The 115343-nt window shown below is 46.3% G+C and carries 116 protein-coding genes and 2 pseudogenes (1 of these 118 cut by a window edge); 50 read left to right on the top strand and 68 right to left on the bottom strand.

Annotated elements, in window-relative coordinates:
• Positions 1-21: 21 nt before the first annotated feature.
• The gene (locus tag R5H20_RS05730; protein ID WP_006636688.1) at positions 22-213 is read right to left on the bottom strand and encodes a membrane protein YhzF; all 192 of its coding nucleotides are present in this window, start codon (positions 211-213) and stop codon (positions 22-24) included.
• Positions 214-368: 155 nt separating this feature from the next.
• On the opposite strand from R5H20_RS05730, the gene R5H20_RS05725 reads away from it, so the two are divergent.
• Positions 369-725, top strand: a complete 357-nt coding sequence (locus tag R5H20_RS05725; RefSeq protein WP_006636687.1) for a YtxH domain-containing protein — start codon at positions 369-371, stop codon at positions 723-725.
• A 193-nt stretch (positions 726-918) separates the two neighbouring features.
• Complete coding sequence (locus R5H20_RS05720; RefSeq protein ID WP_006636686.1) at positions 919-1533, top strand: HTH-type transcriptional regulator Hpr; 615 nt, start codon at positions 919-921, stop codon at positions 1531-1533.
• 3 nt (positions 1534-1536) lie between these two features.
• Here R5H20_RS05720 and R5H20_RS05715 read toward each other — a convergent pair whose 3' ends face one another.
• Positions 1537-1884: a YhaI family protein gene (locus R5H20_RS05715; RefSeq protein ID WP_006636685.1), complete on the bottom strand. Its 348-nt coding sequence runs from the start codon at positions 1882-1884 to the stop codon at positions 1537-1539.
• Positions 1885-2096: 212 nt separating this feature from the next.
• Here R5H20_RS05715 and R5H20_RS05710 point away from each other — a divergent pair, with 212 nt between their 5' ends.
• Complete coding sequence (locus R5H20_RS05710) at positions 2097-2612, top strand: DUF3267 domain-containing protein (protein WP_155011500.1); 516 nt, start codon at positions 2097-2099, stop codon at positions 2610-2612.
• A 76-nt stretch (positions 2613-2688) separates the two neighbouring features.
• Positions 2689-2904 (top strand): hypothetical protein, encoded by a 216-nt coding sequence (locus tag R5H20_RS05705; RefSeq protein ID WP_006636683.1) that lies wholly within the window; start codon positions 2689-2691, stop codon positions 2902-2904.
• Positions 2905-2952: 48 nt separating this feature from the next.
• Here the strand turns inward: R5H20_RS05705 and R5H20_RS05700 are convergent, their stop codons facing one another.
• Both R5H20_RS05700 and R5H20_RS05695 read right to left on the bottom strand, forming a co-directional pair.
• Positions 2953-3051, bottom strand: coding sequence for a YjcZ family sporulation protein (locus tag R5H20_RS05700; RefSeq protein WP_081605348.1), 99 nt, complete (start codon positions 3049-3051; stop codon positions 2953-2955).
• A 126-nt stretch (positions 3052-3177) separates the two neighbouring features.
• On the bottom strand, positions 3178-3264 hold the full coding sequence (locus tag R5H20_RS05695; RefSeq protein ID WP_003180245.1) for a YjcZ family sporulation protein: 87 nt from the start codon (positions 3262-3264) through the stop codon (positions 3178-3180).
• A 163-nt stretch (positions 3265-3427) separates the two neighbouring features.
• Between R5H20_RS05695 and R5H20_RS05690 the strand changes: the two genes are divergently transcribed.
• The gene (locus R5H20_RS05690; protein WP_006636682.1) at positions 3428-4291 is read left to right on the top strand and encodes a peptidylprolyl isomerase; all 864 of its coding nucleotides are present in this window, start codon (positions 3428-3430) and stop codon (positions 4289-4291) included.
• A gap of 49 nt (positions 4292-4340) precedes the next feature.
• Here the strand turns inward: R5H20_RS05690 and R5H20_RS05685 are convergent, their stop codons facing one another.
• The 6 genes from R5H20_RS05685 to R5H20_RS05660 form a co-directional block, all read right to left on the bottom strand.
• On the bottom strand, positions 4341-4577 hold the full coding sequence (locus tag R5H20_RS05685) for a sporulation YhaL family protein (protein ID WP_006636681.1): 237 nt from the start codon (positions 4575-4577) through the stop codon (positions 4341-4343).
• A gap of 69 nt (positions 4578-4646) precedes the next feature.
• Positions 4647-5591, bottom strand: a complete 945-nt coding sequence (gene yhaM / locus R5H20_RS05680) for a 3'-5' exoribonuclease YhaM (RefSeq protein ID WP_006636680.1) — start codon at positions 5589-5591, stop codon at positions 4647-4649.
• Positions 5592-5640: 49 nt separating this feature from the next.
• On the bottom strand, positions 5641-8607 hold the full coding sequence (locus R5H20_RS05675) for an ATP-binding protein (protein WP_006636679.1): 2967 nt from the start codon (positions 8605-8607) through the stop codon (positions 5641-5643).
• A 12-nt stretch (positions 8608-8619) separates the two neighbouring features.
• Positions 8620-9846, bottom strand: a complete 1227-nt coding sequence (locus R5H20_RS05670; protein WP_006636678.1) for a metallophosphoesterase family protein — start codon at positions 9844-9846, stop codon at positions 8620-8622.
• A gap of 115 nt (positions 9847-9961) precedes the next feature.
• Positions 9962-11233 (bottom strand): ABC transporter permease, encoded by a 1272-nt coding sequence (locus R5H20_RS05665; protein ID WP_006636677.1) that lies wholly within the window; start codon positions 11231-11233, stop codon positions 9962-9964.
• Complete coding sequence (locus tag R5H20_RS05660; RefSeq protein ID WP_006636676.1) at positions 11226-12122, bottom strand: ABC transporter ATP-binding protein; 897 nt, start codon at positions 12120-12122, stop codon at positions 11226-11228. The genes R5H20_RS05665 and R5H20_RS05660 overlap by 8 nt, the downstream gene beginning before the upstream one ends.
• Positions 12123-12241: 119 nt before the next feature.
• On the opposite strand from R5H20_RS05660, the gene R5H20_RS05655 reads away from it, so the two are divergent.
• Positions 12242-12427 carry a YhzD family protein gene (locus R5H20_RS05655; protein WP_006636675.1) on the top strand — a complete coding sequence of 62 codons (186 nt, stop codon included), beginning with the start codon at positions 12242-12244 and terminating at the stop codon, positions 12425-12427.
• 193 nt (positions 12428-12620) lie between these two features.
• Here the strand turns inward: R5H20_RS05655 and R5H20_RS05650 are convergent, their stop codons facing one another.
• On the bottom strand, positions 12621-12770 hold the full coding sequence (locus tag R5H20_RS05650) for a hypothetical protein (RefSeq protein WP_006636674.1): 150 nt from the start codon (positions 12768-12770) through the stop codon (positions 12621-12623).
• Positions 12771-13151: 381 nt separating this feature from the next.
• A complete protein-coding gene (locus R5H20_RS05645) occupies positions 13152-13925 on the bottom strand; it encodes an enoyl-CoA hydratase (protein WP_006636673.1) in 774 nt (257 codons plus the stop codon).
• A gap of 207 nt (positions 13926-14132) precedes the next feature.
• On the opposite strand from R5H20_RS05645, the gene R5H20_RS05640 reads away from it, so the two are divergent.
• The 5 genes from R5H20_RS05640 (at position 14133) to R5H20_RS05620 (ending at position 16790) form a co-directional block, all read left to right on the top strand.
• Positions 14133-14447, top strand: coding sequence for a hypothetical protein (locus R5H20_RS05640; protein WP_006636672.1), 315 nt, complete (start codon positions 14133-14135; stop codon positions 14445-14447).
• Positions 14448-14507: 60 nt separating this feature from the next.
• On the top strand, positions 14508-15005 hold the full coding sequence (locus R5H20_RS05635) for a cation:proton antiporter regulatory subunit (RefSeq protein WP_006636671.1): 498 nt from the start codon (positions 14508-14510) through the stop codon (positions 15003-15005).
• 6 nt (positions 15006-15011) lie between these two features.
• Positions 15012-16223 carry a cation:proton antiporter gene (locus R5H20_RS05630; RefSeq protein WP_006636670.1) on the top strand — a complete coding sequence of 404 codons (1212 nt, stop codon included), beginning with the start codon at positions 15012-15014 and terminating at the stop codon, positions 16221-16223.
• 44 nt (positions 16224-16267) lie between these two features.
• Positions 16268-16408, top strand: coding sequence for a hypothetical protein (locus R5H20_RS05625; RefSeq protein WP_155910144.1), 141 nt, complete (start codon positions 16268-16270; stop codon positions 16406-16408).
• 70 nt (positions 16409-16478) lie between these two features.
• Positions 16479-16790, top strand: coding sequence for a peptide deformylase (locus tag R5H20_RS05620; protein ID WP_006636669.1), 312 nt, complete (start codon positions 16479-16481; stop codon positions 16788-16790).
• 250 nt (positions 16791-17040) lie between these two features.
• On the opposite strand, the gene R5H20_RS05615 is transcribed toward R5H20_RS05620, so the two are convergent.
• The 4 genes from R5H20_RS05615 to R5H20_RS05600 all read right to left on the bottom strand — a co-directional run bounded on the left by R5H20_RS05615 (position 17041) and on the right by R5H20_RS05600 (position 21607).
• On the bottom strand, positions 17041-18558 hold the full coding sequence (locus tag R5H20_RS05615) for a coproporphyrinogen III oxidase (protein WP_040347943.1): 1518 nt from the start codon (positions 18556-18558) through the stop codon (positions 17041-17043).
• A gap of 153 nt (positions 18559-18711) precedes the next feature.
• Positions 18712-19575 (bottom strand): Cof-type HAD-IIB family hydrolase, encoded by an 864-nt coding sequence (locus R5H20_RS05610; RefSeq protein ID WP_006636667.1) that lies wholly within the window; start codon positions 19573-19575, stop codon positions 18712-18714.
• 426 nt (positions 19576-20001) lie between these two features.
• Entirely contained in the window at positions 20002-20355 is a 354-nt protein-coding gene (locus R5H20_RS05605) for a YlbF/YmcA family competence regulator (RefSeq protein ID WP_006636666.1), read from the bottom strand.
• A gap of 121 nt (positions 20356-20476) precedes the next feature.
• Positions 20477-21607 (bottom strand): DUF445 domain-containing protein, encoded by a 1131-nt coding sequence (locus R5H20_RS05600; protein ID WP_006636665.1) that lies wholly within the window; start codon positions 21605-21607, stop codon positions 20477-20479.
• Positions 21608-21968: 361 nt separating this feature from the next.
• Here R5H20_RS05600 and R5H20_RS05595 point away from each other — a divergent pair, with 361 nt between their 5' ends.
• The 5 genes from R5H20_RS05595 (at position 21969) to R5H20_RS05575 (ending at position 26899) form a co-directional block, all read left to right on the top strand.
• Positions 21969-23054, top strand: a complete 1086-nt coding sequence (locus tag R5H20_RS05595) for a YheC/YheD family endospore coat-associated protein (protein WP_006636663.1) — start codon at positions 21969-21971, stop codon at positions 23052-23054.
• Positions 23051-24403, top strand: a complete 1353-nt coding sequence (locus R5H20_RS05590; protein WP_006636662.1) for a YheC/YheD family endospore coat-associated protein — start codon at positions 23051-23053, stop codon at positions 24401-24403. The genes R5H20_RS05595 and R5H20_RS05590 overlap by 4 nt, the downstream gene beginning before the upstream one ends.
• Positions 24404-24570: 167 nt before the next feature.
• A complete protein-coding gene (locus R5H20_RS05585; RefSeq protein ID WP_006636661.1) occupies positions 24571-24780 on the top strand; it encodes a YheE family protein in 210 nt (69 codons plus the stop codon).
• Between the two features lie 21 nt (positions 24781-24801).
• Complete coding sequence (locus R5H20_RS05580) at positions 24802-25686, top strand: PucR family transcriptional regulator (protein ID WP_006636660.1); 885 nt, start codon at positions 24802-24804, stop codon at positions 25684-25686.
• 106 nt (positions 25687-25792) lie between these two features.
• On the top strand, positions 25793-26899 hold the full coding sequence (locus R5H20_RS05575) for an ABC transporter ATP-binding protein (protein ID WP_006636659.1): 1107 nt from the start codon (positions 25793-25795) through the stop codon (positions 26897-26899).
• Positions 26900-26969: 70 nt separating this feature from the next.
• Here the strand turns inward: R5H20_RS05575 and R5H20_RS05570 are convergent, their stop codons facing one another.
• Positions 26970-27191, bottom strand: a complete 222-nt coding sequence (locus R5H20_RS05570) for a hypothetical protein (protein WP_006636658.1) — start codon at positions 27189-27191, stop codon at positions 26970-26972.
• Between the two features lie 233 nt (positions 27192-27424).
• Here R5H20_RS05570 and R5H20_RS05565 point away from each other — a divergent pair, with 233 nt between their 5' ends.
• The 3 genes from R5H20_RS05565 to R5H20_RS05555 all read left to right on the top strand — a co-directional run bounded on the left by R5H20_RS05565 (position 27425) and on the right by R5H20_RS05555 (position 28533).
• A complete protein-coding gene (locus R5H20_RS05565; RefSeq protein WP_006636657.1) occupies positions 27425-27625 on the top strand; it encodes an alpha/beta-type small acid-soluble spore protein in 201 nt (66 codons plus the stop codon).
• A 119-nt stretch (positions 27626-27744) separates the two neighbouring features.
• Entirely contained in the window at positions 27745-27888 is a 144-nt protein-coding gene (locus tag R5H20_RS05560; protein WP_167373800.1) for a hypothetical protein, read from the top strand.
• Between the two features lie 24 nt (positions 27889-27912).
• Positions 27913-28533 (top strand): NAD(P)-dependent oxidoreductase, encoded by a 621-nt coding sequence (locus R5H20_RS05555; protein ID WP_006636656.1) that lies wholly within the window; start codon positions 27913-27915, stop codon positions 28531-28533.
• A gap of 29 nt (positions 28534-28562) precedes the next feature.
• Here R5H20_RS05555 and R5H20_RS05550 read toward each other — a convergent pair whose 3' ends face one another.
• Positions 28563-30584 carry a multidrug resistance ABC transporter ATP-binding protein/permease BmrD gene (locus tag R5H20_RS05550; protein WP_006636655.1) on the bottom strand — a complete coding sequence of 674 codons (2022 nt, stop codon included), beginning with the start codon at positions 30582-30584 and terminating at the stop codon, positions 28563-28565.
• A complete protein-coding gene (locus R5H20_RS05545; RefSeq protein ID WP_006636654.1) occupies positions 30581-32335 on the bottom strand; it encodes a multidrug ABC transporter ATP-binding protein BmrC in 1755 nt (584 codons plus the stop codon). The genes R5H20_RS05550 and R5H20_RS05545 overlap by 4 nt, the downstream gene beginning before the upstream one ends.
• A gap of 545 nt (positions 32336-32880) precedes the next feature.
• Here R5H20_RS05545 and R5H20_RS05540 point away from each other — a divergent pair.
• From R5H20_RS05540 to R5H20_RS05525, 4 genes are all read left to right on the top strand, one after another.
• Positions 32881-33381 carry a universal stress protein gene (locus R5H20_RS05540; RefSeq protein ID WP_006636653.1) on the top strand — a complete coding sequence of 167 codons (501 nt, stop codon included), beginning with the start codon at positions 32881-32883 and terminating at the stop codon, positions 33379-33381.
• A 615-nt stretch (positions 33382-33996) separates the two neighbouring features.
• Positions 33997-34308: a heterocycloanthracin/sonorensin family bacteriocin gene (locus tag R5H20_RS23535; protein WP_088272961.1), complete on the top strand. Its 312-nt coding sequence runs from the start codon at positions 33997-33999 to the stop codon at positions 34306-34308.
• 117 nt (positions 34309-34425) lie between these two features.
• Positions 34426-36294 carry a putative thiazole-containing bacteriocin maturation protein gene (locus tag R5H20_RS05530; RefSeq protein WP_006636651.1) on the top strand — a complete coding sequence of 623 codons (1869 nt, stop codon included), beginning with the start codon at positions 34426-34428 and terminating at the stop codon, positions 36292-36294.
• Positions 36294-38228 (top strand): TOMM precursor leader peptide-binding protein, encoded by a 1935-nt coding sequence (locus tag R5H20_RS05525; RefSeq protein WP_006636650.1) that lies wholly within the window; start codon positions 36294-36296, stop codon positions 38226-38228. The genes R5H20_RS05530 and R5H20_RS05525 overlap by 1 nt, the downstream gene beginning before the upstream one ends.
• A gap of 296 nt (positions 38229-38524) precedes the next feature.
• Here R5H20_RS05525 and R5H20_RS05520 read toward each other — a convergent pair whose 3' ends face one another.
• Positions 38525-39505, bottom strand: a complete 981-nt coding sequence (locus R5H20_RS05520; RefSeq protein WP_006636649.1) for an aldose 1-epimerase — start codon at positions 39503-39505, stop codon at positions 38525-38527.
• Positions 39506-39731: 226 nt separating this feature from the next.
• On the opposite strand from R5H20_RS05520, the gene nhaC reads away from it, so the two are divergent.
• Complete coding sequence (gene nhaC / locus R5H20_RS05515; RefSeq protein ID WP_006636648.1) at positions 39732-41093, top strand: Na+/H+ antiporter NhaC; 1362 nt, start codon at positions 39732-39734, stop codon at positions 41091-41093.
• A 40-nt stretch (positions 41094-41133) separates the two neighbouring features.
• Here the strand turns inward: nhaC and dat are convergent, their stop codons facing one another.
• Complete coding sequence (gene dat, locus R5H20_RS05510; protein ID WP_006636647.1) at positions 41134-41985, bottom strand: D-amino-acid transaminase; 852 nt, start codon at positions 41983-41985, stop codon at positions 41134-41136.
• Positions 41986-42287: 302 nt separating this feature from the next.
• Between dat and R5H20_RS05505 the strand changes: the two genes are divergently transcribed.
• Together R5H20_RS05505 and R5H20_RS05500 are read left to right on the top strand one after the other, a co-directional pair.
• Positions 42288-43187, top strand: a complete 900-nt coding sequence (locus R5H20_RS05505; RefSeq protein ID WP_006636646.1) for a polysaccharide deacetylase family protein — start codon at positions 42288-42290, stop codon at positions 43185-43187.
• Between the two features lie 135 nt (positions 43188-43322).
• Positions 43323-43820: a GNAT family N-acetyltransferase gene (locus R5H20_RS05500; RefSeq protein ID WP_006636645.1), complete on the top strand. Its 498-nt coding sequence runs from the start codon at positions 43323-43325 to the stop codon at positions 43818-43820.
• A 375-nt stretch (positions 43821-44195) separates the two neighbouring features.
• On the opposite strand, the gene R5H20_RS05495 is transcribed toward R5H20_RS05500, so the two are convergent.
• From R5H20_RS05495 to R5H20_RS05485, 3 genes are all read right to left on the bottom strand, one after another.
• Positions 44196-44945, bottom strand: coding sequence for an NAD-dependent protein deacylase (locus tag R5H20_RS05495; RefSeq protein ID WP_006636644.1), 750 nt, complete (start codon positions 44943-44945; stop codon positions 44196-44198).
• A gap of 33 nt (positions 44946-44978) precedes the next feature.
• Positions 44979-46058: a mechanosensitive ion channel family protein gene (locus tag R5H20_RS05490; RefSeq protein WP_006636643.1), complete on the bottom strand. Its 1080-nt coding sequence runs from the start codon at positions 46056-46058 to the stop codon at positions 44979-44981.
• Between the two features lie 234 nt (positions 46059-46292).
• Positions 46293-46400, bottom strand: coding sequence for a YhdX family protein (locus R5H20_RS05485; RefSeq protein ID WP_006636642.1), 108 nt, complete (start codon positions 46398-46400; stop codon positions 46293-46295).
• 232 nt (positions 46401-46632) lie between these two features.
• Between R5H20_RS05485 and R5H20_RS05480 the strand changes: the two genes are divergently transcribed.
• The 3 genes from R5H20_RS05480 to crcB are packed head-to-tail and all read left to right on the top strand — an operon-like array spanning position 46633 to position 48100.
• Positions 46633-47355: a glycerophosphodiester phosphodiesterase gene (locus R5H20_RS05480; protein ID WP_029419056.1), complete on the top strand. Its 723-nt coding sequence runs from the start codon at positions 46633-46635 to the stop codon at positions 47353-47355.
• Complete coding sequence (locus R5H20_RS05475; RefSeq protein ID WP_006636640.1) at positions 47352-47753, top strand: fluoride efflux transporter FluC; 402 nt, start codon at positions 47352-47354, stop codon at positions 47751-47753. The genes R5H20_RS05480 and R5H20_RS05475 overlap by 4 nt, the downstream gene beginning before the upstream one ends.
• A complete protein-coding gene (crcB, locus tag R5H20_RS05470; protein ID WP_006636639.1) occupies positions 47750-48100 on the top strand; it encodes a fluoride efflux transporter CrcB in 351 nt (116 codons plus the stop codon). Before R5H20_RS05475 ends, crcB begins: the two co-directional genes overlap by 4 nt.
• A 262-nt stretch (positions 48101-48362) precedes the next feature.
• On the opposite strand, the gene R5H20_RS05465 is transcribed toward crcB, so the two are convergent.
• The 4 genes from R5H20_RS05465 to R5H20_RS05450 form a co-directional block, all read right to left on the bottom strand.
• Positions 48363-49040, bottom strand: a complete 678-nt coding sequence (locus R5H20_RS05465; protein ID WP_006636638.1) for an N-acetylmuramoyl-L-alanine amidase family protein — start codon at positions 49038-49040, stop codon at positions 48363-48365.
• Positions 49003-49290 carry a hypothetical protein gene (locus tag R5H20_RS05460; RefSeq protein WP_006636637.1) on the bottom strand — a complete coding sequence of 96 codons (288 nt, stop codon included), beginning with the start codon at positions 49288-49290 and terminating at the stop codon, positions 49003-49005. The genes R5H20_RS05465 and R5H20_RS05460 overlap by 38 nt, the downstream gene beginning before the upstream one ends.
• Positions 49291-49514: 224 nt before the next feature.
• Entirely contained in the window at positions 49515-49913 is a 399-nt protein-coding gene (locus tag R5H20_RS05455; RefSeq protein WP_006636636.1) for a hypothetical protein, read from the bottom strand.
• Between the two features lie 121 nt (positions 49914-50034).
• Positions 50035-51408, bottom strand: coding sequence for a hemolysin family protein (locus tag R5H20_RS05450; protein ID WP_006636635.1), 1374 nt, complete (start codon positions 51406-51408; stop codon positions 50035-50037).
• A gap of 314 nt (positions 51409-51722) precedes the next feature.
• Here R5H20_RS05450 and R5H20_RS05445 point away from each other — a divergent pair, with 314 nt between their 5' ends.
• The 4 genes from R5H20_RS05445 (at position 51723) to R5H20_RS05430 (ending at position 55517) form a co-directional block, all read left to right on the top strand.
• Positions 51723-52148 (top strand): Cu(I)-responsive transcriptional regulator, encoded by a 426-nt coding sequence (locus R5H20_RS05445; RefSeq protein WP_006636634.1) that lies wholly within the window; start codon positions 51723-51725, stop codon positions 52146-52148.
• A 60-nt stretch (positions 52149-52208) separates the two neighbouring features.
• Entirely contained in the window at positions 52209-53525 is a 1317-nt protein-coding gene (locus R5H20_RS05440) for a hemolysin family protein (RefSeq protein WP_006636633.1), read from the top strand.
• Between the two features lie 136 nt (positions 53526-53661).
• Entirely contained in the window at positions 53662-54252 is a 591-nt protein-coding gene (locus R5H20_RS05435; protein ID WP_006636632.1) for a TetR/AcrR family transcriptional regulator, read from the top strand.
• Complete coding sequence (locus R5H20_RS05430; RefSeq protein WP_006636631.1) at positions 54249-55517, top strand: acyl-CoA thioester hydrolase/BAAT C-terminal domain-containing protein; 1269 nt, start codon at positions 54249-54251, stop codon at positions 55515-55517. Before R5H20_RS05435 ends, R5H20_RS05430 begins: the two co-directional genes overlap by 4 nt.
• Before the next feature lie 45 nt (positions 55518-55562).
• Here the strand turns inward: R5H20_RS05430 and R5H20_RS05425 are convergent, their stop codons facing one another.
• Positions 55563-56165 (bottom strand): lysophospholipid acyltransferase family protein, encoded by a 603-nt coding sequence (locus tag R5H20_RS05425; RefSeq protein WP_006636630.1) that lies wholly within the window; start codon positions 56163-56165, stop codon positions 55563-55565.
• A gap of 496 nt (positions 56166-56661) precedes the next feature.
• On the opposite strand from R5H20_RS05425, the gene sigM reads away from it, so the two are divergent.
• The 3 genes from sigM to R5H20_RS05410 are packed head-to-tail and all read left to right on the top strand — an operon-like array spanning position 56662 to position 58494.
• Positions 56662-57153: an RNA polymerase sigma factor SigM gene (gene sigM / locus R5H20_RS05420; RefSeq protein ID WP_006636629.1), complete on the top strand. Its 492-nt coding sequence runs from the start codon at positions 56662-56664 to the stop codon at positions 57151-57153.
• The gene (locus tag R5H20_RS05415; protein ID WP_006636628.1) at positions 57146-58216 is read left to right on the top strand and encodes an anti-sigma factor; all 1071 of its coding nucleotides are present in this window, start codon (positions 57146-57148) and stop codon (positions 58214-58216) included. The genes sigM and R5H20_RS05415 overlap by 8 nt, the downstream gene beginning before the upstream one ends.
• Positions 58204-58494, top strand: a complete 291-nt coding sequence (locus R5H20_RS05410; RefSeq protein WP_006636627.1) for a hypothetical protein — start codon at positions 58204-58206, stop codon at positions 58492-58494. Before R5H20_RS05415 ends, R5H20_RS05410 begins: the two co-directional genes overlap by 13 nt.
• A gap of 32 nt (positions 58495-58526) precedes the next feature.
• Here the strand turns inward: R5H20_RS05410 and R5H20_RS05405 are convergent, their stop codons facing one another.
• Complete coding sequence (locus R5H20_RS05405; RefSeq protein ID WP_006636626.1) at positions 58527-58958, bottom strand: GNAT family N-acetyltransferase; 432 nt, start codon at positions 58956-58958, stop codon at positions 58527-58529.
• A 116-nt stretch (positions 58959-59074) separates the two neighbouring features.
• On the opposite strand from R5H20_RS05405, the gene R5H20_RS05400 reads away from it, so the two are divergent.
• Positions 59075-60466, top strand: a complete 1392-nt coding sequence (locus tag R5H20_RS05400) for a MocR-like pyridoxine biosynthesis transcription factor PdxR (protein ID WP_006636625.1) — start codon at positions 59075-59077, stop codon at positions 60464-60466.
• Positions 60467-60547: 81 nt separating this feature from the next.
• Positions 60548-61423, top strand: a complete 876-nt coding sequence (locus R5H20_RS05395; RefSeq protein WP_006636624.1) for an AraC family transcriptional regulator — start codon at positions 60548-60550, stop codon at positions 61421-61423.
• Between the two features lie 87 nt (positions 61424-61510).
• On the opposite strand, the gene R5H20_RS05390 is transcribed toward R5H20_RS05395, so the two are convergent.
• The 3 genes from R5H20_RS05390 to R5H20_RS05380 all read right to left on the bottom strand — a co-directional run bounded on the left by R5H20_RS05390 (position 61511) and on the right by R5H20_RS05380 (position 66068).
• The gene (locus tag R5H20_RS05390) at positions 61511-63136 is read right to left on the bottom strand and encodes a pyridoxal phosphate-dependent decarboxylase family protein (protein ID WP_006636623.1); all 1626 of its coding nucleotides are present in this window, start codon (positions 63134-63136) and stop codon (positions 61511-61513) included.
• Positions 63137-63160: 24 nt separating this feature from the next.
• On the bottom strand, positions 63161-64519 hold the full coding sequence (locus R5H20_RS05385) for a sodium-dependent transporter (RefSeq protein ID WP_006636622.1): 1359 nt from the start codon (positions 64517-64519) through the stop codon (positions 63161-63163).
• A gap of 136 nt (positions 64520-64655) precedes the next feature.
• Entirely contained in the window at positions 64656-66068 is a 1413-nt protein-coding gene (locus R5H20_RS05380) for a branched-chain amino acid transporter BcaP (RefSeq protein ID WP_006636621.1), read from the bottom strand.
• 468 nt (positions 66069-66536) lie between these two features.
• Here R5H20_RS05380 and R5H20_RS05375 point away from each other — a divergent pair, with 468 nt between their 5' ends.
• Positions 66537-66770 carry a hypothetical protein gene (locus tag R5H20_RS05375; protein WP_006636620.1) on the top strand — a complete coding sequence of 78 codons (234 nt, stop codon included), beginning with the start codon at positions 66537-66539 and terminating at the stop codon, positions 66768-66770.
• Between the two features lie 375 nt (positions 66771-67145).
• Here the strand turns inward: R5H20_RS05375 and R5H20_RS05370 are convergent, their stop codons facing one another.
• Entirely contained in the window at positions 67146-68246 is a 1101-nt protein-coding gene (locus R5H20_RS05370) for a citrate synthase/methylcitrate synthase (RefSeq protein ID WP_006636618.1), read from the bottom strand.
• 109 nt (positions 68247-68355) lie between these two features.
• Here R5H20_RS05370 and R5H20_RS05365 point away from each other — a divergent pair, with 109 nt between their 5' ends.
• Positions 68356-69234 carry a LysR family transcriptional regulator gene (locus R5H20_RS05365; RefSeq protein WP_006636617.1) on the top strand — a complete coding sequence of 293 codons (879 nt, stop codon included), beginning with the start codon at positions 68356-68358 and terminating at the stop codon, positions 69232-69234.
• 50 nt (positions 69235-69284) lie between these two features.
• Here the strand turns inward: R5H20_RS05365 and R5H20_RS05360 are convergent, their stop codons facing one another.
• Together R5H20_RS05360 and R5H20_RS05355 are read right to left on the bottom strand one after the other, a co-directional pair.
• The gene (locus tag R5H20_RS05360) at positions 69285-70109 is read right to left on the bottom strand and encodes a C40 family peptidase (RefSeq protein WP_006636616.1); all 825 of its coding nucleotides are present in this window, start codon (positions 70107-70109) and stop codon (positions 69285-69287) included.
• A 465-nt stretch (positions 70110-70574) separates the two neighbouring features.
• Positions 70575-71144 carry a serine O-acetyltransferase gene (locus R5H20_RS05355; RefSeq protein WP_029419067.1) on the bottom strand — a complete coding sequence of 190 codons (570 nt, stop codon included), beginning with the start codon at positions 71142-71144 and terminating at the stop codon, positions 70575-70577.
• Between the two features lie 137 nt (positions 71145-71281).
• Here R5H20_RS05355 and R5H20_RS05350 point away from each other — a divergent pair.
• Positions 71282-71433: pseudogene (locus R5H20_RS05350) on the top strand (alkaline phosphatase); the annotation flags it as partial.
• 29 nt (positions 71434-71462) lie between these two features.
• On the opposite strand, the gene R5H20_RS05345 reads toward R5H20_RS05350, so the two are convergent.
• Together R5H20_RS05345 and hmpA are read right to left on the bottom strand one after the other, a co-directional pair.
• Positions 71463-72872: a SpoVR family protein gene (locus R5H20_RS05345; protein WP_006636613.1), complete on the bottom strand. Its 1410-nt coding sequence runs from the start codon at positions 72870-72872 to the stop codon at positions 71463-71465.
• A gap of 115 nt (positions 72873-72987) precedes the next feature.
• Positions 72988-74199, bottom strand: a complete 1212-nt coding sequence (gene hmpA / locus R5H20_RS05340) for an NO-inducible flavohemoprotein (RefSeq protein WP_006636612.1) — start codon at positions 74197-74199, stop codon at positions 72988-72990.
• Between the two features lie 264 nt (positions 74200-74463).
• Between hmpA and nsrR the strand changes: the two genes are divergently transcribed.
• Positions 74464-74895: a nitric oxide-sensing transcriptional repressor NsrR gene (nsrR, locus tag R5H20_RS05335; protein ID WP_006636611.1), complete on the top strand. Its 432-nt coding sequence runs from the start codon at positions 74464-74466 to the stop codon at positions 74893-74895.
• Between the two features lie 35 nt (positions 74896-74930).
• Here nsrR and R5H20_RS05330 read toward each other — a convergent pair whose 3' ends face one another.
• On the bottom strand, positions 74931-75251 hold the full coding sequence (locus R5H20_RS05330) for a YqzG/YhdC family protein (RefSeq protein ID WP_006636610.1): 321 nt from the start codon (positions 75249-75251) through the stop codon (positions 74931-74933).
• A gap of 206 nt (positions 75252-75457) precedes the next feature.
• Here R5H20_RS05330 and R5H20_RS05325 point away from each other — a divergent pair, with 206 nt between their 5' ends.
• A complete protein-coding gene (locus R5H20_RS05325; protein WP_006636609.1) occupies positions 75458-75706 on the top strand; it encodes a YhdB family protein in 249 nt (82 codons plus the stop codon).
• Positions 75707-75730: 24 nt separating this feature from the next.
• Here R5H20_RS05325 and R5H20_RS05320 read toward each other — a convergent pair whose 3' ends face one another.
• From R5H20_RS05320 to R5H20_RS05270, 11 genes are all read right to left on the bottom strand, one after another.
• Positions 75731-76249, bottom strand: coding sequence for an NADPH-dependent FMN reductase (locus R5H20_RS05320; protein WP_006636608.1), 519 nt, complete (start codon positions 76247-76249; stop codon positions 75731-75733).
• Positions 76250-76253: 4 nt separating this feature from the next.
• The gene (locus R5H20_RS05315; RefSeq protein WP_006636607.1) at positions 76254-76904 is read right to left on the bottom strand and encodes a response regulator; all 651 of its coding nucleotides are present in this window, start codon (positions 76902-76904) and stop codon (positions 76254-76256) included.
• Positions 76892-78040, bottom strand: coding sequence for a GAF domain-containing sensor histidine kinase (locus tag R5H20_RS05310; RefSeq protein ID WP_006636606.1), 1149 nt, complete (start codon positions 78038-78040; stop codon positions 76892-76894). Before R5H20_RS05310 ends, R5H20_RS05315 begins: the two co-directional genes overlap by 13 nt.
• A 144-nt stretch (positions 78041-78184) precedes the next feature.
• Positions 78185-78646, bottom strand: coding sequence for a DUF6773 family protein (locus R5H20_RS05305; protein WP_006636605.1), 462 nt, complete (start codon positions 78644-78646; stop codon positions 78185-78187).
• Positions 78643-78843 (bottom strand): helix-turn-helix transcriptional regulator, encoded by a 201-nt coding sequence (locus tag R5H20_RS05300; protein WP_006636604.1) that lies wholly within the window; start codon positions 78841-78843, stop codon positions 78643-78645. Before R5H20_RS05300 ends, R5H20_RS05305 begins: the two co-directional genes overlap by 4 nt.
• Before the next feature lie 45 nt (positions 78844-78888).
• A complete protein-coding gene (locus R5H20_RS05295; protein WP_006636603.1) occupies positions 78889-79347 on the bottom strand; it encodes a DUF6773 family protein in 459 nt (152 codons plus the stop codon).
• Between the two features lie 137 nt (positions 79348-79484).
• The gene (locus R5H20_RS05290) at positions 79485-81227 is read right to left on the bottom strand and encodes a phospho-sugar mutase (RefSeq protein ID WP_006636602.1); all 1743 of its coding nucleotides are present in this window, start codon (positions 81225-81227) and stop codon (positions 79485-79487) included.
• 190 nt (positions 81228-81417) lie between these two features.
• Complete coding sequence (glpD, locus tag R5H20_RS05285; protein ID WP_006636601.1) at positions 81418-83085, bottom strand: glycerol-3-phosphate dehydrogenase; 1668 nt, start codon at positions 83083-83085, stop codon at positions 81418-81420.
• A gap of 144 nt (positions 83086-83229) precedes the next feature.
• Complete coding sequence (glpK, locus tag R5H20_RS05280) at positions 83230-84720, bottom strand: glycerol kinase GlpK (RefSeq protein ID WP_006636600.1); 1491 nt, start codon at positions 84718-84720, stop codon at positions 83230-83232.
• 39 nt (positions 84721-84759) lie between these two features.
• On the bottom strand, positions 84760-85575 hold the full coding sequence (locus R5H20_RS05275; RefSeq protein WP_006636599.1) for an MIP/aquaporin family protein: 816 nt from the start codon (positions 85573-85575) through the stop codon (positions 84760-84762).
• Positions 85576-85777: 202 nt separating this feature from the next.
• Complete coding sequence (locus tag R5H20_RS05270; protein WP_006636598.1) at positions 85778-86335, bottom strand: glycerol-3-phosphate responsive antiterminator; 558 nt, start codon at positions 86333-86335, stop codon at positions 85778-85780.
• Between the two features lie 185 nt (positions 86336-86520).
• On the opposite strand from R5H20_RS05270, the gene R5H20_RS05265 reads away from it, so the two are divergent.
• On the top strand, positions 86521-87513 hold the full coding sequence (locus R5H20_RS05265) for a quinone oxidoreductase family protein (RefSeq protein WP_006636597.1): 993 nt from the start codon (positions 86521-86523) through the stop codon (positions 87511-87513).
• Between the two features lie 42 nt (positions 87514-87555).
• On the opposite strand, the gene R5H20_RS05260 is transcribed toward R5H20_RS05265, so the two are convergent.
• Both R5H20_RS05260 and R5H20_RS05255 read right to left on the bottom strand, forming a co-directional pair.
• Positions 87556-88908 (bottom strand): aspartate aminotransferase family protein, encoded by a 1353-nt coding sequence (locus R5H20_RS05260; RefSeq protein ID WP_373870145.1) that lies wholly within the window; start codon positions 88906-88908, stop codon positions 87556-87558.
• Positions 88909-89028: 120 nt separating this feature from the next.
• Positions 89029-89940, bottom strand: a complete 912-nt coding sequence (locus R5H20_RS05255; RefSeq protein ID WP_006636595.1) for an AEC family transporter — start codon at positions 89938-89940, stop codon at positions 89029-89031.
• Positions 89941-90080: 140 nt separating this feature from the next.
• On the opposite strand from R5H20_RS05255, the pseudogene R5H20_RS05250 reads away from it, so the two are divergent.
• Positions 90081-90624, top strand: a pseudogene (locus tag R5H20_RS05250) (N-acetyltransferase family protein).
• A 58-nt stretch (positions 90625-90682) separates the two neighbouring features.
• Here the strand turns inward: R5H20_RS05250 and abc-f are convergent.
• The 5 genes from abc-f to R5H20_RS05225 all read right to left on the bottom strand — a co-directional run bounded on the left by abc-f (position 90683) and on the right by R5H20_RS05225 (position 95990).
• Positions 90683-92320 carry a ribosomal protection-like ABC-F family protein gene (abc-f, locus tag R5H20_RS05245; protein ID WP_006636594.1) on the bottom strand — a complete coding sequence of 546 codons (1638 nt, stop codon included), beginning with the start codon at positions 92318-92320 and terminating at the stop codon, positions 90683-90685.
• A gap of 343 nt (positions 92321-92663) precedes the next feature.
• Positions 92664-94202, bottom strand: a complete 1539-nt coding sequence (locus R5H20_RS05240) for a carbon-nitrogen hydrolase family protein (RefSeq protein ID WP_006636593.1) — start codon at positions 94200-94202, stop codon at positions 92664-92666.
• A gap of 23 nt (positions 94203-94225) precedes the next feature.
• Entirely contained in the window at positions 94226-94888 is a 663-nt protein-coding gene (locus R5H20_RS05235; RefSeq protein ID WP_006636592.1) for an HAD family hydrolase, read from the bottom strand.
• Between the two features lie 138 nt (positions 94889-95026).
• Positions 95027-95431: a CBS domain-containing protein gene (locus R5H20_RS05230; RefSeq protein WP_373870162.1), complete on the bottom strand. Its 405-nt coding sequence runs from the start codon at positions 95429-95431 to the stop codon at positions 95027-95029.
• A gap of 184 nt (positions 95432-95615) precedes the next feature.
• Positions 95616-95990: a DUF5365 family protein gene (locus R5H20_RS05225; protein WP_006636590.1), complete on the bottom strand. Its 375-nt coding sequence runs from the start codon at positions 95988-95990 to the stop codon at positions 95616-95618.
• Between the two features lie 118 nt (positions 95991-96108).
• On the opposite strand from R5H20_RS05225, the gene R5H20_RS05220 reads away from it, so the two are divergent.
• Entirely contained in the window at positions 96109-97032 is a 924-nt protein-coding gene (locus R5H20_RS05220) for an RluA family pseudouridine synthase (protein WP_040347902.1), read from the top strand.
• Positions 97033-97073: 41 nt separating this feature from the next.
• Here R5H20_RS05220 and R5H20_RS05215 read toward each other — a convergent pair whose 3' ends face one another.
• From R5H20_RS05215 to R5H20_RS05185, 7 genes are all read right to left on the bottom strand, one after another.
• Entirely contained in the window at positions 97074-97760 is a 687-nt protein-coding gene (locus tag R5H20_RS05215) for an ABC transporter permease (RefSeq protein ID WP_006636588.1), read from the bottom strand.
• A gap of 20 nt (positions 97761-97780) precedes the next feature.
• Positions 97781-98692: an osmoprotectant ABC transporter substrate-binding protein gene (locus R5H20_RS05210; protein ID WP_373870161.1), complete on the bottom strand. Its 912-nt coding sequence runs from the start codon at positions 98690-98692 to the stop codon at positions 97781-97783.
• Between the two features lie 19 nt (positions 98693-98711).
• Complete coding sequence (locus R5H20_RS05205) at positions 98712-99416, bottom strand: ABC transporter permease (RefSeq protein ID WP_373870144.1); 705 nt, start codon at positions 99414-99416, stop codon at positions 98712-98714.
• Positions 99358-100512 carry a betaine/proline/choline family ABC transporter ATP-binding protein gene (locus tag R5H20_RS05200; RefSeq protein WP_006636585.1) on the bottom strand — a complete coding sequence of 385 codons (1155 nt, stop codon included), beginning with the start codon at positions 100510-100512 and terminating at the stop codon, positions 99358-99360. The genes R5H20_RS05205 and R5H20_RS05200 overlap by 59 nt, the downstream gene beginning before the upstream one ends.
• A 296-nt stretch (positions 100513-100808) precedes the next feature.
• Entirely contained in the window at positions 100809-101378 is a 570-nt protein-coding gene (locus R5H20_RS05195) for a class D sortase (protein WP_006636584.1), read from the bottom strand.
• A complete protein-coding gene (locus tag R5H20_RS05190; RefSeq protein WP_006636583.1) occupies positions 101375-104941 on the bottom strand; it encodes a 5'-nucleotidase C-terminal domain-containing protein in 3567 nt (1188 codons plus the stop codon). The genes R5H20_RS05195 and R5H20_RS05190 overlap by 4 nt, the downstream gene beginning before the upstream one ends.
• A gap of 111 nt (positions 104942-105052) precedes the next feature.
• Entirely contained in the window at positions 105053-107083 is a 2031-nt protein-coding gene (locus R5H20_RS05185) for an ATP-binding protein (RefSeq protein ID WP_006636582.1), read from the bottom strand.
• A 649-nt stretch (positions 107084-107732) separates the two neighbouring features.
• Between R5H20_RS05185 and R5H20_RS05180 the strand changes: the two genes are divergently transcribed.
• Positions 107733-108389: a spore coat protein gene (locus R5H20_RS05180; protein ID WP_006636581.1), complete on the top strand. Its 657-nt coding sequence runs from the start codon at positions 107733-107735 to the stop codon at positions 108387-108389.
• Between the two features lie 1005 nt (positions 108390-109394).
• Here R5H20_RS05180 and R5H20_RS05175 read toward each other — a convergent pair.
• Positions 109395-109985 (bottom strand): YhcN/YlaJ family sporulation lipoprotein, encoded by a 591-nt coding sequence (locus tag R5H20_RS05175; RefSeq protein WP_006636579.1) that lies wholly within the window; start codon positions 109983-109985, stop codon positions 109395-109397.
• A gap of 261 nt (positions 109986-110246) precedes the next feature.
• Here R5H20_RS05175 and R5H20_RS05170 point away from each other — a divergent pair, with 261 nt between their 5' ends.
• The 3 genes from R5H20_RS05170 to R5H20_RS05160 are packed head-to-tail and all read left to right on the top strand — an operon-like array spanning position 110247 to position 112335.
• A complete protein-coding gene (locus R5H20_RS05170) occupies positions 110247-111485 on the top strand; it encodes an alpha/beta hydrolase family protein (protein ID WP_254726451.1) in 1239 nt (412 codons plus the stop codon).
• 7 nt (positions 111486-111492) lie between these two features.
• On the top strand, positions 111493-111939 hold the full coding sequence (locus R5H20_RS05165) for an alpha/beta hydrolase family protein (RefSeq protein ID WP_254726455.1): 447 nt from the start codon (positions 111493-111495) through the stop codon (positions 111937-111939).
• 48 nt (positions 111940-111987) lie between these two features.
• Positions 111988-112335, top strand: a complete 348-nt coding sequence (locus tag R5H20_RS05160; protein ID WP_224254467.1) for a hypothetical protein — start codon at positions 111988-111990, stop codon at positions 112333-112335.
• Positions 112336-112378: 43 nt separating this feature from the next.
• Here the strand turns inward: R5H20_RS05160 and R5H20_RS05155 are convergent, their stop codons facing one another.
• From R5H20_RS05155 to R5H20_RS05145, 3 genes are all read right to left on the bottom strand, one after another.
• Positions 112379-113764 (bottom strand): L-cystine transporter, encoded by a 1386-nt coding sequence (locus tag R5H20_RS05155; RefSeq protein ID WP_006636577.1) that lies wholly within the window; start codon positions 113762-113764, stop codon positions 112379-112381.
• Between the two features lie 130 nt (positions 113765-113894).
• Positions 113895-114710 (bottom strand): MetQ/NlpA family ABC transporter substrate-binding protein, encoded by an 816-nt coding sequence (locus tag R5H20_RS05150; protein ID WP_006636576.1) that lies wholly within the window; start codon positions 114708-114710, stop codon positions 113895-113897.
• An 18-nt stretch (positions 114711-114728) separates the two neighbouring features.
• Positions 114729-115343 carry the 3' portion of a methionine ABC transporter permease gene (locus R5H20_RS05145; protein ID WP_006636575.1) on the bottom strand. It continues 36 nt past the right edge of the window, so the window shows 615 of its 651 coding nt (coding positions 37-651); its start codon lies off the right edge, out of view — the gene reads right to left on this strand; its stop codon occupies positions 114729-114731.

Genomic DNA, 115343 nt, shown 5'->3' with positions numbered 1-115343 from the left:
AAAGGGGAATCCGCCCGATATTTATATAAGAAGCCTGATACAAAAGAGGAGCAGGAGCAACACGCACGCGCCACCTGCGCAAAAAAGCGCTTTTTGTTTAAGAACGCGTTTCGGCGGATAAGATGCTGAAAATCCGAGCAGCCTTAAATAATAAAAAGAGCCGGCGGTAAAAACGGCAATTAAAATCGTTAAAAAAGCATTGATGGCAGACAACCCTCTCCCTCCTTTTTTAAAAAGTATGCTAAAATAAAGCAAGCTATGCAGAAGTTTTCCCGGGATTGATGCCCGCGAAAGCCCCTTGCAACCATTCAAATATGATGAGGCTGCCATAAGCCTGATCTTTCAAAAATATAATCGGGGTGATGTATATGTCAAAAGGCCGATCTTTAGCAGCTGGTCTGCTTGTAGGCGGAGTTATCGGAGGAGTCGCGGCGCTGCTTGCCGCACCCACTTCAGGAAAAGACTTGAGAAGGCAGCTCAAAGCGAACTGCGGAAAGTTTGAGGACACGGTAAAAAGACTGAAAAGCGACGGACTCGCTCTAAAAGAGCAAGTCGTGAAAACAGCGAGAGAAAGCGCGGAAATCATCAAGGACGTCGGCAGTGAACTGCAATCTTCAATCCAGGAATGGAAAGAGGAAATCAAGCCCCATCAGCAGGATCTTAAAAAGGAACTCGCTGACATTGAAGAAAAGATCAAACAACTGGAGAAAACCTTACAAAACTAATATACTCAGCGAAAAAAATAAACCTATAAAAAAGGGGTGTGAATGGTCATTTTCACGCTCCTTTTTTAATCAAAATGCTGATTTCTCATAGAAAAAGCCGATTTTTTAAAAATTTCGTAAATTTACATCTTTATTAATCTTTATTTTATTGGCATAATAGAATTATTAAGATAAAGAGAAGCAGGTGAAGTGAATGAATCGATCGGAAGAGCCCTATACGGTGAAAGAAGCCCTTTTATTCAGCCAAAGAATGGCACAGCTAAGCAAGGCGCTTTGGAAATCGATAGAAAAGGATTGGCAGCAGTGGATTAAACCTTATGATTTAAACATCAACGAGCATCATATTTTGTGGATTGCCTACCAGCTGAACGGCGCTTCAATTTCTGAAATCGCCAAGTTTGGTGTGATGCACGTATCCACGGCGTTTAACTTTTCAAAAAAACTTGAGGAAAGAGGCTATCTCGAGTTCTCGAAAAAATTAAACGATAAACGCAACACGTACATTCAGCTGACTCCAAAAGGCGAGGAAGTTTTTCTTAAAATCCTCGAGTCTTATGATCCGTCCCGGAACGCTGTTTTAAAAGGCGCCCAGCCTCTTCATCAGCTGTATGGGAAATTCCCTGAAATCGTCGAAATGATGTCGATCATCCGTCATATTTACGGCGATGATTTCATGGAGATTTTCGAAAAATCATTTTCCAATATCGAAAATGAATTTATCAGCGACGACGGCAAAATGAAGAAAAAAGAAGAAGCGAAAGAAACCGGGGAATTAATAGAGATGGATAAACCGCTTTTAGCCCCCTAAACACTAATCCAAGCCGTACTGTTTGATGATGCTGATGAACTCGCTCATCAGCGGTTTGTAAAGACCTTGTCTGTGAAGGGCGAAAATCGTTTCGTGCACTTCGAGTTTTTCATTTAACTGTCCTGCAAAAAGCGCAAGGAGATGGTCAAACATCACAAATCCTTGCGCTTTTTGCGCCTCAAGCTCTTCTGCCAGTTCTTCGCACAGCTTTTCCGTTTCTTTTGCTTCTTCCGCCGATAATCCCCGTTCAATCAATATTTTGTAGTATGGATATTGATCCATATCCGCTATGTTCAGCAAAAGCTTGATATAATATTCCAACCGTTCAAGACGATGTTCTATTGAATCCATATTTGTCACATCTCTCCTTTATTTTATTTTAGCCGATAATCCCTTCCGATGAAAGTTCCACATCGAGATTTCCCTTCCCTCTGAGGCTCCTCTCATTTCTTCTGAAAAATGGTCGATTTTTTTTTGGAAAAAGGATTGATTTTTCTCAGGCAGAGGAGTAAATTATTCTGAGGATTTCATATAACAGTTTGAGAAACGGAAGGATGTCATTTATGAGTTGCTGGAAAACCATCAATCTGATCAAAGATTATGGAGGTATGCGCCTTGTACTCGCCGCGGTCAGTTTAATGATCTTGTTTTTTATTCCCGAATATTTGGCTATGCAGCTGATTCATCCGCAAACCGTTCAGAGGGGCGACCACGCTCTTTTATTTGCAGGTCTTTTAGTTGCAGCGATTATCGCTCATAAAATCCTTCACATTTTACCGATTATCAGCAAGAGAAAAATAGAAAAGAAGATCTTTTGGCTGAAAATGAGAACATGGAGAGAAATTCCAAAGAATACGATGCTTGTCCCCCTTCTCTGCCCTTTTGTGGTCATCACGCCGGCTTTTTTCTATGCAGGGGCCGTCATGCCGGACTTCGCCCACTATTTCTGCATCATTTCCAGCATTCATTTCGGCTATTGTCTTCCTGACTTTTTGTTTGCCTGGAAATTGGTCAAAGCGCCGAAAAATTGCTTTGTCGATCAGGAAGCCAATGATTTTGATATTTTGATACAAAAATAAGCGGCGGCAGGCACTTGGAAAATCCTTTTTTTCAGTCTATTTTCTATCTTTTTTAATAAATATTTGGTAATGTAGTATGGAGCAGAAACAGAGAGGGGGATCTCCTATTATCCTTTTATATTTCATCTTGTTCGCGGTCTTTACTGTGTTTAACATAAACAAGCTTACAAACTCTTTATGCCTTGTCAGAGAGATTCCTGAAGAACGGCAGGATAAGGTATTTAGAATGATTAACGTGCTTATTTTGATTTTATTGATCTCATCATTCATTGAGATTTCCTTTACAGCGTAAAAGGATAGCTGCCTGATCACATCGATCAGGCAGCTATCCTTTTGTTCGTTAGCATATCCAAGAAGCACCAATAATAATGAGTAAGATGAACAGTACCACAAGCAGCGCAAAGCCGCCGGCGAAACCTCCTACATAGCCGTCGCCCATATTGACACCTCCTCTGCCCCAGTCGTTACGATAGTGTATGCACGATTGTCATGAAACGATTAGGCTCTCCTCACAAAAGAAAAGAACCGCCCGAAAAAAGCGATTCTTTTCCTACGTTTCACGGTTTTAGTACAAGTAAGCTGCACCGACAATGATTAATAAAATGAATAACACGACTAATAAAGCAAAACCGCTTGAGTATCCTCCGCTCATGTTATTGACCTCCTTTTCTTGATCACTATATTTGTATGATGATCAAGAAAAATTGACTAGACGGATGCCCCTCTCTTGAAAATCTTTTTACAGCATGTCAGAATATGATATGATACTATTCAAAGGAAAGTTTAAACTGTTATGATTAGGAGTGTTTTCATTTATGAAGAAGATTGCAATTGCGGCGATTACGGCGACAAGCCTTCTGGCTCTCAGCGCGTGCAGCGGGGGAGATTCTGAAGTTGTCGCAGAAACAAAAGCAGGAAATGTAACAAAAGAAGAGCTTTATCAAACATTAAAAGAAAACGCCGGAGCGGACGCGCTTAACATGCTTGTTCAGCAAAAAGTACTCGATGACAAATACAAGGCCTCAGACAAAGAAATTGACAAAAAACTGAATGAATACAAGAAAACCGCAGGCGACCAGATCAACGCGCTGATTGATCAAAAAGGCGAAAAATACGTCAAAAAACAGATCAAATATGAACTTCTTATGCAGAAAGCCGCAAAGGATAACATAAAAGTAACAGACAAAGACGTGAAAGAATATTATGACGGCCTCAAAGGCAAAATCCGCGCGAGCCACATTCTCGTCAAAGATAAGAAAACCGCTGAAGAAGTTGAGAAAAAGCTGAAAAAAGGCGAAAAATTTGAAGACCTTGCAAAAGAGTATTCAACTGACGGAACTGCTGAAAAAGGCGGCGACCTCGGCTGGTTTGGCAAAACTGAAATGGATAAATCATTCACCAAAGCGGCCTTCGCTCTGAAAACAGGCGAAATCAGCGGCCCTGTCAAATCACAATGGGGCTACCACATCATTAAGAAAACAGAAGAACGCGGCAAATACGATGACATGAAAAACGATCTGAAAAAACTGCTAATAGAACAAAAACAAAGCGATACAACTGAACTTCAGTCCGTCATGAACAAACTCGTCAAAGACGCTGACATGAAGGTAAAAGATAAAGAACTGAAAAAACAAGTCGAACAAAGCCAGTCATCTGCACAAACAAACAGCAACAGCTGATTCGGCATAAAAAAAGCTGTCCTCCCCTTTCGGGGCCGGACAGCTTTTTTTATGCGATTGAATGGTTGTTTTCAGCTGATGTCTCACGCTGTTCTTCATGATTGCCAGGAGATTGTTTCATCCGTCTTTCTTTTTCTTTTTCCATCCGTTCAATGTAAACCCGGCCTTCCTTTTCGATGAAAGCCTGATCGATCTTTTCTTCCTCTTTTGCCGTCGTCATCAGCTTATAGGCGCTGAAAATAATACCGACAATGCAAAGATAGACCCACCACGGAAAAAACAGCACAGCTTTTCCCCCTTTTTCAGATACATGATATACCTGAAATGTATGCAAAAGAAAGACAAGTTATGACGGTTACTTATGAAAGACAGGCTTATAAAAGGAACGATTATCCAAAGCGAAGACGCGCTCGGTGTACTCCCCTGGCTTGACCCGTTCGAGCGCTCTGTCCATCATATTGATTTTCGCGTCGAGGTTGTCGATATAGTGAAGAATTTCCGCTTCTTTGACCATCGGCGGCTTCGGGCTTCCCCACTCCGGTTTGCCGTGGTGGCTTAAAATCAAATGCTGAAGAATAAGGATCTCTTCAGAATCGATTTGAAGCTCTTCAGCGGCTTTTGAGATTTCTGTCACCATGATCGAAATATGGCCGAGCAGATTCCCTTCAACAGTATATGTAGTTGACACAGGGCCGGAGAGCTCTTTTACTTTCCCGAGATCGTGGAGAATGACGCCGGCATACAGCAGGTCGCGGTCAAGGGTCGGATATAAATCGGCGACCGATTTAGCGAGATTAAGCATTGAGACCACATGATACGCCAATCCAGACACAAACTCGTGATGGTTTTTCGTCGCAGCCGGAAAATCGATGAATTCCTTTCCGTATTTTTTGACAAGATGCCTTGTGATCCGTTGGATATTCGGGTTTTTCATTTCAAAAATATATTGAGTGATCGTCTCCATCATTTCGTTTTTTGGAATCGGCGCGGTTTCCAGGAAATCATCGATTTTAACATTTTCGTGTTCAGCCGCAGGTCTGATATTTCTCAGCTTCAGCTGGTTGCGCCCCCGGTAATGATGAATGTCGCCGACCACTTTGACGATTGTTTGCGGTCCATAAATCGTTTCATCTTGCTGCTTCGCGTCCCAAAGCTTTGCTTCGATGTCGCCTGACTGATCCTGCAGCATCAATGTTAAAAACGGTTTTCCGTTGCTTGCGATTCCTTTTGTTGACGACTTGATGAGCAAGTACAAATCCACCTGTTCGCCAACCTCGTGCAGCATGATACCTTTTGCCATTGTAAAGCTCCCTCCGTTTTCTTACATAACATCATTATATCACATGCCCTTAATTGCTAGTTAAAACCTTTTTTGCCATTCGATTCATATCAGGAGGCAGCTGGATGACTTCCTCGTCACGAAAAGCCTCCTTCACATGCTCATGACATGTAAAATATAAAATTTGCTGTTCTTGTCCTGACAGTTCTTTTAAAATGTTCAGCACCCGTTTGAACCTTTCGTGATCAAAATGAACAAAGCTGTCATCAAGCTGAAAAGGCAGATTGATGTCCTTTTGATGGGACAATGCAAGCGCGAAGCGTATCGCCAAATAAAGCTGCTCACAGGTTGCCTGGGACAGCTCGTGGGCTTGAAAAACGGTTCCGTCTTTGCTCACCACCATCATTGAATCATCTGTTTCAGAAAAATAAATTTTTTCATACCGATCGCCTGTTAACGGCTTAAGCAAAGACTCGGCCGTTTCCAAAAGTTTCGGAAGACGAATCTTTTTATGATCGTCCATCCTGTTTTTCACAGCCTGTCTGATCAGCTTGACTGAAGCCCACTTTTTCGCGAGTTCAGCAACCCGCTCTTTTTGTATTTCGACCTGATGTGTAAGCTCGGAAACCGTCCCTGATTCTTCAAGCCTTCGCTGTTCTGCAAGGAGGAATGCCGCATTTTCCCGCTCTTCTTTGAGCTGTTTTTCAGTATGGGCTTTTTGATCTTTCGCTTTTGCCAGTTTGTCCTCCAGATCTGCAAGCGGATGATTTGATGCAAGCCGGATAACCTTTGCGTCTTTTCTGCCGAGCTCTGCTTGGATATGCCCAAGCCTCGCTTTTAATTCTTTTCTTTCCTGATCGCGTTTTGCCAGCTTGAGAAACATGTCCCTGCCGGTTGCCCCGGCCCTTTTATACAAGTCGGCAAGCCGTGATGTGAAGTATTCGGCTTCTCCTGACAATTCTTTGATCTGCTCAAGCGTATGCTTGAGGGACAAATCAACTTCCTGCTTCTGCCGCAGTAGTTCTTTTTGTACATCAAGCTCTTCTTTCAGCCGGAAGACCAAATCCTGCACGCTTCCTTCGGGATGGCTAAGCAATGAGGCAAGCCGCAGCACCCGCTTGTCAAACGATTCTCTCTTTTCCTGAAGACGGGCCAGTTCTTCTTCCAGCTCCCGCTTTTTTGTGATGTCCGCTTTGAGCTCTTTCATCAAAGCGAACGCATCAGGCAAAAATGACGGGTCGATCGACAGCTTCAGCTCTTTCATATAACGATCGGCTTGTTCCTGATATGGAAACATGTCCTTTTCCCATTCTTCGAATTGTTGAATCGCCCGTTCGTAGTCTGCTTCCTTCTGTCTGAGCTCTCCTTGTTTTGCGATGAGAAACTGTCGGTTTTGGTCATCCCGCCACAGCTCTTCCCTCAGGTTTTTGAGGTCGGGCGCATGTTCGGAAGCGGTGCCGCCGATGTCTTCAAGCTGTTTTTGAATGAATGTCGCCACAGGGGAAGACTCGGTCTTTTTTAATGAAGAAAAGAGATACAAAAGCGAAGCCAAAGCGATAAAAACGGACAGGAGCCACTGTTTGAAAAACAGCGCCGCAAGGCAGACGGCAAGGGCGGTCAAAACGGTCATGACCGCCGCCCGTTTGCTTCTCTTTTCCCGCTGTTTGTTTTCCTTTTTCAGCAGTGACAGCTGCCTGATGAGCTCTTCCCGCTTCTCCGCCTTTGCGCCCGCAGATTCCAAACGGGCGGCGGCTTCTTCCTTTTGTTTGCGGATGTCTTCCGGCAACACTTCCTTTGAAAGATCCAAATACGCTTGTTCCGCTTCCTCAAGATCAGCCCTTGCCTGCTCAAAGCGTTCGTCAAGAGCCCGTTTTTGTTCGCGCAGCTGAAGATAAGCGCGGACCGTCTCCTGCAGCTTCCACTCATATTCGTATGTCGTGTCGGCGCTAAGGATCTCATCCTCGCTCTCTATTTGCAGCCGCGTCATCCCCGCCTGGACCCGTTTATTCGTTTGTTTCAGCTGTTCGGTCAGCGCCGTGACTTTTTCTTTGTGCGACTGGTAAAACGGATATTCCGCCAGCATTTCTTCTATTTGCGCCTCATGCTGCAAATGCTCTTTTGAGGGTGAAAAGGCTGCAGACTGTTTTTCCAAATCGCGCTTCTTTTCTTCAAGCGCCTTCAGCTGGGCCTCCTTTGGATGCAGATGGGATTCATATTTCTCCAGCTCGAACAGCCCCGCTTCAGGAAAACGGTCTCCCGCTTCGCCGTCGGCTTCCAGCCGGGCCGCCAGCTGCCGCTCCTCTTTAACGAGCGGATGAATCTCGATCGCCTGTTCAATTTCAGCTATGGACCGTGCCAGATCTTTGATCAGCTGTTCATGTTCGTCGACTTTGGCTTCGGCAGCCCTTTTGCCGTTTAATATTTGGTGATAATCGTCTTCACGCGCCTTTGCCTTTTTCAGCTCTTCTGAAAGCCGTTTTACATTCTCCAGCTCGCGGTTGAGCTCAGGCTTCCGCCCATTCGGCTTAAACAGCTCTTCCTGGGTTTTCGCGAGGCTCGCGTCCATTTTCGAAATCGCGTCAGAGCCGAATAAACTGGAAAAAAGCAAAAACCGGCCGATTTTGTCGCGGTTGAATTTGTGGATTTCCTGAAGGCCGAATACATCAAATGAGTAAATCGCCTTATATAGACGCCTGTCCATATTGGATAACATCTGCTTGAGAAAATCCTCTGACCGGGTGCTGCCGTCTTCCAAAAAAACGTTTACCTTCTCAGGTCTGCCCGCCGTCCGTTCGATGCGGATATGGCCGATTGCGGGATGCACGGCTTCGAGCATGCCCCCGTATATTCCGCCGGCTTTCGGTTCATAGCGCTTTGTTTTCGGAAAGCCGAACAGCATGCTTTCAATAAAAGACATGAGCGTCGTTTTGCCGGACTCATTCAAGCCGTAGATTAAGTGAAGGTTGGAAGATGACAGGCGAAATGTCTGATTGGTAAATTTTCCATATCCGTATATGTGCAAAGTATGAATATTCACCCTGTCCCCTCCTTATCTTTTCATCGTCCTCAGCTCATGGAGCAGAACTTTTTTCGCCTGATCGCGAATTTCGCGGAAATCTTCTTCATTAAACTTCTTGCCGTACCTTCTGAAGACCGCATGCCGCTCCAAATCGGCAAGAATCTGCTCAACGTTTTGAACATCATCGATTTCACGGGTAAGCTCCTGAAAAAAAGCATCGCTTTCGATGGCACTCAGGGTGCTTTCTGTACGATCTTCGACAGCGGCCAGCCAAATGAACGACTCCCCGTCTTTTTCCTCCTCGCGAAAGATGTCCAGCAGCTCGTCAATGATGCCGCCCGGCCTTTCCGCCAAATAAGGAGGCGCTTCTCCCGCCAGTATGGCTTTGACGCAGACGGCCGTTCCTCCGCTTCTGTAAGTCTGGAGGACAGTTTCAATACGGCTGATCAGATCGGTTACATGCTGTGTCTCTGACACATCGATCTGAACGGCCTCCCAGAGGACATCTGACGTCGGTCTAAACTCAAAAGACAGTCCACCGCCGCCCGCTTTAACGAGAAAGCAGCCTTTCTCACCTGTTTCCTTCATATGCCGGGACTGCGTGTTTCCCGGATAAATGGCTACCGGATGCTCGGCTGAAATCACCTGTCTTTTATGTATATGGCCGAGCGCCCAATAATCCATTTGACCGTTTTTTAAGTCCTGAAGCGAAAAAGGGCAGTACGGGTCATGGACGCCCTCTCCGGAAAGCGCCCCGTGAATCATGCCGATATGAAAAGGGGCGTCAGTCGTTCTTTTCATGTCGGCAGCCTTGTTTTCGAATACTGAGCGCTGCGGATAGCTGTACCCGTATATGCTCGCGGCGAGCCGGCCGTTCTTATAAAACGATTTTTCCTCAATGCCCGCCGAAGAGAAAATATGAACATTGTCCGGCCATTCAATCGGCGTCCACTCACCGCCCATATGATCGTGGTTTCCAAAGATCACATAGACTTGTATGCCGTTTTCCCGAAGCTTTAAAAACTGCTTCCGCAAAAACAGCTGGGCTTTTAAACTGCGGTTCGCTTCATCAAACAGATCTCCGGCAAGCAAAATAAAATCGGCCTGTTCGCCGATGGCAAGCCTGAACAAATTTGCGGCGCTTTCAAATGTACTGTTTTTAATCCGCCCGTATACCTGCTCAGGCAGCCCGCTTATGCCGTGAAACGGACTGTCCAGATGCAGGTCGGCCGCATGAATAAAGGTTATGTTCGTCACGCTTTTGCTCCTTTATAAAACATTTCTGTTCTCATTCTAGCACGGCTTTCAGGCGAATGCACGTTCTATTGTTCAGCTGAAAAAGCAGCTTTTTTTCAAAGCTGCTTTTTTCAATTTATTGATCTTTTGAAAGCTTAAGCGCCTGTCTGATGTTTTTCAGACCGCCGCCATTGCCGTACATGAGCACGCCGCCTTTGTAGACCTTCGCCCCGATGATGGCGAGAATGACAATCGTTGCGGCGGTGATCCCGATGCCGAGAGCCGCTTCCCAAAACGGAATATCGAGCATTCCGACCCTTAGGAACATGATCATCGGCGCAAAAAACGGAATGAACGACATCACCGTAATAAACGGCGAATCAGGTGCACTCAATCCAAACATCGCGATCATAAATCCGGCGACAACGAGCAGGATCATCGGTGATATCATCTGCTGGACATCCTCGATCCGGCTGACGACGCTGCCGAGAAACGCAGCAAGCGTCGCATAAAGGAAATAACCGAGCGCTAAGAAAATCACGCCATAGACAAGCGTTGCCACGGGAACGCCGGAAATGTCCAAAAATCCTTTAATCTGTTCCGCCGCGCCTCCTGCTGTCTCACCGTTTGACTTCAGGGAAAGATAACCTGCAAGACATATAACGGCAAGCTGTGTCAGCCCCAGCAAAGCGATGCCGAACAGCTTGGCAAACATCTGCTGGACAGGCGGTACGCTTGAAATCAGGATCTCCATGACACGGGACGATTTTTCCGTCGCCACTTCAGTTGCAATCATTGAAGCGTACATCACGACAGATATGTAAATGACAAACAGGACAATGTATACGAGACCTGACGCCTTTTGAAGCTCTTCTTCTGTTTTGGCCCCTTCTTTTAAGGCGACGCTTTTTACTTTAACAGGTGAAAACAGCTTGTTCAGCTTTTCGGGCGGGACATTCAATTCCGCTGTTCCGACGGCGATTTTCGTTTGGGAGAGCGCCTGCTCTATTGTCGAAACAGCCGTTGAATCAGCGATATCCAGCGCTTTATATGTCCCGGTCGGTTCGCCTTGTTGATCTCTTGCCAAAATTAACATGCCGGCAAGCTTATCGTCTCTGACGTCTTTTTCCAGATCTTTTTCAGACTTCTTCGCTTTTACCAGCTCAAGCTCATGATCTTTATCGGCAATCTTAACCTGCTGGGCAAACGTTTCATACAGCTGGTTCGATTGATCGATGACGGCGATTTTATCCGGTTCGCCGCCGTCTTTGTCAAACAGGGAAATAATTGAACCCAAATTTGTAACGACCATGACAAGCGCCAGCGTAATCGCAGTTGAAATGAGGAACGATTTCGTTTTCAGCTTGCTTGTATATGTATGAAACAGAACGATCCAAAATTTATTCATAACGGGCACCTACCTTTTCTATGAAAATATCATGTAAAGAAGGCTCTTCAAGTTCAAACTTTCTGATAAACCCGCGCCCCTGAAGCATGGAAAACAGCTGCTGGGAAACTTCCTCATTGTCGACTTGCAGTCTGACGCCTTCTGAAGTCTCCCTCCATTTCGCAATCCCGCTTGCTTCCTTCAAAAAGCTTAAGTCGTCGTCTGAGTGAATCGTCACGTTCTTTTTGCCGAAGGAACGCTTGATTTCTTTTAATTTCCCTTGAACGACCGGCTTTCCGCGCTGCAAAATGCAGACATGCTCACACAGCTCCTCAACATGCTCCATCCTGTGGCTGGAGAACACAATCGATGTACCGCCGTTTTTCAAAGCAATGACGGCGTCTTTTAAGAGCTCCACATTGACAGGGTCCAGTCCGCTGAACGGCTCATCAAGAATCAAAAGTTCAGGCTTGTGCAAGACGGCGGTGATGAACTGGATTTTTTGCTGGTTTCCTTTTGAAAGTTCTTCAACCCTTTTATCCGCATACTCTGTGATATGGAACCGCTCGAGCCATTTTTCCATTTCCTTGAGGGCCCCCTGCTTTGTCATGCCTTTCAGCCTGCCGAGATATACGAGCTGGTCCTTTACTTTCAGCTTCGGGTAAAGTCCGCGTTCCTCCGGCAGATAGCCGATCCCGTTGCTGACACTATAATGAATCGGTTTTCCTTTCCAGGTCACAGCGCCCTCTGTCGCATTCAAGAGACCTAATATCATCCGGAACGTCGTCGTTTTTCCTGCGCCATTTGCACCGAGCAGTCCGAACATTTGCTTCTCGGGAATATCGAGGGTCAGGTTGTCAACTGCTGTAAAAGAACCGAACTTCTTTGTTACATGATCGATTTTTAGCATAAAAAAAAATCCTCCTTCCAATTTACAATCATACGTTAGTCATATCATTTTAAAAAGGATTTTTTTGATTTTTATATAAATTTAAACAAACCAACAAAATTTTGAAAGGAGAATCAGAGATGGAGACGTATTATGTCACAGTATTTGCCCCGTCCGGAGAAACGCTGCTCAATGAACGGTTTGAAGCGCTGAATGTGGAGGAAGCAAAACAGAAAGGAAGAGATCTGCTCGAGGAAAAACAATTTACGGAACATACGCACCGGGTAGTTCATTCGTCCGGTAAAATGATTGTCTTCCACAGCTGATCAAAGGAAAGGCGGCGCTCAAGGAAATCAGTCTTGTTGCTTGCCGCCGGGAATGTGCCAAATCACTTGCACATCAGCAAGATGAATATTCCAAGATTGACGGCCCCGAGTATAAAGGACAAATAAGCGGTTCCTTTGCTTTTGCGAAAGAAATATAGGCCGTTTTGCGGTCAGTACACAGATGATGAGAGCATCAAACATCCCGAAGAAGCATGTCAGCCAACCGGTAGGCCGGGTTGAAAAAGCACATCCATGTCACGCACGCCATAAAAAAGATGGAAACCGCAAGATAGATGCTCCATTCTTTAACCGCTTGTCCTTCTTCATCCTGTATGCCCCTCACGGGGTCAAACCTCTTGGATCGCATATGTTGCGGACAGATGATCCCCAGCCATAAATCATTTTGCCGGCATACAGCGGAGGCGGTTTTCCCGATTGAGCGGGAAAACTTGCAGAAGCGACCACAGCAGACCGTGACGAACAGCGGTTGATTTGATTGTCATACTGTGCAGCATCCAAAACCGGTTCTGTCCGGTCTCCCAGTCATCTCCATTTCACGGTGCGTCGAAAATCCACCGTCTAATACTATCCGGGAAAAATGTCTTTTTGCATCTCAGAATGCTTCATCTAGCAATCTTTTGATCAGCTCGTTCAGCTCACTCCCAAGACTAAAAAGTGCCTTTTCCCGTAAGTAACAACAGTAAAAACGGCCTGCCTTGCTTATCTATACTTGCTGATTAAACCGCGGCTTCCGCTTCTCCAAAAATGCGCGGATTCCCTCCTGATGGTCTTTTGTCAGCCTCATCCTGAGCTGCGCTGTTTTTTCAAGCTTAAGCGTTTTTTGCAGACGTCCGGCATTTAAAGTTTGATATATTTTTTTCGTTTCAATCATCGCGGACAGCGGGGATTGCAGCAGTTTTTCAAGATGGGCGCCGGCATGGCGGTCAAGCTCTCCGTGAAATACGGCATCAACCAGGCGCAGCTTGAGGGCTTCATCCGCCGTCAATTTTTTGCCGCTCCAAATCAAGTCCTTTGCAGCCGTTTCACCGACTCTTCTCTCTAAAAAGAAGTGGCCCCCGCCGTCCGGAATAAGACCGATCCCGATAAAATTCATCGCCAGCTTGGCCTCTTTTTCCGCGAGCACATGATCACAGCTGAGCGCAAGACTCAATCCGAGCCCTGCCGCCGCTCCGTGGACGGCCGCAACCGTGATCTTCTGCATGCTGAAGATCATCATCGCAATATCGGAAATCGTATCAATGACCTGCTCTGACAAATTCTCATCTGTTGAAGACAGCATCATGTTAATGTCGCCGCCTGCGGAAAATCCTTTTCCCCTTCCTTTGACCAGCATGATCTTTGCTTCGCTTTCCCCCGCCAGTATAAGAGCCTCTTTCAGCTCTTCAAGCATGTGTTCATTCAGGGAATTATACGCCTCCGGCCGATTGAGCACAATTTCAAAAACTTCACCATTGTCTTTCCATGTTATGAATTCCATAAACAGCACCTCCATTGAATGCGTTTTCAAAATCGTTAGCTTAATTTATTCCACTTTTTACTTTCCAAAACCTTTTTTTAAGCGGAATTCAAATCATCTCTTTACATTTCAAGATCAATTGATACTGAAACAAGTCTTTTTAGTTGAATGATCACTGTCATTTTTATATCATAAAGTGAGAGAGCATGTGAAAAAAGGAGGGGAAATGTGATCAAAACAATCATAACGTTTCTGTTAAGTTTATCCATCTTGTCAACACCTTTCTTGCATCAGGATCAGAGCGCCGGCTTTGCTCCGGAAGAGGCGGCCCATATGTCTCAAACCCTCTCGAAGCCTGAAGCGCACGCTTTGAAAATCCCCCCTTTTTCAAAAAGCTTTCTTCATCAGCCGGGAAAAGCCGCAAATGTTTACACGCAGAGCATCACTCATTTCATTCCTCAGCCCGAGGTCCGACACGGTGATTTGCTCCTTGAAAAAACCTGCGCGATTCCTGTGAAATATCAATCTAATTATCTCTCCTAAACCTTCCGATCTGCGCGTTATCGATCAGTCAAGGAAAACGATAGATTCGGAGGGATCAAATTGAATATTAAAGAAAATGACCTGCCTGGCATTGGCAAAAAATTCGAAATTGAAACAAGAAACCATGAAAAAATGACGATTGTCGTTCATGATGACGGCAGAAGAGAGATCTACCGCTTTGATGATGACGATCCGGATGAGATCCTGTCAAACATTTCCCTTGATGACAGCGAAGCAAGGCAGATCGCCGCGATCCTCGGCGGCATGGTCTACAAGCCGCAGACGCTTGAATCGATTGAAATGGCGTTTAATGATCTGATCATTGAATGGTTCAAAGTCGAAAAAGGGGCAAAAGCCGTCGGCAAAACGCTCGGTGAAATGGATGTCAGACAAAACTACAGCGTGACGGTCATCGCGATCATCAAAAAGAATCAGGAAAAATTTTTGAACCCCGGCGCCGACTCTGTTCTTGAAGAAAACGATACACTCGTTCTTTCCGGAGAAAGAAAACACCTCAAGAAATTGACGCGGGATTTTCTTTCCCAAAAGGGAGAGTGATTCTCCTTGGATCATCTCGTATTTGAAGTCGGCACCGCCCTCTTGCTTGTCGCGATCGCTGCCGTGATCGCCAACCGGATTCGATTTTCGATCATCCCCTTTTTGATTATATTGGGGATGATCGTTGGCCCGCACGCCCCGACGTTCGGCATTATCGATCTGAAGTTTATTGAAAGCTCGGAGATCATCGCCTTTTTCGGCAGAATGGGCGTCCTGTTTCTTCTCTTTTATCTCGGACTTGAATTTTCCATCGGAAAGCTGATCAAATCCGGCCGGTCCATCGCTGTCGGGGGAACGATTTATATACTGATCAATTTCAGCCTGGGGATCTTGTTCGGGTTCATTGCGGGCTTCGAGTTCCTTGAAGTTTTGATCGTCGCCGGAATCATCACGATTTCTTCAAGCGCGATTGTCGCCAAAGTGCTCGTCGATTTAAAAAGAACCGCGAACCCGGAAACCGAGCTGATTCTCGGAATCATTATGTTCGAAGACATTTTCCTGGCCGTTTATTTATCCGTCGTCTCAGGACTTGTCCTTGGCGACTCGACTTCGGCAGGAAAAGCGCTGCTTTCCATTTTGATCGCTTTTGGCTACATGATGTTGTTCTTTATCATTGCACGGAAGCTGCCGAAATGGCTAAACCGGATATTCGATATCCGCTCAAATGAAATCTTTATCATTGTCATTTTTGCGCTGCTCTTCTTTGTGGCCGGATTATCGGAGACCATTCATGTGGCTGAAGCGATCGGCGCGCTGCTGCTCGGCCTTGTTTTTTCTGAGACGGAGCATTCCAGCCGGATCGAGCATTTGGTCGTCCCGTTTCGCGATTTCTTTGGCGCGATGTTTTTCTTCAGCTTCGGCTTGAGCATCGACCCCTTCACATTGGGAGATGCGGTGTGGCTGTCTCTCGGCGCCGTCATCCTGACCTTGCTCGGAAACTATATCGCCGGCATGATTGCAGGCAGAAAGGCCGGACTTTCACATAAAGCTTCTTCCAATATCGGCTTAACGATCGTCTCCCGCGGCGAGTTTTCGATCATTGTCGCCAACCTGGGAATCGCAGGCGGTCTATCGGCCACGCTTAAACCGTTTGCCGCATTGTATGTGCTGATTCTTGCTATTTTGGGACCGCTTTTGACAAAGGAATCAAAACGGATTTTTAATATGCTGAATCAAGTGTTTAAGTGGAAAAAAACCGAAGTAAAGAAAAGAGGTTGACAGAAAGGGAGACTCCGCCATGATATCGGCGGGGTCTCTTTTTGATGGCCGATTTTTTCAGGGAGCAAGCCGGTGGACATTCCACCTGGAAAAAATATGATCAATTTGTCCAAGATGAGACAGTCGCGGCGCTGACGTTACCCCTCATTCAAAACAATACGCCGGACGTCTGGCATGAAGAATAAAGACGCGGATGAGCCCGAAGTTTGCGGGGAACACCGCGAAATTTGAAGCAGAAAGGCGGATGAGTGATCTATGAATAAGTTTCATTCAGACGATTTGATCATAAAAGAAGGACACGAGATTCTTAGAAAAGCGACCGCCGACGTCAGCCTGCCTCCGACTGTTGAAGCGAAAGAAGAGCTGTCGGCCATGCTGCGGTTTTTACAGAACAGCCAGGACCCGCAAACAGCGAAAACATATCGCCACAGGCCGGGAGTCGGGCTGTCTGCAAACCAAATCTGCCTTGAAAAGCGACTGTTTGCCTCCCATTTTACAGATGAAGAAAACCGGCAGCGCGGACTACATGCTCTGAAACCAAACATCATCGCCATTCCGTCAGCATGATTTATTTACCCGAAGGAGAAGGATGCCTCCCTGTTGACAGATATGTGAAAGGCTATGCGCCAAGATATGAAAGAATCAAAGTGAAGTCGTGATCAAACCTTAATACTGCGCCTCGATCGTCGCCCAGCCATTTAAACGGGATCATGTTTTATGATCGGATCAACCGCCAAAACCCAGTCCGGCTTCCAGAGCATACCGAGATTAGCAGCTTACAGTAAGAAAAAGGCTTCCGGAATTCCGGAAGCCTTTTCTACGCCTTATGAGAACTGCTTGCAGCGTCTTGTCCAAAAAGCTCTGACAGATAGCGGAGCTTTTCTTCAGTGTAGTGTTCAAATCTGTCATTATACGATTTCGGATCTTTTGGATTGGCGAAATGCGTGATTTTCCCCGTGTTCGGATCGACAAATTTACTCGCCGCTCCACAGCCGATGCCGATGATCGTCTGTTTTTCTTCCATGATCATGATGTTGTAGATGCTTTCCTGTCCAGGAAGAGAATAGCCGATGTTTTCAAGGTTGCCGAGAATGTTTTTTTGCCTGTACAAATAGTAGGGATGATAGCCGTGCTGTTTTGTCCAGGACACCGCGTCATCCATCATCGCGACGATTTCTTCGCGGTCGGCCACTTTATACTTATGCTTGTTTCTCGTCATTTCTGAAGCGCGTTTAAACGACAGTGTATGGACGGTCAGTGACTCGGGCATCAGCTTCTCCGTTTCCTGAAGAGAGTGGCGGAATTCTTTGACGCCTTCCCCTGGGAGGCCGATGATCAAGTCCATATTGATGTTTGACATCCCGTGCTTCCGTGACAGGCGGTATTTTTCAATCGTCTCTTCAACCGTATGATGGCGGCCGATCGCCTTCAATGTTTCGTTTGTGTAAGACTGCGGATTAATGCTGATCCGGTCGATGTTCCACTTTTTCAACACGGCCAGCTTTTCTTCTGTGATCGTATCAGGACGCCCGGCTTCAACCGTGACTTCGCGGATGTTTTTCACATCCGGAAATGAACGGTACATTTCTTCATACAGCAGATCCATTTCCTCGGCCGTGATGCTCGTCGGCGTGCCGCCGCCGAAATAAACGGTTGTGATCTTGACGCCATGTTCTTTCAGCCATTCACCGATTTTCTGCATTTCATAGTGCAGCCCCCACAAAAAGGAGCCGACCCGCCCTGCCTGTCCTTTAATGGCATATGCGGGAAACGTGCAGTAGGCGCATTTTGTCGGGCAGAAAGGGATGCCGATATAAATGCTGACTTCCCTGCCAAGATCATATAAATCGGGCACAGCCTTGAGCTGGCGGTCAATAATGTTTTGCATCAGTTCGATTTTTTCGTCATGGATCAAATAATCCCTTTTCAATTCGGCATGCGCCGCTTCTTTTGACATCCCGCTTTGCAGTTTTTTATGCAGCAGCTTTGTCGGACGGACTCCTGTAAGAATCCCCCACTTCTGAATGATGCCGGTGTGCTTTTGCAAGACGCTCAAAAACACGTAGGAAACGGTGTTTTTCACCTGCTTGAATGCTTCTTTCTCAGTAGATTGAGGCTCCAGTGATTTCGTGTACTCAGCTGTTATGTCCGCTCCTGTGATCGCCCCTGAGGCCCGGACTGCTGCATCATCCCGTTCATAAGCGAGAGTGATGGCAAGATCTGATTCACCTTCTTCAGCAAACGTGAGCTCGCACTCTTCAAAAAACAGATTGGCTATATTCTCGAGCGGCCTCAGGAATCTTTCATCCTGAATCCCTTCTATATGAATGCGCAATATCATCACCTTTTTCGTTTCAAAACTTTCTTTAGTGTACAAAAATAAACCGCCAAAATCAATCCGGCAATATCTGATGAATCCCGACTCCATAAAAACAGGGGCAAAAAAGATCATCCCCGTTTTCCGGGGAAAACAGGGATATCCGTATGCTTATACTTTTCTGATATGAAATTTTTTGAGAAAATCTTTGCTTTGCTGCATTCTGAAATATTCTTTGATCATGTAGGCGACACCCTGTTCATCATTTGAACGCGTCACCCAATCGGCTTTCTGCTTGACATCCTGCGGCGCATTGCCCATTGCGACGCCCAGCCCGGCCAGTTCAATCATCGGGAGGTCATCGGTATCATGGCCGATCGCGACGACATCCTCCATTTTAAAGCCAAGCTCGGCGGCGAGCAGCGTCAAACCCGCCTCCTTTGAAACACCTTTATGAACAATCAGCAGTTTTTCCCCGGCCTGAATAACATCCACCGCTGGAAACGCGTTCCCGATCGTATGCCTGATCTCTTTCTCCTCTTCCTTTGTACAATAGACTTCAATGACCGGCGCACTGACCGGTTCATCCATCAACATGTCGCTTAAAGAATCGACGAACTGAACAGGATAAAAAATCGGGTCTGACGGATGGATCATCGTTTTTCCGAGCAGATTTGAGTTTGTTTTTTTCCGGTTGCCGATTGAATATTTTTCGTGCAGAATTCGTATATTGCAGTCATAGCTCTCCAATATTTGGACAAGGTTAAACGTCTTTTCTTCAGAAATCCTTTTTTCAAAAAAAGGCTTATCAATTTTGTCCGCAATAATGGCGCCGCTATGAGTGATCAGCTTAGCATCAAGCTTTAAAGACTTGGCGATTTTCTGCGCGGAACGAAAATGTCTGTTCGTCACAAGCGTCACATACACATCTTTTTTCTTTGCGTATTCAATCGCTTCCTTCGTTGCGGGATGAAGCCGTCCGTTTGTCCGCAGCAGCGTTCCGTCTATGTTCAGCGCAAGCATTTGTTTTGACACCAGGAGGTCCCCCTTCTTTGATGACTGTACCTGTTATAGAGAATATGTCCCGAACGCCTTCTTTAGAACAGACCTCAAACTAAAAAAAGCCTGTCTGCACAGACTTTTCGCTCCGCCATCTTTCGGATACGATCATGATTTCTCCCTTAATATTGAAAACAGCGAATTCAATGCCCCTTTCATTCAATTCGCTGTATATGATAACCCCTTTTATCTGACCAGCAAATGCGCTTTTTCTCTGTACCCCTTAGCTTTTTGCCGCTTAGTCGTTTTTTCATGATCGTATCCCGGCAAAATGAAAGCACTTACATATAGTATTATCGCAACAATTTCATCAATTGACAAGTCTTTTTTTAAAGTTTAGGAACGTGATTAGTTCACTTTGTTAAAAAAACCCCGCTTTTCCTTAAAAAGCGGGGTTTTCGATCAGTTTTCAGGATTTCCGTAAAGCTCTTCAAGCGGCTTCATGATGATTTTGTTTAATTCGGCAATCAGCATGCTCATCCGCTGCTCCGCTTCCATCAGCTGTGAAATTTTCTCATGCTGCTGGACAAGCGCCACAGATTTTTGAGCCTGCTCGACTTCTTCCTGGGAAATGTCTTCCCCATTCATCTGTTTTTGCTGAAGCCTTATTTGGATATCACGAAAATTGTCAAACATCCTTTTAGCTGATTCATCGGCATTTACGTCATCATAAAGGCCCTTCAATCGAGAGTATTCTTCACTTTGGCGCAATGCTTGTTCCAAATCATAAGCCGTGTCGTATAAATTGACAGCCATGTTTGATACGCTCCTTTCCTGCCGTATTCTTCATGAAAATGGCACCACTCCACTATAACAGACTATGGAGCGTTTTTCACAGTTATACTATTATTCCATTTTGCAAGATGCCTTTCCTTTTTTAGATCAAAACAACAAAGACAGCTTGAAGGGCGCCGATGATCCCGCCGAGAAGCCCGCCCAGGTACGTAATCATCTTAAATTCCCGTTTGGAGATGGACAACACCATTTCTTCGAGCCGCTCAACCGGAAAGTTGTCGACCTGCTCCTTCACGATATCTTCAAGATGCAGCTGTTTCAGTACATCATCAAGATGGCGGCCTGCCCCATCCAGCAGACGGCCGGCCAACTCCGGCAAACGGTCTATTACATCTTGTTCAATCATGGATACATATGAACCCGCCGTTTTTTCGAAAAAGGGGGCGAGGGAAAATGACGTCATCAGCCTTTCCTTCAAATTGATGATGAGGCTCGTCAGATTCCATTTGTCATCAGCTTCTTTAAATGAATACTCTTTCAGCTTGTCCCATTCGTTTTCAAGCAGATCTGTCAAAAGACGGGCGGTCTCTCCGTTTTTCAAAAATTTCAGGAGCTCAGGCTGCACGCGGTCAACCAGACTGCTGTTTCCTAAAAACATCTGCACCATGCTGCCGAGCATGCCGCGTTCTTTCAGGAAATCGTTGATCATATTTCCAAGGCGGTCTTTTCCTTCATCACTTTCAAAGTAATGGACGGCCCGATGTAAAATATACTCCGACACCATCGGGAGTTTGTCGTTCAGCTTTTCCTGCGCGTCTGCCGGAACAAGGTCTTTCAGCGGGGCATTCTCATACTTTGACAAATACGCTGACAGCTTTTCATTCGTCCACTCGTTCACAAACTGATCCGCTTTTTGTGCGGCATTGTCCACCCCGATTTTTGTCAGCGCTTCTTCGACGGTAACCCGGGATTGGCTTGCATGTGAAAGCAGCCGCTCCCCCAATTGTACCGCCTGGTTTTTGACTGCGTCTGAAGCCAGTCTTTTTCTGATCCCTTCGGTTGTCAGCAGATGGTTGACAACCATCTGTCCCATCTGCCTCGCCAATTCTTCGCGCCTTTTCGGAATTAATCCAGGGGTAAAAGGAACCCGTTTTCCGAATATGTAGTGTGCCCGATAAGGGCGAAAAAGCATTTTAATCGCAAAATGATTCGTCACAGCCCCGATCAGGGCGCCGATGACAATCATAAAAAGAAAAACACCAATCACATTCATTTTATTCAACTGCCTTCCGTTTCACCTGACTTCATTGACGGCCATCCGCCTGACTGAACCAAACGGAGACCAACGGCACACTCTATGCCTATCGTTATTATAGTAGGTCAACAATCGCCGAGCAAATTCGGGAATGGTACGGGGGTAACAAAAATAGAATGGGGCAGGTGGAATTTTTTTCTTACCGGCGGACATTTTACGGTGATCGAGGGTGAACATGACCTATTTTCAAAACATAATGCGTATCATGTAACAGAAGTTCATCTACAGAAGGCTTGTCCCTTTATACGGCTGGATGGCCCGGCAGATTCGCCCGCCGTCCTCTAACCGGTTAAGCGTTTTTTAACAAGGAGGAATCAGCATGATGACGCTCGGATTTATGTCGCTGTCCCATCAGCATGAAAAAGACTATGCCGAGGAATTGGCAAAAAAGGCTTCAGATTACGGAATCGGTTTTATCCGGTTCACCCCTTTAGATATTTCTCCCGGATCTATGCTTGTGAAAGCGCTGGCCTTTCACCCCAAATCAGGACAGTGGAATGAAGTAGAACGCGAAATCCCTGAGCTGATCTATGACCGTTGTTTTTACGGCAAAGATCAGCAGTCAAAAAAAGCGAAGCCGATCGTTGAATGGCTGAAAAAATACCCCAAAACTTCATTTCTTGGATTGGGGCTTCCCGACAAATGGACGGTCTACAAAGCTTTAAAAGCAGATTCTGTCCTCCAGGCCTATCTGCCTGACACATCGCTCGCCGAAAGCGCCCATGCTGTGCTGCGGCGGCTGGCAAAAGAAAAATCGTGCATACTGAAGCCTGCATACGGCTCAGGAGGCCGGGGAATCATTCACCTGGAGCTTTCCGGGAAAACGGTGAAAGCCTCCTACCAAGCCGGGAAGCATAAGCAAATCAAATCTTTTTCCAAGCAGGCTTCTTTTGAAACATGGTGCAAAAAAGTCCTTCAGCACCGCTATCTTTTGCAAACCTTCCTTGATATTCAAGATAAAGACGGGTATCCGTGCGACATCAGGCTGTTATTGCAGAAAAACGGGGCAGGCGAATGGGAGCCTGCCGGAAAAACGGTAAGACGAAGCTATCAGCACGGTCTGCTTGCCAACCTGGCGGGAGGCTCTGAATCCGTGAGCTTTGACAGCTGGCTGTCATCTGTTCCGAAAAAACGGCAGGCAGTCCTTCTGGATGATTTAGAAACGATCGCAAAGGCCGCACCCCCCGCGCTTGAATCGGAGCATGGACCGTTGTTTGAACTCGGCCTTGATATTTGCCTGACAAAAGACGGGAAAGTCTGGCTTCTCGATGTCAATTCTAAGCCTGGAAAAAAAGCGTTTATACTGCATTCTCCTGAAAACAGAGAGCTTTTATATAAAGGGCCTTTGGAATATTGCTCCTTCTTGGCGGCATCGGCAGACAAGAAAGGAGCTGGAAGGAAATGAACGGCAAAACGCTGACGGTGGGAATCCACCCAAACAGTGAAAACACGGTGCTGCTGCCGGCTTCCTACAAGCAGGAAGGTCTTTTATACGCGGCTTTCGGAACCAGTGTGGAACGTTGTCATATCTCCTTCGACAGCAGCTTGAAGAAAACGGTCTTGCTTTCTGAAAATTTGTATAAAAACTTGAGGATTCCATACCGCGGGAAAGCGGCATTGCTGTTTCACGACAATACCGTCTATATCGGCCCTTTAATCGGCATTTTCACTGCCGGCTTCACAAAGTCGGCACTTGAGCCGGTCAGGGGGCGCTCTTTGTTTTTTTCCAAGCTGCTGACGATGGATCTCCCTGCCGGAGGGTACTGCTACTTGTTTGGCGCCCACCAGATCCAGTGGGAGGACGGAACGGTAAACGGCTTCATTTTCCGGGAAAACGGCTGGGAAGAAGCAACGGTTCCGCTTCCCAATGTGGTATATGACAGACTGCCGAACCGAAAAGCGGAGGATGAGGCCATCCTGCAGGAAACAAAAGCGCGCCTGATGAATGAGTACCGCATCCCATGGTTCAATCCCGGCTTCTTTAACAAATGGGACATATACGAGTCCTTGCGGCAGGATGAAAGAACGAAACTGCTGCTGCCCAACTCCGTATTGCAGCCGTCTGCAAAGATCATCGAAGACATGGTCGGCCACTATGGCACCGTCTATATAAAACCCGCTAACGGCAGCTTGGGGAATGGAATTTATCAGCTTTCCAGGCGGGAAGAAAACGGGCTGACCGCCAGGAATGCAAAAGGCGAGGCATCCTTCCCATCTTCAGACGCTTTTTTGGATGAATTGCAGAATCTGCAAAAGGAAACGCCATATATCGCGCAGCAGGGAATCGAGCTGATCAGGGTGAACGATCATCCGGCTGATTTCAGGGTGCATACAAATAAAAACAGGCTTGGAAAATGGACGGTTACGGCGATCGCCGTCAAAATAGCGGAGAAAAACGGTATCACAACCCACATTTCAAGCGGCGGCATCGTCAAAACGCTGGCAGAAGTCTATGATGACCCCAGGCAGAGGCTCCATATTGTGCAAAAGCTGGCGAAAACAGCTCTTCTGATCAGCAGCGTCCTTGATGAAAAACTGGAGGGCTTTATCGGGGAAATCGGCTTGGATCTTGGAATGGACCGGTCGGAAAGGATCTGGATGTTCGAAGCCAATTCCCGGCCGGGAAGAGGGATCTTCGCACATCCCGGCTTAACATCCGTCAGCCGCTTGACGAAAAGAAGAAATTTTGAATACGCTTCTTACTTAACCGAGCAATCGATTCTTTTCCCTGAGACACTGTGGAAAAGTCCTTAGGAAGCCGCGGAGAACATGATTCTTCGCGGCATTTTTTTCAAAATACGGGCGCCGAAAAGAGCCTATGATCTTTTCGGTGAATGAGATACAATGATAACAAATCAATCGTTGCAAAAGTTTTTTGTTTGGCGGATCATTTTGAAATCGATGAAGGAGCGTGGCACTTTATGATTTCTCACTTTCAATGGAAACCGTTGTTTAAAAAAGAAAAACTGCCCGGCTGGACATTTTCTTTTTACCATAAAGGAACGCATTATGAAGGAATTTATCACAAGTCCGGGGAAATTGAATGGGGCAGCGTTTATCCGCCGCATGATGACGAACCTTCGCTTAAAAGCGAAATTCATGAACTCATGCTCTTCCACATTTACGAGTAAATAGAAAAGGAAGTTTTTCGTATGCTGGAAAAATTAAAGACTTTATACGGAGATCGGATGGTGGTTTCCGGCTCGGCTCCCAAACAACAGGCGCTCTGGTTTCAAACGGACGACGGCGAGACGTTCGGCGTTTTGAAAGAGGCTGTCACCGATCAGGAAAAACAGCTGTTGTTTGCTTTATTTCAGCCTTTTTCAGAACCGAATCCGTCTTACATGACGCCGCGCGAGAAAGAATGGCATCAGTATTTTTTCGCAAATGCCCCGCTGAAAGATCGGCACGCTCAGTCCATCCAAGGGCATTTTTTTAAAATGAAGCATTCCCCTGAAGAAAGACAGGCGATAAAAGAAGCGGTCAGCGGCTTTTTTGAACGTCCTATCGTGGTTTGGTACGACCGTCACGAAGCTGTCATCATCCATGAAAATCCTTCTCCGCTTCTTTCCAAACAGCAGCTGGCCGAGCTTTCAGACGCGCTGACGAGCGATTTTTTGGCAAATCCAGTGTTTTTTAGCGGACAGCTGCATCAAGTCAATGCTTCGCTTCAAGAAAAGATCGGCTTTGAAAAGCAAATGTTTCAGCATCTTCTGGTCAATAATGACCGCGGAAGCGTTATTTCTTTTTACCAGTGCCTTCCTTCGTTTGTAGCGGCAAAACCGGGGATAATCAAAACTGGCGCGTTGTCTGATCCTGTCAGGGACGCACTGTCGGATCCGGAGACCCTATTGACCATCAGGACTTACATGCAGTGCAACCTGAATGCCTCCCTGACAGCTAAACGGCTGTTTATCCATCGAAACAGCCTGCAATACAGAATCGACCGGTTTATTGAAAAAACCGGAATTGATATCAGACAGTTTGAAGAGGCTGCCGCCGTCTACTTCATCATTGATGTCCTGGCGCAATCATAGCAATATGCACGAATGCAAATTGTGCATCATGTCCATTTACAGGCCTGAATCCTTTTTATAAACTTAAAATTAAATAAAGCGCTTACATAAAGAGGGGGAGAAGAACATGGCAGAGCTGGTACTCGACCGGATTTACAAAGTGTATGATAACAAAGTGACGGCCGTGGATAATTTTAATCTTCACATTGAGGACAAAGAATTTATCGTGTTTGTCGGACCTTCGGGCTGCGGAAAATCGACAACGCTGAGAATGATTGCAGGCCTCGAAGAAATTACGGAAGGCGAATTCACCATTGATGGAAAACGGATGAACGATGTCGCTCCGAAAGACCGCGACATTGCGATGGTGTTTCAAAACTATGCGCTCTATCCGCATATGAACGTCTATGACAATATGGCTTTCGGCTTAAAACTGAGAAAGTTTCCGAAGGACGAGATCAAGCGCCGCGTGAATGAGGCCGCCAGAATTCTGGGCCTTGAACAATATTTGGACAGAAAGCCAAAGGCGCTTTCCGGCGGCCAGCGGCAGCGGGTCGCATTGGGGCGCGCCATCGTCCGGGACGCCAAAGTATTTTTGATGGATGAGCCTTTATCAAACCTTGACGCCAAACTGCGGGTGCAGATGCGCGCGGAAATCACCAAGCTCCATCAGCGCCTGCAAACGACGACGATTTATGTCACGCATGACCAGACAGAGGCGATGACAATGGCGACAAGGCTCGTTGTCATGAAAGACGGCCTCATCCAGCAGGTCGGCGCACCGAAGGAAGTATATGAAAATCCGGAAAATGTCTTTGTCGGCGGTTTTATCGGCTCTCCGGCAATGAACTTTTTCACTGGCAAGCTTCAGGAAAATACCTTTACATTCGGCGATGTTTCCATTCTTGTTCCGGAAGGAAAAATGAAAATTTTGCGCAGCAAAGGCTATATCGGTAAGGAAATCATCATGGGCATCAGACCTGAAGACATTCATGACGAGCCCGTCTTCCTAAAAGCCTCAAAAGAATCAAAAATTGATGCAAAAATCGAAGTGGCTGAGCTGATGGGCGCCGAAACGATGCTTTATTCACAGGCCGGCGGGCAGCCGTTCATCGCCAGAGTTGATTCACGGACAGATGTTCAGGCAGGCGATGTCCACGCTCTTGCATTTAACATGAACAAAGCCCATTTCTTTGATAAAGACACAGAGCTCCGCATCCGCTCTGAAGGATGACTTGCTTCCCGTCACTTCCGGCCCCCCGGCAATAGAGCGAATCAGAAAATTGACCGAAGTGCGGCTTCTGCTATGCTTCGGTCAATTCAATTTCGACTGTTTCATCATAAGAGCAGTCTTGGCAAGTGTATAAATGAATACAGCTTGACCGCGTCTGCAAAAACGAATCATACTCCATATACGGGCTGTAAGGACCGTAAAAATCGGTTGTTCTTCCGGCGTCGGCCATTTCGCCGCCGCACCTCGGACAAGCTCTTTCCTCCACCAGAATCCCATTGCATACAGGACACATTCGGCATCCTCCTTATCTTTTCCTTTAGATTGCCCCTTTCGCTGAAATTTCCGCTTTCAACATTTACCAGTTTGTACTGCGCATGGATTTGATTGAATCCACCATAATACGTAGTAGCAAGGCAGCATTGGGTTCAGCCATAGAAGGCAGCTGTTTTCCCCTTTGGAAAGCCGCCAGCTGGTGCAAATCCAGCCAACCCAACCATACTATCTGATAAAGGAGAGTTTGATACAATGGCTAACCAAAATTCTTCAAATCAATTGCTCGTTCCTGGAGCTGCTCAAGCGATCGAACAAATGAAATTCGAAATCGCTTCAGAGTTCGGTGTAAACCTTGGTGCTGAAACTACTTCCCGCGCAAACGGATCTGTCGGCGGAGAAATTACAAAACGTCTTGTTTCCCAAGCTCAAGCTTCTATGGGCGGACAACAATAACCATCAACTTCATATCATGGCTAAAGCTGAAGGTGCTTCACAGCACCTTCTTTTTGCATGGGAAAATCCCGCACCCGCCATCTCCGTTTTACATATGCTGATGTAAAGGAGGAGTCGGCATGCAGCTTGTCACAAGCATCAATTGGGAACTGCTTCAATTTGTCGGGATTTCCCTTTTGCACGAATATCTCATCAATATCCGGCCTTTTCAGGCGGTCTTTCGCTTCTCTGGGGCTTTTTCTCCCGGTCGATCTGACGTATGATAGATCAAATGGGAGGGATTGTTGATGAAGATTGCACTTTTTGGAGGTACAGGCCGTGTCGGACGAGCTTTCCTGCACTTTATTGAAGCAGGCGGCAGACACTCCGTCTCTGCCCTTGTCCGCGCGGAACATCCGAACCTTCCGAGCACATGCTGCCGCACATTCCGCGGAAACGCAAGAAATCCGGAAGACGCGCAAGCTCTCATTAAAGAGGCGGATATAGTTGTCAGCTGTTTAAATACAGATGGAGACGATACATTAAGCGTCTCCATCCAAAACATCATAAACGCTATGAGCGCCCAAAACAAAAAAAGGCTGATTACGATCGGAACCGCCGGAATTTTACAATCGAGACAAAACCCGGCGCTTTACCGCTTTGAATCAAACGAATCAAAAAGGCGCTCATCACGCGCGGCAAAAGAACATGCAAACGTGTATGAACGCCTTCTGGCATCAGATTTGAATTGGACGGTTATTTGCCCGACCTATCTTCCGGACGGTCCGGCCGTGACAAATTACCGCGTCGAACGGAATTTTCTGCCGATTGGCGGCAAAGAAATATCAACCGGCGATACCGCCCATTTTCTTTACAAACAGCTCAACTCAGACGAGTTTATTCGGGCAAGGGCCGGACTGGCGTATTAACATGCTGGGGCAAGCCGGGAATGCCCGGCTTACCCTACAAGCGTTCCGCGTCCTTTTTGAAGTTCATACATTTGATAATATTGCCCTTTTTGCTTCATAAGCTCCTCATGTGAGCCCTTTTCAATGATCCGCCCCTTATCAAGCACAAGGATTTGATCTGCCTTTCTGATGGTCGATAGCCTGTGTGCGATGATAAAGGTCGTGCGGCCTTTTTTGACTACGTCAAGCGCCTTTTGGATCACAGCTTCAGTTTCGGTATCTATATTTGCCGTTGCTTCGTCCAACACGAGGATCGCCGGATCATAAGCAAGCGCCCTCGCAAATGAAATCAGCTGCCTTTCTCCTGAGGAGAGCGTGCTTCCTTTTTCAATGACAGGCTCATCAAATCCTTTCGGCAGGTGGGCAAGCAGTTTATCAGCCCCTACTTGCTTCAATGCGGCTTCAATCTGCTCTCTTGTGACCGCCTCATGATCAAGGTTGACATTTGAAGCAATCGTACCGGAAAACAAGTAAGGGTCCTGGAGAACGATGCCCATATGCTGTCTGACATCCTGGCGCGACATATCATAAATGCTTGTTCCATCAATTTTGACATCGCCTTTTTGTATATCGTAGAAGCGGAACAGAACATTCATAATCGAGCTTTTGCCTGATCCTGTATGGCCGACCAATGCCACGGTCTCCCCTTGTTTCGCTTCGAATGAAATGTTCTTGAGCACATATTCCCCGCTGTCACCATACCGAAATGAGACATCCTCGAAAACAACATGACCATTCACTTTAACTCCACTTGTTTCCTCAACATCAACTCCAGGTTCATCCAAAAGGCGAAATACCCGTTCAGATGATACTCTCGCAAGCTCAAGCTTGGGAAATTGGTTGACGATCCCGGTAATCGGCTGAAACAGACGAGTCAGGTAATCGACAAATGCATAGAGCACACCGATCGACATCATTCCCTCCATCTTCAGCGCCGCTCCCCCGAAATACCAGATTAAAACGGCGAACATGACATTCTGCAGAACATTGACAAGGTTATGGGACATTAACGAATTCAAATTGAGCATTTTGTTTTGATAGTGAAAATGGCTGTCGTTTAATTCTTCAAATTCACGCTTTATATCTTTTTGCCGCCGGAAGACCTGGATAATCGGCATCCCTTGAACCGCTTCATTCATTTTGGCGTTAATATCGCTGTTGATCGATCTGAGTTTATGATTGTAGCCTGAAGCAAATTTTCGGTAGACGGCCGCCCAAATGGCGATCAGCGGCAATATCAGCAAGCAGACCGCCGCCAGTCTGGCATCGAGCAGAAACAAAGCGGCAAAAATTCCGGCCATATAAATCATGTCTGTCACAAATGTCGAAAGAACAGTCACATAAAGATCGCGTATCGCTTCCGTGTCATTTGTCACCCGCGCGACCACTTTGCCGGCCGGCAAATTGTCAAAATAGCGGACAGGCAGCCTTTGGATATTGGCAAACACATCCTGGCGCATTTTCTGAATGATGCGGTTTGCGCTCATCTGCAAAAGATAAAACTGGCCGTAATGAAAAAAGATCGACAGGATGAGCAGTCCCAGATACAGCAATATGAGCGACACAAGCCCTTTCATTTCGGGTTCGTAAAATGAAAAAGCCTCAGACGCTGACAGCCGGACGGCCGGGTAGGATTCCGACTGTCCTCCGCTGGAGATCCGCAATACCCCGTCCTTCACCGTCCTTTTTCCATCAAAAGGAACAGCTTCATCTACAAAATAATACGTCATGCCGATTTGAAAAACGCGGACTTCCTTCCGCTTTTCCAGCGAAGGATCGGCCCTGTCGGCTCTGACATATTCCCTTCCGTGATACGGGACTGTATATTCGCTTTTTCCTGAAACTTCATACCACGGTTTTTGAATCCCGAGAATATGATCGTCAATCATTTTTTTGCCGATCATCGGCCCTGTCAGCTCCGCAGTGACGGCCGCCGTCAGCATAAGAAGAGCGCAGATCAGGATGTTTTTATAACAGAGCGCATATTGAAAAAGCCGTTTTCCAGTCTTCATGCCACAGTCCCCCCTTCATCCCCTGAAGGCAGCTGCTGTGCTTCATATTGTTCAAAATACCAGCCTTTACCTGCGATCAGCTCCTGATGCGTGCCACGCTCTGAAATCTTGCCGTTCTCCATTACGAGAATGAAATCGGCATGCTCGACTGCTGACATGCGGTGCGATGTAATAAATGTCGTTTTGCCTTCCCGGTGATGACGGATATTTTCGATAATCGCCGCCTCTGTTTTCGCATCTACGGCTGAGAGCGAATCGTCCAAAATCAAAATGTCCGGATCTGCAATCAAGGCTCTCGCAATCGAAATCCGCTGTTTTTGTCCGCCGGATAATGCCACCCCTTTTTCGCCGACCATCGTCTCAAGCCCGTCAGAAAGCAGTTCAATATCCTTTTCCAAATGGGCTGCCCGGATCACGTCAGCTACATCCTGCTCTGTCGCGTGTAATCCGCCGAACAATATGTTTTCTTTTACCGTTTTTGAAAACAGCACATGATCCTGGGGCACATATCCAATCCAGCTGTGCAGCAGATCAAGGGGCAGATCCCCAATCGGCACACCGGAAATGGCGAGCGTTCCATTTCCCTCGGGATACTGTCTTAAAAGCTGCTTGATCAGCGTCGTTTTGCCGCTTCCCGTCTTTCCGACGATTCCAACAGTCTGTCCTTTCAAGACTGCAAACGAAATCCCTGAAAGGTTCTCCGAGCTTGAGCTTGGATACGTAAAACTGACTTTGTCAAAGACAATATCCCCAGGTTCAGCTCTTTTGGGATGAGGCGCTTCTTTTACATCAGGCTGATGACGCAATGTCTCATTCACCCTATCGAGGGACGCGTTGCCTCTTTGCATGATATTGATCAGCTCGCCAATCGCGAACATCGGCCAGATCAGCATCCCCAAGTAAACATTAAAAGAGACGAGCTCCCCCAATGTCAGCTGGCTGCGAAAGACAAGGTAGGCGCCGTAGCCCAAACCGATTAAATAACTCATCCCGACAAGCAGCTTCACCGTCGGTTCAAACAGCGAATCGATCAGCGCCACCTTCATGTTTTTTTGATAAACATCAGCTGTCATGCTGTTAAACCGGCTGACATCGTTTTTTTCCTGCACATAGGCCCTGATCACCCTTACGCCTGATACTGATTCAAGCACCTGATCATTTAATTCGCCAAACGCATTCTGCGCTTCTGTAAAACGCTGATGAATTTTTTTCCCGTATACACCGATCGCCGCGGCCATCAATGGGAGAGGAATGATCGATGCAAGCGTCAGCTTCCAGCTGATCAAAAATCCCATTGTAAACAGAATCGTCAGCATAAACATCGTTGAGTCGACAAGCGTCAATATCCCGAAACCGGCCGTCATCGAGATCGCTTTTAAATCATTTGTCGCTCTTGCCATCAAATCTCCGGTGCGGTTCTTCTCGTAAAAAGCGGGCGTCATTTTCAACAAGTGGCCCATCAGTTTTGACCTGAGGATTTTTTCGATCAGATTCGCCCCGCCAAACAGCTGATACATCCAGTTGTATGACAGCGTATAAACAACAAGGGAGAGTCCGATCAATAAACCGATATAACCGGCCATCGCCATTGCCGAAAAAGCGCCCGTCTGCATATCGTCAATGGCGTTTCCAAGCAGTTTCGGCGGAAACATTTCCAGTATATTCACCATCAATAACAGGACGATCGCGATTGTATAGCGCCGCCATGAGGCTTTAAAAAACCAGCCGAGCTTCCATAAAACAGAAAACATGTGATATCCTCTCCTTTTTTAGCCGCCTTCGAGCTTTTCCTTGCAGTCATTGATCTCGCTTTTTCTTACATTTGGCATAAAAAATTCCTCCTTTTACTATTCGAAAATTCAGTCGGATCCGCCGAATTTTCATTTATTAGAAAAACATCCGCACCATATTGGAGACGGAATGTTTTATCTCCGAAAAAAAAGGCACACTGTACGAGCAGCATGCCTTTTCGATATAAAAAAGGCGCATGTACGAAAGATGAACGTGACATGCGCCTTTCCTCAAATATTATTTAGAAACCGTCTGTAAAGAATATGGAAGGTGTAAAGCCGCCACGTTTTGATTCAGTTGTCTGCTGATTGATGAATTGATTGCTCTGATCATGACGTTGCCCTCCATTCTTATTAATATTTTCCATCTTATAGCACGGTTTTTTATTTGTCAATTTCATTTCTTCATAAATTGGAAGAATCTTTATTCATATGTTCAAATTCCGTTAGTTTTTTTGAAAATCGGGTATAACGATAATAAATCCATTCTGAAAGGAATGATCAATGTGTTTACAGCTAACCGGATCATTGTCGCGTTTGACGGAAAAGACGACAGTAAGAAAGCGCTCAAAAAAGCGATAGACCTCACCAAAAGGATCGGCGCTGAACTGACCATCGCCCACGTCCATGAACCGAGGCAAGCCAAACCTCTGGCAAATGAACAAAGGCCGGCCGCCGGCACGGCTTATATCTACGGCGGCATCCCCAGCGTCCCCCCGGTTCCGCGCGAGTCGGATATTGCGGGAGAACCCGTCATTTACGAGGACAGCACAGAGGAAGCGATCGCAGCGGCCAAAATCATTTTAAACGAACACCAATTCGACGCCAACATTGAAATTCTTGAAGGCGACCCCGCCAATGCGGTCCTGCGGCACGCCGAACACTTCGGCGCCGACCTCGTCATCACAGGAAGCCGGGACCAAAACCGCCTGAAAAAACTGCTGTTCGGAAGCGTCAGTGATAAAATTTCCGCAAAATCGGAAATACCGGTGCTGATTGTGAAATAAATGGGGCTGGATATTTTCCGGCCTCTTTTTTTCGTTTATGAGAGGACCGCCAATAAGCGAGCCTTTCACCATTTCACGGTGTTCAATTTTTTCTCTTACATCTAGTTTCATCCCCAAACAATCTCTTCTAGCAAATAGAAACTGAAAACTCAATTTCAAACCATGATCATCTTAATGATAAAACTCAAATAAAACAGCAAAAAGACCCTAATAAACCATGAAGGTATGAGCCCCTCCAAGAAATATCCATGATTTATCTTTTCTCTATCTCATTACAACCGTACAGATAATAAAAAAGGCATTATGTTAGGCGCAACCCGCTTTACTATCTTTTTCGTTATCTCAATCGGTCTGCATGACCAGATTGGACAGTTCACTTTTCAATTCTCTCTATCCATTTCTTTCAAAGAATGAATTCTAGCAGTCCTTTTCCGCAAAACAGAGAAAATCCCACAAATCCAATTACAGGAAAATAGGCGTTCAAATCAGTAACAATCACCTAACAAGTCTCATAGTTTGATGTTGAATGTGCCTGGGGCATGTCGTTCATTTTTTTCTATTTTTATGTTGTGGTCTGATTGTTTTTAAAAAACTTTTATTTATTTCTGGAGGGATATGTCAATGCAATATTTTCATGATGAATTGCAATCATTAGGAATGGATCATTTCCATGTGGATGAGATGACGGCTTGGGATCCAAACCGTCATGAGGTAAATGCTAAACACTGTGCAAGCTGTTGGAGTTGTGGAAGTTGTGCGAGCTGTGCAAGCTGCTGGAGTTGCGCGAGCTGTGCGAGCTGCTGGAGCTGTGCGAGCTGCTGGAGCTGCGCGAGCTGTGCAAGCTGCTGGAGCTGCGCGAGCTGTTGGAGCTGTGCAGGTCATTGTTGTTGGAGCTGCGGAAGCTGCTGGCATGGAGGAGGTATGTAGCTTTAAGAAGCAGACTGCCCCTGCCTTTACTGCCGCAGGGGCCCATTAATCATAACGGACAACAAAATTACATATACTGGTATGTCTTGTTTTAAGATGATCTAAAGGAGGTACAGCATGACGAATCTGACCGCTTCCGCCCGCCTGAAGGTGAAACAGGATACATGTTTTCTTCCGGACCCGGCTGGCGGCGTGTATGTTCGAAATAATTCAGGATCGTTTCGTATGAAAGGGGCGTCCATTTATCAATGGATAGAAAAATTGCTGCCGATGTTCAATGGTGAACATACACTGGAAGAATTGACAAATGGACTGCCCGCACCCTACCGTGACAGAGTGTTTGATATTGGAGGGATGCTGTATAAAAACGGATTTGTTCGGGACGTAAGCCGGGACCGCCCGCATCAATTAGAGGAGAACGTACTCAAGAAATATGCTTCACAAATTGAATTTATAGAAAGCTTCGCAGATTCGGGCGCTTATCGCTTCCAGCTATGCCGCCAGGCAAACATATTGGCTGCCGGCTCCGGCTCTTTTCTCATTTCACTGGTCAGATCATTGGCTGAATCCGGTTTCGCCAAAATTCATGTTTTTTTTACAGAAGCACGCTCTGACCATCAGACAGCTTTAGAGGAGCTGGAGGCTTATGCGAGACAGGCTGATGGCGATATGATCGAGCTGACTGCTGTACAAGATTGGCGGGAAGCCGTCAAATCCTGTGATTGGATTTTATATGCTTCAGAAATTGACGATCCGGAGAAACTTCTTGCGCTTCAAAGCGTTTGCAGGGAAGAAAAGAAACGCTTATTTCCCGCGGTCTGTCTGAAGCAGATCGGGCTGGCAGGCCCTTTCGTGCATCAAGACGGCGACGGATGCTTTGAATCGGCATGGCGGCGGATTCACCGTTCGGCGCTTCAGGAGGAGCGGAAGGTTGACACCTTTCCTGCGGCTGGAAAAGACATGCTGGCGAATGTCATTGTGTTTGAATTGTTTAAAACGGTTTCCGGGCTTGCTTCATTAACAAAGCGAAATGAATGTTATCTTGTCGACCTCTCCACTCTTGAAGGAGTCTGGTGCCCGTTCCTCCCCCATCCGCTCGTCAGCTCCGACGGCGGCATGGCTGAATTGGTTCGCGATATTGAAGCAAAGGTGCAAAATCGCTCCAAACCGAAAGAAAAAGGACGGCTTTTTCAATTGTTCAGTCAGCTGACATCGGAAAAAGCGGGAATTTTCCGCCTATGGGAAGAAAAACACTTGAAGCAGCTCCCTCTTTCCCAATGCTTCGTTCAAGTTGCAAATCCGCTCTCAGAAGGACCGGCCGAGCTTTTGGAGAAGACGGTCTGCTCCGGTTTTACCCATGAGGAGGCCCGCAGAGAAGCCGGACTGAAGGGCATTGAAATGTATGGGGCAAAACTGGCGGATGTCTCTGTCATTGAGGATGGTTTCTTAGGCATCGGAACAGGAGAAACGATCGCTGAAAGCGTGCTGCGGGGATTGCAAAAGTCGCTTGACGCTGAATTGCAGAAGCGGGCAAAAAGCGGAGGAGAAACGGCCTCTCCTCTTTCTATCGGCATGATCAACGATAAACGAGCCGCATTTTATTTGAATGCGCTGTCTATCATGCACGGCACACCTGAGATTGGCTTGGGAAAGGATATATCAGGCTTTCCAGTTGTATGGACAGGTGTGTGCGGCCGCTGGTATGGAAGTGCGGGAATCAATATAACATTGGCGCTTAGAAACGCACTGCAACAGGCGCTCATGAACACACGGCCGCTTGAGGAGGCCGCTGTCATTTTAACGGAAAACAAGATCAGGCTCGACATCCCGGTTTGTGAAGACCACACACAACTGCTCGATACGGCATTGAAAAGCATCAGACGCAACGGGTTACAGCTGCTCGTTTATGATGTGCCGGCTGAGCCTTTTTTCGAAAAAGCACTCGCAGGCATCTATGCTGTGCGGTTAAAAAAGGAGGAGGCTTGATGGAACGCTGTATTTTGCTTGTTGGGGAAGGCATGATCGCAGATGATGTGTCAAAACAATTATCCGGCCGGTATCGAGTGCTTCGCCAGCCTGATGTTAAGGCGGGAATTCCCGGGGAAACCGGGCTTGTTCTTATCGTGCATGATGCCTGGCGCCCGTCCGTATATCACGAGGCGGAAGCCATATTAAGGCCAGCGGGAATTCCATGGCTTCGCGGCTTTGTTTCATTTGGTGAAGGTGTCATCGGCCCCCTTGTGTGTCCGGAGGACGCCGGCTGCTCCAGCTGCGCTGATATGAGGCGGTTCATCACCGGCCCCGACAGCACAGAAATGCGGATGCTCATGCAGCAAAATAGGGATTTTCACCGTGACCCCTGGGCATCTCAGGCAGGATGCCGCCATATGGTCCGCTTGATCTGTACAGAGATCAAAAACATGATGGAGAATGGCCGGAGCCGTTTAAAAAACAAGCTGTGGCTGATCAATTTCAAAACATTGGATTGCTCCTTACACTCTGTTATGCCTGAACCGCTCTGTGAGGTCTGCGGCCGATTGCCTGACGATACAGCGGAATCGGCCCTGATTTCGCTTAAACCGGCTCCAAAAACGGGGCCGGGCAGCTACCGGACGCGGCGGACAGATGATTTGCAAGATGTGCTGAGACAAGAATACCTCGATCCCAGGACGGGAATCTTCAATGGAAAATTATTTGATGCCATCCTGCCATTTGCCGATATGATCGTCAATATGCCTTTATGGATAGGAAGCGAAGGTGTCGGGGGGCGAAGCCATTCCTATGAGGAAAGTGAATTAACGGCTATTTTAGAGGGCTTGGAGCGCTATTCCGGAATCGAGCCCCGCGGCAAACGGACGGCAATCTATGATTGCTACCGCAATCTCAAAGATCAGGCGCTAGACCCAAGAACCGCCGGACTCCATGATGAAGAACAGTATAAACAGCCTGATTTTCCTTTCAAGCCATTTGATCCAAATCGTCCGCTTGATTGGGTATGGGGCTATTCTTTTATGCAAAAGCGGCCGATATTGGTTCCCGAATCTCTCGCCTATTACAGCCTGGGCCGTGAAGACAGCTTTGTTTACGAAACGTCGAATGGATGTGCATTGGGCGGGACTCTGGAAGAAGCGATTTTCCACGCCATTTTAGAAGTTGTTGAACGGGATTCCTTTTTGCTGACTTGGTTTGCCAGACTTCCTCTCCGCCAGATTGAGCTTCATTCATGCGAAGACGAGGAATTGAGATTAATGATTGAGCGGGTGCGCGCCGTGGCCGGATATGACCTGTATGTGTTTAATTCAACGATGGAGCACGGCATTCCAAGCATCTGGGCGATCGCCAAAAACAGAAAACAGCATGGCTTGAATCTTATTTGCTCTGCGGGAGCACATCCAGATCCCTCTAAAGCGGTCAAAAGCGCACTACATGAGCTTGCGGGGATGATGTTCAAGCATGACGCAAAACTCGAGGCCGAAAGAGACAAATATGAAGAGATGCTCCACAATCCTTTTCTCGTTCGGGAAATGGAGGAACACAGCCTGCTGTACGGTTTGCCGGAAGCCGAGGAGCGCCTTCGGTTTTTGTTGGAGCAAAATCAGCCGCTTACCACCTTTCAAGAAGCGTTCAAGCAAAAGACAAACAACCTGGATTTAAAAAAAGATCTTGAAGAGCTTCTCGAAACATTCCGCCGACTGAACCTTGAGGTGATCGTTGTTGACCAAACATCGCCGGTCACAAAACGAAATGGCTTGTATTGTGTGAAAGTGCTGATTCCCGGCATGCTGCCGATGACATTCGGGCACCGCCTCACCCGCTTGACCGGTCTTGAACGGGTTTTGACAGTGCCGGCAAAGCTTGGCTATAGAAAAGAGACGCTGACATTCGATGAACTGAATCAACATCCTCACCCGTTTCCTTAAAACTTGCATGTTTTGATCGTTCTGTTTTACGATAAGGCGGAAATTTTAGGCGACTCCAATGAAACAGGAGTACAAACGGCCCATCGTTTTGACCGGGGCCGTTTTCATGATCGTTTGTTTTTTTATTTCAGCGGATGCTGATGGCTTTTCACTCTTGGGAATATCCAAAATGAATCAGAAAAGCCGGGAACATTAACATTGGACGTGTAAACCCGGCAAACTTGCTGATACATAGTTGGAATCTTCTTTGCAGGATTTGAGATGAAGTTGAGCCAAACTCTGGGCGGAATGAACGCTTACATTCCGCCGATCGTGATTTTGCTTCTCATTGTCAGCTCTTCATTCGGACCCAAAGCCCGAAAACCGGTGACATCAGCCGGAAGATCAAGGTTCGGGGCGTTTGTCATCCATGTATAAGGCTCAAGGCAAAGCAAGTCTTCGTGATCTGTCTTTCCGTTATAGACGACCCAATGTTTAAAATGCCTGTCTCCCTCATAGCTGAGACGGATGCCGGCCAGGCGGTCGCGGATTTCGGCCGTGCTGTTTCCAGCTTGATCGTGTTCGGCCGCCAACATATCGTCCAGACGTTCTCCGGCCGCCGTTCTCCCTGCTTTGAAACCGTCTGTCTCGCTATATTCCCCTGTTGGAAGCATCCGGTCTGACAGATCCCAATGTTTCGAAGCCGGAAGTGAAAACACACATTCCGTTTTATCCCCCTCATGATTAAACGGATAGCGGAATGAAGTATGATAGCCAAGCCCGAGCGGCATCGGCTCTTCACCATGATTGACAACAGACGCGTCGATATGTAAATCGTGTTCTTCCAATGTATAGGTGATCGCGATCGAAAATGAGTGCGGAAAGATTCGCTGGATATCAGGATCCTTGCCGGCGTTCAGCACGGTTTGCGCAATTCCGCGCCTTCCTTCAGCCTCCGCTTTCGCCAGCGTCCACGCTTTATCATAAAGAAATCCGTGCAAATGGTTTTGCAGCGGTTTTTCATTGATGGGCAGTGAATAGGTTTTTCCTTCATAAGTAAACGTTCCATGATCGATCCGATTCGGTGGAAAAAGGACTGGAATTCCGAACAAACATGGATTGGCGTGATATTCTTCCTTTGTTTCGGGCGTTTTTAATAGATGCATTCCGGCAGGCTTCCACTTCAATGAAATCAGATTGCTTCCCCAGCTTGGCACAAGTATGGCTTCCAAATATTCATTTTCCAGCAAAACCGCTTCTTCATTTAAAAACCGGCAATTTCGGATCGTACTGGACATCCTTCATTCCTCCTATATTGAAACGATTCGGTGCAGGCATGCACACAATCAATTATGCTTGCCTGAGCTTATTATATCTAAAGAAGTGAGCGCTTTCAAAAAGAGAAATGAAAAATGTTTGAAATATTTTAATTTAGGTCATTCTTCTTTTTTTCTGTTATAATACGTTTACGCACAAAAGCATAAAAGTATTAAAGAATGATATTTTCTTAATGAGGTGTATGATTTGTCCAACGAGAAACGCTTATCGTTTTCCATATCGGCTTTTTTATTTTTTTCGATCTTATTGATCATTTTTATCTGTTTGTTTGTTTTTCATGCAGATCCGCACATGCCTTTATTGATCTGCATCGGATTTTTAGCGGTTGTCGGCGTCCTGCAGGGCTTCACATGGAAGGACCTTGAAAACGGGATTGTCTCTGGCATTCGCAGCGGCGTTCAGCCGCTCATTGTCCTGTCGCTGATCGGGATTTTAATCGGTGTTTGGGAGTACAGCGGAGCGATTCCGACGGTTACGGTATACGCTTTGAATATCATCGAACCGCAATTTTTGCTGCTGACCGCTTTAATCAGCTGTCTGATTATCAGTTCTCTTGTCGGTTCAAGCTTTACGACGGTAAGCACGATCGGTGTCGCTTTAATCGGCGTTGCCTCCGCCGCCGGAATCCCCCTGACATGGGTTGCCGGAGCCGTTATTTGCGGAGCTTGCTTCGGGGATAAAATGTCCCCCTTATCCGACACGACTAATTTCGCCGCAGGCGTCGGTGAGCTGCCGATTTTCAAGCATATCAGACATATGACGGGAACCACGATACCCGCTCTGTTGATCACCGTTCTGCTGTTCTTTTTTATGGGACGGTCCTTGACCATCACATCGGGATCAATAGATAACATTCGATCGATTGTAAATGGAATTGAAAATACTGTGGATATCAGCTTCTGGACCCTTTTGTCGCCTTTATTGGTGATCGTGCTGGCTGTAAGACGGATGCCCGTTATTCCGTCTCTCGCTGCGGGGATCGTGTCGGCGGGTATCATCGCCGCATTGATCCAGCCAGATGCCGGCATTTCCTCATTCTTATCGGCGATGCAAAAAGGACCGGTGTTTTCAGCAGGAAGCGAAACAGTTGAAAATATTCTGAATCGCGGCGGGCTCCAGTCGATGATGGGCTCCATCTCCTTAATCATCATCGCGTTTGCGCTCGGCGGGCTGATGGAAAAAACCGGGTTGATTACAAGCCTGCTTGAAGGCGTGATAAAGGGGATTCGATCAAAAGGACGCCTTGTGTTTTCAACGGTTTCATCAAGCATCGCCATGAATCTGCTGACAGGCGAGCAATATTTATCGATTTTAATTCCCGGACAATCCTTTAAAAATCTTTATGATAAGCTCGGAATTGACCGGAAACATTTGTCAAGATCGCTCGAGGACGGAGGAACGTTGGTAAATCCGATGATTCCGTGGGGCGTCAGCGGCGCGTTCATGTCAAGCGCGCTCGGCGTGCCTGTCACTGACTATTTGCCATTTGTGTTTTTTCTTTATCTATCACCGATCTTTTCGATTTTGTTCGGATTTCGAAAACAATGAAAAAAGCGCCGTTTCCAGCTGCGGAAGCGGCGTTTTCTTTTTACAGCACTTTTGCTGTCTCTGACAAAATGTTGTCTTGCAGGGCTTTTTGCACTTCTTTTGTGAGCGGTCCCGGCGCCCCCGTTCCGATATTCTGGCCGTCAATAACGGTGACCGGAATGACCTCTGCTGTCGTCGATGAAATAAACACTTCATCCGCATTCATCAGTTCATCTTTTGTTATCGCTTTTTCTTCATGCTGCCAGCCGTTTTTTCGGAACAGCTCCAACAAGGTTCTCCGTGTGATACCGTTTAAAATGAGATTTGACGCAGGGTGTGTATAGATGACATTTTGTTTGACGGCATAAACGTTCGAAGACGTCCCTTCCGTCACAAATCCGTCGCGGATCAAAATCGCTTCAAATGAGGAAGCCTCGTGCGCTTTTTGTTTGATCATGACATTGTACAGCAGATTGAGACTCTTAATATCGCATCTCAGCCAGCGAAGATCGTCTTCCGTTATGACGGAAACACCGTTTTCCTGTTCGTTCACAGGTTTTTTGATCGGAAACGTATAAGCCGTCACCTGAGGGGTGAGCCCTGGTTTATACTGATGCTTTCTCGGAGCCGTTCCTCTTGTCGCCTGCAGATAAAGCCCCCCGTCGTCCACTTGGTTGGCCTTAATCAGCCCCTTCAGCTCCCCTTTCAGCTCAGCTTCTGAAAACGGCAGGACAATGCCGATTTCCGCCGCGCTTTTAAAAAAACGGGCGATGTGCTCATCAAGCGTATAAAGGCTTCCGTTGTAAATTCGGATCACTTCGTAGACTCCGTCCCCAAACTGGTAGCCTCTGTCTTCAATATCAACTGCACACTCGCTCCGTTCCATCAGTCGGCCGTTAAAAAGAACCTTCATTTCTCCATCCCCTTGTTCTTTAGTTGGTTTTCTCGATTTTCTCCCTTCCATTCTAACATGCCGGTTTCATTCTAAATAGTGTAAGATTTCGAAAAACTTTTCCTTTTCATCAAAGCGGTTTTTGGCCGCTGGACGACAGCATCCTCCATCATTCAGCATTTTTCCTTAACATTTGCTAGAAATTTTGCGGCACCGGTATTCAACTTCTTTCCAATCCTGTATACTTAAACACTGTGGTCCATTATTTTATCAGATTAGCAGTCTATTCATAATGGATTAAGAAATGATATGGAGAGAGTCACATGCGCCAAGATTCAAGAAAAACAGCGCCTTCAGTGCCTTATTTGCTGACGAAAACAGCATGTTTTGCCATTCTGTTCCTCATTCTTCTGTACGTCTGGGATTTATCGCAATCTCCCGGCGCATCCGGCAAAAAAGATCTGGCCATGTCGGAAAACAGTGAAATGAGGCATGAAGGGGACAGCATTCCGCTCAAAAAAGAAACACACGGCAAGCTTCTCGACCACCTGAGTACGAAGCAGGAAATCGCGAAACGCAAAGTGGAAAAAGAACAGAAAAAAGAAGCGGCGGAAAAAAAGCAGGAAAAAACGGTTTATTTGACTTTTGATGACGGGCCTTCAGCGGCAACCCAAAAGCTGCTTGAGATCTTGGACGAACAAGATGTGAAAGCGTCATTCTTCATGCTTGAGCCAAACATGAAGCTTCACAGCAAAGCCGTTCTCAATATGAAGCAGCAGGGCCATGCACTCGGGCTTCACGGGGTGACCCATGACCAGAAGCAGTTTTATAAAGGCGCCAATTCTCCTAATCTGGAAATGAAGCAGGCACAAAACACGCTGAAGTCCATTACAGGAGTGAAAACCCGTCTGATCAGAACGCCGTACGGAAGCAAACCGTCGCTGACTGAGGCTCAAAAGAAGAGATTGAAGAAAAGCGGGTTTATTTACTGGGATTGGAATATCGACAGTCTTGACTGGAAATACAGGAACCAAAGATATGTCCCGGAAGTGATGAACCAGCTGAACATCATCAAAAACCGGCACACAAAACAGCCGATTGTCATTTTAATGCATGATATTCCTTCAACTGTTCAGTCATTGCCGCTATTGATCACCAATTTGAAAAACATGGGGTATTCATTTGCAACCCTTGATGAATCAATGACGCCAGTTCACGAATAGCCAATGTCAAGATCCCCTTTTTTAAGGGGATTTTTTTTTATTTTGAAGCTGGTCAGTTTTTCTGACACATTCGTTGCACTCAAAAAAACTTAGACTATATTAGGTAGATAGATTGATATAAAATGAGGTGTTCAGATGGAGATTGAAGAATTGACATCGCTTGATAGCCATATCGATACCCTGTCAGATCTGCTCGTCCAAGTCACAGACGAAGGAGCTTCAGTCGGCTTTCTGCCTCCGCTGAAGCGGGCGGATGCATTAGAATACTGGCAGACCGTATTGCAGCCCGGCGTGATTTTGCTGATCGCCAAACAAAATGGCAAAATTGCAGGAACCGTTCAATTGCATTTATGCATGAAACAAAACGGATGCCACAGAGCCGAGATCTGCAAATTAATGACGGCCCCCTCCTTCAGGCGGCAAGGCGTCGCCCGCTTATTAATGAAAAATATCCTCGAAAGAGCAAAACAGGAAGGCAGATCTTTGGCGGTTCTTGATACAAGGGAGGGAGACCCGTCCAATCTTCTGTATGCTTCACTCGGATTTGCCAAAGCTGGGCGGATCCCTGAATATGCAGAGTCGGCGGACGGCAGTCTGGAAGCAACCGTTTTTTATTATAAAGATTTACGATAAAACCGTGGAAGAGGTCATCATAAACCTGAAATGAAAATGAAAAAGACGTACCATCATTCATCAGCTGATAATGGAGGCGTTCGCGGAATATCGCTGTCTTGACGTCCCGTCGGGCGGACCGACAGAAACGGCTGCAACGGTAAAAACAGCGCTTTGAAACGGCGAGGAACAGGCTCTCTGATACGTTTTCGCTCGGTTCAGCCAGATGCAGCCTGAAGGACGACCGCTGAAAAAAATCGAATGCGTTGTCAGGGCATCTCTCGGGATATGGCGTCATAAAAGTGAAAGATGCCATCAATCCGAACGGATGTGTAGTCAAGACAGCGCAGTTCGAAAAAACAAATGAAGAGGCGCTCCCTCCGGGAAGCGCCTTTTTTAACCGCTTATTTCTTTGGTAAACTCTGCGATCTTGCGGTGAATGACAACATCAAACAAGTGATCGTACGGGGTTTTTTCAAGATTGATCATGGCTTTCTTTAAACCCGGGATCAGATGCGCTTCCTCTGGGACAAAGCGGACAGGAGCCACTTCAAGCGAGGTGCCGATTACCAAAAGCAGGTCAGAGTCGGCGAGAATGTCAAAAAGGGTGTCAAAATGCTGCACGGGGTCGCCGAACAGCACGACATCCGTCTTCAATATAAAACCGCAAGCCTCCCCCTTCTGATTGATGCGGCTGCATCTCGGAACCTCTTCCCGCAATAAGTGTTCCAGTCCGTAGCCCGCCCCGCATTTAGGGCATCTTGCCGTTTGAATGGAGCCATGGAGCTCATAGACATGGCGGCTTCCCGCCTTTACATGAAGCCCGTCAATGTTCTGTGTGAACACCCTCACGTCTTTTCCCCGCTTCTCAAGCTCTGCTAAATACAAATGTCCTGCGTTCGGCTGAAACGAACCGGTCATCTTCATTTGAAAAAGCGCTTTGAACTTAGGCCAAAAGAGCTTTGGATACCGTTCAAAGTAATCGCGGCTCATCGCTTCCATCCTTGACATATCCTCCGTCCATAACCCGCCGGCTGAACGAAAATCGGGAATTCCGGATTCGGTGCTCATTCCGGCTCCCGTTAACACGGTGATCCGCCGCGCGTTGTCAATCAAATCCAAAAACGTTTCTGCTTCTTTATCCATGCTGGCGTCCCTCCCTTCCCTTTTAAACGATCATCAAGCTTGGTTTTCGAGAGCGGCTTTCATATCGTGCAATTCAAACAGGCTGTGTCCGGGAGAAACAAACTCGACTTGCTCTTCCTTCATGATGTCGATAATCCGGTAGTTAATATCCTGCCTGATATCTAAATTTTCGGCCCATACGGTCGTATTTGTATAGAAGTTAAAAAAGATGCTTAAATACGTATCCTGCAATACATCGAGGTTGACCATGATCACATCCGGATGTACGCCCTCATGTGTTTGCAGCATTTCCCTGAACCGTTGGACACACCTTTCGACCTTTTCCCGCGGTGTTGACGGATCGATATGCAGCGAGAACGTGATTTGACGCTTCCTCATTTTTGTCCAGTTCATGATCGCTTCATTGGCGAGCACAGAGTTTGGCACTGTGACAAGAGCCTCCCCTGCCGTGCGGACCTTTGTGCTTCTAAATGTTATATCTTCGACCGTCCCGATCACGATTTTTGTTTCGATAAAGTCACCTATCGTAAAAGGCTTCTCCATGATGATGACAATTCCCCCGAAAAAGTTTCCTACGGTATCTTTTGCCGCAAGAGCAAAAGCGAATCCGCCAAGACCAAGGCCGGCGACAAAACCGTTCACATCGTAATGAAACTCTCCGGCAATCATGCTGATTCCGAGGGCCACGATGACAAAGCGGAGAATCTTTGACAAAAACGGCGCAAGAATGTCATCCATGTCAAGCTCCAGCCGCTTGTTGATTTTATGGAAAAGCACCGAAGACGAAGCCGTTACATTATAAAGCCCGATCACAACGAGTATGACAAGGGATACCCTGTACAGCTTATGGACGATCGCCATATGCGCATCAAAAAACGGCGAATAGATGATGGCCAAATAAATGCCGAGAATGGCAAAAAACCATCTCGCCGGCTTTTCAAATGCAACCGCCACTTGATTAAAAAAATCGGTTTTCGGTTTATGCGTTAATTTTAAAATCAGGTTAAACAAATACTTCGTAAAGATTTTTCTCAATAAGAAAAATAAAAGCAGGATGCCGATGCTGATTCCGATTTGACCGGCAAACTCCATTGTCAAGTACTGTGTAAACATCGCTTTCTCTCCTTATATCGCTGTCAAGCATTTATTATACTAAAAGCTTCGAAAAATTTCTCATTTTATTGCGCGGCAAAATGTGACAGGACGGTTATGGACGGAAGAGGAAGAGGATTTTCCTGCTTTTGCGTCAGGATTCCTATTCTCCGCATAAAAGGCCGCCGATATTTTCGGCAGCCTTTGTCGATCGTATGTTATTGTTCCAAGAGACATTTGATTCGGGCTATACTGCTATTTTTTCTTCGCAGACTGTGTTTGATCCAGGAGAGTCGCTTTAAACATTTCAGCATCGGTTTCGATCTTAATCCGTTCTTCCACTTTAATTCTCCCTTTACCCATCATCTCGCCTCCTTTGTTCCATTATAAAATATCCGAATATTCCGCAAATGAATCTTTTGGACTATTTTTGACGAAATTTGTCGCAACCCTTTTGTAGTTTTCTAAACGATACGCATGGCAGCAGCCCGTTATGCCCAGAATGTTTTACAATTCGAAGACAGCTGATTTACTTGCATCAGCACTTCGGGTATCCTTGTTATGGAAAGATTTTTTTGCAGAGGAGCTGACATGTTTGCACATCATCGCACATCGCGGAGCCTCAGCTTACGCCCCGGAGAACACGTTTGCCGCTTTTGAAAAAGCACGAGAGCTGGGGGCCGGCTTTATTGAGCTGGATGTACAATTGACAAAGGATGGAAAGCTTGCGGTTATTCATGATGACAAAGTGGACCGGACGACAAACGGAACGGGCTTTGTTCGGCATTTTACAATGAAAGAGCTTGAAACGCTTGATGCAGGAAGCTGGTTCAGCCCTTCCTTTCAGGGCGAAAAAATTCCCGATCTTGAAGCGGTTCTTCACAAGTATCACAATAAAATAGGGCTGCTCATCGAAATCAAGTCTTCCAAAACACAGCCTGGAATTGAAAAAGCGATCGGCCGGCTGATTGACCGGCTCGGCCCTTCGGCGAACACGATCGTGCAATCCTTTGACGCCGGAGCCATCATGACGCTTCATAACCTTTATCCTTCGATACCAGGCGCCGTTTTGATCAGACCGCGGTTCGGAATGCTGCCGTACGGCCGCCTCCGGCATATTTCTTCATTTGCACGCTATGTCAGCCTGAAACATACGATGCTCAGTTCATTTTTGATCAAATCCGCTCACAGCCATGATATGAAGGTTTTTGCATGGACGGTTAACGGACGCAAAACCGGACGCCGCCTGCAAAGCTGGAACATAGACGGAATCATTACCGATTATCCGGATTACTTTAAGAAAGAAGGAAAAGCATGAAATCATATCTAGCCGTATTCATAGGGGGAGCGCTCGGTTCACTTTGCCGCTATGCGATCAACATGAGTGCGGGAAGCGCTTGGTTCCCTTGGCCGACCTTTATAGAAAATGCATCAGGAAGCCTGCTCCTCGGTCTGCTGACGGGCTTTTTTTCATCCAGGGCAAAAAAACCGCTGATCCAATTATGTTTAGGAACAGGCTTTTGCGGAGGTTATACGACAATGTCCGCGTTTTCAAAAGAAACGGCTCTGATCCTCCAGTCCGCAGCACCCCATAACGGCGTTTTATATTTGGTGGCATCGCTTGCCTCCGGAATCTGCCTTGCTTTTATTGGAATTGTGTTAGGGAATCGGATCGGCGGACAGGCAGGCCAAAAAAAGGAGCGCTATACCTCATGATGACTGCGGGTTTTATGATTGCGGGGGGCATCGGTTCAGTCCTGAGATTTTGGCTCGGCAATATCATCGGCTCCAAATTCAAAAATGCCTGCATTCCGGCAAGCATTTTAATCATTAACATTCTCGGCTCTTTAATGCTCGGCATATTCGTCAGCCTCGACATCCAGCAGCAGATGCTGTCCACCGTCATCGGAACCGGTTTTTTCGGGGGATTTACAACCTTCTCAACCTTTAGTGTTGAAGCCGTTCAGCTCCTGGTAGAAAAACGGCTGAAGGCGGGCGCGGCCTACATCATATTGACAATGGCGTGCTGCGTCGGCGGTTTTTGGGCGGGGAGCCTTGTTTAATCGTTATACATACGATCAACTGTTTTGATGAAGCAATTGTTCTGATCTGGTTATGAGCAGGCAAAATCGCGCCTGCTTCCGGTTGTTGTTTTTTCCTGGCGCTAGCCGGGCGGATTTATAATGGTCGCCCTGTTAAAACATATAAAAGAAAACCGGGTGCAAATCGACAGACACAAGCAGGCATTGAAGTGAAAAAAAGGAGCCTCCAAAATAAAGAATCCATTTTGATGCCCATATAGTCAAAATGGATTCTTTTTATCAATTATCGCTTTTCAATCATTGCCGTTTGAAATGCTCCCCAATGCGAGGAAATCAGCTGCAAAGCATCGGCTTTCTCTTGATAAGTCCCGATCTGTCCCCCATCCACTGTTAATTGATAAGATGATGTGCCGCTTTTCGCGAGGCCGAGGCACTTGGCAATCCCATTGACATGCCCTCTTGCGGTCTGTTCGATCCAGGCGGCGCTTTTCATCTTTGCAGAATCATCAGGATGATCGATAAATCCGTTTTCCGTTAAAATCGCATGCATAACGGTTTCTCTGAGCACATGAAAGTTCGCTTTTTTCATCCCCCTGTCCCGTAAACCGTTCAGTTTGATCACTTCCTCGTGAATGATCCGCTGGTAAAGAGCGGTGACTGATTCATCGGACAAGCCGCTGTAGATATAATCTTCATATCCGTAAGCCGTACCGTCAAAGGCGTTTGTATGAATGGAAACAAACAAGTCTGCACCCCATGAATTAGCGTCATCCGTCCGCTCCTGAAGCGTAACCGTTTTGTCTGTTGTCCTGCTGAGCCGCGTCTCGGCGTTTCTATATTCTGTCAACAAAATATCATTGATCTTCAGCGCGATAGCCAATGTGACATTCTTTTCCGCCAAACCGTTCCCCGTCGCTCCCGAATCACTTCCGCCGTGTCCTGGATCCAAATATATCTTCATGTTCGAATTCCTCCTTATTGGATGATTTTAAGATGTTTTTTGAACCTGAATAAAAGCCGACTGATGACAATCCGAGGCAGATTCCGATCGTCATGTCTTCCTTCCAGTTTCCCGTGGTTAAAAGCAGCGATACGCAAATTCCGAAAACAATTGCAAAAACGGGGAGAAATCGTTTCTGAATGCCGAGAAACCTTACCGTTTGAACCAATCCTGTAATCAACGGAACGTAAGCAACATCAGAAAATTCCATGTTCTTTCCCCTCCTTTCCTGCCGCGTCAAAGCAGATCGGCCGTCTTGTTACCATCCATTTCCTCAGCCCCCTTACTGTTTTAAAAGGTTATCTTCATCTTAAAAGGAAACAGCTCCGCCCCCATGTCATCATCCGGTCAAGAAACTGAAAAAAAGCTGAAAGGCTGCCGCAGAAACAAAAAAGGACTTGTTTTCTTTTGGAAAACAAGTCCTCAACCGCCTCATTAAATATTGGTTATCGCTGCCAAACTGACGAGAAGCTTGTCCAATAACGCCTTTTTTAATAAAAACAATGTTTTTTCACTGTATCCGATCTCCATTGCACACTTTCCCATGCTCCAATTGTGAATATAGCGGTATTCAACAAGCGCCCGCTCCGTCTCGTCCAATTCGGCCAATGCCGTTTCCATGGAGTCCAGCAAAAATTGATAGAGCTTTTTTTCAGCACCTATTTGATAATATGCTTCCGTCTCCTTTACATGGCCTCCCTTCTCATCCTTTTCCATCCTCCTTTCCAAATTTAAAACGGCGGCTTTGTAATTTTTCCAGTTTCGCAGGTGAAATTCAATTCTCTTGATGTATGTTTTCTTTTCATCTTCAGAAATGGTTTCATACCACAGCAAGAGCATCCCCCTCCAAACAGAACGTTTGTTCCTATTATATACGAACAAACGTTCTTGTTCAAATGACATTTTTTCTATTCCGTCCGGGTCTTTTTTCTTAAAACACAAAAAAACCTTGAGCTTATTTTTCGCTCAAGGTGACTTCATTGATCATGACCGGATCTGCGGGCGCCAGTTCGACATGTTCTGTCGTTTGTTCTTGTTTGATCTCTACGTGCTTAATCAGCCGGCCCTCCATCTCAAGGACCGTAATCGTATAAGAGCCGACATGAACCGCCTGGCCTTCTCTGATATCAATGTTTTCTTTCAACACGAGTCCGCCGACAGTGTCGACCTCATCTTCTTCTATGACATCCTCGAACAGCTCATTGACCTGATCGATTCTCACTTTTCCGTCCATGACATATTCATGGTCGGAAACCTTCTGAATGAGCGGTAGTTCGTCTTCGTCAAATTCATCCCTGATGTCTCCGACGATTTGCTCGAGAATATCCTCTGTCGTGACAAGCCCTGACGTCCCTCCGTATTCATCCGTCAAAATCGCCATGTGGATCCGGTCCCGCTGCATTTTGATGAGAAGCTTTTGGACGGGCACGGTTTCGATGACTTCAATGACGGGCCGGACATACGCTTTAAGCGAAAGACGTTTTTTTTCCGCCTCTGACATGAACAGCATATCTGTAAACAGCTGCTTCGTGTTGATCATGCCGATGACGTGGTCCTTATCGCCTTGATAGACGGGCCAGCGCGTGTATTTTTCTTTCAGCATAACCGCCAAGGCCTCATCGATCGGCATATCCGCCGAGAGGGAGGCAATTTCGGTGCGGGGCACCATGATTTCCTTGGCAATCCGGTTGTCAAATTCAAAAATTTTATTGACGTATTTATATTCAGACGGATTAATTTCTCCGCTTTTATAGCTTTCTGATAACAAAATGCGCAATTCTTCTTCTGAATGCGATTCATCCTTTTCCGAAGCAGGCCTCAAACCGAATAATCCGGTGAGCACTCTGGCTGAAGCGTTTAATATCCAGATGAACGGAAACATGGCCATATGGAAAAAATACAGCGGTCCCGACAGCCAAAGCGTCATCTGCTCCGCTTTTTGGATCGCGATGGTTTTAGGGGCCAGTTCTCCAACCACAACGTTCAGGAATGTAATCACACAAAAAGCAATGACAACTGACAGCGCCTGTGAAATAGAAACTGGGACATCAAGGCTTTCAAAGAGCGGATGCAGCACCTTTCTGAGCGTCGGCTCCCCCATCCAGCCCAAACCTAAAGCTGTGATTGTAATTCCAAGCTGGCAAGCTGACAGATATTCATCTAAATCCGATATCACTTGCTTTGCGCGAACTGCCTTTTTGTTTCCTTCCGTTATAAGCTGATCAATACGCGAGCTTCTTACTCTAACAATTGCAAACTCTGATGCAACGAAAAAAGCAGTTAAAGCAATCAGAACGCCGATGATCATCAGACTAACGATATCGTCCATTTAACCTTATCCTTCTCGGAGGATAAGGAGTCACCTCCTGCTGAATTCAAATTCCCGTAATAAGGCTGATGTTTGTTCTGTATGAATGACTATGCAGAGGGCCCCATCATACCACCTCCAAGTCAATATATACTATTATCTTACTTTATTAAAAAACAGTCAGTCAAATGTCTAAACTTTAAATCCGACAATATTTTCGCGAATATTTAGAAAAAATAAAGGCGGCTTCATGAATTCCACGCCCTTTTTTTATCAATTAACTTGTATAAACTGCTTCTAATATATTAAAATGTTTTATAACTATAACGTGATGGTTGAGGAGGGATGCAGATGGGGCAGAGAAATATCGCATCGGCGAATTAGCAGCTGCGGCAGGCGTGACAAAGCGCACTGTGGATTATTACACAAATCTTGGGCTTTTAACGCCTGACAGATCATGTTCGAACTACCGTTATTATGATGAAGCCGCTCTCAAACGGCTGAAATTTATTACGGACTGCAAGCGGCAAAGATTGGCTCTGTCCGACATCAAACTGCGGCTGGAAAACCAGTTTCCCTCTTCACCTGCAAATGATGATGAAATTGGAAGTCTTACGTCGGAAATTGATCATGTAAACGATACAATCTCCGTGATCATCAACCGGATGAAGCGGCTGAATCCCGATGAGCGGGCCGCGTTGAAAAGCCGGCTTTCACCCGAAAAGCTTGAAGTCATCCAATCTTTTATGCTGCTGCTTTAGTTAATCTTTTACTAAACAGGAGGTGTTACCTTCATTCTCACGTTAGAGTGGAGGTCCTAATTGGATATAGTTAATTTGATTTTTGTTGCTGTTTTAATTGCGTTGACAGCATTTTTCGTAGCATCCGAGTTTGCGATTATCAGAATCAGAACGTCGAGGGTCGACCAGCTGATAGCCGAAGGGAACAAAACAGCGATTTCGGTCAAAAAAGTCGTCACACATTTGGATGAATATTTATCGGCCTGCCAGCTCGGTATCACTCTGACGGCTCTCGGACTCGGATGGCTCGGGGAACCGACGGTCGCCCGGCTGCTTGAACCGCTCTTTATGAAGTGGAACATTCCAAGCTCGGCTTCGCACATTGTTGCGGTTGTGATCGCATTCAGCTTCATTACGTTTCTCCACGTTGTCGTCGGGGAGCTCGCTCCAAAGACGCTTGCGATTCAAAAGGCGGAAGCCGTCTCCTTTCTTTTCGCAAAGCCTCTCATTTGGTTTTACCGGATCATGTTTCCATTCATTTGGACGCTGAACGGATCGGCGAGACTTTTGACTAAAGCGTTTGGACTCGAAGCGGTCTCTGAGAACGAAATGGCCCACTCTGAAGAAGAGCTGCGGATCATCCTGTCGGAAAGCTATAAAAGCGGCGAAATTAATCAATCTGAATTCAAATATGTGAACAAAATTTTTGAATTTGATGACCGTCTTGCCAAAGAGATCATGATTCCGCGAACAGAAGTCGTCAGCTTTCCGCATGACATGAAGATCAAAGATATGATCGATGTGACAAAAGCCGAAGGCTACACGCGCTATCCTGTGGAAGACGGCGACAAGGACAACATTATCGGCGTCGTCAATGTCAAAGAAATTCTGACGGCCTGCATCAGCGGAGAATGCTCAAAAGAAGACACGATTGAACAATTTATCAATCCGATCATTCATGTGATCGAAACTGTGCCGATTCACGATCTTCTTCTCAAAATGCAGAAAGAACGCGTCCACATGGCGATTCTTTCGGATGAATACGGCGGTACGGCTGGACTTGTCACGGTCGAGGACATCATTGAAGAAATCGTCGGGGAAATCCGCGACGAATTCGATATAGACGAAATCAATGAAATTCGTAAAATTGGCGAAGACCACTTCATTCTTGACGGGAAAGTGCTGGTCAACCAGGTCAACGATCTGCTCGGCATTCAGCTGGACAATGAAGAAGTTGACACGATCGGCGGATGGTTCCTCACACAGAAATATGAGGTTCAAAAAGGCGATACCATCACCGATCAAGGGTTTGAATTTACGATTAATGAAATCGACGGCCACCACGTCTCATATGTCGAGGTTAAAAGAGCCGCTGAAGAACTCCTTGAAGAAGCGTGATGACAATCGAATATTTACAGAAAGAGGATGCGGTCACACTGCATCCTCTTTTTTCGGCTTTCAAAAATGCAATCATTTGATTACATTTTTATTTTCGGTTAAAATGTAATCAAATGGTTACATGAAGGAGAGACAAATGACAAAACAGTTAACAAGAGAACGGTTAATTCAGGCTGCCCTTACACTCTTCAAAGAAAAAGGATATACAGCGGCGTCCACAAGGGATATAGCTGAAAAGGCAGGCGTCAATCATTTGACCCTTTTCAGGCATTTCGGGAGTAAAAGAAATCTATTTCGCGAAAGTGTGATTCAGCATGTAACGTCAGGTGATTTTTTTAGCGGTCTTGCCGGAAAGCTCACCTGCCGTCTAGAAGATGATTTGAGATTGATCGCCAAATTGTACCTTGAAGAAAACTTGGAAAAGGACAGTATGTTTTGGCTGTATTTCACTGAAGCGAAACAAGATCCGGAGGTATCTGAATTAATCGCGGAAATCCCCCGCCGATTACACGGCTTTTTAGCTGCTTATTTTTTGAAGCTTTACGATCAGGGCAAAATTTCGAACGGCAACTTTCAAATGCTCAGCAGGATGTTTTTCGGCTTGTTGAACCAATATATTCTGTTTCAATCATTACCTGATGAAGCAAATGATGAAAGCGCTGATGATTTTATTCATGAGTGTGTCGATTTATTCCGGTCAAAGCTTGAAAAGGAGGAGCCGTCTTGATTAACCGCCAGCCTGCAATCCATATCCCTGCGATCTCGCAATGGGATGAAAAAATAAATATAAAATTGAGCGGTTTTGCTCCAGGAGAATCGGTTGAAATCGCTGCTGAGGTTAATGATGAAGCCGATGTCAACTGGAGGTCCAGGGCAGTCTTTCAAGCCGATGATGCTGGAGAAGTCGATCCCGCAATGACAATGCCTTTGGAAGGTACATACCGTGTCAAAGATCAAATGGGGCTTTTTTGGTCAATGAAAGCGGCGGACCCGACCTGCGCATTTCAAAAAAAATCGGCTCGTCCCTCTGTTTTTAACATTGAAGTCAAGCAAAACGGAAACATCCTTTTAAGAAAGAAAATCAAACGACTGATCATCTCGGAAACGATCATTAGAGAAGAAGTGAATGCACACGGAGTCGCCGGGACCTTTTTCCGTCCCCGTTCTGTCGAACACCCTCCTGTTGTGATTGTTTTGGGCGGATCGGACGGGGGCCTTGATGAAACGACAGCAGGGATGCTGTCCAATTCCGGATATGCTGCATTGGCCCTCCCTTATTTTCAGTACGGCGATCTTCCTAAAAAATTGATTGAAATCCCGCTCGAATATTTTCAGAAAACCCTTGCCTGGCTTCTTGAGCAAGACGGGCTAAACCATGAACGGATCGGAATATTCGGGCGATCTAAAGGCGGTGAGCTCGCCCTATTGATCGGCTCTCATTTTCCCGGCATTCGTTTTGTCATCTCACACGTAGGCGGGGGAATCGTCTTTCAGGGAGTGGGGCTGAAACGCCTGAGACAGACATCTTCGTGGAGTGTCGGAGGCTCTCCGTTGCCCTATGCCCCCCTCCCATTTTTCAGCTTTTCGCTGCTGGGAAAATGGCTCAAACAAAAAATAAAACGGCAGCCGCAATGTTATCTGGACGCTTATCAACATGCGCTCCGCCATGTCACTGAAGAGCATCCTTCAATCATAAAAGCAGAACGTATACAAGGGCCTGTCCTCTTAACATCAAGTACAGATGATATGGTTTGGCCGTCGGCTCACATGAGCGAGATGGTTATTGAACGTTTGAAAAAGCATCGTTTTCCTCATTTTTTCAAGCATGTCTGCTTGAAACAGGCAGGCCATCACATCAGACCGCCGTATTTTCCAACTACAGCAAGGAACAGCACAAACATCGTATATGGCGGCGGAACTGAGGCGGATGCATTGGCATCAGAGGCATTTTGGCGGGAACTGCTTCAGTTTTTGAAAGATGTTGTGGAATAAGTGAAAACAAAAAAACAGCCTCTTACAAGCTGTTTTTTTGTTTGTTCATGATAACTGCTTAAGCTCTTTCTCAAGCGACTTAATGCTGTTATTTAACGCCTCTGTCATTTTCGCCAGTTTTTCTTTTGATGAATATTGAGCGAAATCTTCCTGGTTGAGAGGTTCACCGATGATCAGTTTCATTTTGCCTTTTTTGAAAAGCTCTTTTCCGTTGGAAGGACCGCTGTATGCGGCCGGGACGAGCGGCGCTTTTCCCATCTGGGCGATCGTGACTGCTCCCCTTTTTAAAGGGACGTCTTCCGATGTTCTCGTCCCGCTTGGGAAAATGCCGACAATCTTTTCTTCCTTCAGCAGCTTGGTCGGGGTTTTGATACTGCTTGGCCCCGGATTTTCCCGGTCGACCGGAAAAGCATTGATGCTGGAAAGGAAAGAACCGCTTAATTTATTTTCAAAAAGTTCTTTTTTCGCCATGTAGTGAATTTCATGAGGCAAAATGCCGACACCTAATGCGACGACATCCACCCATCCGGAATGTGTGCAGGCTAGCACGAAACCCGTATCTTTAGGAAGATTCTCCTTATTGTATACTTTAATTCCGCCGCGTAAAGAAAGAATCGCTTTTGCAGCATAACCGATAAATTTATACATATGGCACTTCCTTTATGTAGTAGTCGATTGAGGCTTTCCTTCGTTTATTATAACAATATTTTTTATTACCTGGTACTAAAAATTAATTTTTCCCGAAAAAAACCGGGGCACTTCCGGCTGTATGAAACCATATGGAGGCGCGCAGCCGGATTACATTGACTCCTTGCTCAGAGCGCGCGGCGTTGATTTTCCTCTTTTTCATGGAGCCTTCCCGCATAAAGCCGCCGATCGCCCATGTGCCGAGTCCGATCCCGGCGATGTTTTGGTAGATGTCCCTCGAGATTTTGGCATGTTCTATTTGTGCCCCCTCCTTTTCAGACCATTTGCTTCTTTAAGAAAAATGCTTCACTCTATCATTCACTATCATTTTTGGTTACTATATAGGATAAGGTGATTTTTTAAGGGTAAGAAATTGGAGGAAAAAATAGCCGTGGACATAATAAGTGCAACCTCAAACCTTTCTTATGCGTTTATAACATAGAGGGGAGAAAAGGCAGTGACTATCGACGAAATTTACCAAATGTATATGAATGATGTTTACAGGTTTCTGCTCTCCATGACGAAAGATAAACATCTGGCAGAGGACTTGCTACAGGAAACCTTTATGCGGGCCTACATACACATCCACTCTTACGACCACAGCAAAGTGAAGCCATGGCTTTTTCAGGTGGCTCGCAATGCTTTTATCGACTATGTCAGAAAACATAAAAAAGAAGTGACGATTTCTGACGATCTGATCGGAAGCCTTTTTCAAACCGCGGTCCAAAGTCCGGCACACCAGGTCGAAATTAAGGAAGTGTTGACGTTATATATGAACCAGCTGCCCGACAACTACAGGGAAGCGCTGACGCTGTATTATTTAAAAGAGCTGAACTACAAGGAAGCGTCAAGCTTGATGAATATCTCGGAGGCTAATTTTAAGAGTGTTTTATTTCGTGCCAGACAGAGGCTGAAAGCACTTTACAACAGAGGTGTTAACGATGAATGAAGATTTCAAAAAACGTTGGGAACAGTATAAAAACGGCGAGCTTTCCGAAGCGGAAATGATACAGGTTGAAGAAGAACTGGAAAAGCTTGAAGCCTATCAGGAAATGCTTGATCAGGAAATGAAAGATGAAAACTGGGATCTTGCGCTCAGCCCTGAAAAACAAAAAGCGATTTTAAGATACGGGAAAAACAAATCATATTTGCGAATCTCGACCCTTGCCGTTCTTTCAACGCTGATTATCCTGCCGCTTTGTACGCTCGGCAGCTATTTGTACTACGGGTTGGGAGGACATGACAGTAAAGGGAATGAGCTTGTGCAGACCGCTTCCATGACCATTGCCGTCACCCAGCCGAACATTCAGGTGGATACAGATGCTCTCAGCAATAAAGTAAAATTGTTCGGGATCAATACCCAGTTCCCATTAAAAAAACAAATAGGAAATGTCACGAAAATCGTTGGAAATGAAGAAGTGAATATGTTTTTTGACCAGCTGAAGCCTCCGGAAGTCCGGCAATACAATCAGGAGCTTGCAAATGAAGAACGGTATTTTATCTATCCAGCCGGCATAAAAGAAAAATCCGTATCCAAAGCGAAGTCGATATTAAAACAATTGCCCTCCGGGACTGTCACTGAAGCTTTCCTTTCATTCGAAAGATCCTATCCGACCAATGAACTGTATGACAAATTAAAAGGATATGACATTCGCGTGCTTTGGAATGCGATCGAAACGGAAGACAACCTGAGAGACCATCCGTACGCGGAGCCGATCGGGTTTCCTGGCAAGGATTCAAGCCGGATCTTTAAATTTCAGCATCCGGATCTAAACGAAGATGAACAATTTAAAGCAGCGCTTACGTATATCTCCAAACATCGCAAATGGGCCGAAACCCTGTCAGGAAGAAAAGATTTAAAGATTACAAAACGTCTTGACTATGTGGATAAAAACGGCATCAACGTATATGGAGCTGTCGTGACCGGCCCGTCAAAAGAAATCGAGCGGCTGATCGAAAAAGGGCCTGTGAAAGCAGCTAAAGTAGGTGAGGTGGAATTATGGAACTGGTAAGAATCTTCAAGGAACATAATGTATTTGGATGGGTATCGATCGGGACGGCGATTCTTTCCCTTTTCATATTGAATTTGGCCATCATAAGCGATACGATCGCATATTCCTATAAGATGCTTCCTTTTGCAATGGCAGCCATACCGCTTGGAATCATTGAGCTGATCATCAAAAAAGGCCGGACAGGTTTAGGGCTGCTCGGCGTTATCCTCAATATTTTCATACTCATATGCGTATGGACCATCGTCTCGATTGATACAAATCTGCAGCTAGGTTTTTAACGGCAGATCCCCGATTTTTATCGGGGATTTTTTTATGCCAGCGGCTTGCGGTATAGATAGCTTGCTTTCTTATAATTCATTTTTTCTTCATAAAACCGATGCGCATCGCGCCTCCCCGTTCCGGAGGAAAGAGCGACAGATCCGCAGCCGTGTTCTCTTGACCATTCTTCAACAGCCGTTAACAGCCGTTTTCCATAGCCTTTTGAACGGTGCTTTTCGCACGTGACCAGATCCGCCACCCATACATGAATGCCCTGACTCAAAGACACTCTTGGCAGAAAGCCTGCCAAAGCCACGGGGACGTCATCGTTGTACAATGCGAAAAGCTTGTAGTGTTCAGATTTTCGCGCTTTGTCGGTAAGCGTTAAAAACGCGGCTTCATCCAGATGAGGCCGAAGCTGTTTCATAATCGGATAAACCTCAAGAAGCTCTTTTTCAGATTGTATTTCCTTATGATAAAGCATTGTCAAAACTCCTTTCTGATCGTTCTGCATCTACTTTATCCCTAAATGTGGCATGATTAAAATAGTCAGTTTTGATAAAATTATGAATGCCAGTTAACGAGAGAAAGGGTGAAAATATGGAGATAACGCCGTATTTGCAGCCTGAAAAGCGGAAACCGCTTTATCAGCAGCTCTATTTGTTTATTAAAAATGAAATTCATATGGGGCGGATCAGCGCAGGTACAAAGCTGCCTTCCAAACGCGCGCTTTCCAAACATTTAAATGTCAGCCAAACAACGGTTGAACATGCATACGAACAGCTTACAGCAGAAGGCTATCTGATCAGCAGGCCGAGAAAGGGCTGGTATGCCGCTGAAGCAGAAGGAAGCTTGAATGAAACGCTTTCCCCTCCCCTTCCCGGACCGACAGCAGCGGATGAAACGCCTCCTTCGCGGCATATCATTGATTTTCATCACGGTCATGTCGATCTTCGGGGGTTCCCTTTTTCGCTATGGAAAAAAACGATGGCCAAAGCAGCTGAGCAAATTGAGCTTTTTCAAAGCGGACCGCCGGCCGGGGACCTTTCATTGAGAATGATGATTGCTGCCTATCTCAGGGAATCGCGGGGCGTGATGTGCACGCCTGAACAGGTCATTATAGGCGCCGGCACACCGATTTTGCTGGAGCTTTTATGCAGGATGTTTGAGAAAGGGACAGCGATCGGATTTGAAAATCCCGGATTTCACCGTTCCAAAACAGTCTTTAAAACCGGCGGCTTCCAAGTCATCCCGATTTCCGTTGATAACAGCGGGATAGCCGTGGATGAGCTTCGCCAGCACGAGCTGAAGCTGGCATATGTCACTCCTTCACATCAGTTTCCGCTTGGAATGGTCATGCCGATCGGCAGAAGACTGCAGCTGCTCGACTGGGCGGCTTCCGAAGATGCTTATATCATTGAAGACGATTATGACGGAGAATTCCGCTATGCAGGACAGCCGATTCCGTCTCTCCAGGGACTTGATCAAAACAGCCGCGTCATTTACATGGGCACCTTTTCCAAATCGCTGATTCCGTCCCTGAGAGTCGGCTATATGGTTCTCCCTGTTCCGCTTGTCAAAGAGGGACAAAAGCTCGCTTCATTATACAAACAAACCGTCTCCCGCCACGTGCAGTGGGCCATCGCTCATGTTATGCAAAACGGCGACTGGCAGAGGCATATAAATCGAATGCGGACGCTTTATCGAAAAAAACGAAAAGCGCTGCTTGAGACTGTCCGTCAAGAATTAGGAGGCACCGTTGCCGTCAAAGGAGAAAATGCAGGCCTCCATGTCATTCTTGAACCGAGCGGTGCAGCAAGCGAAGAATGGCTTATATCAAAGGCCCTTGATGAAGGAGTAAAGGTTTACCCTGTATCTGCTTCATATGATCATCCGCCCAAAACCGCGGCAGTACTTCTCGGATTTGGCGGACTCTCTGAAGAAGAGATCAAGACCGGAATCAAAAAGCTCAAAACAGCGTGGAGACTTTAGGGCACCGCCTGCATCATCGTGCACGAAAAGTCGGATGGGTTCATTGGGGTTCTGCTATTCTGCAGTAGAGGAGGTCATTTAATGGATATGCTTAAGCACATGAATGAAGCGATGAAGTATATTGAAAACAACTTGGCAAACGACATTGACTATAAAGAAGCAGCAAAACGGGCTTTCTGTTCAGAATATCATTTTAAGAGGATGTTTTCCTTCCTCGCGGGCATTTCACTGTCTGAATATATCCGCCGCAGGCGGCTGACCCTCGCAGCCTTTGAACTAAAAGGCAGCCAGGCAAAGGTGATCGATATTGCCGTGAAATACGGCTATCACTCTCCTGACGCTTTTACCAGGGCGTTTCAAAAGTTGCACGGGATGACACCGACGGAAGCGAGAAGCGGCGCTCAGACGCTTAAGGCATACCCTGAAATGACCTTCCAGCTGACGATTAAAGGAGGAAATGAAATGAACTATCGGATCGAAAATAAAGCTCCATTTCGCATAGTTGGCATAAAAAAAAGAGTCCCTATCGTCTTCCACGGGATCAATCCGGAAATCGCCGCTATGTGGAAAACGCTGAACAATGAGATGATCACCCAGCTTAAAACGCTATCTAACATGGAACCCCAAGGCCTGCTTCAAGCGTCTGTGAACTTTTCGGAAAGTCGAATGGAAGAGAAAGGAGAGCTTGATCATTATATCGGTGTGGCAACGACTCAACAATGTCCGGATCATTTCGTACAGCTTGAAGTCCCTGCCTCGACTTGGGCCGTATTCGAAGCAGCCGGTCCATTCCCTGAGACACTGCAGGATGTATGGGGCCGTATTTACTCCGAATGGTTCCCTTCTTCAAACTATGAACAAACGGAAGGTCCGGAAATCCTTTGGAATGAAAGCAAAGATTTAGACTCCCCATCTTTCAAAAGTCAAATATGGGTGCCGGTTTTACAAAAACGCTAACCCTTTGGCAGATGCAAGAAGAGCTATGGAATGAGGGGGAACTCCCCTTCTCCATAGCTCTTTTCCCTTCATAAAAATCCCCGTTTTTTATGTTGTGATGATATGACACGGCTCTATGCGGGCTTTTAAAAAGTCAATATACTCATCTACTGCTTCGACCGTCGTATAGGGAGACACGCTGTAAAATTTTTGAACATAGAGCGGAATCGGAGACCGGGTGTCGGCCGGATAAACGTACCGCTGTTTTTTCGTGCTGCCAAAATAAGTTTGGCTGCGAAATCTCCCCAATGTTTCCGCAATTTTTTCATTATATTGATTGATTTCAAGAACCTCTTTTTCCGTGATGCTTCCGTTTATTTCATCATGATAGCGGACTTCCCGGGGGTAAAATCTGAATGTCGTAACCGGCGAAATCTCATTTGTGACAGCTGCATTCGGAAATGCGTCTGTCAGCTTTCTGCGAAACGCCGTGTTCACCCTGATGTAATTTGCTAACAGCTCTTGATAACCCTTGATGCCAAAGGCAAGCAGAGACGCGTAAATCGGTATGCTGCTGCCCATTCGTGAGCATTCAAGCGTATAGCTTGTATGGTAGCTGCCAAAGCCTCTGTTTCCGACGTATGGCGTCTCATCCGGATCAAGATCAACCGCCTGTAAAGCCGTGCGGTCCCTCACCAAAAAAAGGCTGGTCGCATACGGAGTTTGGCCGAGTTTATGAAAATCAAAAACAAGGCTGTCCGCAAGGCCGAGATGCTGAAAATGGGATTTGTAGCCGGCCAGCACCGCAAGCACTTCATCTTCAAAGCGGAGCGGATTATCTTCAACATCATATACGTTAAAAAAGCTGTACATTCCGCCCATCGCTGTATCGGCATGTATGTAAATATGCGGCAGTCCGTATTCGGACTCCAATTCTTCCGTCAGATTCCTTATGCCTTCCAGATCGTCAATTCCGAATGTATCCGTTGTTCCGAGTGTGGCCAGCACATAAACCGGAAGACCGCCGTCTTCAATGACTGCCTTCATTTTTTCCCGTAAATCGGCAAGGTCCATCGAATGGTCATCGTTTGTTTTGATCCGGATTAAATGATCTGTCCCGATTCCGGAAGCCTGCATCGATTTAAAGAGGCTGAAATGTGACAGCTCTGAACAAAACGCGTACAAATGATGCGGGGTCCCCTTTTGATTTGCATCAGGACAGGCATTTGCGATCGCCAGCCTAAGCGATTGAAAAACGGTACCCTGCCCTCCCCAGGTGGTAAATCCCGTGCTTTTTTGCCTGTCATAGCCGACGATGTCCGACAGCATGGCCGAAATCTGAACTTCCGTTTTCGCTGCTGCCGTTCCGTCGACATCCCACAAATTGTTTCCGTTCAAAAGCGTCATGAACAGGCTTCCTGCAAGGCTGGCGTTATTTGGAAGCGGCGTCGCATTCGCCACATATTGACGGTTTAAGAAACGATGGCCGTCAAGCAGCTTTACCAGCTCTTCGACGCTTTTTTTTACGCCGAATCCTTTTTCAGGCAGCTCCGCCTGATCGATGATACGCTGATAATAGTCGGCCGTCACATGTTCCTCTTTTCCAAGTATCAGCCGATGCGGATTTTTGCGCTTATCCATCCCGGCCAGCACGGTTTCAAACAGATCAAGCAGTTCATACCGGGCTTCTCTGCTGCCGTCTTCGCTTGGAAACATGCTTTGAATATGCTTCATCATATCCCCTCATCTCTATGTCAATTAAAATGTAAACACTCCAATTAAATTTAAAAAGACAAGCACAATGGCAAGCGGAACAAGAAAGCGGAGAAGATAAAACCATACAAGAAAAAATCCTTTTCCCGCTCTCGAACCGCTCTTCATTTCATCGTATAAATCTTTTTTCGACAATTTTAAAGGAATGAAAAGCGACATTAAGAGCGCTCCCAAAGGCAGAAGGATATTGCTGACAACGTAATCCGCCGCATCGAAAAACGTTTTGCCGAAGATCGCCGGCTTGTCGAGCACGCCGTAAGAGAGGCAGGCCGGAATGCCGACAATGAAAATCAGCAGGCCGATAGCCCATGTCCATTTGCGCCTTCCTGTGTCATCGCCTTTCGTGATGGCTGCGACGATGATTTCAATCATCGAAAATGCAGACGTCAGCGCCGCAAACAAAAACGCGATCAAAAAGCCGATAAAAAACAGCATGCCAAACGGCAATTGATCAAAAACAGCCGGCAGCACCGCAAATAATAATGTCGGACCTTCATCAGCTTTAAGCCCGAACGAAAAAACGGCCGGGAAAATCGCCAGACCGGCAAGAAGCGTCACGGCAAGGTTCATGATCACAATCGACAATGCCGATTTCGGCAAATTTTGCGTTTTGGATAAATATGAACTGTAAGTCACCATCACCGACACACCCAAGGTCAGCGTAAAAAATGCTTGTCCCAGCGCAAAAAGAACCGCTTGAGGCGTCAGGCTCGCAAAATCGGGAACGAGTAAAAAGCGAACGCCGTTCATCGCACCATCAAGAGTCAGCGCCCGCAAGACAAGCGTAATAAATAAAACGAATAAGAGCGGCATCATGATCGAACTGACCCGTTCGATTCCTTTTTGCACCCCTTTGGCCACAACAATGATCGTCATGACGATAAACGCGAGCTGCGCCGCCAATGTCTGAATGGGGTCTTTTATAATCGAACCAAACAGCGCCCCGTACTCAGGCTGTGTAAGCCCTGATAAAGAACCGCTCACGGCTTTAATGATATAAAGCAAAATCCAGCCGCCGATGACGCTGTAAAAGGTCAGCACGAGAAAGCATGCTGTGATCCCGACCCAACCCGTTATGATCCAAGGCGTCCCCGGCGCTATTTTTTTGTATGTACCGAGGGCATCAGAACGGCTCTTCCGTCCTAATATAAATTCCCCTAATAGAAGGGGGTATCCCAATAGGACCGTAAATAGAACAAACACGAGAAAAAACGCGCCTCCCCCGTTCGTTCCGGCGACATAAGGGAATTTCCAAATAGCGCCAAGGCCGATGGCAGATCCTCCAGCCGCGAGCACAAATCCTATTTTGGAGGCCCATTTTACTGAAACTATGCGGTCGCTCATTCATTCACTTCCTTTCTGTTTCGATTCTATTATCTCTTATTTTGCGGCTTTTTTTAAAGCTTTCTGCCGTATTTTCATTTTTCCGAATAGACAAAAAGAAGCAGCCCGCTGTTAGCTGCTTCTTTTCATATCTTTTTTAAGACTCTCTTTCCGTTTGCCCGAGTTTTGAATGCTTTCTCGAATACAGGAAGTAGACGGCAAGGCCGATCACCAGCCAGATCAGAAAGCGCATGATCGTTTCTCCGCCAAGGTTCAGAATGAGAAAACCGCAGAACAGCACGGCTAAAATCGGAACAAGCGGTACCGCCGGACATCTGAATGCCCTCGGCAGATCAGGCTGTGTTTTTCTCATTACGATGACCGCAATGGAAATCAGGATGAACGCCGACAGCGTTCCGATATTGACTAGTTTTGCAAGCTCATCCAAAGGAACGAATCCTCCCATTAAAGCGGAAAGAATACCGAAAAACCATGTATTGATATACGGCGTCTTATGCTTCGGATGGACTTTGGACAGCGCTTGGGGAACCAAACCGTCGCGGGACATCGCAAACATGACGCGGGTTTGTCCATAAAGCATGACCAGCATGACGGTTGTCATTCCGAGGATGGCCCCTACGTCAATAATACCGGCTGCCCAGTTCTGGCCTGTGACTTGCAGGACAAGCGAAACCGGATGGTCGATGCCTTTAAACTGCATAAATGGAACGACGCCTGTCATGATTGCCGATACGACGACATATAAAACCGTACAAACGAGCAATGAATACACGATGCCTCGCGGCAGATTGCGCGACGGATTTTTCGTTTCTTCAGCGGCGGAAGCCACGGCATCAAATCCGATGAAGGAAAAGAAAACCAGCGCCGCAGCGTTGAATACGCCCGTAAAGCCGAACGGCATAAACGGCTGCCAGTTGGCCGGTTTTACATACATGACAGCAGCCGCGATAAATACGAATACGACGAGGATTTTTATGACGACCATAATATTGTTTACCTGCTTTGATTCGCGGATTCCAAGATACAGCAAAAAAGTAATTAAGATAACAATTAAAAATGCAGGCAGGTTAAAATACGTGACAGTGCCTTTTATTGCGCCCGGAGCGGCTGTCAATTCGACGGGAAGCTGAATGCCGAGCCCGTTCAAAAACGATTGAAAATAACCGGACCATCCGGCAGATACCGTACTAACGGCCAATGAATACTCCAGGATTAAATCCCAGCCGATGATAAACGCCATCAATTCGCCAAGCGTCGCATACGTGTACGTATAAACTGAGCCTGAAACCGGCACGGTTGAAGCGAATTCGGCATACGCCAAAGCGGCAAATAAACACGCGAACGCCGCGATAACGAATGAAAGCACAAGCCCCGGTCCCGCCGTCAAAGCGCCTGTACCCGTCAATACGAAAATGCCCGTACCGATAATCGCCCCGATTCCAAGCATCGTTAAGTCAAAGGAGCCGAGATCCCTCCTTAGAGATTTTTCCCCTTTTGTCGCAGCAATTAAGCTGTCAATCCCCTTTTTTCTGAATAGTCCGTCTTTCATTATGACTTCACTCCCATGGAATAATGAATTTACCTGAGTTTGCGGTTTTAGTTCATCACTTGCTAAAGCACCACCCCCTAAAAATCAATTTATTGTGAATTTTCAGTTAATATTATTCGAAAATACTACGCACTACCTGTTCTTATTATATAGGAAAAACGAAAAAAGAAAACGAAATTTTTAAAATATTTTTTATACTCTATCACATGGTTGGTATTATAGGATAAAATATGTAAAATAATCTACCAATCTAAATTTTTGAAATAGTGTTTCACAGGTTCAAATCCTATATATGGATACATTTGCTAATCTTCACAAAACATTCACCCATCTCGCGGCGAAGACTGCATATAAAACGGGCTGTCCGTGACAGCGTCCAACGTTCTCGTTTATCATTTATTTAAATTATTTAAATATTAATAAACAATAATTTTAACAAGAGGAATAAAACGAGAAGGTGAATCAACAATGACAATCTCCCATATATCGAAGGAATGGAGCGACTATACCGAACGATTTCATAAGGCGTTGTCGGCGACGAACAAAAAGCTGTTTACCTGGTTTACAGCGAAGCTGGAAGCAAGCAGACAGTTCCGCGACGCGCTCACGAGGCTGCTCCTCGTCCTTGACGAAGCGGAAATCAAGCCGTTTATCCAATCGTTCGAGCGAATCGCCGAGGAAGCTTCTAAACTGGACTCTTGATCAGTACGTTGAAAACAGCAGCAGTTTGCAAGCCGAAATGTTCACGGAAGGAACTTCCCATTGTCTTTCATACGCTCCTGATCCGGCTCTAAAACCGACGATGACTCCTATTGTCTCATTCTTTATATTTGCATGTCCGGCATCCGTCAGTTTCAGTATCGCTTGACGGTGATCGCTGCTGGGCGTGATTCGCATGCTGCAGAAGGCAAAAAGACTGGTGTATAGGTTCATATGAACAGTATGAGGGAACAGCCGTGGATTCAAGCGTAGCTGAAGAGGCTTGTCGCGTCATGAGGCTTCTTGGTGTAAAACAAAAGGGCAAAAAAACGAAACCGGCTGACGCCGCTTGAATATCGGCGTCAGCTTGTTTCGTTTTCATTGTGTTAACGGGACGGCCATTTCTCCGATATATTTAGCGGACGGCCGGAAAATCGTGTTATTTTCAGACTGCTCCAACACGTGCGCACACCATCCGACCATTCTCGCTGCCGAAAATGTAGGCGTGAACAATGATGCGTCAAAATCGATCGCTTTCATGACGGCTGCCGCATAAAACTCTACGTTCGTATATAGCTTCCGGCCCGGTTTATATTCTTCCAGCAGGCGGATGGCTGTGTTTTCAACATGAAGGGCCAGTTCGATATCCCGATCGCCTCCGGCAATTTCTTCAGCTTTCACCCGCAAAGCTTTTGCCCTCGGATCATGCGTTTTATAAACGCGATGCCCGAATCCCATCAGCCTCTCGCCTTTTTCAAGTTTTTCTCTTAAATAGCTTTCGGCATTTTCTTTTTCTTTGATGTCTTCCAGCATTTCCGTCACGGCTGACGGCGCTCCGCCATGAAGAGGCCCCTTCATCGTGCCAATCGCAGATGTAACGGCGGAGACGAGATCGGATTCTGTCGACACCGTCACTCTTGCCGAAAAGGTTGAAGCGTTCATGCCATGTTCCATTGCGAGAATCATGTATGTTTCAAGCGCTTTCTTTTGCGCCTCTGTCGGACGCTTTTCTTTCAGCATATAAAAATAGTTTTCTACAAAGCCGAGTTCAGGATGCGGCTGAACAGGCTTCAATCCATCCAGCAAACGTTTTCTGAAAGCAATGATTGTAGGTGCGGCGGCGATCAGCCGAATGGCTTCTTCCATTGTCGGACGGAATGTATACGTTTTTTCCCCTAATGAAGAGATAACCGTACGAAGAACCGCCATATCGTCTAATTGATTTGGAAGGCTGCGAATCAATTGTTCTGCCGATTCAGGCAGTACGCGGAAAGAAGCAAGCATGTCTTTAAATTGTCTGAGATGTTTGTCTTGTGGGAAATTTCCGTGAAGGATCAAATATGCGACTTCTTCAAATGTTGAGGTGAGAGCAAGCTGGTCAGCATTGTACCCTCTGTAGATGAGTTTTCCTTTTTCACCGTCGATATGACTGATTGAGGTTTCAACACAAGCAATCCCTTTTAATCCATGATAAACCATCATCATTCCTCCTTTGCCTTTGTAAATCTCATTATAGTTGATATAATATTTAAAAAATAGTGAATTATATTGATGTTTTTGATTAATAAAATTAATCAGGAGGAACAATATGGATTTTAAATGGCTTCACACCTTTGTTACAGCGGCAAAATACGAAAATTTCAGAAAGACGGCGGAAACTTTATTCATTTCCCAGCCGACGGTCACCGTTCAAATCAAACTGCTGGAAGAAGAGCTCGGCTGTCAACTATTCACCCGGAAAGGAAGAAGCATTCATTTAACAAAAGAAGGAAGGGCATATCTTCCTTTTGCCCTGAAGCTTTTGGAAGGATATGAATCAAGCATGGCCGAGCTTCATAGAATCAGACAGGGATATTTGCAAACTTTGAACCTGGCTGTTTCACCGCTCATTGCCGATACAATCCTGCCTTTTATACTAAAAAAATATACGTCATTACACCCGGACGCGGAAATTAAAGTCAAAATCGCCGAATCGGCGGAAATCGCCCCATTGATATCGGCGGGTGAAGCGGATGTCGGGCTGAGCTGCTTAAAAGTGCAATCTTCAAGCCTGACCTGCTATTCGATGTACAGCGATCCCGTTATCCTGGTGGCCCCCCATGACGGCCGCGACTCGGAGAGCGCGCCTCCGCTTGATGTGAAAGAACTGCTAGAACAGTACTTGCTGCTTACCCATAACCATCCCGAATACTGGGATGATTTGGTCCGCCAGCTGAGGCTCAGGTTTCCGTTTGTCAGAACGATGCTTGTTTCCCAGACGCATATTACAAAACGATTAATTTCGGAAGGGCTCGGCATTTCATTTTTGCCGCTGTCAACGGTGCGGCGCGAACTGATGGAAGGAAGATTAATAGAGGTTCCCTGCGACTTCATGCAGCTTCCGGTTGCAGGGGGATATGCGGTCAGTTTACATGATAATGAGAAAGTGCAGAGCTTTTTAACGTTCTTATCACAGTTTCGTTTTTAAATGCAAAAAACCCGTTCATGCTGATGAACGGGTTTTTCTCTTATTTACGATTAGAAGCGTTTTGCGCCAAGATAGCGGGGCTTCCAGTAGCTTGATGTCATATCGCTCGTCATGACGCCGTCTGAGCTGGCATGAATGAATTTATTGTTTCCAATGTATACACCCATATGTGACGGTCCTGCCTTGTAAGTCGTAAAGAAGACAAAGTCGCCGACAGCAGGGCTTGACACTTTCGTCATAGAGCTCCAGTATCCGGCTGTGCTCGTTCTCGCCACATTTGTCTGCTTGTTCAACAGGTACCAGATAAATCCGCTGCAATCAAAGCCTGATGGAGTCGTGCCGCCCCATTTATAAGGAGTTCCGATCAGAGCGCGCGCATCTGAGACAAGCTTTGATGTATTAAGCTTTGTAGAAGATTGCGTCGTTTTCTTGCTTGTCGAGCTTGGTTTGGTTGTAGATGCCGCTTTTACATTGCTTGTCCCTTTTACTTTCAGAACTTGTCCGATCCGAATTAAATCTGTTTTTAAACCGTTCAGCTTTTTTAGTTCATTAACAGTCATATTATAAGTCTTTGAAATTTTCCAAAGGCTGTCTCCTCTGACGACCTTATGTGTTGAAGACGAAGAAGCAGCAGATTTTGATGCTTTTGACTGCTTGCTGCTTCCATTGATGGATAGCGTTTGGCCTATGTAAATGGTGTCGGATGTCAGTTTGTTCTCTTTTTTAATCTTGTTGATTGTTGTCCCGTACTTTTTAGAAAATCCCCATAATGTATCGCCTTTTTTCACCTTCACCGTTTGTGCGGATGCCGCTCCCGCAAATAATGAAGTCCCCAAAACAATCGCCGTTGTTGCAGTTAAAACTTGTTTTTTCATGTTGTCCTCCCATAAGCAGATTTTTTGCGAATTATTTTAAAATAATAGATCTCTCAAAAATTATTGGAATAGCTTCCGTTCAGCTTTCCTCTGATTCTATTATAAGGAGGATATTCCATTAGAAATAGTCTTGACTTCCCGCATCAAATTGCTTAATTATTCGTTTTCAAAAAAAGTTTTTAAGGGTATTAAATATTTCATTTATATTTCAAACATAACTTTATTACTACAACTCCCAGCACATGACATTGTGCATAATGCGGACTCACTGATTTGATGCTTGTGATGCATCCTGCCCATTTGAATGCCGATCCGATTGATTCAATTCAGCGGGAATTCTTTTCTCCTATTAAATAGAAGTTTGATGCGGGAATATTTTTTCATGTTTGGAAGGGTAAAATGGAAGAATGCGGGAGTTCCTGCTTGTTGTTCACGTGATCTGGGGCGCGCCGCTTTTCGAATCTGCTACTGTGCGGTATGCTGCGGTTCTGAACCGCCGAAGGTTTTGTGTAGTGCCTCTTTCACCTTTTGAGCCGGCACACCGGCTATTGTAATATTTTCTTCGGTAAAGGATCTGTTGACTACGGCGTTAGCTCCGATCGTTATCCCATTTGCGATTTTAATGTTTCCAAACAGTTTCGCCCCCGGGCCGATCCATACATGATCGCCTATTGTCGGCACATCAAACTGATCATGGTTCTGTCCAATATTGACCCCTTGATGGATGTCGCAATTCGCACCTATTTTTGCATTGCTGTTGACGACTAGTAGCCCAAAATGGTTGATTCTTAAACCGGGGCCGAAAACATTAATAGGGATGTCAAAGCCGAGTTTTAACCCTTTTTTCTTATGAAGATACCGGTAGATGTGCTTCAACATCCTTGCATTGGTATTCGCGTAGTACTCATGCTTCCTCAGGCATATTTGATATTTCCATACGTAGTCGCCAAAATATTTGGGCCGCTTTCGCCTGGAAACCCCTAAAGCCTTTTTATCCTGTTCCAGATAATACCGCAATTCTTTTGTCAAAATCACAATACCACCTGCTTTTTTCATTATATCACCATAAAAACACCTATCTTCAACCATTTTCCATAAGGGAAAATCGATCTATTCCTTGAATTTACAATATGAGGCGGGTACAGTAGAAAAAGCGGTAAAAACGATTTTGAAGCCGGTCAAACACGGGGTGGACTACAGGCGACTTACAGACGAGGAAGTGCCTGTCTATGCGTTCGGCCCTGGAAAAGGGCCATTCACCGGCATATTGGATAGTACGGATCAGGCGAAAAATATCTTCAAGATTTTGTGGAATAACAAATAAAAGAGGGGGTCTCCCCTCTTTTATTAACTCTATAAATACCGGCGGTGCACGGCCTTACCATCATAAGAAAACATGACGGGTTTATCCTCGAGGACGGTTTCGACGTGAACGCTCCTTCCCCACAGCTGATGGAGATAAGGGAGGACTTTTTCAAGGTATTTTAAATCGAGCTCAATCCCTTCGTACCAATGCTTGATATACAGTTCGTAATTTTTCAAGTAGTCCCCGTCCTCAACAGTGAGATAAGGAAAGCCTCCGTTTACCCTCATGCTGACGAGCTGATCGCGCACCGCTTTCCATTCTTTGTCGACGATTTTATAATCCCTTCCCTGTTTTTGAAACAGATAGAGATCTTCCCGCATGACGAGATCCTTTGTCAAGTAATTGCGTATAAAGGAAATATCTGATTCGATTTCCCTGACTTCAAATATTTTCTCTCTCCCCGAGTTTGGCTGAACCCCCATTCTCTTCATTTCGTCCGTCGGATTGTTATAGCGCTCTTCAATGTCTTCAAATATTTTTAGTCCGAGATAATATGGGTTGATGCCGGTTTTGGAAGGCTGAACAACACCGGCATTGAGCTTTGCGAACTCGACCGCCTCGCTGGATGTTAAATCAAGCTCCCTCATGATCCGCTGATGCCAGTAGGACGCCCATCCTTCATTCATGATTTTTGTTTCGAGCTGCGGCCAGAAATACAGCATTTCTTCTCTCATCATTGTCAAAATATCCCGCTGCCACGGCTCAAGCTCGCGTGAATGCTCTTCAATAAACAGCAAAATGTCTTTTTCAGATTTCGGCGGAAATTTCTTTTTCCCTTTTCTCTTCGTCTGCTTCGGCTCCTTCTGATCCAATTCCCATAAATCATCGTACGGCGTGGAACGATTGTCTTCCTCTTCTTCCTCTTCATCATCAATGCTCCAGGACAGCTTCGGCCTCACCAAAGAAGGATCGATGTGCTCTTCAATCGCCAGAACCGCATCGAGAAAAGCTTCGACTTCCCGCGCGCCGTGGATGGTTTCGTAATGTTTAATCCGCTCAGCCGCCGCCGCCATGCTTTCGACCATATCCCGTTTTGTATTTTGAAACCTGCAGTTGTTTTTGAAAAAATCGCAGTGGGCAAGTACATGAGCGACAATCAGTTTATTTTGAACCAGCGAATTGCTGTCAAGCAAAAAAGCGTAGCAGGGATCTGAATTAATCACAAGCTCGTATATTTTGCTTAACCCAAAATCATAGTGAAGCTTCATTTTGTGAAATTGCTTGCCGAAGCTCCAATGACTGTATCTGGTCGGCATGCCGTACGCACCGAATGTATAGATGATTTCAGCCGGGCAAATTTCGTATCTCATCGGATAAAAATCAAGGCCGAATCCTTTCGCGATTTCCGTAATTTCCTCAATCGCCCGCTCCAGTTCTTTTTGCTCCCGCACGCTCAATGTCTGAATCCCCCCTGATTGGACTTCATTCTTATTGTATGAGCCGGGTCTTCAAAAGATGAAATGTGCGGAATATGTTTTAAGGCAGCCGTCAATTTGACAGCTGCCTTTTGTTTTAATTTGCAATTTGCATTTCAAGAGATGAAGCAAAGCTTTCATAACGGATGTTTTCCGTTGGAACGCCAAGCTTTTGCAATCCTTCGATGACGCTTTTCATGAATGAAAGCGGTCCGCACACATAAAATTCGCCGTCTTGATCTTTCACAATCGTTTTGAGAAGGTCCTCATTCAAACGGCCTTTTACGGCATGTTCTGCCGGCGCTTCAGAAGCCTGGCTGTAGATAAACAGCAGTCTGTTGTTTGGATTTCCGCTGACAAGTTTTTCGGCTTCTTCTTTGAACGCTTGGTGTTTTTCAGATTTTGCGGCATGAACAAATGTGATCTCGCGGCCGCTTTCCTGTGCGGCCAATGTTTTTGCCATGCTCATGACCGGGGTGATCCCTGATCCGGCGCTGATGAAATAAACCGGCTTGTCTGTCTGTCCGGAAAGGGAGAAGTCTCCGGCGGGTGCGCTTACTTCAAGAGAGCTGCCCGCTTCGATTTCTTCGTGCAGATAGCTTGATACTTTTCCTTTCGGCTGTCCTTCTTCGGCTTCAAGCTTGACGGAAATCCGGTAATAATCCTTGTTCCACGCATCTGACAGGCTGTACTGGCGGGTTAAAAAGTACTGCTCTCCCGGAATTTTGATGCGGACGGATACATACTGGCCAGGAGTGAATTCAGGCAAATCCGATCCGTCGGCCGGTTTTAGATAAAACGAAGTGATCGTTTCCGATTCCCGGCGCTTCTCCAGAACGACAAACGGTTTAAAGTCTTCCCAGGCTCCTTCTTTTTTAGCTTCTTCATACATTTGTTTTTCAATGTCAATAAAGACCCGTGCAATCTCTTCATAAGCCTCTGCCCAAGCTTGTAGAATATCCGGTGTCGCCGCTTCCCCAAGCACGGCTTCGATTGCTTCTAATAAATGTTTGCCGACAATTGGATAATGCTCCGGTTTGACTTGCAGGCTTTTATGCTTATGTCCGATTTGTTTGACGACAGGAAGCAGAGCCTCAAGCCGGTCAATATTTTCGGCAGCCTGCAAAACCGTATATGCCAGCGCTTTTGGCTGTCCTCCCGTTTGCTGGCGGGACATGTTAAATATGTTCTTTAATTCTGGATGTGCCTTAAACATCCGCTCATAAAAACAACTGGTGATCTCAGTTCCTCTTTCCTTTAATACAGGCGCGGTTGATTTCACAATTTGCATCGTTTTTTCAGATAGCATAGTGTTTGCTCCTCTCCAGATCACTTTAAAAATGTATTTTAAATACATCTTTAAAGGCGCAAAGCATTCATTTTTAAGCAATATCAATGTTATTCTTAATTAAAGATGTATTTTGAATACATCTTTATCTTAGACATCAATTAGGATGAAAGCAATATTAAAGATGAATGTTTTATAATTTTGTAACAAATTGACTAAATCCCATCATAAACCGAGGCAAATGTGATAAGATAATGGAAACTTGTTTGATTTGAGGTTAGTGCGATGAAATTAACAAATTATACGGATTACTCATTGCGAGTACTGATTTTTCTAGCAACCAAAAACTCAAACGAGCTTGTCAATATAAAAGACATCGCCGACACGTATTCCATTTCCAAAAACCACCTGATGAAGGTGATCTATGAGCTTGGCAAGCTTGGCTATGTTGAAACAATCCGGGGACGCAACGGCGGAATCCGTCTCGGAAAAGCGCCTGAACAGATCAATATCGGTGAAGTCATCAGAAAAACAGAAGATGATTTTAACCTTGTTGAGTGCTTTAACAAAGAAAAAAACAACTGCATTCTATCCCCCAACTGCGGCTTAAAACATGTATTAAATAAAGCACTGTCCGCATATTTATCCGTGTTGGACCAATATACTCTTCAGGATGTAATCTTTAATCAGGACAATATACGAAAATTATTGAGTTAACGAAGGAAAACATTCCTTCGTTTTTTTTTATGTTCTTATAAAGGAAAAATATGAACGCTGATAATTATATTGGTAACGGGATGGAAATAAACTTCCGCATGAACCGGGAACGTTTTGCCATCCTGATTGACGGTGACTCTGAATACGTCTTTTATTTGTTCATCATTGACTCGGGTACGCCCTATATATTCATAATCCTTTAGCTGGGCATCCTGATACTTCTCCTCCAGCGCGCTCCAGGCGATCCTTTCCCATCTGTCGATAGAATGGCGCCCCCCTTCTGCAGGGTGGCTGTGTCCCATTAACGAAGTGAGCACGATGAGGCTGAAAAAAAGCGGATAAGAACATTTCTTCATTGTTTTTCTCTCCAAATTGTCATTGTACATATGTTTATCATGACCAGAAAACGGAGCATCATGCGGATGATGTTCCGTTTTTTTCGTTATGCAATCCTCATATTTCTAGGCGGTGTTATCAGGCAGACCAACTTTTGCCCAGAGAAAAAAACAGCCTCGCACATAAAATAATCAAGACTCCTAAAGAAAGAAGGGAGAGTGGCGAATTGAATTACGCTGATTATGATAAAGCATTGTATTATACACACCGGTCACAATGGGATAACCTGCTCATTCTCATGGTGCGCACAGAAGATGATCTTTTGTCAAAGCGGATTGAACACTTCTTGCATGCCTATAATTTTGAAAAAGACGATTTGATTGTTGAAAAAAGGCTTTACGACCTGCTTCAGTATATTGATCACGCCTCATTTTCCGCACATGGCCAAGAAAACGGCGTGCTCGTTTTCACCTAAAAAAAGCCTGACGCATGATAAGCGTCAGGCTTTTTGATATTCCGCATAAGTCAGCAGGTCTTCCATTACATCTTTGATTTTCGCTTTTGCCCCTTCGGTGACCGTATGGTTTTCGTCATCGATGTGAATCGGGTCAAGCACAAGCTGCTTGGCAATCACGTTCGCATACACTCCACGTGCGACAATGCGCATATTGGCTAAAGCGTTCATTCCGCCTTTTCCGCCTCCCGCGCAGGCAAAAAGCGCCACCGGCTTGTTTGCGAATTGCTCACTGCTTAAAAAATCAATGGCATTTTTCAAAGCTCCGCTCATGCCGCTGTGATATTCAGGAGATAATAAAACGACAGCGTCGGCTTCTTTGACAGATGTCCTTAACGTTTGGACATTCTCCAGTGAAAACTGCTCTTCCTCCCCGTTGAAGATCGGCAGGCTGAATTCGCTTAAATCGATCAGGCCGGCGTGATATGTATTGGCGATATACGATGCGGCCACTCTCGTTCTTCCTTGTTTTCTTGCTGTTCCGCTGATCACGGTGATGTTCATGTCCTCATCCCCCTTGATTTGGGTCTATGTTATGTTTTACGACAAAAAGTGCAGCCTGTGTCCGATCTGACAGGCCGAGCTTTGACAGCAGATTGGATACGTGCGTTTTAACCGTTTTTTCGGTAATAAACAATGCTGCGCCAATTTCTTTATTGCTTTTTCCTTTTGCAATTTCAAATAAAACATCTTTTTCTCTATTTGTCAATTGATGTATTTTCTCTTTTTCATTGGCCTGGGCCATATGCTGAAACACGTGGGACATGATCTTCGGGTCCAATGTGTGGCGGCCGGCGTGAACGGCCCGGATCGTCTCAACGAGCTCATCCGGCTCGGTATCTTTCAGCTGATATGCTTCAGCACCGGCCTGGATGGCGGGAATGACATGAGATTGATCGGCATAGCTCGTCAAGGCAACCACTTTGACAGAAGGATACCATTTTTTGATTTGTTTTGTAGCTTCAATGCCGTCCATCTCAGGCATGGAAAGATCCATTAAAACGATGTCAGCCGGCTTGTCTCTTAAGAGGTCGAGCACCTCTTTTCCCGTCGATGCTTCCCCGATGACAGCCAGATCGCTTTTTGTTTTAAAAAAGAACAGCAGCCCTTTTCTGACAATATGATGATCATCGGCAATGATGATTTTCACTTTTTCCATTCTGCTTCCCCCTTCCCATTGTAGGGCAGAACAATCCTTACTGTCGTTCCTTTGCCAATTTCCGACCGGATCTCAAAAGAACCGCCCGCCTGCTCTGTCCGCTCTTTCATTCCCTTTAATCCGAGCGTCGGGATATTTGAAGCGGGATCATATTTAAATCCTTTTCCATCATCCTCGATTTCCAGCATGATCGCTGAAGAAGACAGGCTGATTCTCACATGCGTCAGCTCGGCTTCGGCATGCTTTTTGCAATTGGCGAGGGCTTCCTGGCTCAAGCGCCACATTAATTCTTCCTCTGCCTGCGAAAGGCGCAGCACGCCGCTAAGCGTCAGCTTGATATTGAGTCCGATGACATCGGCGTATTTTTCAATAGCGGCCGCCACTCCTTCTTCAAGGCCCTGCGGCCTGAGCTGCCAGATTAACGCTCTCATCTGATGAAGCGCTTCATGTGAGAGGTTTTGGATAAATTCCAGCATTTCGCGAACCTCTGAATCAGCCGTCATCTCGCCGGCCGCTTTTGCGGTGAGGCTGACGGAAAACAGCATCTGATTGACAGAATCATGAAGGTCCTGGGCGAGCCTGTTTCTTTCTGTGAGAAGCGCGTTTCTTTGCTCATTTTCAGCGAGCCTCATCCGTTTGATCGCCGTGCCGATCTGAAGGGCAACGGCTTCCAGAAGAGCGAGCTCTTCTTTATCAAAATCGAGCTTGCCGGGAGCGGCCACATTCAGCAAACCAAACCGCTTGTTTTGGTCCCTGAGCGGCACTGTTGCATGCTGGGTGATGCCTTCGGGATCCCCCGTCTTCATTTCAATGGCCGTATCAATCCGCTTGCAGTGAATCATATTTGCCGCTCTGTCCAATCTCCCGTCCCTGTATTGATAAAGGCAGTAGCAGTCGCCCTCACACATTAACCTCTTCCGGTCATAAAGAAGGGCTTCAGGCAATGACGCAGAGGCCGTCATCTCAAATCCGCCCTTTTCATCGATCAGAAAAATCCATGCCGTTTTAAGGCCTGTTAAATGGAGCAGCTTTTTCAAAACGGCATCAAGCGTTCCTTTTAGATCATTTCCTTCATTCAATGTTTCCGCGATTTCTTTCAGTGTTTTCAATTTTTCAAAACGGGTATCTTCCCTCAAAGATCCATCCGCCTTTCATGCCAATTTGCGCAGCCCATTTCACTTTTCTTCATTATACACACGTTTTGTGAAAAGCGGATCTCCCATAAGAAGGGGAACCATAGACTGCATGCGGCTGAATTTTTCTAATCCTTTGGCCGTAGATCAATCGTCTAAAAGGTCTTTATTTCTCTTGAAGGACTTGTTTAAAGAGACCAAACTGATCAAATAGCAGAATAACACGACGAGCAAACCAAACAGAATCAGGCTTCCCCATTCCCGTGCGCCGCTCGGAAGGCCGGTGAAAATAATGTCGGCAAACAGAACGACCGCGGCCCAGACGATACTGCCATACAACACCTGTTTTCTTTTTTTGCGGTATGTTCCGTCATTATCGATGTCTGTGTACTCCATGCCTGACAAGAGATAGCGGAAAAGAACATAGACGATATAAATCCCCAATACGGCTGCGCTGACGATATACTCTGATAAATCCCTGCGCAAAACGGCGCCTCTGATGACGACGTCCATCAAAAGCAAAACTGCGATTAATATGCCGGCTTCACTGAAAAATTGAGTCATTCTTTTTTCAATGTATTCATCTGCTGATGCAAACCATTTCATCATGCTTGATCATCCTCCCAAAATAAATCATCCAATGTTTTATCCAGCGCTTTTGCGATGGCGACGCATAGCTGTAATGTCGGATTATATTTGCCTTTTTCAATCAGCCCGATTGTCTGCCTCGTCACATCAACCCGCTCGGCAAGCTGGGCTTGTGTCAATGACTTTTCGATTCGGGCCAGTTTGACTCGGTTAACCATTTACTCCACCTGCTTTTGTTTATAACGCTTTTGACTTTGGATCAGTCATTTATCTAAAAGATCTTTGTTTTTCTTAAAAGACATGTATAAAGAGGCAGCATTCATCAGAAAGTAGAATAAAACAAACAAAAAACACATGACGACAAGATCGAGCCATCCCTCCGCTTCGCGCGGAATACCTGTAAACACCGCCGCTAAAACAAGAAAAATGGCACCTGAAGCCATGCTTCTTGCGAAGATTTCTCTTCTTTTTTTTGAGTAGGTCTGTTTGGTGAAGACGTCCGGATATTCCAGCCCCGACATCAGATAGCGGAACAGGATCAAGCACACATACAATGCAAAAACGCCCCCGCTAACCGCGTATTCTGACGGTTCTCTGTCCAATATGACGCCTCTGATGAGAACATCGAGGAACAATAAAGCGGCGGTTATTATGCCTGCTTCATAACAGAATTGATTCCTCTTTTTGTCGACATATTCATCTCCGCTTTTAAACAGCTTCATGACGGCAGACTCCTTTCCAAGTCCGAAATGCAATTTATATATTGCTTAATGTTATATATATATTACATCATATGTGTTCATGAATCAACTAAAAGGTAAAAAAAAGCCGCCTGCTCGAGGCGGCGGTCTTTCCGATTTTATGAATTTGCTTTAACGATCGAATCGATCTTTTTCATTACTTCATCTGTCAGGCTGTTCAGGCGCGTTTCGCTTTCTTCGCGAGTTTCTCCCTTGACTGCAAAGTAAAACTTCACTTTAGGCTCTGTACCGGATGGGCGAAGGCAGAACCATGAGCCGTCTTCTAGGAAATATTTGAGCACGTTCGATTTTGGCAGGTCGATCGTTTCTTCTCTGTTTTCCTTGAGCAGTATCCGTTTGCCGACAAGGTAATCTTCGGCGGACACGACGCCTTTGCCGGCGATTGCAAGCGGCGGCTGTTGTCTGAATGTGCTCAGAATCGCTGCGATTTGTTCGGCTCCCTCCTTGCCTTTTAAGGTAAGAGATTTCAACCCTTCGCGGTAATAGCCGAATGTTTCAAACAGCTCCAGCAATCCATCGTAAAGGGATTTGCCCTCTTTTTTATAAAAAGCGCATACTTCAACGGCAAGAAGGGCGGCCTGAACGGCATCCTTATCCCGCGCAAAATCGCCGATTAAATAGCCGTAGCTTTCTTCATAGCCGAATTGGAAGGAATATTCGCCGGATGCTTCGTATTGTTTAATTTTTTCCCCGATGAATTTAAAGCCTGTCAGCGTGTCAACTGTATCAAGTCCGAATGAAGCGGCGATGTCGCGGCCCATTTCGCTTGTCACAATCGTTTTTAAAACGACTCCGTTCTCAGGCAGGATTCCTTTTTGCTGTTTTTGAGAAAGCAAATAATGAAGCAGGAGCGCTCCCGTCTGGTTTCCTGTCAGGACAACATAGCGGCCCTCATGGTCTTTGACGGCGACACCGAGCCGGTCTGCATCAGGATCTGTTCCGATCAAAATATCTGCTTCCTCTTTTTCTCCCAATTTGATCGCATATTCAAAAGCGGCGTGCTCCTCCGGATTCGGGGAAGTGACCGTTGAGAAGTCGGGATCCGGCAGCTCCTGTTCGGGAACGACGGTCACATGTTCATAGCCGAGGGCTTTTAGTCCCCGTCTGACCGATTTGTTGGCCGTTCCGTGAAGCGGCGTAAAAATGACCTTTACATCCGTTTCCTTAGCAAGACCAGGATTGACGGAAATCGATGTCAGCTTGTCAAGATACGCCTGATCGATATCCTCGCCAATGATGTTGATGAGCCCTTTTTCTTTTAAAGCGTTCTCATCCCCGGCCGGAATCTCCAATTCATTTTCAATCGCATTGACTTGGTCAATAAGCTTGTCCGCAGCCGCAGGAGGCAGCTGTGCTCCATCATCTCCGTAGACTTTATAGCCGTTGTATTCAGGAGGATTGTGGCTTGCCGTGATCACGATGCCCGCATATGCATGAAGATGTCTTACCGCAAATGAAAGCTCCGGAGTCGGGCGAAGCTCATCAAACAAATATGTTTGAACCCCGTTTGCCGCAAGCGTTTTAGCCGCTTCCATCGCAAATTCGGGCGATTTGTGGCGGGAATCATAGGCAATGACAACTCCCCGTTTCTTGGCTTCTTCACCGTTTGCGGCGATATATGCTGCAAGGCCGGCTGATGCTTTGCGTACCGTGTAGACGTTCATTCGGTTTGGACCGGGCCCGATTTCCCCGCGCATTCCCGCTGTTCCAAATTCAAGTTTTTTATAAAAGCAATCCTCTAATTCTTTTTCGTTTCCTTCCGCCTTGAGGAGGAGGGATTTTAATTCAGGATCTAAATTTTCAGTGTTCTTCCAGCGTTCATAGCTTGTTTTCCAGCTCATGTCAGACCTCCCAATATTCTAGCTTATGTAGCAGCCGTTCTTTTTTTATATTATCGATAAACGTCTGCTTTGTCCAAAATTAGTTGGCGCTTCTTAAAAAATGAGGCTGCCTCTTGTGAAGGCAGCGCCATTTTAGATATGTTGATCGATGTTTGCCGAATATTCCGGCATGCCATTTGTACTTGGCATGTTATTTGCTTTCCAGCGGAACGACCGCGTCATGGAGGAGCTGATCCAATGTTTTCACGTGCTTTTCCTTTGTTTCCGCGTCCCAGTTCAGCTTTTCGCTCATATAGTCTGTAAGTCCTTCTTTATACGTGCGGGCCCAATTGATGTCAAAGAATAATGAGCCTGTTCTCCGAACGAAGAAGTCTGCCGGAACGGCTGCCATCTCTTCGTCGATGCTGTAGTCCATTTCCGCTAATACATGAGCAGGAATGCGGCGTTTTACAGCTTCATCCTTCAGCTTTTGAACCCGTTCAAACAGCCGGTCTGTATTAGAGCCGTATCTGGCTGCAAGCTGTCTGGCCGTTTGTCCGGCTAAGCCCGCCGCCGCTCCTTCTGACGCCTTTTCTTCGATAAAGGACTCGAGGTTTTGGGAACCGCCGATGTGCCCTCCGGATATCGGCATTGTTTTTGTTTTGCAAGGTCCGAAATCCCTGTCACCTTCTTCTTTTAAACGGTCTCTGACAAGGTCGACGATATGTTCAGCCATTTTTCTGTAGCCTGTCAGTTTGCCGCCGGCAATCGTGATCAAGCCGGAATCAGATGTCCAGATTTCATCCTTTCGGGAAATCTCTGACGGATCTTTTCCTTCTTCGTGGATCAGAGGTCTGAGCCCCGCCCAGCTTGATTCCACGTCATTGGCGGTAATGTTCAGATCAGGGAACATATAGTTGATCGCATTGATGACGTAATCCCTGTCTTCGGTTGTCATTCTCGGATGTTCAAGGGCTTTGTTGTAGACGGTGTCCGTTGTCCCGACATAGGCTTTGCCGTCACGCGGAATGGCAAACACCATGCGGCCGTCCGGCGTATCGAAATATACCGCCTGTTTTAGCGGGAAGACCGACTGGTCAAATACAAGATGGACGCCTTTTGTATGCTGAAGGTGTTTGCCTTCTTTTGAGTGGTCTTTTTCTCTCAGACGGTCGACCCACGGCCCTGTCGCATTGACGATTTTTTTCGCATAGACACGGTACGTTTTTTTCGTAAAGACGTCTTCAATCACGACGCCTGCAACCTTTCCGTTTTCATAAATAAAATCGTTCACTTTTGCATAGTTGACCGCTTCAGCACCTAATTTAACCGCTTCTTTCAGCACTTCGATTGTCAATCTGGCATCGTCTGTCCGATATTCGACATAATAGCCTCCGCCTTTCAGGCCGTCCTTTTTCACGAGCGGCTCTTTTTCAAGCGTTTCTCTTGCATTCAGCATGGTTCTCCGCTCGGCCTTTTTGACGCCCGCCAAAAAGTCGTATACCCTGAGGCCGATTGACGTCGTGAATTTGCCGAAGGTTCCTCCTTTGTGCATCGGCAGAAGCATCCATTCAGGCGTTGTCACGTGCGGACCATTTTCATAAACAATCGCCCGTTCCTTTCCGACCTCAGCAACCATTTTCACTTCAAACTGTTTTAAATAGCGAAGCCCTCCGTGAACGAGCTTTGTGGAGCGGCTTGACGTTCCTGCCGCAAAATCCTGCATTTCGCAAAGGGCGGTTTTCATTCCGCGTGAAGCGGCGTCAAGCGCCGTGCCGGCTCCCGTAATCCCTCCGCCGATAATAAACACATCATACTTCTCTTTTGTCATATTCTTTAGGATCTCATCTCGCTTGCGGCTTGAAAATACTGTATCCATTAAAAGTCCTCCCTTGTTGTCACGGCAAATAATAGAAAAAGAGACCACAAACAACCAAAGCAATACAACTGCTTTGGTGCCTGTGGTCTCTCCTCTTCTCCAACCGTTACTATTAACTTGATCACATTATAACATACTTGCGGATTATTTGAAAGCTCTAGCTGCTTTTACCGCTTTTTGCCATCCGCTGTAAAGGTCTTCGCGTACTTTTTCTTCCATTTCCGGTTCAAAGCGTTTTTCCAGCTTCCACTGGTCTTTAATCTCTGACCGGTCATTCCAGAAGCCGACGGCAAGACCGGCTAAGTAGGCTGCACCAAGAGCGGTCGTTTCATTGATTTCCGGCCGCTCAACCGGGACATCAAGAATATCTCCCTGAAATTTCATCAAAAAGTTGTTCTTGACCGCGCCGCCGTCGACACGCAGCGTTTTGACCGAGATACCGGAGTCTTCCATCATGGCGTCGAGCACGTCTTTCGTCTGATATGCAAGAGACTCGAGCGTCGCTCTGATAAAGTGTTCTTTTGTCGTACCCCGTGTCAAACCGAAGACCGCGCCGCGGACATCGCTGTCCCAATATGGCGTTCCTAAGCCGACAAATGCCGGAACCACATATACACCATCAGCAGATTCTGCTTTTACAGCATATGTTTCACTTTCTTTTGCATCTTTAAACATTCTCAGCCCATCGCGAAGCCACTGGATGGCGGAACCTGCGACAAACACGCTTCCTTCAAGCGCGTATTCAACCTTGCCGTCAATTCCCCAGGCGATCGTCGTCAACAGACCGTGCTCCGATTTAATCGCTTTTTCTCCGGTGTTCATCAGCATAAAGCAGCCGGTGCCATACGTGTTTTTGACCATGCCTTCTTCAAAACAGGCCTGGCCGAACAATGCGGATTGCTGATCGCCCGCGGCTCCGGCAATCGGAATATTCTTTCCGAAGAAATGGTAGTCGACCGTTTCGCCGTACACGTGGGAAGACGGTTTGACTTCCGGAAGCATTGATTTCGGAACGCCCAGAATGTCGAGCAGCTCTTCATCCCACTTCAAATCATAAATATTAAACATCAATGTTCTAGAGGCGTTTGAGTAGTCTGTCACATGAGCTTTGCCGCCGGACATTTTCCAGATCAGCCATGAATCAATCGTTCCAAATAGCAGATCGCCATTTTCCGCTTTTTCCCTTGCGCCATCGACATGATCCAATATCCATTTGACCTTTGTGCCTGAAAAATAAGGATCAATCAAAAGTCCGGTTTTTTCCCTGATTTTATCTTCATATCCTTTTTGCCGCAATTCTTCGCATATTCCGGCCGACTGGCGGGACTGCCAGACGATCGCATTGTAAACGGGCTTGCCTGTATGCTTATCCCAGACAACCGTTGTTTCCCGCTGGTTGGTGATGCCGATGCCGGCGATTTGCCCGGCTTGAATGCCTGATTCAGAAAGTGCCGAAGCAATGACGGCCAAAACAGACCCCCAGATTTCATTCGCATTGTGTTCAACCCAGCCCGGGTTCGGGAAATATTGATGAAATTCTTTTTGTGCGGTATGCACAATTTTCCCTTCATTATTGAAAATAATGGCTCTTGTACTTGTCGTTCCTTGATCAAGAGATAAAATATATTTTTCCATTTTAGCTCCCCCTTTATTGTCTCCCCACGATGGATCGGGTTACAAGTTTACTGATTTTTCCACCGTCTGCTTTTTCATATGAATATAGAAACCTAACAATACCACAGCTACTGTAGCGCTTACAATCCAAAAGGCGTTTGTGATGTGCCCTTTAAATGCGGCATTGTAAAAAACGCCGGCAAATGATCCCCCGAGAGCCGGACCCAAGACGGGAATCCACGCATACCCCCAGTTAGAACTTCCTTTTCCCGCAATCGGAAGAACAAAGTGGGCGATTCTCGGGCCTAAATCACGCGCCGGGTTAATCGCATAACCGGTCGTTCCTCCTAGCGACAGACCGATTGCCACGATCAGAAAACCGACGACAAGCGGATTCAAGCCATCTGTGAATTTGTTTGCGCCGATCGCCAAAAGGCCGAGCACAAGAATGAACGTTCCCAAAGTTTCACTGAACAGGTTGGCAAAAGTATTTGGAATGGCCGGCCCGGTCGAAAACACACCAAGCTTTGCTCCTTGGTCTTCTGTTTCCTTCCAGTGCGGCAAATAATGAAGAAAAATGAGAGCGGCTCCCAAAAATGCGCCGAGCATTTGTCCGAAAATATAAGAAGGCACTTGCTCCCAAGGGAAATCGCCGACAAACGCCAGTCCCAATGTGACAGCGGGATTTAAATGAGCTCCGCTGATATTGCCGACGGCATATACGGCCATGGCTACGCCAAGCCCCCAGCCAAATGCGATAACGATCCACCCTGATTGATGGGAAAGCGATTTTTTCAAATTTACCCCTGCGCAAACTCCTGCGCCAAATACGATAAGCAGCATTGTGCCGATAACTTCCCCCCAAAATGCTGTCAAGGCTATCCCTCCTAAAATCTGTTTATATGAATGTTAGAGATGTTCACTGTGTCAAAAGAACCATAAAAAAACACAGCAAATCTTCTTTACATCAGAATTGTAAAGAACTGCTGTGGTCTCCGGGTCTCCGTCACAATGTATCAACTTGGTACGATCGTATCGTATTGTGTAAGCGTTGTCAATATTTTTTCACAATTTATTTTTATTCCCAATACTTTTTCCACAGCTCGGTATCAGAGGTTGTCACTGCGGAGGCGCCCGCCTCTAAAGCACCTTCGACATCCTTCTCAGAACGGATGAATCCCCCTGCAAATATAGGAATGCCTGTTTTTTCTTTCACTTCCCTGATCAAATCCGGCACTACACCAGGAAGCACTTCAATAAAATCAGGTCTGTGTTTTTTTACAAGCTCAATGCTTTTTTCCATGGCGCTCGTATCAATTAAAAACATGCGCTGAATGGCGTATACTTTCTTTTGCTTCGCTTTGGCGATCACACTTGATCTCGTGGACAAAATCCCGGCCGGCTTCATGTCCTGGCATATAAATTCCGCGCCGTATTCGTCATGCTTAATTCCTTGAATCAAATCAACATGAACAAACATTTTTTTGCCGCGGGCCCTTGCCGCACTGATTACGCCTCCCAGCCGTCCGAGATGAATGTCGAGAAGGACGCCGTATAAAAAAGGACTGTCCAGAAACATATCGAATTGCTTCATATTTCGAATGGCTGGTAAAATTTTTTGATCGTGAAAACTCATGTTCCATCTCCTTCGTTTAACTTCCTGCTATGACAGCATCCTGTATTACACTAAAGGAATTTTCGCCGTATTGCAATCCCTTGTTCGTATGTCTGTTTTTTTTCATCGTTCCCAAAGCACATCATTTTACATTCATTCTTTGCCAAGTCATAATTTTGCGTAAACCACACGAAAGGGGAATGATCGTGAAAGCCATCATTCATGACGGAACGAACGGCCTTGCAGGACTAAAGATGAAAGATGCAGCCGATAAAACGCCCGGATACGGGGAAGTCAAAATAAAACTAAAAGCGGCGGGATTAAATCACCGCGACCTGTTTCTTTTCCGCTCGCGAAAAGAAGGCGACACGCCATTTATTCCCGGATCTGACGGGGCGGGCATTGTCGAAGAAATCGGCGAGGGAGTCACAGATCTCGCCGCCGGTACAGAGGTCATCATTAATCCAAGCACTGACTGGGAACACACGGATTCCGTCCCCAAAGTACCCGAAATTCTTGGCGGGCCTAGTGACGGAACCTTTGCAGAATATGTGGTGGTCTCTGCGAAAAACGCCCTTCCAAAACCGGCCTACCTTACGTGGGAACAAGCAGGAGTCCTGCCTTTATCAGCGCTGACCGCTTTCAGGGCCCTGTTTACAAAAGGCAGGCTGAAAAAAGGTGAGCACATATTCATACCAGGCATCGGCAGCGGTGTGGCAACATTTGCCCTGCTCATGGCAAAGGCGGCGGGCGCAGAGGTCACCGTTTCATCGCGAAGCGAAGAAAAAAGAGCTGAAGCGCTTCGCCTTGGCGCCGATCGCGCGATTGACAGCAGCGGCGATTGGAACGAAATCCTCAAAGGGGAAAAAGTCGATTTCGTCCTGGACAGCATCGGACCGGCAACATTCCCAAAGTACTTTGATATTTTGGAGCCGAACGGACGAATCGTCAATTTTGGAGCAAGCTCAGGAGACAGCATCGAACTTCCGCTCCGCGCGCTATTTTTCCCGCAAATCAGCATCATCGGCACATCAATGGGCAGCCTTGAGGAGTTCAAGGATATGATTCAGTTTATGGAACGCCACTCGCTTCAGCCGATCGTTGACAAGGTATTCCCTTTAGCAGATGCGGCCGAAGCCTTTCACCGCATGATGAATGGAGAACAGTTCGGAAAAATCGCGTTGTTGATCGACGTTTAAATGGTTTAGATGCCGGCGGCCGAGCCGCCGCATCCGCTTCCTTTACTGCAAACAGCAGAGGCTTTCTTTCAGCGCTTTTATGATGAATGAAAGGTCTTCTTCTGTCAGACTGAGAGGCGGCGCAAGCTGGATGACGTTGTTATACCCTGCCGCAGTGTCCGCATTTTTACTGACAATCAAGCCTTTCCGTCTGCACGCCAGAATCACTTTGTTGACGTCCGCCATATCGGCTGGTTGTTTCGTTTGTTTGTCTTTCACCAGTTCGATCCCTATCAGAAGCCCCTTCCCCCGGATGTTCCCGACTTTCGAATGCTCTTCAGCCTCCTTTAATTCATCGAGCAGTTTGTTCCCAAGCATGCGGGACCGGTCGATCAATCGCTCATCTTCCATGATGCCGAGGTTTTTGATTGCGAGCGCACAAGCTGCCGGGTTTCCTCCAAATGTATTGACATGACGGAAACGGTCATACGGATCGTCGCCTGCATATGCTTCATAAATCTCCCGTTTGACGGCGGTTGCCGCTAATGGCAGATATCCGCTCGTAATGCCCTTGGCCATCGTAATGATATCCGGTTTTACACCATAGTTCATAAAGCCGAACCGCTCACCCGTACGGCCAAAACCGCAAATGACTTCATCGCAGATTAATAGCGCCCCGTGCTTTTCGCATATGTCTTTGACTTTCGCCATATATCCGTCAGGAGGCATGAGAATGCCGCCGCCTGTTATGATCGGCTCCATGATCATGGCGGCGACCGTGTCCGGGAGCTCCCACATTATGACCTTGTCAATGTTCTCAGCGCTTTCAAGGGTATCTTGATCAGCGGGATTGCGATACAGATCAGGCGGCTGCACATGGACAAATCCGTGGCCGAGAGGCTCATATTTATACTTTCTCTGGGCCTGGCCGGTTGCGCCGAGCGCTCCCATCGTGTTCCCGTGATAGGCTCTATAACGGGAAATGAATTTATATCGCGTATGGTCTCCTTTTTGCTGATGATATTGGCGGGCGATTTTAAAGGCCGTCTCATTTGCCTCTGAGCCGCTGTTTGCAAAGAAAATCACATAATCTCCGCCAAGCCACTCATTCAGCTTTTCTGCGAGCCTGATGGCCGGTATATGTGCATGTGTAAGCGGGGCATAGGGCATCTCTCTTAATTGTTCGTACGCCGCATCTGCAAGTTCTTTTCTGCCGTAGCCGACATTCACGCACCAAAGCCCGGCCATCCCGTCCAAAAAACGGCGGCCGTCAACATCTGTAATCCATGCACCCTCGGCTTTCTCCACAACAAGACGGGACGGGTCCCGCGCCATGCCGCTCATGGCGTGCCAAAGGTATTTCTGATCTTTTGTTTTCACGTTCAATCGGTGTTCCTCTGCCTGCAATCTATCCACCTCATTTCATGATCTGAACATGCACCATCTCCATTTATATTTATTGCACTTCTTCTGAGGAAATGCAGCTCCTTCTTTTGTTTTTCCAAAGGAAAAAGGCCGCCTGGTGACACATTCAGGTCAGCCCCATATTGAAAGCAGCCACAGCACAACCGGCAGTGTCGCCATGCTGAGCATTGTGCTGATAAAGGTGGCGCTTGATACGATTTCAGGCTTTGTTTCAAACTGAACAGCCATCAGCGTCGTATTTGCGGCGGTCGGCATCGCCGCCGACAAAATCATGATCTGCTTGACCAAATTGTCAACAGGCAGAATAAGCGAAAATCCCAATGCAATCAGGGGGGATATAAACAGCTTGAGCAAGAGCGAATAAGAGATTTTTCGATATTCAAAATGTTTAAATGAAATCGCGGCAAGCTGCATACCGAGAATAATCATGATCGTCGGAATCGCAGCATCCCCTACCAATTTAATTGCCGTCATGAACTGTTCGGGAATCGAAATATGACTTAATTGAAATGCGATCCCGAGCAGCGCCCCGTAAGCAACGGGCATTCGCGTCACCCTGCTCATCACCGTTTTAAAGCCGTCTGCTTCAGGGCTTCCTTTTGCCGCATAATAGATACCGATCGTGCTCATGACGAGCTGTTGGATCACCATCAGCACCACGGCAGTATCCAGACCCGCCGTTCCGTAGACAAGCAAAACGACAGGCGTCCCGTAATTCCCGTTATTCATGAAAGCCGAAGACAAAATCAGTGCGCAGCGTTCCTGATTGGAATACCCGTGAATGCGGGAAATGAGATAGACCAATAGAATCAAAGCTGTGCAAAGACCAAGTGCAAAAACGGACATATACAAATAATCCATGGTCAGCTTGTTTTCATAAAACGTGTCAAACGCCAAAAATGGAGACATTAAATAAAGAGACATGGTAGATAAGTTTTGGATATCAAAGCCAAGCAGCTTCTGCCCGACAAATCCGATGGCAAATACTCCGAAAACAGGGAGCAAAACGAGTAGAAATTCCATGATGCACCTTCTTTTTATGTATAAAACGCTTTCAGCCGTCATGTTAAATGATAAAGAAAATTCACTCTACTTTCAATCCTTGCAAGTCGAATATGATAGAATAAGCTGGATGAAGCAAAAATAATTGATTGGAGTCTGTCATGATCATCAATAAACGGGATTTTGACGTAAAAGGAGTGCGCTATACGATAGGTCAGCCGTCAAAAATGATGCACCGCAATTATCAGAGTTAAGAGTACAGATTGACGGAGAAACGGAATATTTAGACAGGGAAAAAGGAGAAGCATTCATAGATGCTGCGCGTTTTGAACAAATCATACAAGCGGATGCGGAAAAAAGCAGGAATTTATTTTTAGTAGCTGAAGCAGAGGAGCGGATCATCGGCTTTTCAAGGTGCGAAGGCACAGATTTGAACAGATTTTCTCACAGAACAGAATTCGGAGTATGCGTCTTAAAAGACTTCTGGGGGTACGGAATCGGGACAAATCTACTAAAGGAATCTATTTTTTGGGCTGACAGCAGCGGCATCAAAAAAATGACTCTCCTTGTTTTGGAATAAATGAGAAAGCCATCAATCTCTATCAAAAACACGGCTTTGAGATAGAAGGCATATTAAAAAAAGACAAAATCCTTTCTGACGGCAAATTCTACAATACAATTGTGATGGGAAGGTTTCATGAATGACCGCGGGCGAACCCATCAAAAAAAGCGGAGCCGCTTTGAGACTCCGCAGATTTTTATTTTACCTGCCGCCTTCCTCCCGCCGTTTCTCCCTCGCAAACGTATAATTGCCTTCATATCGCGTCAACCGTCCGTCTGCAAGCCAATACGTGACATTAAAAATTTTATCGAGAAAATATCTGTCGTGGGACACCGCGATAATCGTCCCCTGAAATTGGCCGAGCGCCTCTTCAAGCACTTCTTTTGACTCGATGTCCAAATGGTTTGTCGGTTCATCGAGAATCAGCACATTATGATGCTGATGAACGAGCTGAGCCAGACGAAGCCGCATACGCTCGCCTCCGCTTAAGTCCTTCACTTTTTTAAAAACGGATGGTCCGTAAAACATGAATCTGGCAAGCATCATCCGGGCCTCGCCTTCAGTCGCGGTGACTTTATCGCGAAATTCGGCCAAGACGGACCGCTCTCCATCCATTTCCTCGACATGCTGGGTAAGATGAGCGGCAGACAGATTGCTGCCAAGCTGCACCTCGCCGCTGTCGGCTGCCGCAGTACCATTGATGATGTTGAGCAGCGTCGTTTTGCCGCTGCCGTTTTCGCCGACAATGGCGGCGCGTTCCTGGAAGCGGATATGCATGTTAAGGCTGTGAAAGAGCTCCTGCTTTCCAAAGCGTTTACTCACCTCTGCAAGCTTAACGACGTCTTTTCCGCTCCGCTCATCCATTTTGAAGGCGAGGTCGATTTTTTTCCGGTCGAGCGCAGGCTTTTTTAGCATTTCGATCCGTTCCAGTGCTTTTTCCATGCTTTTGGCGCGGCGGTGCAGCCCGTCATTCGGAGGATTGGCCCTGTTCGCCCACTCCTTCAGACGCTTTATCGTTTCCTTCATTTTTTTGATTTTCTTTTGCTGGTCCTGATATTGCTGAAATTCCCTGATCAAACGCTCCTCTCGTTCAACTATATATCGGGAGTAGCCGCCTTGGTAAACATGAAGCTCTCCTTGGTCGATTTCAACAATGGAAGTGACGGCATCATCCAAAAAATATCGGTCATGGGACACGATGACCACAGCGCCTTTATACTGTTTAATGAACGAGGTGAGCCATTCAATCGCCGTCAAATCCAAATGGTTTGTCGGTTCGTCTAATAAAAGCAAGTCAGGTGCTGAAAGCAGCAGTCTGGCCAGACCGACTTTTGTCCTTTCTCCTCCGCTCAAGGATCGCCAAGGGGTGTCAAATAGCCGTCCGATATTCAAGCCGGCGGCGACGCGTTCAATTTGTGCGCTGACCTCGTAGCCGCCTTTTTGCTGAAATTCGTCCTGCAAGGCGCCATACCGTTCCAACAGCCGCTCGAGTTGATCCGCATCTTGTTCGTTTGCCAGTTTGCGTTCAATGTCGGACAGCTGATGCTGTGTTTTCCATAATGATGCAAACACGTCAAAAAGGAGTTCTTTCACCGTTTGGTGCCCGTCATGCCGGGGAGCCTGCTCCAACAAGCCGGCGGAAATTCCTTTTTTCCATGTGACAAGGCCTTCATCCGGCTTCACTTGTCCGCTCATTATCTTTAATAATGTCGTTTTTCCTTCGCCATTGCGGCCGATCAAACCGATGCGCTCCCCTTGTTTGATTTCACACGATATCCCGCTGAAAATTCCATGTCCTCCATATGATTGTGTCACATTCTGGATACTGCATATCATCATGAATCTCTTCCTCCATTAGCGAAGAGACACCTGATCATAAAAAAAGACGGCAGAGCTGCACGCTGCCGTCAGGATCAAAAGCAGATAAAAATCCGATTGTGGGCAGATGTCTCTCACTGGTATTTTTCCCTATTGCATGTGTAAAAAAGGGCAGACTGATCCCGTAAAACACATTCTCCGGAAAAAATCGCGCGACAAATATACAGATGGGCTTGCATATCTGTCATACGCTTACCAGTTTGATTCATCTTTTCCACCTCCTTATCATACATCCAATATATGAAAAACCGGACGGAAAGTCAATCCCGAAAAAAGCCGGACTGATATACAGGCCGGCCGCAAATTATTTTTTATAATGAATCCGGTAAATATCATGGCGTCTGTCTTTCAGCTGCCGAACCGTTCCATTCTGGCGCTGTCTTCTAAGGATCTCCAAGTCAACGTCGCCGATGACGACCATTTCGATGTTTGGATTGCATTCGCCGACAATCCCGTCCCTTGCAAATTCAAAATCAGAAGGTGCGAAAATCGCGGATTGTGCATATTGAATGTCCATGTTTTCGGTCTGCGGCAGGTTTCCGACCGTCCCGGATATGACCGTATATACCTGGTTTTCAACTGCTCTCGCCTGAGCGCAGTATCTGACGCGCAAATATCCCTGCCGGTCTTCCGTACAGAAAGGCGTAAAGATGATCTTGGCGCCTTTTTCCGTCGCAATCCTCGCAAGTTCGGGGAACTCGATGTCATAGCAGATTTGAATCGCGATTTTTCCGCAGTCTGTATCAAATACGCGTACTTCATCCCCTCTGCTGATGCCCCACCACTTCCGTTCATTCGGCGTAATATGGAGCTTGTATTGCTTCTCAATCGTGCCGTCCCGTCTGAACAGATAGGCGATATTGTAGATTTTCCCTTCCTCTTCAACAAAATGGGACCCGCCGATAATATTTACGTTGTATTTAACAGCGAGATCTGTGAACAAGCTGATGTAGTCCTCTGTGTATTCAGTGATCCGCTGAACGGCAAGGCTCGGGGACCGCTCTTCCAGAAAAGACATCAGCTGGGTCGTGAAAATTTCCGGATAGACCGCAAAATCCGCACCGGCGTCTGAAGCAACATCAGCATAATATTCCACTTGATTGGCAAACTCCTCAAACGAATGAATCTGCTTCATTTCGTATTGAATTACGCAAATACGAACCGGAAAAGCCGACTTGTAGTAGCGTTTCGTTTGCGGCAGATAGTCGACATTATTCCACTCCATCAATGTCGCGTATTTGCTCGATGCTTTATCATCCGGCAGATAGTTCGGATTAATCCTCATCATCGTAAACCCATTCAGGAGCTGAAAAGAAAGGACCGGATCATAAATCTGGTGGTGAATGACCTGCTCGACATATTGTCTCGGCGTCATTTCAGAGGCGTATTTATGATAATTCGGTATCCGTCCGCCGATGATGATGCTTTTCAAGTTCAGCCGTCTCGCCAGATCCTTCCGCGCTTCATAAAGACGGTGGCCGATTTTCATTCTTCTGTATTCAGGATGAACCATGACTTCAATCCCGTACATGTTCAGGCCGTCCGGGTTATGGTTGGTAATATAGCCGTCATCTGTAATGTCCTGCCATGTATGGCGGTCATCATATTCATCAAAATTGATCAGCAGGCTTGAGCATGAACCGATGACTTCGCCTTCAAGCTCCGCGCAAAACTGCCCTTCCGGAAAATGCTCGAGATGGCTCTTCAGGTGCTCCCGTTTCCACGGGATCATGCCCGGAAAGCAAAGCTCCTGAAGCCCGATGATGCTGTCGATGTCTTTTTCCTCGATATTGCGGATGACGATCTTTTTTTCAAAACGGGAAAGGTCCAGTTTTTCAGACACGCCGCATTCCTCCTCTGCCCTCTTTATGCTTGTTTAGACACTGTTTCGATCAGCTGTTCCAATTCCATTTCGGCCATTGATTCAAGCCGGTGGTCATAATGCTCGAATAACAGGCTCTTTGTTACTTTATTCGGGACGATGACACACTTCATTCCCGCGCGTTTCGCCGCAATCGAACCGTTGACGGAATCTTCGAAAGCTATGCATTCCTCAGGTTTGACGCCAAGGCACTCGGCGGCCTTTAAATAAAGCTCGGGATTCGGTTTGACTTCCTCGACATCATCTGCCGTTCTGATGCATTCAAAATCGTCGTAGAGGCCGATTTGCTTTAAATGCTGTGACACCCATTTATAATCAGAGCTTGATGCAAGGCCGATTTTTAAACCGAGCTCTTTTGCCGCCGCTAAATAAGCTTCCACGCCGGGACGCGCTTTTTCATTTTCAAGCCTTTTTGTAAAACGTTCCTTCCTTAAGGCTGTCAGTTTTTCATGATCCAGCTTCTTTTGCAGCTGCTCCTCAAGGTAGACAAAGGGCTGAAAGCCGGCAGCCGTCCCGATGACTTTCCCCCACACCGACATCGGAAGAGCCGAGCCGTGCTCTTCAAAAATTTCCTGAAGCACTTCATAATCATGTGTTTCTGTATCTAAAATAAGACCGTCAAAATCAAAGATCACTGCTTTAATCATGTCGCTTTGTCCAACTCCTTCTGCCAGTTTGCACACTCATTGTATCCTTCTTACTGTCCCTTGAAAAGCCCGGCGCCTTCAAAACGTTATGTATAAAGAAGAAGAGCCTGCTGTTTTTAGAAGCAAGCTCTTCCGCTTCTATTGTGTTCGTGTCGGAGTGGAGATGTTCGTCAGCGCCTGTCCTGCTGATTCGTTTGACAAATCGTTTACAGCAAGGTCCCCAAGCGCGACAATACCGACTAAATGATTATTTTCCACTATCGGCAGGCGGCGGATTTGGCTTTGGGCCATAAGCTGTGATGCTTCCTGAAGGCTCATGTCCGGATTGCCGGATACCACATTTGTTGTCATAACCTCGGAAACCGGCGTCTGGCCATCCTGGCCTTGGGCTGTCGTTCTGAGCGTGATGTCCCGGTCGGTGATCATTCCTTTTAATACTCCCTGGTCAACGACAGGAATCGCTCCGACGTTATGCTGGCTCATGAGCTCTGCCGCTTCTTGAACCGTCTGATTCGAAGAAACCGTTGCTACCTGCCTTGACATAGCATTGCTGACAGTGTTCAATAAACTGCACCCCTTTCGGTTGTTAGTATGTACAATCATCAACATGATAACAAGGAAGTTGACACCAGCCATTGTGTTTTTCGCTTTTTTCCTTTATAGTCTTTTCATAAAAAAAGAGCCCTTCCATTAGGAAAAGCTCCTTTGAACCGCGGGCTCCGCCGGTTTACATCAGCAGTTGTATGCCCTGTTTTTCACTGTCGGTATTCACGGGAAAAAAATCAGATGATGTTAATGGAAAATACAGGCCGCAATCATTCAGCTTTTTGCTGCTTTTATCAAAAAGCTCACGGTCTTTTAAAACCCACTGGCGTTTTGGTTTTGTCAATAATGTATGAATCAGCTGCAGACTTGTGATGATCTGAAACGACTCATCCAATGTTCCCTTGTATTCGTACTCTTTAAAATCAAGTGCCCCTTGCTGTTTCAGTTCTTTAATTTTTTGCTTGTTAAAGTACAAAGGAAATACTTGAAAAAGCTCTGAAGCGAGCTCTTGAATATAGATTTCCTGTTCTTCGGTTGCCGCTTTAACAATACGCATATGAATCACCCTTCATCCCTTGTAATCTCTTCAAACAGAATAGCATACTAAAACTCAAGGCTGTGAAGGTAAGTGTTTCCTGATGGCTGAAAAGCTTTTGAGAGAAAGGAGAGTAAAAATGAACCAACAAAACCGCGGATTGACTTTCCTGGCCGGGAGCAGGCATGACGGCGAACATTTGTTTTCTTTTTTGAAAAAAGAGGCGAAAGCTTCAAAACCGGTCATTCAATATTGGACAGCGAATCAAAAAATAAAAATCAATCATAAAGCGGCTGCTCACAACCAGCAGCTGAAAAGCGGGGATAGAATAGACATCGATCTAAGAGAAGAGGAAGAAAGCGGCGTCATTCCCGAATATGGCGAGCTGCATGTCTTATTTGAGGACGATCATATGCTGATCGTCAATAAGCCTGCGGGAATCGCCACCCATCCTAATGAAAAGGGGCAGACAGGCACGCTTAGCAATCTTATCGCATTTTATGACCAAACAAACGGAACAGAACGAAAAATCCGCCACGTCCATCGGCTTGATAAAGATACGAGCGGTGCAGTCGTATTCGCAAAGCATCGTCTCGCCCACGCAATCCTGGATGAGCAGCTGCAAAAAAAGGAACTGGCGAGAACTTACCTCGCCATAGCGGAAGGAAAATTGAAAAACAGAAAAGGGACGATTAAAGACCCGATAGGAAGGGATCGGTACCATCCTGCCAGAAGAAGGGTCTCCCCGACAGGACAGGCAGCGGTCACCCATTATACAGTAAAAGGTTATCATCCAACATACGATGTTTCTTTATGCGAGCTGCGGCTCGAAACGGGCAGAACCCATCAAATCCGGGTCCATCTTGCCCATCTCGGACATCCCCTGTCAGGCGACGAGCTGTACGGCGGTTCAACAGGTCTTTTGCAAAGACAGGCGCTGCACGCCGCAGAAATCAGCGTTACCCATCCGATCAGCGGGGAAAGGCTGACTGTCAACGCTCCGCTGCCGGATGACTTCAAAAACGCTGCAATACGGATATTTGGAACAGATTTGCCAATATGACACAAAAGGATGATCCGTTATCATTGGATCATCCTTTTTGATCAAGCCGACTCCAGATCGGCGTTGCGCTCATGCTGTCCTCTTTTCTTGCCAAGCGGAGAGAGTTTCCGTTCCAGCCAGCTCATGAAAAGATCGGCGATCATCGCCATGAGGGCTGTCGGGATTGCTCCCGCCAAAATAATCGCCGTTCCATTCGTGGCGTTTGAGCCCCTGACGATGATGTCCCCGAGACCGCCGGCTCCGACGAACGTTCCTATCGCCGTAATTCCGATGGCAATGACGAGTGCGGTTCTTAAGCCCGCCATGATGACAGACAATGCAAGCGGAAGCTCCACCATCCGGAGCACCTGGAATTTTGTCATCCCCATCGCTTTGCCGGCTTCTAGATATGCGTGTTCAATACTGACGATTCCTGTATAAGTGTTTCTAATAATCGGCAAAAGCGAATAAAGGAACAGCGAGACGATGACTGTATTCGCTCCGAGGCCGAGTACAAGCATCAAAACGGCGAGCATCGCCAATGCCGGAATCGTCTGAATGACATTGGTTACGGCAAAAACCCAGCCGCTCAGTGTTTTGTAGCGGGCGATGAAAATCCCAGCCGGAATGCCGGCGGCTGCCGCAAACAGGACGCCGTATGCGGACATCAGGAAATGCCGGTAAAACTCCTGCAAAACATAGCCGCCGTTATGCGCATAATACGTGCCAAGCTGCTGTAAAACATCCATTCCGTTTGATCCCTCCGTTTCTATTCAAAATAATGATGCTTTTCCAGAAACTGTTTCGCAACAACAGACGGCTCCTTGAGCTTTCCGTCGACTTCATAGTTCAGTTCCTGCATCGTTTCCGTGTCAATTGTGCCGATCAGCTGATTGATGACGCCTTCAAGCTCCGGATGCTCTTTCAGCACCTTCTCGGGCACGACAGGCGAACAATCATACGGCGGGAAAAACCGTTTGTCGTCTTTTAAAATTTTCAGATTGTAAGCCTTAATCCGCCCGTCGGTTGAATAGGCGAGAACGATGTCCATCTTTCCGTTTTTCACCGCATCATAGACAAGTCCAATCTGCATCGGGTATGTGGAACCGAATTTGATGGCGTAATCTTTCATAAAAGCACTGTATCCGTCCCCTTCCCTCTTCATCCAGTAATTATCGACGCCAAGCTTGTATTGGGATGCGTATTTTTTTAAATCAGATATCTTGTCGAGGTGGTGTTTTTCCGCCAATTCCTGTGTCACAGTAAAAGCGTACGTATTATCAAATCCGTATGAATCAAACCATTTCATTTGATATCGTTTTTTGAATTCCTTTTGCGTCAGCTTGAGCGCCTTTTCAGGATCTTTTTCAGGTTTCATTCGCAGCGTTCCCGTCAAGGCATCGCCGGTATAGCGGGTTGCCGCCACATCGATTTCACCCTTTTGCAAAGCCTGCTGCTGCACGGCGTTGGACCCCAGGTTTTTGATCGTTTCTGTTTGTAAATCCGTGTTGTGTTCAATCAATTGAGCGAGGATGCTTGCGATAATTTCCGATTCGCTCATGCTCTGTGCGCCGATTTTTATCGTTTGGCCAGAATCCCCTTTTAAACCGGGGAGCGCGCACCCGCTGAGGACAATGCAGACGGCAGCGAGCAGAATAACCTTTCCCCTGACATATTTCATAACCATATCAGCCAACTCCTTATGAAACTTCTTTCAGCCCTTTTAGTCCATCCGGCGTCACTTTTCGTTCCGCCTGATGCAAAACAGCGTCGGTAACAATGGCGAGAAGCGTGACAGGCACGGCGCCGCCGATGATATATTCCGGCTGATATAAATTAAGCCCGATAAAAATGTAGTCGCCAAGACCGCCGCCGCCGATAAACGATGCAAGAGTCGCCCAGCCGATCAAGTATATTGCAGAAGTCCGGATGCCCGCCATAATGACCGGAACCGCAAGCGGAAGCTCTACAAGGCGGATCTGTTCCCATGCAGTCATACCGATTCCTTTTCCCGATTCCAATAAATTGCGGTTCACACTTTTAATGCCTGTATACGTGTTTCGTAAAATCGGTAGGACTGAATAGAAAAATAAAGCGGCAATTGCCGGGACTTTTCCAACCCCCAACAGCGGAATAAAAAATGCCAAAATCGCAAGGCTCGGCAGCGTCTGAATAATATTCACGACAGCGATGGCAATGCCGGCTCCCTTCTTCATTCTCGTCAGCAAAACGCCGAGAGGAACGGCAGCTATGATTCCGAGAAGTAAAGCGATAAGCGAAATATAAAAGTGCTCCCATGTTTTATCAAGCAGTTCGGCGCCGTTTGCCCGCAAAAAGTCAAGAGCCTCAACCAAATGAAGCACCCCCCGCCCCAAGCAGGTTTTCTTCTCCCCAAATCGATTCATATACGATCTCAACAAGGCTTGCTCTTGTGACAATCCCGGCGAGGCGGTTGTTTTCATCAACAACGGGTACGTATTTGATGCCCTGTTTTAAAATTTTTCGGACTGTATCGCGAAGAAGCTCATGTTTCTTTACGGTATAAATGTCGGTATTGACAATCTCTCCGACCAGTTTTGCCTTTCTGCGCATCTGATCGATGATTTCAACATCGACATACCCTTTGAGCCGCCGCTTTTCATCGATGACCAGCAGCGAGTCTACCCGGTGCCGCCTCATGATTTGAATCGCCTCTGACAAGGTTTTGCCCGCTGTTACCGTGACAGGATTGACATTCATAATCTGTTCCACCCGTTCAACTTCAGGGCTTGATTGAATAAGTCTGTCTTTTCCGATAAATTCTTCGACAAAATCGTTTGCCGGATACCTTAAAATGTCATCGGGAGTGCCGACCTGGACGATTTCGCCGTCCTTTAAGATGACAATCCGGTCCGCAAGCTTTATGGCTTCATCCATATCGTGCGTGACAAAGACAATGGTTTTGTTTAAAGTTCTCTGCAATTTCTTAAACTCTTCCTGAAGCGCATCGCGTGTAATCGGGTCAAGAGCGCCGAACGGTTCATCCATTAAAATGAGCGGCGGCTCGGCGGCGAGCGCCCGCAAAACGCCGATTCGCTGCTGCTGGCCTCCGCTCAGCTCGTGCGGATAGCGCTCCAAATACTCCGGTCCCATATCAACCAGTTTTAACAATTCGCGCGCCCGCTCTTTCCGCTTTTCCTCGGGCCATTTCAGCAGCTTGGGAACGAGTGAAATGTTCTGCTGAATCGTCATATGCGGAAAAAGTCCGATTTGCTGGATGACATAGCCGATCTTTCGGCGGAGCTTGACGGCATCCTGCGCCATAATATTCTCACCGTCAATGTAGATGTTGCCTGATGTCGGTTCAATCAGGCGGTTGATCATTTTCATCGTCGTCGTTTTTCCGCAGCCGCTCGGACCGATGAAACAAATAAATTCACCTTTTGCTATGTCCAGATTAATGCTGTTTACAGCCTTTTTGCCTCCCTTATACACTTTTGAGACGTTTTCCAGTTTCAGCAATAACTGCACCTCCACAAATTCATTAAAAACATTAAATTTGTTAAATTTATTTTTATATTTTCAGAAAAATTTAACGTTTATATTATAAATGAAAGAATAGAAAACCAAAAGTTGATTAAGTGCCCATATTAGATGTGAAAGATTTGTGAACCTATGTGACCTCCGCTCAACTGCCATATCCTTATGTTTCCTCCATATTCCTTTGGAATCCTCTTGAACTAAGCATTTTGTCACCGCTGCTCCACAGGGATTTTAACCATAAAAAAAGGCTGCCAGTCACCTGACAGCCTTTGCTTCTAGAGCGGCTCCGCATATATGATATAGCGCTGAGGGGCGTTTCCCACATAAGAGAACGGATAGCACGTTGTCAAAATCAGTTCCTCTTTTTTGTTTTGCAGCGTGATGATCGATGTATCATCTTGATCTACGATTTTCGTTTTGACGATTTTGTACGCAAAACGGCCATAAGGCAACTCGATTTGCAGCTTGTCCCCGAGTTCCAGCTCCCCTGTTCTGCGAAACACGGTGTCCCTGTGCCCTGAGAGAACGATTTGCCCGTTTTGCTCCGGATAATAGCTGCCTTTGTAATGTCCGACGCCTTTGGCTAAATCATCGGCGCTCGTGCCTTCAACGATCGGCAATTCCGCCTTTAATCTCGGAATGTACAAAATGCCGACGGCTTCACCAGTGACCGGTTGAAAAGATTCGGCAGATGTATCAGACTTGCCGTCTATGGCCACGGCTTTTTTGGCCTCTGCCAGAGAATCTCCAGTCTGCCGGTTCATATCGTATATTTTCCAGCCGCCGTACACAATGATAAGAAAGCCGGCGGCCATAAGCAAAATAGAAAAAAATTTCATTTTCATAGATTGGCTGACCCCTTTTTCCATATATAAACGAACATACCACAGATAAACAGAAGTATACCAAATAAGAGCGGATTGTAAAGATTTGCGGCAGTATTCGGAAGAAAGCGCTTCACTGGTTCGTCATCGTATCTTTTCCCCGGAAATATTCCACTCTGATCTTTTCGTTTTTCTAAAGCCTTTAGGCCACTGTCGAAAGCCCCCGTCTTTTCATGGGGAGAGACTGTTCCGCGGCCGCTTGCATCAGCATCAGCTTTTACACCATGGCCGGGCAAAGATCCGCCTGTATCATCGGCTGGCGTTTCACCGCCGTCGCCATTTCCCGGATTTTCTCCAGTGCCGCCGTCCGCCCCGACCTTTTTAATCCTGCCTTCCGCTTGATAGGAAATCGGTTCTTTAAAGCTCTTCACAAATTCCACAGTCGCTTCGATATCTTCCGGTCCTGTCACCGGACGCTTTCCGAGCCGGGAAATCGGCTCATACTTTTTTCCGGAGGCAGATGCCATAAAGTCATTGACGGTTATCGTGTAAGTCCGGTCTTTTTCTATCGGCGAACCGTTTTCTAAAAAAATGTCCGCCGTTTTGTTTGTTTTCGGGTCCCATGTGTATGTAAATCCGCTGATACTGTAGTCTGGACCGTACACCGGAGAAATTTGCGCATCAATGATGTCATACAAATCCTTTCCTTTGATTTCAAGCGTAACGAGCACATTTCCGAACGGCTGGATGTTGAATAAATCCCCCCATGTAATCGGACCTTTTTTTAAGTCCTGGCGGATTCCGCCGCCGTTCATCAATGCGAAGTCAGAATTCATCGCCCGCTTCATTCCGTCGGCGATTAAATTTCCGAGCGGTGTGTCTCCATCGTTTGAATAGCCGCCTGCCATGTCATGAGCCGCTTCTCCGACCTTTTCGCCGATGATCGGGCCGACGATCCGTTCATATTGATCTAATAAGCTTCTTGTCGCCGGATCGGGTTTGATATTTTCCTGGTTTACATATTCGATATCTGCTTGTTTTCGGACAATATCTTTCGTGTTTCTGTCGATTTCCACGTCGACCACGCCGATGGCTTTGCCATATTCAGAGGCTTGAACAATTAAAGCGCCTCCGGTTTCCCCGTTTACTTCCTCATGGTTATGCGCAGCGAAAATCACATCTACTTCAGGGTCCGCCTTGTTTGCGAGCTCGGCGGACTCACCCGTTACGGCTGTACCATTCTGTGATGCTGTCATATGGGCAAGGACGGCTATTGAACGAACGCCTTTTGCTTTCAGTTCATCAACAGCCAGATTGACAGCTTTCGTCTCATCCGTGAATTCAATCTTCTTTATTCCATCAGGGATCACCATATCGGCGGCAGACCTTGTGACAACCCCGATAAAAGCGACCGGGACGCCTTCGACTTCAAATATCTGATAGGGCGGCAAAAAGCCGGCACCGCTGCTTTTTAATTTACAATTGGCGCAGACGAGCGGAAAATCCTGTCCGTCATAGCCTTTTGTTCCTTTCCCTTCAGGATGCTCCCCTCCATTAAGAATGCGGAGCAGTTCATCAGCGCCTTCATCAAATTCGTGATTTCCGACCGTGCCGACATCAAAGCCGATTTCCTCCATGATGTCGACCGTCGGTTCGTCCTGAAGCAAGGATGATACAGGCGAACTTCCGCCGATCATGTCTCCCGCATGGACAAGAAGCGTATTTTTCCGCTCGGCTTTTCGTTCTTTCAGCAGAGCTGCGGTGTAGTCCATCCTGCCGAAGGTTCCGTCCGTATGCCCGTCGCCGTTCAGATCAAGCTGATATTGCTGGTCGATTTTTCCGTGAAGATCATTCATGCTTAAAAGCCGCAAAGATATATTTCCACTATTCTCTTTCTTTGTATATCCTGCATCTTCGGCTTCTTCAGGAGAAGCGAAAAAGATTCGTTTTTCAACGGGAACTTCTCTCCATTTTTCCGGTGTGACATATGTTTTGTCTGCTGAATCTCCCACATACCTCGTCAGCCCTTTCCCCTGTTCTCTTGCCCGAAATTCAAACGGCAGTTCAATCAGCGGGTCAGCGGGGTTCCAAATGCCGAGCTGATCGTCTTTCGCTTTTTTGACCGCGTGTTGGAACAGTTCGTAATCCTTCTCATCGCCGACCGGCCAAATGAAATATGTCGAAGCCAGCCCCTTTTTGACCAGCTCGAGATTCGTATTCAAGCCGTCCTCTGTGATGACTTGGGCGAGGAGCCTGCCGTAGCTGTCTTTTGCTTCCTTGCCGACCTTTACCGTCACCTTGTCCCCCGGAGACAAAATCGACTGCAAATAGGTTTTTGCGCGGTTTCCGTGCTTTAGCTGATTTTCATCCCGTTCGTTTTTAGGCGTATGATAGGTTTCAGGTGTATCCATATTGACATAACGAACCTTTGTCGCGCCAAGCACAGGTTCCTTTAAATGTATGGTATCTCCGTCAACAACACGGTCTACGACGCTTTCATATTCTCCTTCTGAAACAGGCGGCGGATCATCTGTACCGTCCAGCCGTTTGATATCCTCCTGTTTTCTGGGCAACAGCTGTAATGCGTTATAGCGGCTTAATATCCCTGTAATCTCAAACCATTTCCCTTGTTCGATCAGGCCGGCGGCATTCGTTTGTTCCATCACGCGCAGCGTCAGCTGGTTGTAGTTCTGGTCGATCATCGTCATGTTGTAGCCCCCGCCTGCTGGAGTATCGGGTTTTCCTTCGATGAATCCTTTTATTTTCACAAGACTTCCTTCATATCGATCCGCCTGTTCGGCACGTGTTAATTCTTCAATTGCCAGCGAATGCGGATCAGGAACAGCCGCTCCTCCGTCCGATACTTTTATGCCATCTGGAACGGGAATGATCTCTGTCAGCCCTTTATAAGTTGTGATTTGTCCGGTGACTGAAACATCCATTCCCTCTTTCAGCTCCGGAAAATTGGCTTGGGAAGATGAAAAAATGTTGATTCCCGCCGTATCGTCCTGAATAAATGTTGACAGTTTTCCGCCGCCGATCGCTGATTGGTCCGCTGTGACGACTCCTTTAATCGTAACGGTTTCATGCAGGCGCTTGCGGGCATCCGCTATCGGCATGGCATAAGGCCGGGTAGGGGCACCGCTATCTTCTGCAAGCTTGATGGATTGAACAGATGTTACACCCGGAGATTGAAAATACGGAGAAAGGACTCCTTTGACAGACAGTTTTTTGCCAATCAGATGCGGATTGGTTTTTAAACCGAATTGGCTTCTGAATGCTGTGGGAATTTGTACGGGAAGGATATTCTCAGGAGATCTCTCCTCTGTTTGATCAGCGATGGCCAAGTTGAAATCATTCTGAAATGGACCGCTGAAATGAAAGTTTCCTTTTGAAACGGTATGGCCGACGACATATCCTTCAACAGTGGCATGCCCTGAGTTGTTGCGGATCGCCTCTTTTACGGTTATCGGCTGCTGTTCCGCTCCCTGCACCGCCTCTGCAAACGGTGCGAAAAATGGCGCCTCCATTAAACATGCGATCACAGCCAATGGCAGCAAACGGATTTTCAGGATATTGCCCATCGATTCGCCCCCTTTTTATTCTTCCAGTCCAATTTATCTCATCAATATAAAGACCATATTGTCCTTTTGTAAATATTTCAAAAAAGAGTGAGAACAGGGCTGACCTTATTCTCACTCTTTCATTGGAAGCTTCAATGTCACTATTGTTCCTTTACCTTCATCGCTTTCAAAGTGAATGCTTCCCCCGTGGTTTTCGATAATCTTAAAGGTAACCATCAACCCTAAGCCCGTTCCTTTTTCTTTTGTCGTATAAAAAGGCTCCCCCAGCTTATCAAGCACTTCTTTGGAAATGCCTTTCCCCTGGTCTTCAAAGGTGATGAACACGCTGTCTTTTTCCTTATACGAACGGATCGAAATCACCCCTTCGGCATGTTCCATCGCTTCGATTGCATTTTTAAGAAGATTGAGGAAAACCTGTTTGAGTTCATTTGAGACACCGTAAATATCGGGCAGCCCGTCACTTAACTTTTTCTCGATCCGTACATTGTTCAGAACGGCCTGCGATTCAAGCACCATGCAGACATCTTTGATAAGCGTGTTTACCTGAACGGGATCAAATGTGGCCGATTTTGTTTTCGCCAACACCAGAAACTCGTTGATGATCGCTTCAAGTCTGATAAATTCTGACATCATCACCTCGGCATAATCTTTCTGATATTTTTTTGTTTGAATCATCAGCTGGAGAAATCCTTTCAGCGATGTGAGTGGATTGCGGATTTCATGGGCTATGCCCGCAGCAAGCTGGCCGATGGCAGACAGCATTTCCGATTTCATGAGCATTTTTTCAGACTGTTTCTGATTTGTCATGTCTTCTGAAATCTGCAGGATTTGCTGCACATTACCGAGGCTGTCTTCCACAGGAATAAGCGAGACCTTCTCCCAGCGGTCACGGCCGTTCCCATCCTGATAATGAAGCTCTCCTGACCAAGGTTTCTTTTCGATGGCGCGTTCCCAATGGGCGGGAAGTTCGCTCCATAAAAAATGTTTTTCATATAAAGCAAAAACGTTTTCACCGATCAGCTCGCACTGCTCTTTTCCGATCAGCTTACAAAACCGTTTATTGGCATATTGGACGACTCCATCAACAGAAGCGATAATCATATTGGCCGGACTTTGTTCAATTGCTTGTGCGCTGATATGAAGCGCCTCATTCGTCATTTTCAGCTCGGTGATGTTGGAGAATGTCATTAAGATTCCTTCTGCTTTTTGGCCTGTATCGGACGGAATCATCTTTACCGCATACCAGTCTCCGTTTGACGCTTCCATTTCCTTTTGAATCGTTTTTTTCTCATAGAGGGTCGTTTTTAAGTCTGCGGCATAATCATCATATTCGAACAGTCCTGAAAGATCGCCTATCGGTCTGCCGATGTCCCGCTTCCTCAAATGAAACGCCTTTGCGGCTTCAGGTGTGTATTGTTTCATTCTAAAATTCCGATCGAGCATAAGAGCGTTGATATTCGTATGAAGCAGGAGGTGGTCCATGTCATCCTTAACAGCGTTCAGCTCAGCAATTTTTCTTTCGAACGTCTGATTGGCCGCCATCACTTCCCTGTTTGTAGACATAAGCTTTTGATTGGCGGCAATCAATGCCTTATTTGATGCTTCAAGTTCTTTTATCGTCCGGTAAAGATCTTGAATATCCGGATGTGACTGATCCTCATCGCCTTCTGTTAATGCCTGCTTGTTTTTTTGCGTGTTTGCTTCTTTAATAAAAAGGACGTAAAGCTTGTGATATTGACGGAAAAAACTTTTCAGCTTCAAATTGACAAACGAGAGCTTTCCATTCATATAAATAGGAACATTTTCGAATTCCGTTTCCCTTTTTTCGCTTTTCGCCTTTTGCAAAGCTGCGCTGACAGGAACGGAAAGACTGGCCGGAAAGGCGCAGCTGATGCTCCCTTTTGAACATTTTAAAAATTGCTCCGCATTGTCTGAAGACGCCGCAATTTCGCCTCTGTCATTGAGAATCAGGCAAGGAAATAAATACTGGTCGATTAATGACAGATAAATATCATCCAGTTTGTGAAATTCACTTAGTTCATGGATTTTTTTATATACATCCGCTTGTACCTTAGGATACACAGTTTCGGTATCAGCAAATAAACCTGATAATTTTCCAAGTGTTTCACTTGAGCCCGGCATATAAAATCCTCCTTTTCTAAGCGCTAAATCAAAAAAGGGTAAACACCTTTTTTCGCATATCATGTTGAATATCACTACGTCGGCGGCTGATACGATTTCCGGAGGGAGAATCCTTTACAGATCACGCAGGGGCGGTACAACTACTTCCTTCAAAAGCCTTTCTTGGCGAATCATCGGTAACTTCGCTTCCTGATTTTGCTCCGCAAGTCCGAATCTTAACATGCAGCAGCGCTTTTCGTGCGGCAGCCTGAATTTCGCTATGCTCTGGGATACGATCATTTCGTATAAATGCCGATCTCTTACAAAAAGACCGCCTCACATTATAGAGAAAATCTCCTCAAAGCTCCGCCTGAAGGCGGCCGTGTTAATTGACATGGCCATCAGAACTCCGCTTTAAGATCCGGGAGGTCCGCCAGTATGTTTTGCGGGCATGAGGCAGGGGGGCTTTTGCTTAAGCATTTGCTTCCCTGCTTTCTCCGCTGCCCTTTTTTTGAAAATAAAACCCACAATATGTTCTTCTGAACTAATTTATTCGACGATTTGTATAAAATCCCTTTAAATCCATTCCATGCGTTTCCTCCTTTTTTGAATAAAAATGCAGGAACAGACAAAAAATAACTGGCGTACTAAATAGAAGGAGGATTTCGTTATGGATCAGCAAAACCAGGAACAAATGCAAATCAATCAGGGAAACGAAGGAATGCAGCATATGAATCACGGGGGCCACGAAATTTTCGACATGCACGAAGTGATGTCCGGCATGATCGGCGCGCTCGAGCAATATATGATGTTCAGACAGCATGTCAAAGATCCGGAGCTTCTGGATATTTTAAACAGACAGCACCAGTTTATTTTGTCGCAGTACAACATTACGGCCGAGTGCTTCCGGACAGGACAAAAGCCAAGCCAGGAAACAGCGACTTATATGATGAAACAGGATCGCCAATTCGTATATGGCTTAAAGGAAACACAGCCTAAAAAGCCGAAACAATCGCCTGAAGCCATTGATGATGCCTGTATCAGCAGCTTTATGCTCGGACTTCTTAAATCATGCACTTCCGCCCTCGCAATGGCGGCTCCTGAGGTGACAAATCCGGTCTGCCGAAGAGTGCTGGCGGATCAAATTCCTCACTATATTGAAATGGCCTATGAAGTGTTTCTTTATCAAAACAAACACGGCTATTACCAGGTTCCTCAGCTCGCTCCGCAGGACATGCAAAAAATGCTTTCCGCCTATGCACCTGTCCAGGGACAAATGCAAATGCCGCCGAACAAGGGAGCCGGACAGCAGGGACCGATTCATTAATAAAGAAAAACGGCATTGGAACCCGCAATGCCGTTTTTTCGTATTTTTGTTTAAATTCTTTTTCAAATTCCGTTAATTCTTGATGAACGGCAGCTCTAAAGCCCTTTTTAAAATTTTTTGCCTCCGCCGTTTCTTTCATAATATCGAGGATGATGCCTCTGCCTTTTTTGTTGACAAGCTCATCAATCATATAAAAACTCTGTAAATATATGTCCGATTCAGAATCATCGCGCATCTTTTGCCACTGCCGGTCAGTCTTCAATTTAGCGAGGGGCACGACAGACGGCAAAGTCCGTGTATAGGCAGAATCGTGTGCGGTGGACCATTCCGCGACACCCTCATGAAACCAGAGCGGGTAATCCTCCGGTTCTGAACCGAGCTCCCTGAGCTTTTCATGGAAAGCGTAATGGGTATATTCATGAATCAACACCCGCTTATAAAGAAAGACGGCAAACCCATCATTATTGAAAAGCTGCTCCCTATCCTCAGGGAGCAATCCGATGATGCGCGTTTCTTCAGAATAAAAGCCGGTGATATCTGACAGCTTTGAAAATGCTTCAATTTCTTTGCTGTTTGAGAAAAAGACGAGATCAATACCGTGAAAGCGGGACTGGCCAAAAATGGCCCGATTAAGATCATCGGCATATGTCAGCGTCTCCTTTGTCAGCTCTAATATAGGCTTTTCCTGATCTGAATAATAGATACTGGCATGTTGGTGACGGGTCATGTTCTTTGTTTTCAGCAATTCCCGTTTTTCGGCGCTGCCGGCTGTAACCGCGATCCGGCTTGCCTGGTCTTGATGAAAAAAAACATGCCAGACAGCCGCAGCCAACATCCCCGCCGCCATGATCACAAGAGCCGCTTTTATATGTTTCCCCACGGGCTATACCCCCATTTTAAGAGTATATCTCTTACCTTATGCAGGGATATGTAAAAGTGTGCGTTCGGAAAAAATAAAAAAAAGACCGCGATGGTAAGGATCGACGGTCTTTTTAAAAAACGCGGTTATTTTTGCTCAGGGAACATCCTGCGGGTCATTTGGCCAAATTCGTCAAACAGACCTTTGATTGGTTCGCCATTTTGAATTCTTCTTCCATAATCCTGCATTCTGTCAACAAAATCCGGATTAGCGGAAACATAGACATTATTAATGCTTTTGTCTGTTGCTTTGACCTTATCGGAAATTTTCTTTTTCAAACTTTGTGTAACATCCCCTTGCTTATTTCCCGTCAAAACAACCGCCACATAAGCATTGTTGTCTGTCACGATGACAGACGCATTGTTGACTTCTTTCATGTCAGTGATCTTGTCGGCGATATCGTTAGCTTCTCTCATATTGTTTCCATCGCGGTTATCATCATTGACAAAATTTGCGTTATTCCCATCATTCGCGTTATTCCCATTATTTGCGTCATTGACATCTGTGACATTATTTAAGCCATTGCGGTCATAAGCATCGCGATTATCTCTGTTTGTTACGTTTCTTACATTGTCGTTATTGCGGCCGTTTTCTCCCTGATTCGCCATGCCGCATCCGGCGACGAACAAAAACGGAAGAAGTAAAGCAGCAATCACGCTTTTTTTCTTGTTTAACATGAACAAAATGCCTCCTTTAAATATTTACCTTTAGGTTTTTCTTTTCTCTGTGATTTATTCGTACAAAGATCAATTTCCAAACCCAAATTCTGCTATCATAGTAATGATCTAAAAAAAATCGGGGTTGTACAAATTGAAACGGACTGATGGCTTGCAGAAGGCGGAAAAGATATTTCATGTTTTGCGGATTACGGATTTTGCGGTTCATCCCGAAGAAACGCAGCTTGTATTTGACACAAATAACAATGGAAAATCCAATCTGTGGGCGATGGACTTCCTCATCCATACCCTTATCAGCTCACCTTTTTGAACCAAAATTCAAACGGAATCGCCTACTGTGAAGATGGTTCAGAACTTTTTGCCGGTTTTGACTATGACGGCAATGAAAAAAGCAGTTTATACCGTATTCGATCTAACAGCGGGGAGATGCAGCTGTTGAACGGAAATCAAAAAGACCGCCATTTTGAGCCGGTCCCAGTGAAGGATGCTGTTTATTATTCATCTTCCAGCGGCAATCCCACTTTTTTAAATACATACAGATACGATTTGCAGACAGGAGAAGAACGGCTTGTTTTTGGAGGAAAGGATGGAACATCACTGCTCAGCGATGTCAGTCCGGGCGGGAAAGCCGCAAGTATCCACGTATCCTTCGTCAACAGCCATTCGGTCTGTATGATTCAAACCTCTGACGGAAAAGCAGGACCGGTCGTTCCTGATGAAAAAAAACCGCACATGGTATATTCATCATATTTTCCATCAGACGACATGCTATATGTAACAACGAACTACGATTCCGAATTTTCATATCTTGCGTCATACAGCATTTCTACTGATACATTCACCCCGCTCTTCTCGATAGACAAAACGGAAATGACAGCCATTCAGGCTGATCAGGAAGGAAAATACCTTTATATTGTTGAAAAAAAAGGCGTAAACGATGTGCTGTTCCAATATGACACAAAAACGGGAAACAGCCGTTCTGTAGATTGCCCATGTTCTTCTATCGCCAAGATGGTCTGCGCCCCATCCGGCTCGCTGTACATTCTCGGATCAACACCGACGAAACCGAACAATATATATGTGAAAACAAAAAACGAAGCCGAATGGCGGCAGCTAACAAAACATGCGGTCCCTGGTTTTTTTGAAGATGACCTTTCTTATCCGGAAACAGTCGTTTATCCGTCCTTTGACGGACTGCCGATCGAAGGCTTGCTGTTTAAGCCCGATCCTCAGGATGCAAACGGTTTTACGATCATATGGCCGCACGGCGGTCCGCAGCACTATGAACACCTCAGGTTTTATGATATTTTTCAAATCGCTGCAAAAATGGGCTATCAAGTGTTCGCGCCGAATTTCCGGGGCTCTGCGAACTACGGCTACACGTTTTATCAAATGGTCGAGCAGGATTGGGGAGAAGGGCCGCGTCTCGACATGGTGTACGGAATTGAATGGCTGATCGACCAGAAGCTCGCCGAGCGGGATAAACTGTTTTTGATGTGAGGCAGCTTTGGCGGATATATGGCACTGCTGCTGCACGGGAGACATCCCGAGTATTTCCGTGCTGTCGTTGATATATTCGGGGTCAGCAACCAGCAACCTGTTTACGTTTTACACATCTGTTCCGGCGTTCTGGCGCCCTCTTATGGAGAAATGGGTCGGACATCCGGAGCGCGATCAGGAAAAAATGACAGCCGATTCTCCGATCACATATCTCGAGAATATGACACGGCCGATGCTGATCATCCAAGGCGCAAATGATCCCCGCGTTGTCAAGGAAGAATCCGACCAGATTGTAGACCAGCTGAAGGATCTGGGAAGGGATATTGACTACCTTGTCATGGAAGATGAGGGGCACGGCTTTTCCAAACAGGAAAACAAAGTGATGGCTTTTACCGCTATTTTCAGCTTCTTTGAAAAACACCGGTTAAGCGCTGCCGCCGGAGCTTTAGAATAAAACAAAGACGGTCGGGGGATGGTAATACATAAAAAGGAGGTTAACCATTTGTTCAGAAGAAGAACCGGCATTCACCCCGCTGTTTTAGTTCTCGGATCTGCCGCGCTGACGATGGCTTTTTCATCGGAAATCCGCAAGAGGGTCGCAAGCATGTTTGCAGGCCGAATAAACGGACAGCGTCTGAAAAGCTCAGCGAAAGACATGATGATGAATCCGGCCGATTTGATCAAGCAGGCATTCAATCCCGGAAGCCAAATGCAAAGCGGTCAAGGCAGCCCACAGCATCAGGCGGATCATAACGCCAATCAAGATTCATCAAGCTTCACGACCGCAAATCAAACTAATGCGCCATTTCATGACGAGCAGCCGTGGAGCCAAACAAACCGCACATATTAGCAAAAAACCCGCACACGCTTAAACAAGCGGTGCGGGTCCTTTTTTAGATTTCAGCTTCGATAATATTTGTGCGGTCATGATACGTGTCTGTTTCAAGCTCCTTTGTCACCTTACTTGTGACAAGGCCGGACGTCATGCTGCCGCTGACATTAAGTGCCGTACGCCCCATATCGATGAGCGGTTCGACTGAAATCAGCAATCCTGCAAGCGCAACCGGCATATTTAAAGCCGATAAGACGAGAAGCGCCGCAAATGTAGCACCGCCGCCGACGCCTGCTACACCGAAAGAGCTGATGGCAACAACGGCAATCACGGTGATGAGGAATGACGGATCAAGCGGATTTTGGCCAATCGTCGGCGCGATCATGATCGCAAGCATCGCGGGATATATCCCTGCACAGCCGTTTTGGCCGATCGACAGGCCGAATGAACCGGCAAAGTTTGCGATTCCTTCAGGAACACCGAGGCTTCTTTGCGTTTTAATGTTCAAAGGCAAAGCGCCTGCGCTTGATCTTGAAGTGAACGCAAAAATGAGCACCGGCAATGCTTTTTTCAAGTATGTCACAGGATTCAGTCCGCTGATTGTAATCAGCAGCAAATGAATGATGAACATCACGATCAGCGCCACATAAGACGCGAGTACAAATTTCCCGAGCTTGACGATGCTGTCGAGATCGCTTGTGGCGATCGTATTTGTCATAATCGCCAATACCCCGTAAGGTGTCAGCCTCAAAATCAGTGTCACAACACGCATGACGATCGCATAGACGGCATCAACCATTTTTTTAAAGAGCTCTGCTTGCTCAGGCTGTTTTTTCTTGACGCCAAGGTATGCCATCCCCAGAATTGCGGCGAAAATAACGACCGCGATCGTTGATGTCGGTCTTGCCCCCGTAAAGTCTAAGAATGGATTTCCCGGTAGCAGCTCGACAATCTGCTGAGGAAGCGTTTTGGCTTCCATCGCCTGCGATTTTTGTTCCAATTCAGCGCCTCTCGAAGTTTCTGCACTGCCCTGGTCAACATGGACGGCCTTGAGATCAAAAGAAAGCGCTGATGCAATTCCCACCGCCGCGGCGACAGCAGTCGTTGCAATCAGAATGCCGATGATAAGGCCGCTGATTTTCCCGATGTTATTTGTCAATTTAAGTTTTGTAAAAGCCCCTAAAATCGAGATGAAAACAAGCGGCATAACAACCATCTGCAAAAACTTGACATAGCCGCTGCCGGCAATGTTGTACCAATCTGATGTCTGAGTCAGCGTTTCTGAAGACGAACCATATATAAAATGCAAAGCAAACCCAAAGACAATTCCGAGCCCCAGAGCGGTAAACACTCTCTTGGAAAACGAAACATGTTTTTTTTGCATCATATAAAGGAGCGCCATCAGGCCAAGCATGACGAGAATATTTATAATAACGAAAAATGCCATAATAACAAAAGCACCCCCAGAATTTTTTTACATTAGAAAACTATAGTATAATAAAGCTTATTGGTCAAGTAGGAATTAACGATATTCACCATTCTTTACAATCGTATGATCGGAGCACGGCGAAAAGTTGTTATTCCCCGATTTCTTTAAGCGGAACAAACGTTGGAAGCTGAGCTCCTTTGAATTCTTTTTTGATAAATTCGGCAGTATCGTCAGACTGATACAATTTGACAATCTTTTGTAAATCTTCGCTGTTCCGGTCTTCTGTTCTGGCGGCGATGATATTGATGTACGGCGTAGCTGTTTCGTCTTCAAGCTCAATCGAATCTTTGACCGGATTCAGCCCGGCATCGACCGCGATTCCGTTATTGATGACAGAGGCAGCAACATCGGGAAGCGCCCGCGGCGTCTGTTCTGCGGCTACTGTCGTGATCTCAAGCTTCTTGGGATTTTTCTTGATCGCATCAAGCGTACCATTGCCGTCAAAGCCGTCTTTCAATTGCAGCAAACCGGCCTGCTGCAGGAGAAGAAGCGCTCTTCCCATGTTTGTCGCTTCACTCGGAACTGCGATTTTTGCGCCGTCTGGAATGTCCTTAACCGATTTGTAATGATCCGAATAAATGCCCATCGGCGCGATGATTGTCGTCCCGACCGGTGATAAATCAAGATTGCGCTCTTTTTTAAATGAATTGAAATAGGATATCGTCTGAAAGGCGTTTGCGTCAATGTCTCCGCTTGCCAAGGCCATATTCGGCTGAACATAGTCCGAATATTTGACGATTTCAATTTTCAAGCCTTCCTTTTCGGCTTTTTTCTTCACATAATCCCATACCCTTGTATCCGTCCCGCTGACACCGATTTTAATGGTTCCGCTTTCCGAATTTGAGCATCCGGCAAACACACTTATAATGAAAAGAAAAATCGTAATAAAAGCAAATTTTTTCATAGCTGCATACCTCTCTTTTTATCGTCTTCTTAATTTTTTGGACAGCACATTCCCTGATGACTGCAATCCTTGAACAACAATGACAAGTATCGCCACCGTCACGATCATCGTCATGGTATCAAATCTCTGGTAGCCGTATGTAATCGCCAAATCCCCAAGCCCGCCGGCGCCTATTGCTCCTGCCATCGCTGAAGCCCCGACCAAGCCTACAGTCGCAACTGTAAAGCTTAACACTAAAGAACCAAGTGCTTCCGGAATCAAAAACCGGAAAATGATCTGCCGCGGCGTCGCTCCCATTGCTTCGGCAGCTTCAATCACCCCCGGCTCCACTTCAAGCAGCGAATTTTCGACAAGCCTTGCGATATACGGTCCGGCATAAAACGTAAGCGGAACAACCGCCGCCCATGTCCCGATCGAAGTTCCCACAATCAGCCGCGTAATCGGAATCAAAGCGACCATTAAGATGATAAACGGAACAGATCGGAAAATATTGATGATGACATTAATCACCGTAAAAACCGCTGTATTTTCGAGGAGATGCCCCTTTCTTGTCACAACGAGGAGAATCCCGAGCGGAATACCGATAATGCTTGAAAACAGAAGCGAGAAAATCGTCATTTGAATCGTTTCGAC

Origin of the sequence: Bacillus sp. KICET-3 (assembly GCF_033261025.1) — a bacterium.
In the GTDB taxonomy this organism is placed as follows: domain Bacteria; phylum Bacillota; class Bacilli; order Bacillales; family Bacillaceae; genus Bacillus; species Bacillus sonorensis.
This window is presented reverse-complemented; position numbering and strand designations above follow the sequence as displayed.

Excerpts from the sequence above, each read along its gene's own strand:
- R5H20_RS05545 (WP_006636654.1), bottom strand. The coding sequence starts at position 32,335 with ATGTTTTCTGTTTTATGGAAGCTCGGCTGGTTTTTTAAAGCCTCATGG.
- R5H20_RS05390 (WP_006636623.1), bottom strand. The coding sequence starts at position 63,136 with ATGAAGCATATTCAAAGCATGTTTCCAAGCGAAGACGGCAGCAGAGAA.
- R5H20_RS05210 (WP_373870161.1), bottom strand. The coding sequence starts at position 98,692 with ATGAAATATGTCAGGGGAAAGGTTATTCTGCTCGCTGCCGTCTGCATT.
- R5H20_RS05700 (WP_081605348.1), bottom strand. The coding sequence starts at position 3,051 with ATGGGCGACGGCTATGTAGGAGGTTTCGCCGGCGGCTTTGCGCTGCTT.
- R5H20_RS05215 (WP_006636588.1), bottom strand. The coding sequence starts at position 97,760 with ATGGATGTTTTACAGCAGCTTGGCACGTATTATGCGCATAACGGCGGC.
- R5H20_RS05205 (WP_373870144.1), bottom strand. The coding sequence starts at position 99,416 with ATGAATCGATTTGGGGAGAAGAAAACCTGCTTGGGGCGGGGGGTGCTT.
- crcB (WP_006636639.1), top strand. The coding sequence starts at position 47,750 with ATGATGACTGCGGGTTTTATGATTGCGGGGGGCATCGGTTCAGTCCTG.
- R5H20_RS05705 (WP_006636683.1), top strand. The coding sequence starts at position 2,689 with ATGGAGCAGAAACAGAGAGGGGGATCTCCTATTATCCTTTTATATTTC.
- R5H20_RS05620 (WP_006636669.1), top strand. The coding sequence starts at position 16,479 with ATGAATAAGTTTCATTCAGACGATTTGATCATAAAAGAAGGACACGAG.
- glpD (WP_006636601.1), bottom strand. The coding sequence starts at position 83,085 with ATGGATACAGTATTTTCAAGCCGCAAGCGAGATGAGATCCTAAAGAAT.
- R5H20_RS05155 (WP_006636577.1), bottom strand. The coding sequence starts at position 113,764 with ATGGCATTTTTCGTTATTATAAATATTCTCGTCATGCTTGGCCTGATG.
- R5H20_RS05435 (WP_006636632.1), top strand. The coding sequence starts at position 53,662 with ATGACAAAACAGTTAACAAGAGAACGGTTAATTCAGGCTGCCCTTACA.
- R5H20_RS05710 (WP_155011500.1), top strand. The coding sequence starts at position 2,097 with ATGAGTTGCTGGAAAACCATCAATCTGATCAAAGATTATGGAGGTATG.
- R5H20_RS05410 (WP_006636627.1), top strand. The coding sequence starts at position 58,204 with ATGGAACTGGTAAGAATCTTCAAGGAACATAATGTATTTGGATGGGTA.
- nsrR (WP_006636611.1), top strand. The coding sequence starts at position 74,464 with ATGAAATTAACAAATTATACGGATTACTCATTGCGAGTACTGATTTTT.
- R5H20_RS05400 (WP_006636625.1), top strand. The coding sequence starts at position 59,075 with ATGGAGATAACGCCGTATTTGCAGCCTGAAAAGCGGAAACCGCTTTAT.
- R5H20_RS05655 (WP_006636675.1), top strand. The coding sequence starts at position 12,242 with ATGGAGACGTATTATGTCACAGTATTTGCCCCGTCCGGAGAAACGCTG.
- R5H20_RS05665 (WP_006636677.1), bottom strand. The coding sequence starts at position 11,233 with ATGAATAAATTTTGGATCGTTCTGTTTCATACATATACAAGCAAGCTG.
- R5H20_RS05370 (WP_006636618.1), bottom strand. The coding sequence starts at position 68,246 with ATGGTTTATCATGGATTAAAAGGGATTGCTTGTGTTGAAACCTCAATC.
- R5H20_RS05290 (WP_006636602.1), bottom strand. The coding sequence starts at position 81,227 with ATGAGCTGGAAAACAAGCTATGAACGCTGGAAGAACACTGAAAATTTA.
- R5H20_RS05600 (WP_006636665.1), bottom strand. The coding sequence starts at position 21,607 with ATGAATGTGATTGGTGTTTTTCTTTTTATGATTGTCATCGGCGCCCTG.
- R5H20_RS05550 (WP_006636655.1), bottom strand. The coding sequence starts at position 30,584 with ATGAAGACTGGAAAACGGCTTTTTCAATATGCGCTCTGTTATAAAAAC.
- R5H20_RS05425 (WP_006636630.1), bottom strand. The coding sequence starts at position 56,165 with ATGTATAAATTTATCGGTTATGCTGCAAAAGCGATTCTTTCTTTACGC.
- R5H20_RS05645 (WP_006636673.1), bottom strand. The coding sequence starts at position 13,925 with ATGGAATTCATAACATGGAAAGACAATGGTGAAGTTTTTGAAATTGTG.
- R5H20_RS05415 (WP_006636628.1), top strand. The coding sequence starts at position 57,146 with ATGAATGAAGATTTCAAAAAACGTTGGGAACAGTATAAAAACGGCGAG.
- yhaM (WP_006636680.1), bottom strand. The coding sequence starts at position 5,591 with ATGGCAAAAGGTATCATGCTGCACGAGGTTGGCGAACAGGTGGATTTG.
- R5H20_RS05625 (WP_155910144.1), top strand. The coding sequence starts at position 16,268 with ATGGCCGATTTTTTCAGGGAGCAAGCCGGTGGACATTCCACCTGGAAA.
- R5H20_RS05380 (WP_006636621.1), bottom strand. The coding sequence starts at position 66,068 with ATGAAAGACGGACTATTCAGAAAAAAGGGGATTGACAGCTTAATTGCT.
- R5H20_RS23535 (WP_088272961.1), top strand. The coding sequence starts at position 33,997 with ATGTCAATGCAATATTTTCATGATGAATTGCAATCATTAGGAATGGAT.
- R5H20_RS05460 (WP_006636637.1), bottom strand. The coding sequence starts at position 49,290 with ATGGAATTTTCTGATGTTGCTTACGTTCCGTTGATTACAGGATTGGTT.
- R5H20_RS05300 (WP_006636604.1), bottom strand. The coding sequence starts at position 78,843 with ATGGTTAACCGAGTCAAACTGGCCCGAATCGAAAAGTCATTGACACAA.
- R5H20_RS05595 (WP_006636663.1), top strand. The coding sequence starts at position 21,969 with ATGATGACGCTCGGATTTATGTCGCTGTCCCATCAGCATGAAAAAGAC.
- R5H20_RS05405 (WP_006636626.1), bottom strand. The coding sequence starts at position 58,958 with ATGCTTTATCATAAGGAAATACAATCTGAAAAAGAGCTTCTTGAGGTT.
- R5H20_RS05580 (WP_006636660.1), top strand. The coding sequence starts at position 24,802 with ATGCTGGAAAAATTAAAGACTTTATACGGAGATCGGATGGTGGTTTCC.
- R5H20_RS05570 (WP_006636658.1), bottom strand. The coding sequence starts at position 27,191 with ATGTGTCCTGTATGCAATGGGATTCTGGTGGAGGAAAGAGCTTGTCCG.
- R5H20_RS05180 (WP_006636581.1), top strand. The coding sequence starts at position 107,733 with ATGGATCAGCAAAACCAGGAACAAATGCAAATCAATCAGGGAAACGAA.
- R5H20_RS05220 (WP_040347902.1), top strand. The coding sequence starts at position 96,109 with ATGAACCAACAAAACCGCGGATTGACTTTCCTGGCCGGGAGCAGGCAT.
- R5H20_RS05565 (WP_006636657.1), top strand. The coding sequence starts at position 27,425 with ATGGCTAACCAAAATTCTTCAAATCAATTGCTCGTTCCTGGAGCTGCT.
- R5H20_RS05555 (WP_006636656.1), top strand. The coding sequence starts at position 27,913 with ATGAAGATTGCACTTTTTGGAGGTACAGGCCGTGTCGGACGAGCTTTC.
- R5H20_RS05495 (WP_006636644.1), bottom strand. The coding sequence starts at position 44,945 with ATGGATAAAGAAGCAGAAACGTTTTTGGATTTGATTGACAACGCGCGG.
- R5H20_RS05365 (WP_006636617.1), top strand. The coding sequence starts at position 68,356 with ATGGATTTTAAATGGCTTCACACCTTTGTTACAGCGGCAAAATACGAA.
- R5H20_RS05255 (WP_006636595.1), bottom strand. The coding sequence starts at position 89,940 with ATGGAATTTCTACTCGTTTTGCTCCCTGTTTTCGGAGTATTTGCCATC.
- R5H20_RS05525 (WP_006636650.1), top strand. The coding sequence starts at position 36,294 with ATGGAACGCTGTATTTTGCTTGTTGGGGAAGGCATGATCGCAGATGAT.
- R5H20_RS05330 (WP_006636610.1), bottom strand. The coding sequence starts at position 75,251 with ATGAAGAAATGTTCTTATCCGCTTTTTTTCAGCCTCATCGTGCTCACT.
- R5H20_RS05395 (WP_006636624.1), top strand. The coding sequence starts at position 60,548 with ATGGATATGCTTAAGCACATGAATGAAGCGATGAAGTATATTGAAAAC.
- dat (WP_006636647.1), bottom strand. The coding sequence starts at position 41,985 with ATGAAGGTTCTTTTTAACGGCCGACTGATGGAACGGAGCGAGTGTGCA.
- R5H20_RS05190 (WP_006636583.1), bottom strand. The coding sequence starts at position 104,941 with ATGGGCAATATCCTGAAAATCCGTTTGCTGCCATTGGCTGTGATCGCA.
- R5H20_RS05520 (WP_006636649.1), bottom strand. The coding sequence starts at position 39,505 with ATGTCCAGTACGATCCGAAATTGCCGGTTTTTAAATGAAGAAGCGGTT.
- R5H20_RS05185 (WP_006636582.1), bottom strand. The coding sequence starts at position 107,083 with ATGCCGGGCTCAAGTGAAACACTTGGAAAATTATCAGGTTTATTTGCT.
- R5H20_RS05505 (WP_006636646.1), top strand. The coding sequence starts at position 42,288 with ATGCGCCAAGATTCAAGAAAAACAGCGCCTTCAGTGCCTTATTTGCTG.
- R5H20_RS05690 (WP_006636682.1), top strand. The coding sequence starts at position 3,428 with ATGAAGAAGATTGCAATTGCGGCGATTACGGCGACAAGCCTTCTGGCT.
- R5H20_RS05375 (WP_006636620.1), top strand. The coding sequence starts at position 66,537 with ATGACAATCTCCCATATATCGAAGGAATGGAGCGACTATACCGAACGA.
- R5H20_RS05590 (WP_006636662.1), top strand. The coding sequence starts at position 23,051 with ATGAACGGCAAAACGCTGACGGTGGGAATCCACCCAAACAGTGAAAAC.
- R5H20_RS05305 (WP_006636605.1), bottom strand. The coding sequence starts at position 78,646 with ATGATGAAATGGTTTGCATCAGCAGATGAATACATTGAAAAAAGAATG.
- abc-f (WP_006636594.1), bottom strand. The coding sequence starts at position 92,320 with ATGATGATATGCAGTATCCAGAATGTGACACAATCATATGGAGGACAT.
- R5H20_RS05450 (WP_006636635.1), bottom strand. The coding sequence starts at position 51,408 with ATGGACGATATCGTTAGTCTGATGATCATCGGCGTTCTGATTGCTTTA.
- R5H20_RS05225 (WP_006636590.1), bottom strand. The coding sequence starts at position 95,990 with ATGCGTATTGTTAAAGCGGCAACCGAAGAACAGGAAATCTATATTCAA.
- R5H20_RS05475 (WP_006636640.1), top strand. The coding sequence starts at position 47,352 with ATGAAATCATATCTAGCCGTATTCATAGGGGGAGCGCTCGGTTCACTT.
- R5H20_RS05490 (WP_006636643.1), bottom strand. The coding sequence starts at position 46,058 with ATGTTTACACAGTACTTGACAATGGAGTTTGCCGGTCAAATCGGAATC.
- R5H20_RS05485 (WP_006636642.1), bottom strand. The coding sequence starts at position 46,400 with ATGGGTAAAGGGAGAATTAAAGTGGAAGAACGGATTAAGATCGAAACC.
- R5H20_RS05605 (WP_006636666.1), bottom strand. The coding sequence starts at position 20,355 with ATGGCTGTCAATTTATACGACACGGCTTATGATTTGGAACAAGCATTG.
- R5H20_RS05575 (WP_006636659.1), top strand. The coding sequence starts at position 25,793 with ATGGCAGAGCTGGTACTCGACCGGATTTACAAAGTGTATGATAACAAA.
- R5H20_RS05315 (WP_006636607.1), bottom strand. The coding sequence starts at position 76,904 with ATGGAAAAAGTGAAAATCATCATTGCCGATGATCATCATATTGTCAGA.
- R5H20_RS05715 (WP_006636685.1), bottom strand. The coding sequence starts at position 1,884 with ATGGATTCAATAGAACATCGTCTTGAACGGTTGGAATATTATATCAAG.
- glpK (WP_006636600.1), bottom strand. The coding sequence starts at position 84,720 with ATGGAAAAATATATTTTATCTCTTGATCAAGGAACGACAAGTACAAGA.
- R5H20_RS05230 (WP_373870162.1), bottom strand. The coding sequence starts at position 95,431 with ATGTCAAGGCAGGTAGCAACGGTTTCTTCGAATCAGACGGTTCAAGAA.
- R5H20_RS05360 (WP_006636616.1), bottom strand. The coding sequence starts at position 70,109 with ATGAAAAAACAAGTTTTAACTGCAACAACGGCGATTGTTTTGGGGACT.
- R5H20_RS05235 (WP_006636592.1), bottom strand. The coding sequence starts at position 94,888 with ATGATTAAAGCAGTGATCTTTGATTTTGACGGTCTTATTTTAGATACA.
- R5H20_RS05695 (WP_003180245.1), bottom strand. The coding sequence starts at position 3,264 with ATGAGCGGAGGATACTCAAGCGGTTTTGCTTTATTAGTCGTGTTATTC.
- R5H20_RS05660 (WP_006636676.1), bottom strand. The coding sequence starts at position 12,122 with ATGCTAAAAATCGATCATGTAACAAAGAAGTTCGGTTCTTTTACAGCA.
- R5H20_RS05560 (WP_167373800.1), top strand. The coding sequence starts at position 27,745 with ATGCAGCTTGTCACAAGCATCAATTGGGAACTGCTTCAATTTGTCGGG.
- hmpA (WP_006636612.1), bottom strand. The coding sequence starts at position 74,199 with ATGCTATCTGAAAAAACGATGCAAATTGTGAAATCAACCGCGCCTGTA.
- R5H20_RS05320 (WP_006636608.1), bottom strand. The coding sequence starts at position 76,249 with ATGAACATCACCGTGATCAGCGGAACAGCAAGAAAACAAGGAAGAACG.
- R5H20_RS05385 (WP_006636622.1), bottom strand. The coding sequence starts at position 64,519 with ATGAGCGACCGCATAGTTTCAGTAAAATGGGCCTCCAAAATAGGATTT.
- R5H20_RS05530 (WP_006636651.1), top strand. The coding sequence starts at position 34,426 with ATGACGAATCTGACCGCTTCCGCCCGCCTGAAGGTGAAACAGGATACA.
- R5H20_RS05585 (WP_006636661.1), top strand. The coding sequence starts at position 24,571 with ATGATTTCTCACTTTCAATGGAAACCGTTGTTTAAAAAAGAAAAACTG.
- R5H20_RS05195 (WP_006636584.1), bottom strand. The coding sequence starts at position 101,378 with ATGAAAATGAAATTTTTTTCTATTTTGCTTATGGCCGCCGGCTTTCTT.
- R5H20_RS05175 (WP_006636579.1), bottom strand. The coding sequence starts at position 109,985 with ATGTTAAACAAGAAAAAAAGCGTGATTGCTGCTTTACTTCTTCCGTTT.
- R5H20_RS05465 (WP_006636638.1), bottom strand. The coding sequence starts at position 49,040 with ATGAAGATATATTTGGATCCAGGACACGGCGGAAGTGATTCGGGAGCG.
- R5H20_RS05500 (WP_006636645.1), top strand. The coding sequence starts at position 43,323 with ATGGAGATTGAAGAATTGACATCGCTTGATAGCCATATCGATACCCTG.
- R5H20_RS05150 (WP_006636576.1), bottom strand. The coding sequence starts at position 114,710 with ATGAAAAAATTTGCTTTTATTACGATTTTTCTTTTCATTATAAGTGTG.
- R5H20_RS05295 (WP_006636603.1), bottom strand. The coding sequence starts at position 79,347 with ATGAAGCTGTTTAAAAGCGGAGATGAATATGTCGACAAAAAGAGGAAT.
- R5H20_RS05725 (WP_006636687.1), top strand. The coding sequence starts at position 369 with ATGTCAAAAGGCCGATCTTTAGCAGCTGGTCTGCTTGTAGGCGGAGTT.
- R5H20_RS05270 (WP_006636598.1), bottom strand. The coding sequence starts at position 86,335 with ATGAGTTTTCACGATCAAAAAATTTTACCAGCCATTCGAAATATGAAG.
- R5H20_RS05720 (WP_006636686.1), top strand. The coding sequence starts at position 919 with ATGAATCGATCGGAAGAGCCCTATACGGTGAAAGAAGCCCTTTTATTC.